Source organism: Gemmobacter sp., assembly GCF_046292685.1.
Lineage (GTDB): Bacteria > Pseudomonadota > Alphaproteobacteria > Rhodobacterales > Rhodobacteraceae > Wagnerdoeblera.
Genome location: NZ_JBKBQM010000002.1, coordinates 1 through 115,343 on the forward strand (window position 1 = coordinate 1; position 115,343 = coordinate 115,343).

The following is a 115,343-nucleotide window of genomic DNA, read 5'->3' on the forward strand; positions in this document are numbered from 1 at the left end:
GTGCGGGGGCGCGGCAGGGGGCGGCGGCGTGGCGCCTTGGCGGGCAACCGGGACGGGTTGATGCTTGCCGGTGTCCGGGGCGGCGGGCGTCCGGGGGCGCTGCCCCCGGGCTCCCGGGATATTTGCGGCAAGGTGAAAGGGGGGCAGTGCGGTGGCGCGGCAGGGGGGCGGGGGCGTGGCGCCTTGGTGTGCGGGGGCGGGGGGCACGCGGGCCCGGGGAATCGTGGGGGCGGGGAAGGGCGTGGCGCAGCGGGCTGGTCCGGTGGCGGGCGGACTGCGACGAAGGGATGCCGGACGAGGCGCCGGCGGGTGCCGCCCGGCCCGAGCTTGCGCCGAGGTCGGCCGCGCAGGCGGTGTCGGGCCTGGACGCGCTGGCCCGCCGGCGGGCAAGGCCCGAGGCCGGCCTACATCTGCCCGCGCGTCGGTGCGCGGCGGATCGTGCCTGGCTGACCGGCCGATCTTTCGCCCTCGCGCGCGCCCCGGCGCGCGGCAGGGATTTCCGCCTGCGCCGCGCGGGCGGGATGAGGCCCCCGCCGTTCCATCGCCCCCTGCCACAGCTGCGGTGCTGCGGTTGGTTCGGGCGGATGCGAAGGGTTCACGATCGGGCGGAGGGCGTGCCGGGCTGCCGCTTTTGCGGCGGCGGGGGGCTGGCCGGGCCGGCGCGCGACCCGCCGATCCGCGACGGGGCGCGCGATGGGCCGAGGGGGGGCCGAGGCTCAGCGCAGGAAGGGCGCTGCCTTCATGCTGTCGGGCACCGGGGCGCCCAGACGGGTGAGAATCGTGGGGGCCAGGGCCAGCTGATCCAGCAGCGTATCCTTCGGGGGCCCTTCGGCCGGGCCGAAGTAGTAGAAGGCGAAATCCTGCTGCAACTCGCCCGTGCCGCCGTGGTGGCCGCGGGCATCCTGGCCGTGATCGGCGGTCACGATCACCTCGTAGCCCATCGCGCGCCATTTCGGGATGAAGGGCGCCAGCATCGCATCCATCGCATAGCAGGCGTGATCCATCTCGCGGCTGTCGTGGAAGAAGCGATGGCCCATGCTGTCGAGCGTGCAGGTGTGCAGGATGCCGTAGTTCAGGCCATGCCGGGCGCACAGCATGGTCAGCGTGGCGAACAGGTCCACGTCCGAAGGCGTCATCTGGTTGATGAGGTTGTAGCCCGTCATGGTGTGGAAACGGCCGTGGTTGATGCTGGGGCTGTCGGGCTCGTCGTATTCGATGTCGCGCACGAGGTCGAAGGGGGCGCGGTTGAAGAACTCGGACCAGAAGCTGTGGGTGACCGCCCCGGTGATGCCGCCGGCCTTGCGAACTTCGGAAAAGATGTCGGGCAGGCCGATGCGGAAGACGTTTTCGTTGCCGGTGCAGCCATGCACCTGCGGCGTCACCCCGGTGTGGATCGAGGCGTAGCAGGAGGCCGAGGTGGACGGCAGCACCGAGCGCATCCGCCAGACGCGCGCGTCGCCCGACTGCACCCAGCCTTCGAGATTGCCGAACAGGCGGCGCCAGTTGGCGTAAGGCACGCCGTCGAGGATGATGAGAAGCAGCTTGTTGTCCATGCGTGCGGTCCTGGTGGTTGCGGCGGACCGGGGGCGCTGCCCCCGGACCCCCGGGATATTTTCGGACAGAAAATGGGATCAGTTTCCGGCGCTTTCCATTTTCCGGGTGGCCAGCACCTGTTCCAGCCAGCCCAGCCGCATTTCGGGCACCGAGGACAGGAGCAGGTCGGTGTAGTCGTCGAACGGGGGCGCGAGCACCTGGGACCTGGGCCCGTAGCGCACCACGCGGCCGCGGTGCATCACCGCGATGCTGTCGGCGATGGCGCGCACCGTGGCCAGATCGTGGGTGATGAACAGGTAGGCCACGTTTTCGCGCGCCTGAAGGCCCAGCAGCAGTTTCAGGATGCCGTCGGCCACCAGCGGGTCGAGCGCGGAGGTCACCTCGTCGCAGATGATGAGTTTCGGCTTGGCCGCCAGGGCCCGGGCGATGCAGACGCGCTGTTTCTGGCCGCCCGAAAGCTCGGCCGGGTAGCGGTCGGCGTAGCCTTGCCCGAGTTCGATGGCATCGAGCAGTTCCTGCACCCGGGCGTCGCGGGCGGCGCCGCGAAGGCCGAAGTAGAACTCCAGCGGGCGGCCGATGATGGTGGCCACCGTCTGGCGCGGGTTCATCGCCACGTCGGCCATCTGGTAGATCATCTGCAATTCGCGCAGGTCGTCCTTGCTGCGGTCCTTCAGTGCCGGAGAAAGCTCGCGGCCGGCAAAGCGGATGCGCCCGCGCAGGGCCGGCAGGAGCCCGGTGATGACGCGCGCCAGTGTGGACTTGCCCGAGCCCGATTCCCCCACCACCGCCAGCGTCTGGCCCGGCGCGAGGTCGAGCGTGACGTTCGAGAGCACGTCGAAGGGCAAGCCGGGGTAGCGGGCCGTCACGGCCTCGACCTGCAGCACGGGGGCGGCGGGGGGCTTTTCGGCGTGCTCGATGCCGCGGACCGAGACCAGCGCCCGGGTGTAATCCTGCTGCGGGTGGTTGATGATCTGGTCGGTCGGGCCCTTTTCCACCATGCGGCCGTGGCGCAGCACGAGGATGTCGTCCGAAACCTGGGCCACCACGGCGAGGTCGTGGGTGATGTAGAGCGCGGCGACGCCGGTGTCGCGGATCGCCTCCTTGATGGCGGCGAGGACGTCGATCTGGGTGGTGACGTCGAGCGCGGTGGTGGGTTCGTCGAAGATGACAAGGTCGGGTTTGGGGCACAGCGCCATCGCCGTCATCGCGCGTTGCAGCTGCCCGCCCGAGACCTGGTGCGGGTAGCGGCGGCCGAAGTTTTCGGGGTCGGGCAGGCCCAGCTTGCGAAACAGCGCGACGGCGCGGGCCTCGGCCTCGGCGCGGGAGGCGAGGTTGTGGTGCAGCGTGGCCTCGATGACCTGCTCCATCAGGCGCTTGGCGGGGTTGAAGGCGGCGGCGGCGGACTGGGCGACATACGTCACCTCGCGCCCGCGAAGTTTGCGCCATTCGGCCGGGCCGGCGGTGCGGATGTCGCGGCCGTTGAGGCGGATTTCCCCGCCCGTCAGGCGCACGCCGCCGCGGCCCCAGGCCATGGCCGACAAGCCGATGGTGGATTTGCCCGCGCCCGATTCCCCGATCAGGCCCAGCACCTTGCCCTTTTGCAGGGTAAAGGACGCCTCGTGCACGATCACGATATCCTTGGGGGGCTCGCCGGGCGGGTAGGCGGTGGCCTCGATCCGGAGGCCGCGGATGTCGAGCAGGGTATCAGCCACCGCGGCCCCCTTTCAGGCTGGAGGTGCGGTTCAGCACCCAGTCGGCAACAAGGTTCACCGAAATCGCCAGCGTGGCGATGGCAAAGGCCGGGATCAGCGCGGCCGGGATGCCGTAGACGATGCCTTCCTTGTTTTCCTTCACGATGCCGCCCCAGTCGGCCAGCGGGGGCTGCACCCCGAGGCCGAGGAACGACAGGGTAGAGATGAACAGCACCATGAAGATGAAGCGCAGGCCCATTTCGGCGACCAGCGGCGAAAGCGCGTTGGGCAGGATCTCGCGGAAGATGATCCAGCCGCGGCCTTCGCCGCGCAGGCGGGCGGCCTCGACATAGTCCATCACGGTGATGTCCACCGCCACCGCGCGGGAAAGGCGGAAGACGCGCGTGGCGTCCAGCAGCCCCATCACCAGGATCAGCACCGGCAGCGTCACCGGCATGACCGACAGCACCACCAGCGCGAAGATCAGCGAGGGAATGGCCATCATCAGATCGACGAAGCGCGACAGTGCCTGATCCAGCCAGCCGCCCGCGACGGCGGCGGTAAAGCCCAGCACCGACCCGACCGAGAACGACAGCAGCGTGGCCGCGGTGGCGATGAAGATGGTGGTCTGCCCGCCAAAGATCATGCGGCTGAGCAGGTCGCGGCCGATGTTGTCGGTGCCCAGCCAATGGTCGGCCGAGACCGGATCCCACACCCCGCCGACGATTTCGGCCATGCCGTAAGGCGCGATCAGATCGGCGAAGATGGCGACGAGGAAGTAGAGCGCGGTGAAGAACAGGCCGATGGCGGCCGAGACGGGGATCCTCATTTCGGGTGCCTCAGCCGCGGGTTGGCCAGGATCGACAGCACGTCGGCCAACAGGTTCATCCCGATGTAGACGGCGGCGAAGACAAGCCCGCAGGCCTGCACCACCGGCACGTCGCGCTTGGAGACGTGATCGACCAGGTATTGCCCCATGCCGGGATAGACGAACACCACCTCGACCACCACGACGCCCACCACCAGATAGGCCAGGTTCAGCATGACGACGTTGATGACCGGCGCGATGGCGTTGGGAAAGGCATGGCGCGCGATGACGGCAAAGGCGCCGAGGCCCTTGAGCTCGGCGGTTTCGACATAGGCCGACTGCATCACGTTGAGGATCGCGGCCCGGGTCATGCGCATCATGTGGCCCAGGATGGTCAGGGCCAGCACCAGCACCGGCAAGGCGATGGCGTTGAGCTTTTCGCCAAGGCTCATGCTGTCATAGACGGTGGAGATCGACGGAAACACCCGGTATTGCACCGCCAGAAAGAACACCGCAATGTAGCCCAGCAGGAATTCGGGCACCGAAACGGTGGCCAGCGTGGCGCCGGAAATCAGCTTGTCGGGCCAGCGGCCCTGATAACGCACCGCCACCAGCCCCAAGAGGATCGCCAGCGGCACGGCGATGACGGCCGTCCAGAACGCGAGGAACAGCGTGTTCCACAGCCGCCCGCCCATCGCGGTGGCGATGTCGCGCCCGTTGGTCAGCGACTTGCCGAGGTCGCCTTGCAGCACGCCGCCCAGCCAGGTGAAATAGCGGCTGACCGCGGGTTCGTTCAGGCCCAGTTCGCGGCGCAGGTTTTCCAGCGCCTGCGGGGTGGCCGACTGGCCGAGGATGGATTGCGCCACATCCCCGGGCAGGATCTGGGTGCCCACGAAGATCAGCGCCGATGCCGCCCAAAGCAGCAGGAGGCCCAGCGCAACGCGCTGGGCAACCAGTTTCAGGATGGGATGCACGGGCCTAGCTCAGCCAGACCTTGAGGCCGGCGATGCCGCCCATCATCTCGCCGTTGGGGTCGGCCTCGAAGCCTTGCACGTTCGGCCCGTGGGCATCGATGAAGTCGTTGAACATCGGGCAGATCAGGCCGCCTTCGTCGTGCAGGATGCGGGCCATTTCGGCATACATCTCCTTGCGCTTGGGCGTATCCAGCTCGGCCCGCGCGGCCAGCAGCAGGCTGTCGAAGCGGTCGTTGAAGAACCGGGTGTCGTTCCAGTCGGCCTTGGAATAGTAGGCGGTGGAATACATCTGGTCCTGCACCGGGCGCCCGCCCCAGTAGGAGGCGCTGAAGGGCTGCTTGTTCCACACCTCGGACCAGTAGCCATCGCCGGGTTCGCGCTTGATTTCCAGCGGGATGCCGGCCTTGGCGGCCGATTGCTGGAACAGCTGCGCGGCATCGACCGCGCCGGGGAAGGCGACGTCCGAGGTGCGCAGCACGATCGGCGTGCCGTCGTGGCCCGACTTCTTGTAGTGGAAGGCGGCCTTTTCGGGGTCGTAGGTGCGCTGGGGGATGCTGTCGTCGAACAGCGGATAGGCGGCGTTGATCGGGATGTCGTTGCCGATGGTGCCGTAGCCGGCCAGGATCTTGTCCACCATCTCCTGCCGGTCGATGGCGTATTTCAGCGCAAGGCGCAGGTCGTTGTTGTCGAAGGGCGCGGTGTTGCAGTGCATGATGAACACATAGTGCCCGCGGCCGCCCGCGTTCCTGATCGACACGCCGGGGGCGCGCGCCAGCAGCCCGGCCGTGCGCGGTTCCACCCGGTTGACCATGTGGACCTGCCCCGATTGCAGCGCCGCCATGCGCGCGGTCGGGTCGTTGATGACCAGCACCTCGATCTGGTCGGCATGGCCGCGATTGGCGCCGTCCCAGTAGTTCGGGTTGCGTTCGAACACGTGGCGCACGCCGGGTTCGTCCACCTTCATCACATAGGCGCCCGAGAAGATCGGCGCGGCCGGGGCATCCTTGCCGCCGTTCGGCTGGATCATCAGGTGGTAGTCGGCCATCAGATAGGGCAGGTCGGCATTGGCGGTGGCCAGCGTGACGGCGACGTAATCGCCATCGACCTTCATCGATTCGATGCCCTTCATGATGCCCAGCGCGCCCGACTTGGCGTTTTCGTCGCTGTGGCGTTCCAGGGTGGCCAGCACATCGGCCGGGGTCAGATCCTTGCCGTTGTGGAAGGTGATGCCCTTGCGGATCCTGAACATCCAGGTCTTGGCGTCGGGGCTGCTTTCCACCGCCTCGGCGACGCGCATTTCCAGATCCCCGGCGGGCGTCACCTCGACCAGGGTTTCGGCGGCGGCGTTGAGGTTGAAATAGGGCACCTGCGACGCGGCCAGCGCCGGATCCATGCTGTTGGTGGATTCGCCGCCCTGAAGGCCGACCTTGAGGATGCCGCCCTTGACCGGGCCTGCCGCATGCACCGCACGCGCCAGCAGGGTGTTGGCCATCGCGGCCGTCAGGCCCAGCGCCCCCGCCCGGCCCAGAAAGGCCCGGCGGCTGTGCTTGCCCGCAACGGTGCGCGACAGAAGGTATTTCAGTTCGTCGTTCATGGGTCCGCTCCCTGTTTGGCCCTTGGCGGTGTTGCCCGCGCTTTTTGTTGACTTGTGAATCAATAACGCGGGATGGATCGTTCGGGCAAACCTTTTGTTGCCCGGTAACATCACAGTTTTCAGACGTATCGGCGCGGCACCTCGCGGGTGTCGCTGTCGCGGTGGATCACCTCGCCATTCGCGCGTGCCACGGTTTCTGCGTGGAATGCCAGGGTGGTGGCGGTGGCGGTCAGGCGGGTGACGGCCTCGGTTTCGGCCGACCAGCCGGGGCGGGCGAACTGCTGGTGCCAGCGGATTTCGGCGGTGGCCGACAGCGGGTCGTCGGGGTGGATGGTCCAGCGTTCCTGCGTGACGGCGCGGGTGCGCCAGAGGGTGTCGGCCTGGTCGCACCAGCCCGAATCGTCCTCGACCACGAGGCTGCGGCTGCCCGAGACCAGATCGTGTTCGATCCGCCGGGCGGCGCGGGCGCCCGTCACCGCGATACCGGCCGCCGGGGCGGCCTGCGGTGCCGGCGGGGTCCAGGACGCCAGCGCGGCGGGGTCGGCCACCGGCAGGGTCAGGCGGCCGGCGGTCAGCGTCAAGGCGCCGGCTTGGGGCGTGGGCCAGAGGAACGGCCAGTAGGCATTCGACAGCGCGAGGCGCAGGCGCGTGCCGGGCGCCAGCCGCACCGCGGCGAGGTCGAGCGCGATCTCCACCTCCTCCGCCTGCCCTGGCACCATCGGTTGCGGCGCGGCCCGGCTGGTGCGGTGGCACAGGTTCAGCATGCCATGCGCGATGCGCATGGACGCCCCATCCGGCAGCACCGCGTTCAGCCGCGCCACCACGAAGGCCAGCGGCGTATCGGCCGCCAGCGTCAGGCGCAGGCGCGCCCGCCCGGCCAGCACCAGCGGCGCCGCCAGCACTTCGCCATCGAAGCAGACCGACAGCGCGTCGTCGGCGCGCTGGTCGCCCGGCATCTCGCCCGCCAGCCCCATCGGGAAATATTCCCCCGCCGTCAGCCCCAGATGCTGGGGCGAGGCGATGGTGGCCGCCACTGGCCGCGGTGCCGCGGCCAGCGCAGTGCCGGCCAGATGCAGGGTGCGCCCTTCGGCCACCGGCCAGGCGGTTTGCACCCAATCCCCCGGCATCTGCGCCATGCAGGGGTCGGGCGGGGCCGCATCGCGCAGGAAAAGCCGCATCGCGGGGTCGGCCTCGGCCCCGTTCGGCTGGCCCTTCAACCAGCGGTCCCACCAGCGCGTGGCCAGTTGCAGGAACCCGATGGCCGGACCCGGCACGGCCTGATGAGCATACTGGTGCACCCAGGGGCCGCAGATGCCCTGCACCGGCACGGACAGGTTTTCCACCAGTTCCGACACGGTGTCGATGTAGCCGTCCATCCAGCCGCCCCAGACCTGAACGGGCACGGCGATGGCCGACCAGTCCTCGCAGACCGAACCGTGCTGCCAGTAGGCATCGCGTTGCTGATGCCCGGCCCAGAGCGGGGCAAGGTGCCGGTCGGCCTGCAGGCGCGCCAGCCATTCGGCCTGCCAGTCGGGGGTCAGCGCCGGATCCGGCGGGCGGGCGGAATAGCTGTGCATCACCGCCCCCCAGCCGAAGTTGCGCCCCATCAGGCAGCCGCCCTTGAAATGGATGTCGTCGGCAAAACGGTCGGTCGTGGCGCAGACCGAAACCACCGCGCGCAAGGCCGGCGGGCGCATCGCCGCCACCTGAAGGCAGTTGAAGCCGCCCCAGGACTTGCCCATCATCCCCACCGCGCCATCGCACCAGGGCTGAGCGGCGATCCAGGCGATGACATCGCAGGCGTCCTGCAGCTCTTGCGGGCTGTATTCGTCGCCCGGCACGCCGCGGCTTTGCCCGTGCCCGCGAATATCCACCCGCAGCGCCACATAGCCTTGCGCGGCGAACCACGGGTGCATGGCGGCATCGCGCGCCGCGGTGCCGTCGCGCCAGCGATAGGGGATGTATTCCAGAATCGCCGGATACCGCCCTGCCCCCGCCGGCCGCCAGACCTGCGCCGCCAGCCGCGTGCCATCGGGCAGCACGATGCCCACATCGGTTTCCCGGATCACCTCATGCATCCCCTGCCCCTCCGCTTCGCTTTGCCTGCCCATGCGTCGCATCCGGGCCAGACAGGCTGCGCCTCGCGCCGCAGCCTGCGGCGCAACCGACACCCCGAAAGGCCCTGCCATGACCAATCGCCCGAATTTTCTGATCCTGATGGTGGACCAGCTTGCCGGCACGCTGTTCCCCGACGGCCCGGCCGATTTCCTGCACGCGCCGAACCTGCGGCGGCTGGCGGCCCGGTCGGTAAGGTTCGCCAACACCTACACCGCCTCGCCGCTTTGCGCCCCGGCGCGGGCCAGCTTCATGTCGGGCCAGCTGCCCAGCCGGACGCGGGTTTACGACAACGCGGCCGAATTCGCCTCGGACATCCCGTGCTTTACCCACCACCTGCGCGCGGCTGGCTGGCACACCTGCCTGTCGGGCAAGATGCATTTCGTCGGCCCCGACCAGCTGCACGGGTTCGAGCAGCGGCTGACCACCGACATCTACCCCGCCGATTTCGGCTGGACCCCCGATTACCGCAAACCCGGCGAGCGGATCGACTGGTGGTATCACAACCTCGGGTCCGTCACCGGGGCGGGGGTGGCGGAAATCACCAACCAGCTGGAATACGACGATGACGTGGCCCATCAGGCCATCCAGAAGCTTTACGACCTGTCGCGCGGGGCCGACGACCGGCCCTGGTGCCTGACCGTCAGCTTCACCCACCCGCACGATCCCTTCGTGGCCCGGCGCAAATACTGGGATCTCTACGAAGGCGCCGCCGAACTGGAACCGCCCGAGGCGATTCCCTATGCCGACCACGACCCCCACGCCCGGCGCATCATCGACGCCTGCGACAGCGCCCGCTTCGACATCACCCCCGAGATGATCCGCCGCGCCCGCCGCGGCTATTTCGCCAACATCAGCTATGTCGACGACAAGATCGGAGAGATCCTCTCGGTGCTGGAGGCGACCCGGCAGGAGGCGGTGGTGATCTTCGTGTCCGACCACGGCGAATCCCTGGGCGAGCGTGGGCTGTGGTTCAAGATGACCTTCTTCGAACCCTCCGCCCGCGTGCCCCTGATGATCGCCGCCCCGGGGCTGGCCGCGCAGCGCATCGACACCCCCGTGTCCACCATCGACGTGACCCCCACGCTGTGCGACCTCGCTGGCGTGTCGATGGCAGACGTCAGCCCCTGGACCGATGGGCAGTCGCTGATCCCGCTGGCCAACGGCACCGGCAGCCGCGGGCCGGTGGCGATGGAATATGCCGCCGAAGGCTCCATCGCGCCGCTGGTGGCCTTGCGCGACGGGCGCTGGAAGCTGATCCGCTGCGCGGCCGACCCGGACCTGCTGTTCGATCTGGACACCGACCCGGGCGAACGGGTGAACCTTGCCCCCGACCCCGCCCATGCCGAAACGCTGGCCCGGCTGTCGGCGCTGATGGCGGCGCGCTGGAACCTTGCCGCCTACGATGCGGCGGTGCGCGAAAGCCAGGCGCGGCGCTGGGTCGTCTATCCCGCCTTGCGGCAAGGCGGCTATTACCCGTGGGATTTCCAGCCGCTGCGCGCGGCCTCGGAACGCTACATGCGCAACCACATGGACCTGAACGTGCTGGAGGAATCCAAACGCTTTCCCCGCGGCGAATAGGCGGGGGCGCTCCCGCACCCTTGCGCCGCCCGGACGGGCGGCACAAGGCCGCTGCCCGGGCGCCGCGCGTTCCGCGCGGCGTGCGCTCCGCGCGGGGGATATTTGAACAAGGTGAAAGCCACATCGCGCCGCACGAGCCGGCACCGGGTTTTCCTGTTTCACCTTGACCGAAATATCCTCGGGCGGGGTCCGGGGCGGGCAGACGGCCCGCCCCGGGCGCCCCGGGGGCGCGACCCCGGCGCGGCGCGGCCCCTCGACGGGGCCAAGCCGCGCCCCCTGCCCTGCGCCTACCGCCCCTTCCATACCGGATCGCGCTTTTCGGCAAAGGCCCGCGCGCCTTCCAGCTGATCCTCCGAGGCATAGAGCCGGTCCACGGTGGGGAAATGCCGCTTCGTGATCCGGTGCAGCGTGTCGAGGAACCCGCGCCCTTCGGCCTCGCGCACCACTTCCTTGATCGCAGCATAGACCAGCGGCGGACCGGATTCGAGCAACCGCGCCAGATCCCAGGCCTTGGCGAGCAGGTCGCCGGGTTCGGTGATCTCCTTCAGCAGCCCCCAGCGCAGCGCCTCCTCGGCGTCGAACCAGCGCCCCGTGAGCAGCAGGTCCATGGCGACGTGATAGGGAATGCGCTTGGGCAGCTTGATGGAGGCCGCATCCGCCACCGTGCCCGACCTGATTTCCGGCAAGGCAAAGGTGGCGTTGCGGCTGGCCAGGATCAGGTCGCAGGACAGCGCGAGTTCCAGCCCGCCGCCGCAGCAGATGCCGTTCACCGCGGCGATCACCGGCTTGTTGAGGTTCGGCAGCTCCTGCAAGCCGCCAAAGCCCCCCACGCCGTAATCGCCATCCACCGCATCCCCGGCGGCGGCGGCCTTCAGATCCCATCCGGGGCAAAAGAACTTGTCGCCCGCCGCCCGCAGGATCGCCACGCGCAAGGTCTCGTCGTCGCGGAAGTCGCGGAACACCAGCCCCATCGCCCGGCTGGTGGCAAGGTCGATGGCATTGGCCTTGGGCCGGTCCAGCGTCACCTCCAGCACGCCGCCTTCACGGCGGGTTCTGACCGGGCCTTCGGTCCGCATCGGCATGGTCATGGCGCATCCTCCTGCCAGATCACCGCATCGGCCGCCACGGCACCCTCATCGCGCGCCATCAGCGGGTTGATCTCCACTTCCTCCAGGCCGGCATCCGCAGCCAGCATCGCCTGCACGGCCAGCGCGGCCGCCACCACCGCCGGCACATCCGCCCGCGCCCGCCCGCGATAGCCATCGAGCAGCGGCCAAAGCCGCAACCGGTGCAAGGCGGCCTCGATCTCGGGCCCCGTCACCGGGCAGACCAGCGTCACCGTATCGGCCAGCAGCTCTGCCGTGACCCCGCCGAAGCCCAAGGTCAGCGTCGCGCCATAGACCGGGTCGCGCCGCACGCCCAGCAACAGCTCGGCCACGACGCCGGTCACCATCTCCTCGGCCAGATAGCCTTGCGCCCCCGGCATGGGGGCCTGCCCGTCGAGCGTGGCCAGCCCCAGCCGCACCGCCCCGGCCTCGGACTTGTGCGCAAACCCCAGACCCTTCAGCGCAAGCGGCGGGGTCAAGGCCGCCGCGGCCTGCGCCAGTGCGGCAAGGTCCGGCGCGCTGGCCCCGCGCGGCACCGCCACGCCCGCCGCCGCCAGCCGCGCCTTGGCCGCGGCCTCGTCCAGCATCCGCAGCGGGCGCGCGGGCCCCGGCGCCCAGGGCCGCCACCCGGCAAGCCCCCCCGGCGTCTGCGCCGCCCGGATGGCCCCCAGCGCGGTTTCCAGCCCCATCAGCGGCACCACGCCCCGCCCCAGCGTGGCGATCGCCCGCGCCTCGTCGAAGTTCTCGGGCAAGGAGGCCACCGGAAAGGCCGGCTTCCCCGTGGCCGCTGCCGCCGCCTCTATCGCCTGCAAGGCCGGCTCGAAGCTTTCGGGATCGCAGCGGTCCGGGCGCGGCGGGTCGATGAGGAAGACCCCCGCATCGTAGCCTGCCAGCATGGCGGTAAAGACCGCGGTGGTCTTCGGCCCGTCGCCCCAGATGAAGGTGTGGTAGTCGAGCGGGTTGGCTATCGTCACCAGCGGCCCCAGCACCGCCCCCAGCCGCGCGCGCTGCGCCTCGGAGGGCGGCGGGAAGTCGAGGCCGAAAGGCGCGGCCAGGTCGGCCACCAGCCCCGCCTCGCCCCCCGAACAGGACAGCGAACAGAGCCGACGCCCAAGCCCCGGCCCGTGGACATGCAGGATCTTCAGCGTCTCCAGCAATTCCGAAAGCGTGGCCACCTCGGCCACCCCTGCCTGCCGCAGGAAGGCGCTGGAGGCCGCCCCCCCGCCCGCCAGCGACGCGGTGTGCGAGGCCGCGGCACTGCGCGACGCCTCGGTCTTGCCCGACTTCACCGCGACGATCCCCTTGCCCGCCGCCCGCGCCGCTTCGGCCAGCGCGGCAAAGGCCGGGGCATCGGCGATGCCTTCGACGTAAAGCCCCAGCGCCGTCACCCGGTCATCGGCCAGCAGCGCGGCGCCCAGCTCGGCCAGCCCCACCTGCGCGGCATTGCCCAGACAGGCGACATAGGCCACCGGCAGCCCGCGCGCCTGCATCGTCAGGTTGATGACGATGTTCGAGGACTGCGACAGCAAGGCCACCCCCCGCGCCACCCGCCGCCCGCCGTGCTGGTCGGGCCACAGCAGCGCGCCATCGAGGTAATTGATGACCCCATAGCAGTTGGGGCCCAGGATCGGCATCGCCCCCGCCGCCGCGACCAGCCGCGCCTGCAACTCGGGCGCCCCGGCCTCGGTCCAGCCGGAGGCAAAGCAGATCGCCCCCCCGGCCCCCATCGCCGCCAGGTTTGCCACGACATCCAGCGTCGCATGGCGGTTGACCCCGATGAAGGTGGCGTCGGGGGCAAAGGGCAGGTCGGCAAGGCTCGGGCAGCAACGCACCCCGGCAATGGCGTCGCGCGTCGGATGCACCGGCCAGATCGGGCCGTCGAAGCCCATCTTGCGGCATTGCTCGATGACATTGACCGCCCAGCCGGAGCCCAGAACGGCAATGGAACGCGGGCGCAGCAGGCGCGACAGGTCACGCATGGCGCCGTGCCCTTGCGTGGCGCCGGGCCGAAGCGGCGACGGGGGGCTGTCTGCCCCCCGCGCAGGCGCAGGCGCCTGCTCCCCCCGAGGATATTTTTCGACAGAAAATGGAAACACCCCGCCCCTGCAAGAGGGACGAGGTGCCATTTCCTGTCACGGTCATCGGCGTCCCCGCCTGTACCGTGCCGCCAGAATGGCGCAGCGCGGTTAAGGCAAAGTTAACGGCAGAGTTGACGGAGGAGGCAAAAGCGTGCGGCCGGGGCATTTTCTGTCCTCGAATATCCTCGGGTGGGTCGAGGGAGGGCAGACGGCCCTCCCTCGCGGGGGATTGCCATGGGTTCGCCATCGGTTCGAGAACCAATGGCAATGGGGGCTGGCCCCCCGCTACCCCCCCACCGCCCGCAAGAGCTCGCGGCTGATGATGTGGCGCTGGATTTCCGAGGTGCCTTCCCAGATCCGTTCCACCCGCGCATCGCGCCAGATGCGTTCCAGCGGCAATTCGTCCATCAGCCCCATGCCGCCGTGGATCTGGATCGCCTCGTCGGCGATCATCGCCAGCGCCTCGGTCGCCTTCAGTTTCGCCATCGCCATGTCGGCATCGGTCACGCTGCCCCGGTCGAACTTCCATCCTGCCTCCCAGGTCAGCAGCTCGGCGGCCTTCAACTCCAGCGCCATGTCGGCCAGCTTGAACGACACGCCCTGGAACTTGCCGATGGTCTGGCCGAACTGCTGGCGTTCGGCGGCATAGGCGATGGCCAGGCGCAGCGCGCGGTCGGCGCGGCCAAGGCAGGTGGCGGCGACCTGCAGGCGCGTGGCGCCCAGCCACTGGTTGGCCACCTCGAAGCCCTTGTGCACCTCGCCCAGCACGTTTTCGGCCGGCACGCGGCATTCGTCGAACTCCAGCACCGCGTTGGAGTATCCACGGTGGCTGACGTTGCGATAGCCTTCGCGCACCGTAAAGCCGGGGGTGCCCTTGTCCACGAAAAACGCGGTGATGCGTTTCTTGGGGCCCTTGGCGGTCATCTCCTCGCCGGTGGCCATGAAGGCGATGGTGAAGCCGGCGATATCGGCGTGGCTGATGAAATGCTTGGTGCCGTTCAGCACCCAGTCCGACCCGTCGGGGCGCGCCGAGGCCTTCATCCCCCGCAGGTCGGACCCCGCACCGGGTTCGGTCATGGCGAGGCAATCCCAGGTCTCGCCGCGGATGCAGGGCATCAGGTAGCGTTCGCGCTGATCGGGCGTGCCCGCCAGCAGGATGTTGGAGGGGCGGGCCACGCAGGTCCAGTGCAAGGCATAGTTGGCCCGGCCCAGCTCGCGCTCGTAAAGCAGCCAGGACAGGGTATCGAGGCCCGCGCCCCCCACCTCCTCGGGCATGTTGGCGGCGTAAAGGCCGGCAGCCATCGCCTTGGCCTGCACATCGCGCACGATCTCCAGCGGCAGGTGGCCGGTGCGTTCGACTAGCGCTTCGTGGGGGTAAAGCTCGGCCTCCACGAAGGCGCGGGTGGTGTCGGCGATCATGCGCTGTTCGTCGGTCAGACCGAAGTGCATCACGCCCTCCGCTGGCCGACGTGGCGGCCGGCCCCTTCGGGCCGGGGCAGCGCGGCATGCGCCTGCGCAATCGGCATCAGCCGGGCCAGCACTGCGGGTGCGGCCGGGCAGGCGCGGCCTGCCTTCATGTCCACGTGCAGCAGCATCTGTTCCAGCGTGGCCACCGCCACACCGTCGCGCGCGATGGTGACGAAGACGTGCAGGCGCTTTTCATCTGCCGCCAGCACCTGCACCGATCCGGTCAGCCGGTCGCCCAGCTTCGCCTCGCCCTTGTGCAGGATATGGGTTTCGGCGGAATAGTAGCTGTGCCCGCCGGCCACGTAATCAAGCCCCGCCCCGATGTGGCGCAGGAAGGCATCGGTGGTTTCGGAACAGGCGAACAGGTAGCGGCTTTCGGTCATGTGGCCGTTGTAGTCGATCCAGCCGGGCAGCACCTGCATCCGCGCCATTTCCATCGGTGCGGCATGGTCGGGGCTGGGGTCGGGCATGGCGGCGCGGCGGCGGGCGTCGTGTTCGTTCAGCACGCGGCCCGCGCCCCAGTTGCGGTCCTTGAGCGCGCGCAGAAAGCCGATCAGGTTGGAATCGCGGATGCGTTCCAGCTCGCGGATGCTGTGGTGGCCGGACTGGGCGTCGGACTGGCCGGCGATCAGGTCCACCAGCGCATCGTTGAACTCGGGCACATCCGTCAGCCGGGTCCAGGGCCATTGCAGGCAAGGGCCGAACTGGGCCATGAAATGCTTCATCCCCGCTTCGCCGCCTGCGATGCGGTAGGTTTCGAACAGCCCCATCTGGCCCCAGCGCAGGCCGAAGCCCATGCGGATCGCCTCGTCGATTTCCTCGGTGGTGGCGATGCCGTCCTTGACCAGCCACAGCGCCTCGCGCCACACGGCTTCCAGAAAGCGGTCGGCGATATGGGCGTCGATCTCCTTGCGGATATGCAGCGGGAACATCCCGATTTCGCGCAGGGTCTGCTTGGCGGCCTCGATCAGGGTGGGGTCGTTGGCGGGGCTGGGCACCACCTCGGCCAGCGGCAACAGGTAGACCGGGTTGAAGGGGTGCGCCACGAAGATCGTGGCCGGGTTTGCCGCCCCTTGTTGCAATTCCGATGGCTTGAAGCCCGAAGTCGAGCTTCCGACCGGGGTTTGCGGCGCCACCTGCTGGATTTGTGCAAGCACGCGGTGCTTGAGGTCCAGCCGTTCGGAAACGCTTTCCTGCACGTAATCCGCGCCTTCGACCGCCTCGGTGATCGTGGCGGCAAAGCTCAGGCGCCCTTCGGCCGGCATCGGGCCATCCGACAGCGCGGGCAGCGCGGCGCGGGCGTTGGCCAGCACCTCGCCCACCTTGCGCGGGGCCTCCGGGTCGGGGTCGAAGACCGCGACATCCCAGCCGTTGAGCAGGAACCGCGCCGCCCAGCCCCCGCCGATGACGCCGCCGCCGATGATGGATGCCTTGCGTGCCATGAAACCTGCTCCTTTTCGCGTTCAGCGGGCCAGCGGCGCGCGCTTTTCCAGCTTCAGCCGCGCGCGCACCTCGGCCGGGGTGATGACCCGGGCACCGAGATTCTCGATGATCGTCACCGCCCGTTCCACGAGTTGCGCGTTGGTGGCCAGCACGCCCTTGTCGAGCCAGAGGTTATCCTCCAGCCCCACGCGCACGTTGCCCCCCGCCAGCACCGCCGCTGCCACGTAAGGCATCTGGTGGCGCCCGAGGCTGAAGGCCGACCAGTGCCAGTGCGCCGGCACGTTGTTCACCATCGCCAGAAAGGTGTTCAGGTCGTCCGGTGCGCCCCAGGGCACGCCCATGCACAGCTGCACCAGCACCGGATCGGGGATGATGCCTTCGTCCGCCAGTTGTCTGGCAAACCACAGATGGCCGGTGTCGAAGGCTTCGATCTCGATCCGCGTTCCGGCCTCGACCATGCGGCGGGCCATGTCGCGCAGCATTCCCGGCGTGTTGACCATGACGTAATCGGCCTCGGCAAAGTTCATCGTGCCGCAATCGAGCGTGCAGATCTCCGGCCGGCATTCCACCACATGGGCCACGCGCTCGGTGGCGCCGGCCATGTCGGATTTCTGGCTCATCCGGTTCATCGCCTCGGTGCCGTCGAACATCAGGTCGCCGCCCATGCCGGCGGTCAGGTTCAGCACCACGTCGGTGGCGCTGTCGCGGATGCGTTCGGTGACTTCGCGGTACAGCGCGGGGTCGCGGGCGGGCTTGCCGGTTTCGGGGTCGCGCACGTGGCAATGCACCACGGCGGCGCCGGCCCTGGCGGCGGCGATGGCGCTTTCGGCGATCTGCGCGGGCGAGCGCGGCACATGGGGCGAACGGTCCTGCGTGCCGCCCGATCCGGTCACGGCACAGGTGATGAAAACCTCGCGGTTCATGGTCAGCGGCATGGACTCCTCCCTCGATGCCGCCATGCTAGCAGGGTTGCGCGCGCCGATTTGGCCGGATACGCAATTTTCATGGCCGCAAGCGCAGACATCTTTGCCCCCTCGCCCGATCCGCTGACACTGGCGGTGCTGGTGCTGCCGCATGCCTCGATCCTGGAGGTGGCCTCGGTGCTGGACCCGATGCGCAACGCCAACCGCCAGCTGGGCCGGGCGGCGTTTCGCTGGCGGGTGGTGTCGCCCGACGGGGCGGCGGTGCCGCTGACCTGCGGGCTGAGCCTGCCCTCGGATGGCGGGGTGGCCGATGCCGAAGGCGCCGACGTGCTGGTGGTGGTGGCGGGCTACCGGCGGACCGAGGTGATGACGCGCGGCCTGATCGCGGCGATCGGGCGGATGGCCGGGCGGTTCCGCGCCGTCGTGGGGGTCGATGCCGGGCCCTGGCTGCTGGCGCGCGCCGGGTTGCTGGATGGGCACCGCGCCACCGTCCACTGGGAGGATCTGGAGGATTTCGCCGCCGCCCATCCGGGCATCGAGGTGGCGGGCGAACGCTTTGTCATTTCGGGCAACCGGGTCACGGTGGGCGGCGCGGCGCCGGCGGCCGATTTCATGCTGCACCTGATCCGGGCGCGCTGCGGGCCCGGGTTGGCGATGCAGGTGCAGCAATCTTTCCTGACCACGGCGCGCCCCGGTTCGGACCCGCAGGTCACCGGCCCGGCGCGCGAAAGCGCGCTGGCGCGCGATGGCCGGCTGGCCGCGGCCCTGGCGCGCATGGAGGCCCGGATCGACGCGCCCGAGCCGGTGGCCGCCACCGCCCGGGCCGTCGGCCTTTCGGTGCGCCGGCTGGAAGGTTTGTTCCGCGCCGAACTGGGGCACGGCCCGGCGGAATGGGGCCGCGAGCTGCGGCTTCAGGCCGCGCGGCGCATGATCGTCGATACCCGCCACCCGTTGCAGGAGGTGGCCTTGCGCACCGGCTTCGGCGCCCAGGCCGCGCTGAGCCGCGCCTTTCACCGCCGCTTCGGCCTGCCGCCTTCGGCCTTGCGCCGGACCGGCGCCGCCGCGCCGGGGCCCGCATGGCCGGGCGCCGCAAAACCGAAGGGCCCCCGCATGGCGGAGGCCCCGGTTCCGGGCAAGCCGGAAGGAATGGATGGTGGGCGATAACGGATTTGAACCGCTGACATCTTCGATGTGAACGAAGCGCTCTACCGCTGAGCTAATCGCCCGATGGCGGGGGGTTTACCCTCACTCCTCCGCAGGCGCAAGAGGGGGCGCGTCGTCTTTTTTCGCGCGACCGCCCTTGTTGATGCGCAGCGTCATCACGCCTTCCTTGGCGCCTTCCTTGGCCGGGCGGATCTTGCCGCGGCCCAGCGGCGGCAGCACGAAGCTTTCGCCGCGGGCCAGCGATTCGGCCAGCTCGACCAGCACGGCATCGACCACCGGCTTGGCCGCCACGCGACCGGCGCCCGAGCGGGCCACCACACGGGCCAGCAGTTCCCTGGTATTCAGCGTGCCGCCTTCGACCGGGCCGGTGATCGGCGCCGGGGCGGCCTTGGCGGCCTTGCCCTTGGCACCGGCACCCGCCGGCCGCGCGCCGCCGGCCTTGCCGGCCTTGGCACCCGCGGCCCGGGCAGCGCCCTTGCGGGCCCCCGCGGCCTTTGCGCCGGCGCCCTTGGCGCGGCCCTTGCCTGCCCCGGCCTTGGCGGGTGCTGCGGCAGTCGTCGTGGATTCGGTTTCTTCGGTCATGGCAAAGCCTTTCGATTGGAATTGCGCGCAGCATATCGCCTTGCCGCGCTGCAACAAGCCCCATTCAAGGGCACCGGCGGCCGGAAGCCGAAAGGGGGCACCCTTGCCGGATGCCCCCCCTCTGGTTTCAGTGCGCGGTCAGGCCTTCGCGGGCCGAGGCTTCGGCCTTGCGGGCCTGTGCGGCGGCTTCCTCGGCGGCCTCGTCCCATTCCACCGGCTCGGGCTGGCGCACCAGCGCGCGGGCCAGAACCTCGCGCACGTGGGTGACCGGCACGATGGTCAACCCCTGTTTGACGTTATCGGGGATGTCCGGCAGATCCTTGGCGTTTTCTTCCGGGATCAGCACCGTGGTGATGCCGCCCCGCAAGGCCGCCAGCAGCTTTTCCTTGAGACCCCCGATGGCCATGGCGTTGCCGCGCAACGACACCTCGCCGGTCATGGCAATGTCCTTGCGCACCGGAATGCCGGTCAGCACCGAGACGATGGCGGTCACCATCGCCAGCCCGGCCGAAGGGCCGTCCTTGGGCGTGGCGCCATCGGGCACGTGGACGTGGATATCCAGCGTGTCGAAGCGCGGCGGCTTGACCCCGATCTGCGGCGCGATCGAGCGCACGTAGCTGGAGGCCGCGTCGATCGATTCCTTCATCACGTCGCCCAGCTTGCCGGTGGTCTTCATCCGGCCCTTGCCCGGCAGCTTCAACGCCTCGATCTGCAACAGATCGCCGCCCACGGATGTCCAGGCAAGGCCGGTGACGACGCCCACCTGATCCTCCTTCTCGGCCAGGCCATAGCGATGGCGCCGCACGCCCAGCATGGATTCCAGCCGCTCGGGCGTCACCTCCACCGTCTTGCCCTTGGCCTTGACGATTTCGGTCACCGCCTTGCGCGCCAGCTTGGCGATTTCGCGTTCCAGGTTCCGCACGCCGGCTTCGCGGGTGTAATAGCGGATCACATCCGTCAGCGCCGCGTCGGTGATGGTGAACTCGCCCTTCTTCAGCCCATGCGCCGCCGTCTGCTTGGGGATCAGGTGCTGGCGGGCGATTTCGCGCTTTTCATCCTCGGTATAGCCGGCCAGAGGGATGATCTCCATCCGGTCCAGCAACGGACCCGGCATGTTGTAGCTGTTCGCCGTGGTGATGAACATCACGTTCGACAGGTCGTATTCGACCTCCAGATAGTGATCGACGAAGCTGCCGTTCTGTTCGGGGTCCAGCACCTCGAGCAGCGCGCTGGCCGGATCGCCGCGGAAGTCGTGACCCATCTTGTCGATTTCGTCCAGCAGGATCAGCGGGTTGGTCGTCTTGGCCTTTTTCATCGCCTGGATGATCTTGCCCGGCATCGACCCGATGTAGGTGCGCCGGTGGCCGCGGATTTCCGATTCGTCGCGCACCCCGCCCAGGGAGATGCGGATGAACTCGCGCCCCGTCGCCTTGGCGACCGACTTGCCGAGCGAGGTCTTGCCCACGCCGGGCGGACCGACGAGGCACAGGATCGGGCCCTTCAGCTTGGACGAACGGTTCTGCACCGCCAGGTATTCGACGATGCGTTCCTTGACCTTTTCCAGACCGTAGTGGTCGGCATCCAGCACCGCCTCGGCCTTGGCCAGATCCTTCTTGACCTTGGACTTCACGCCCCAGGGCACGCCCAGGATCCAGTCGAGGTAGTTGCGCACCACCGTCGCCTCGGCGCTCATCGGGCTCATGGTGCGCAGCTTCTTGATTTCGGCCTCGACCTTGTCGCGGGCTTCCCTGGACAGCTTCGTGTTCTTGGCGCGCTCTTCCAGCTCCTGAATCTCGTTCTGGCCATCCTCGCCGTCGCCCAGCTCCTTCTGGATGGCCTTCATCTGCTCGTTCAGGTAGTATTCGCGCTGCGTGCGCTCCATCTGGCTTTTCACGCGCGACTTGATCTTCTTTTCCACCTGCAGCACGGACATTTCGCCCTGCATGTGGCCATAGACCTGCTCCAGCCGCTCGCCCACGTCCAGGGTTTCCAGCAGCTTCTGCTTTTGCGCCACGGTGATGCCGAGGTGGCCCGCCACAAGGTCGGCCAGCCGCGGCGGATCGCGCGTTTCGGCCACGGCGGCCAGCGCCTCCTCGGGGATGTTCTTCTTGATCTTGGCGTAGCGCTCGAACTCCTCGGCCACGGTGCGCACCAGCGCCTCGACCGTGGGGGCATCGCCCGGCAGCTCGGTCAGGCGGGCGCATTCGGCCTCGAAGAAGCTGTCGTTGGGCAGGAAGCGGGTGATGCGCACGCGCGCGCGCCCTTCGACCAGCACCTTGACGGTGCCGTCGGGCAGCTTGAGCAGCTGCAGCACATTGGCGAGGACACCCACCTTGTAGATGCCATCGACCTTGGGGTCGTCCTGGGTGGGGTCGATCTGGGACGACAGCAGGATCTGCCGGTCCTCGGACATGACCTCTTCCAGCGCACGCACCGATTTCTCGCGCCCGACGAACAGCGGCACGATCATGTGCGGGAAAACCACGATGTCGCGCAGCGGCAGCACCGGGTAGCTGGGGGAAAGCGGTTCGTTCATCATGTTTCCTTCGCTGGCAGGAAGGCACCGGCCCCGAGCGATCCGGCAGCACCCGGCCTTCCCCTGTCAAGAAGCCATATGTGGCGCGGGCAAGGCCGGATTTCAACCTGCGCTTTTCGGCGGGCGAACGCCTGACGGAAAACGGCGTCGGGCGGGCGGGCTGCGGCGCCGGTCTCCGGGGTCAGGCTACCACAATCCGGTCAGGCCGCGCCATGCCAGCGCCCCCCGGCGGGCAAATTCGCTGGGGGCAAGCCGCCCGGCCGCCACCCGTTCGGGTTCGCGCACCGCAAGGCCCAGCACGGCCCCGGCCCAGGCCCCGGTCAGAAGGGCCGCAAGCGCGGCACGCGGCACCAGCCGGCGGCGGGCACGGGCAAAGGCGATGCGCCCGATGCCTTCCAGCGCCAGGTCGGAAACCGCGCCCGGGCCGGGGTCGGGCAAGGGCTGGCGTCCTTGCGCCATCAGCGCCGGCACCGCCTGCAACCAGGCCGCCAGCGCGGCCCCGGTGCCGAAACCGCGCACCACCGGCTCGGCCTGCGGATCGGCGCCCAGGGCCCGGGCGGCCAGCCACATCAGCGCGCCCCCTGTGGCGCCAAGGTGCGCCCACAGCGCATCGGCATCGGCAAAGGGCTCGGCCCAGACATCCCGCCGCCGCGCCTCGATCAGCCCGGCCAGCCCCTCGGCCGCCGCCGCATCGCCGCGCAGGAAACCGCAGGCCTCCAGCACCGGGTGCGGCGGCACGGTGCCGCCCTGGCCCAGCGCCTCCAGCGCATCGGCCCACCATTGCAGGCGCATTTCGCAGACCAGCGGTTCGGTGCTGGCCCAGGCCGCGCGGGCGATTTCCAGGTTGAGCGCATAGAGCGGGTAAAGCCGCGCCTGCGCCGCGTCGCTGGCCGCCCGGGCAACCGCGTGGCGGTCGGGGTCGCCTTGCGCAACCATCTGGACGCAATGGGTCAGGCTCATGCCGGCGCCACCCCGCTCAGGCGATAGCCGTAATCGCCGCCATGTGCGCGCCAAAGCGCGATTTCCGCCCGAAACGCGGCGATGACCGCCTGCAAGGCCGGGTCGGCGTCGGCCTCCAGCGCGGCCATGCGGGCCTCCACCGGGCCGTAATAGGCCGCCCAGGCGCTGGCCGGCAACCATTCGGCCTGCAGCTGCCGCCAGCCGGCACCGGCAATCGCGGCCTCCAGCGCCGCGGCATCGCCCATGCCGGGGTATTCCTCCGCCCAGAAGGCCCGCGCCGCGGCCGATGGCGCCGGGCTGCGCCAGCACAGTTCGGTAAAGGCCACCCGCCCGCCCGGCGCCAGCACGCCGCGCCAGGCCGCGAGGCAAGCGCCGAGCCCCGGCCCACAGACCGCGCCGCCCGACCAGATCAGCTCGAATGGCCCGCCGGGCGGCGCGCGCATGTCGGCCAGCTCGGCCTGCACGGTCGGAAAGGCGGCGCGGACATGCGCGACAAAGGGTTCCGCCAGGTCGACCGCCACCACCCGGCCCAGCGGCACCGCCGCCAGCAGCACCGGCAGGTCGGCCCCCCGCCCGCAACCGGCATCCAGCACCGCCGCATCGGGGCGCAACCCGGCCAGCACCCGCCCCAGCGCCGCCGGATCGGACGGCGCACACAGCGTCAGCCCGTCGAACAGGCGCAGGATCGCGCTCATGCCGCGCCGCCGTCGCGGATCAGCTTCCAGGTAATCGCGTCCAGCAGCGCGCTGAAGCTCGCGTCCACGATGTTCGCGCTGACCCCCACGGTGGACCAGCGCCGGCCCTGCCCGTCTTCGCTGTCGATGATGACGCGGGTGACCGCCTCGGTGCCGCCTTGGGTGATGCGCACCTTGAAATCGACCAGCTTCATGTCGGCGATGCTGGCCTGATACGGGCCAAGGTCCTTGGCCAGCGCCTTGGCCAGCGCGTTCACCGGGCCGCGGTCGGTGCCGGTCTCGTCCATCGACTCGGACACCGACAGCACCTTGCGGTCGCCGATCTTGACCACGACCACCGCCTCGGAAACCGAGACCATCCGGTCATAGCGGTTCTTGCGCCGCTCGACCGTCACCCGATACCGCTTCACCTCGAAGAACTGCGGCAACAGCCCCAGCTCGGCCCGCGCCAGCAACTCGAAGCTGGCCTGCGCGCCGTCATAGGCAAAGCCCTGGTCCTCGCGCTCCTTCACCACCTCCAGAATGCGCGCCAGCCGCGGGTCGCCGGCCGGCACCTCGATCCCGGCCGCAGCCAGCCGCGCGCGCAGGTTAGACTGCCCGGCCTGGTTGCTCATGGGAATGACGCGGGTGTTGCCGACCAGCGCGGGGTCGATATGCTCGTAGGTTGCGGGATCCTTCAGGATCGCGCTGGCGTGCAGCCCCGCCTTGTGGGCAAAGGCGCTGGCCCCCACATAAGGCGCCGCCCGGTTGGGCACCCGGTTCAGGATGTCGTCCAGCATCCGGCTGGTGCGCACAAGGCCCGCCAGCGCCGCGCGGCTCACCCCGGTTTCGAAGCGGCTGGCATAGGGCTCCTTCAACAGCAGCGTCGGGATCAGCGTGGTCAGGTTGGCGTTCCCGCACCGCTCGCCCAAGCCATTCAGCGTGCCCTGCACCTGCCGCACCCCGGCATCCACCGCCGCCAGAGACCCCGCCACCGCATTCCCGGTATCGTCGTGGCAATGGATGCCCAGCCGGTCGCCGGAAATGCCCGCCGCGATCACCGCGCGCACGATCCGCCCGATCTCCTCGGGCAGGGTGCCGCCGTTGGTGTCGCACAGCACGATCCAGCGCGCCCCCGCCTCATGTGCCGCCCGCAGGCACTCCAGCGCATAAGCGGGGTTGGCCTTGAACCCGTCGAAGAAATGCTCCGCGTCGAACAGCGCCTCGCGCCCTTGCGCGACCAGGTGGGCGACCGACTCGCGGATGCAGCCGAGGTTCTCCTCCAGCCCGATCCCCAGCGCGGTGGTCACGTGGAAATCATGCGCCTTGCCCACCAGACAGACCGCCGGGGTGCCCGCGTTCATCACCGCCGCCAGCACGTCGTCATTCGCGGCCGACCGCCCCGCCCGCTTGGTCATGCCGAAGGCGGTAAAGGTCGCCCGCGTCCGGGGCCGGGCGGCAAAGAAATCGCTGTCGGTCGGGTTCGCCCCCGGCCAGCCGCCTTCGATGTGATCGACCCCCAGCGCATCCAGCGCCTGTGCGATCTGCACCTTTTCGGACACCGAGAACTGCACGCCTTGCGTCTGCTGCCCGTCGCGCAGCGTGGTGTCGTACAGATACAGCCGCTCTTTCTGTCCCTCGGAGGGACAAGGCACCGACTCCTGCAAGATCAAGGACATGCGCGGCCTCTTTTACCTTTTGTCAACACATCGCCCCCTTCACCTTGACCGAAATATCCTCGGGGGGTGAACTGGCCGCAGGCCAGGAGGGGGGCAGACAGCCCCCCTTGCCGGCCGCCCCGCACGACGGCGGAAGCAAGGCCCGGGGCCCGAAGCCGCACCCCGGAACCCCGGCACAACGCCCGGCAAAGGGCGACCCCGCCCCGGACTTGATCCGGGGCCTCGGGGTGGGGGCGGGGGCCCCGGGTCGAGCCCGGGGCGGGGTCGGAGGGGGGACAGGTCATGCCAGCCCCTCCAGCCGCGCCGGGTCGAACCCCGGGCCGGGCACCAGCTCGACCCCGGATTTCGACATCCGCACCTCGACCCCTGCCGCCAGCAGGGCGGTTTTCAGCGCATCGACGGCGGCAAAGTCCTTGCTGGCCAGCGCCGCCGTGCGCAGCGCGGCCAGCCGCGCCGCGAGGCCCGACAGGTCGGCCGGCGGCGCCTCGGCGCCTTCCAGCAAGCCCAGGAATGCTGCCGAGGCGCGCAGCCCCGCCGCATCGCCGGCGGCTGCCAGCCCATGCAACGCCGCCAGCGCGCCCGCGGTGTTCAGGTCGTCGGCCAGCGCGGCCAGAACGGCGGGCGCGGGGCTTGGCGCGGGTTCGATGCCCGCGACAAGTCCACGCCACCGGCGCAGCACGCCTTCGGCCTCGCGCGCCTTCTCGGCCGTCCAGTCCATCGGCTTGCCGTAATGCGTCATCAGGAACACGTAGCGGATGACCTCGCCGGGCACGCCCTGATTCAGCAGATCGCGCACGGTAAAGAAGTTGCCCAGTGACTTGGACATCTTCCGCCCTTCGACCAGCAGCATCTCGTTGTGCAGCCAGGTGTGCGCAAAGCCCGTGGCGGGGTCGGGCGCGCCGTGGGCGCAGCAGCTTTGGGCGATTTCGTTTTCGTGATGCGGAAATTGCAGGTCGAGCCCCCCGGCGTGGATGTCGAAGGTGGCACCCAGCAGCGCGTCCGACATGGCCGAGCATTCGATATGCCAGCCGGGGCGCCCGCGGCCCCAGGGCGAGGGCCAGCCCGGCAACGCGTCGTCCGAGGGCTTCCACAGCACGAAGTCCATCGGGTCTTCCTTGAAGGGGGCGACCTCGACCCTGGCGCCGGCGATCATGTCATCGACCGACCGCCCCGACAACGCGCCATAGGCGGCAAAGCTGCGCACGCGGAACAGCACGTGGCCTTCGGCGGCATAGGCGTGGCCGCGGGCGATCAACCCTTCGATCATGGCGATCATCTGGGGGATGTAGTCGGTGGCCCGCGGCTCGTGGTCGGGGCGCAAGGCGCCCAGCGCGTCCATGTCGGCGTGATACCAGGCAATGGTTTCCTCGGTCCGCTCGCGGATCAGGGCCTCCAGCGGTTCGCTGCGCCCGGCGGCCTTGCGGCGCAGCGCCTCGGCGTTGATCTTGTCGTCCACGTCGGTGAAGTTGCGCACGTAAGTCACATGATCCGCGCCATAGACATGCCGCAACAGGCGGTAGAGCACATCGAACACCACTACGGGGCGCGCGTTGCCCAGATGCGCGCGATCATAGACGGTGGGGCCGCAGACATACATCCGCACGTTCGCCGGATCGATCGGCACGAAGTCCTGCACCTTGCGGGTCAGGGTGTTGCGCAGGCGGATCGGGGTCATGGCCAGTCCTTCCCTTGGCGGCTTCGCCGGGGCGGGATTACCAGTTTCGCTTTTCCGTGGGAACAGCTGGGACCGGCCCGCCTGACGATTGTCAGCCGGTCATGCAGCAGAGGCGGGTGATCGCACAGTCGGTCATGCGCGCGGCATAGCATGGCCGGCGGCGGCTTGCCAAGCCCGGGGGCCTGTCCCACACCTTGTGGGCCGGTCGGCACAAACGTGCAAATCTTGCGGCTGCGTGCGGCCCTGGCCCTTGCGAGTGCTGGCAAAGCGGCAAAAGCTGCACTAGTGTTGCGCCACCAGACCGGAGTGCGCCGCGCGTGGAAGTCCGCCACGAACCCCCCAGTGCCGAGACCATGTTCCGCTTGCGGGCGCCGCTGCACCTGGGCTTTCCCGACGGGCAGGCGGTGCGGATCGACGACTGGTCGCTGAAGGGCGTCTATACCGCCGAACTGGCCGGGCGCAACCTCGACGGGCTGATGCTGTCGGTGCCGTTCCAGGGGGTCGGGGTGTATTTCCCGGTGGAACTGGAACCCGGGACCGAGCCGAACGAATACCTGTTCCGCAACCTGACCGGGCGCCAGCGCGAAACGCTGGCGCTGTTCTACCGCAACCTGTTGTCGGGGCGGATGACCACGGCGGCCGACATGATCGTGGCGCTGGATACGCCGGTGGACCTGGTGCCGATGGGCGAGACCGAGGCCGAGCGCAAGGCCGGCGAGGCGCGCACCGTGCCGCGCCGGTCGCGGGTGCTGATGAACCTGGCCTATTACGGGGCGCTGTTCGCGCTGGTGGTCGGGTTCCTGGGCACCGTGGCCTGGAACCGCATCAGCAAGGTCGAGGTGCTGTCGGCGCATGTGGCCACCGCCACCAGCCAGATCATCGCGCCGGTGGCGGGCTATGTGCGCGAACTGGCGGTGCCGGCGGGGGCGCAGGTCGCCGAAGGCGATATCGTGGTGCGGCTGGACGACCAGGAGGCACTGCGCCTGCTGGCGCAGGCCGAGACCGCGGCGGCCGATGCCCGGCAGGCCGCCGCCGAGGCCGAGGCACGGCTGGCCGCGCATATGGCCGGGCGCGACGCCGCGCGGGCGGCGTTCCGCGGCGGGGTCGAACGGTTCGACCAGGGGGTATCGGTCAACCCCGGCGATTTCCACGACCTGCGCCAGAAGCTGGAAGCCGAGGTCGAGCAGACCCGGCGCGAGGCCGCCCGGCTGGAGGCGCGCGTGGTTTCGCTGCGCGAGCGGGCCGAGGCGACCGCGCTGACCGCGCCTTCGGCGGGCACGGTGGTGGACCATTACGTCCGCCCCTTCGACCTCGTGCGCGCCGGCGAGGCGCTGTCGCTGTTCGAGCCCGACGCCCCGCGCAGCATCGTGGCGCATCTGCCCGCCAGCGACGTGCTGAAGGTCTGGACGGGGATGCGCGCCGAAGTGACCTACATGGCGGACTCGCACGCCGTGATGCTGCCGGGCGAGGTGCGGCGGCTGACGGTGGACGGGCGCGGGGCGGATCAGCTGCTGGTCGCCTCGATCGTGGTGCCGGGGCTGGGCGTGGAAGACAGCCGGCGGCTGTTCGTCGAAGGGATGCCGGTGCGGGTGGTGCTGAGGCCGCAATACATCACCCGCTGGATGCAGGGCCTGTGGCCATGAGCGCAGGCCAGCAAGGCCATGTGCCCGAAGGCGACTACGCGCTGGAAAAGGAAATCGCCCGCCGCCTGCGCCGCCAGATCGCGCCGGCGCCGGTGGGCATGGCCAAGTATCCGCCGGGCTTCCTGATCCGGCTGGGGCTGCTGGTGGCGCTGCTGTGGGGCATCGCGGTGCTGCTGCCCAACCGCTTTGTCCACCCCGAAACGCTGCACATCACCGTGGCGCTGGGGGTGCTGGGGATCTGGCGGTTCGGCTGGTGGTTCAACCATGCCTTGCGCTCGGACGCCTGGCGGCGGGTGCACTGGCCGCCCAGGCGCGAGCTGGCGGCAAAGGTCTGGGCCAGCGGCTGGCGCCCGCGCCGGCTGCATGTGCAGATGACCACCTACAAGGAGGAACGCGCCATCACCCGGCTGGTGCTGGTGTCGATGCTGAGCCAGATCCGGCGCGAACGGGTGCCCACCAGCATCTGGATCGGCACCGGCAGCGCCGAGGACGAGCTGAACATCCGCGAGGTGGTGCAAACCCACGGCGCCGACATTGCCGACGACCTGGCCGAGGTGATCTTCGTGCGCCAGAACCAGCCGGGCAAGCGCATGGCGATCGGGCTGATCCTGCGCGGCATCAGCCGGCACGGGGTGGAGCCGGACGACCTGGTGATCTTCATGGACGGCGACGCGGTCTATGGCCCCGACGTGCTGGAAAAGACCCTGTCGATGTTCGGCGCCGACCCCGAGTTGCAGGCGCTGACCACCGACGAGGAGGTGATGTGTTTCGGCCCCGCCTGGATCGACAAGTGGCTGACCATGCGGTTCGCCCAACGCCGGCTGGCGATGGAAAGCCACGCAGTCAGCAACCGGGTGCTGACGCTGACGGGGCGCTTTTCGGTGTTTCGCGCCCGCCACATCATCGACCCGACGTTCATCCGCACCATCGAGGCCGACCACCTGGACCACTGGCTGTGGGGGCGGTTCCGCTTTCTGTCGGGCGACGACAAGAGCACCTGGTATCACCTGCTGAGCAAGCAGGCCAGGATGACCTATGTGCCCGACGCCTGCGTCTATACCATCGAGATCATCAAGGGGTCGGGCCTGCAGCGGATGGTGGAAAACTTTCGCCGCTGGTCGGGCAACATGCTGAGGAACGGCAGCCGCGCCATCGCGCTGGGGCCGGCGGTGGTGCCGCCCTTCATCTGGTGGTGCGTGGTGGACCAGCGCATCGCCATGTGGACGATGATGGTCAGCCCCATCCTGGCGATCTATGCCACGTTGCTGGACCCGCTTTACATCACCAATGTCGTGCTGTGGGTGGTGACCTCGCGGCTGTTCCTGTCGGCCTGGCTGTGGCGCTATGCCCGCGAACCCGATCTGGCCTGGCCGTTCATCCTGTATTTCAACCAGATCATCAACGCGGGCGTGAAGATCTACATGCTGTTCCACCTGGCCAAGCAGAAGTGGTTCAACCGCGGCGGCCAGACGGCGGGGGGGCGCAAGAGCCGCGCCGACGCCTGGCGCGAACGCATCGCGCTGTTCCAGCTGGTCACCTCGGTCGGGGCCTTCGTGACCTTTCTGGGCATCTATGCCGGGGTGCTGCCGCGCCCGTTCTAGGAGGGGCGCGGCAAGGGCGGCGGCCGTCAGGCGAACTGGATCGCGCCCCAGACATCGACCACCGACAGCGGGCCGAGGTCGGATTCCACGCCGATCGTCAGCGCGCCGATGGCGATCTGCACCGCGTCGCCCTGCTGGGTCATCGCGCCGGAAAGGAAGCTTGCCGCCGTCCAGCCCTTGTCGAGCAGGCGCAGGTTGGTCAGGTCGATCCGGTCGTGGCGCGCCTCGAAATCGGCGATGCGGTCGGTCCAGGCGCCGATGTCCTGCGTGCGCCAGACAAAGGTATCGGCCCCCTGCCCGCCGAACAGCACATCGCTGCCTTCGCCGCCGATCAGCGTGTCCGAGCCGGTGCCGCCTTGCAGCTGGTCGTCGCCGTGGCTGCCGTCGAGCCAGTCGTTGCCTTCGTCGCCCATCAAGAGGTCGTTGCCGCGCCCGCCGTAGAGGAAATCGAAGCCGCCGCCGCCGCTGACCGCATCGTCGCCTTCGCCGCCGTAAAGCGTGTCGTTCCCGGCCTGGCCCAGCAGCGTGTCGTTGCCGCTGTCGCCATGGAGCACGTCGATGCCGTCGCCGCCTTCGATCCAGTCGTTGCCGGTGCCGCCATAGGCGAGGTCGTCGCCGGTCTGGCCGAAGATGCGGTCGTCGCCATCGCCGCCGCGCAGCGTATCCTTGCCGGTGCCGCCTTCCAGCCAGTCGGCACCGGAACCGCCATCCAGCAGGTCGTCGCCATCGCCGCCGAACAGGGCATCGGCCTCGGACCCGCCGAACAGGCTGTCGGCCCCCACATCGCCCACCAGAGTATCGGCGCCCTGCCCGCCATACAGCGTATCGGCCCCGAGCCCGCCGAACAGCTGGTCGTCGCCCGTGCCGCCGTCGAGCATGTCGTTGCCATCGCCGCCGACCAGCTGATCGTTGCCCTTGTCGCCCCAGAGCTGGTCGGCCCCTTCGCCGCCGAACAGCATGTCGTCGCCTTCGCCGCCGTCGAGCGTGTCGTTGCCGACACCGCCGACCAGCTGGTCGTTGCCGCTGCGGCCCATCAGCCGGTCCTGGCCGGCGCCGCCGAACAGCGTGTCGTCGCCCGCACCGCCATCGAGGCTGTCGTTGCCGGCATCGCCGCGCAAGGCGTCGTTGCCGTCGTCGCCCGACAGCGTGTCGTTGCCGTCGCCGCCGATCAGCAGGTCGTCGCCGCTGCCGCCGAAGATCAGGTCGTGGCCGGCGCCGCCCGAGATGGTGTCATGGTCGAGCGGGGCCAGCGCGCGCAAGGTGGCGGCCAGCCGGGGTTCGGCAATGTCCACCAGGCCGCTGGTGCGGATGGTCACCGTGATCTGGCCGAAGTCGTTGGCGCGCCCGCGGCCTTCGTTGAAGCCCAGCGTGATCGAGCCATCGGCATTGACGGTGCCCAGCGCGCCAAAGCGGCCGGCGCCGTTCAGCGCGGCCCCTGCCGCGGGGTCGGCGGCGGCGTGCACCGAAGGCAGGCCGCCCGCGGTCTTGATCGCGGTGGCGCTGCCGTCGGCGGCAATGGCCCAGAGCGTGAGCGGCCCGGTGGAGGTGGCGGTGGCGACCTGGCCGCTGGCGGTGCGGAATTGCAGCGTGACGCCGGGGTCGTTCAGCAAGGCCGCGGTCTTGAACGCCATCGCCTGCGGCAACACGAAAAAGCCCAGGCGCGCGCCTTCGGGCACGGTGAGGTCGGCCGAGGCGGTGCCCTGGCCGCCGTTCGGGGCGGATTCCGACAGCAGGATGCGCACGCCGCTGATGCGGCCGTCGGAGCCGATGGTATAGGCGCCGATCGCGCTGGTCAGCGACTTGGTGCCGCTGGCAAGCGAAAGGCTGACGCCCGCGCTGCCGTCGCCGCGCGGGCCGGCCCCGCCATAGATCACGTCGTCGGCATCGGTGCCGAAGATCAGGTCGGGGCGAACGGTGCCGTGGATGATCGAACTCATGTGGTTTACCTGTGTCAGGGGCGGCATTGCAGGGCGGGGTTACCAGCCGATGCCGCACAAGGCGGGGGGCTGGTCGGCGCGGGACTTGAACAGGCGCACCACGTCGATCACGGGCTGCACCAGCGGGGCGACAACGCGGCGGTAAAGCTCGTTGGCGTGGGTGACGATCACCGCATCGGCGCCTTGCACCGCGGTTTCGGCATCGGGCGCCAGCATCCCGGCCAGTTGCGGCGCCAGGCGGCGCAGGCCGGGGGCAGCGTGCTGGACATAGGCCAGCTGCGATTCGATGCGGGTTTGCGCGGTGACGGCCGGGTCGTGGGCCACCACCTCGACCCCGGCTTCGGTCAGCGCGGCGATGACATCGAGGATCGGGCTTTCGCGCAGGTCGTCGGTGCCGGGCTTGAAGGCCAGCCCCAGCACGGCCACGCGGCGGGCGCCGGTGGCGCGCACCATCTCCAGCGCGGCGTCGATCTGGGTGCGGTTCGAGGGCCCAAGCGATTCGATCAGCGGCAGCGACACGCCGAGGTCGGCCGCAAGGTGGGTGACGGCGCGCACCTCCTTGGGCAGGCAGGAGCCGCCATAGGCGAAGCCGGGCTTGAGGTAATAGGGCGACAGGTTGAGCTTGGTGTCCTGCACGAAGATGTTCATCACCTCGTGGCTGTCCACGCCCAGGGGCTTGCAGAGGCGGCCGATCTCGTTGGCGAAGGTGACCTTGGTGGCGTGCCAGACGTTGTCGACGTATTTCACCATCTCGGCCACCTCGATCGAGGTGAGCAGGATGTTGGGATCGACCCGGTCGTAGATCCGCGCCAGCGTGGCGGCGGCGCGCGGGTCCGAGGCGCCGATCACGGTTTTCGGCGGCGCGTGGAAATCGGCGATGGCCACGCCTTCGCGCAGGAATTCGGGGTTGAAGCAGATGCCGAAGTCCTGGCCGGCGGTCTTGCCGCTGGCGGCCTCGATTTCCGGCACCATGACGCCCAGCGTGGTGCCCGGCGGGATCGAGCAGCGCATCACCACGACGTGGTAGCTGTCCTTGCCGGCCAGGGCCTGGCCGATGCCGCGGGCCGCGGCCAGGATGTGGCGCATGTCGCAGCCGCCGTCGGGCGCGGTGGGGGTGCCGACCGACACGAAGGTCACGTCGGTATCGCGCACCGCGGCCACGATGTCGTCGGTGGCGCTGACCAGCCCGTCGGCCACCCCTTGCGACAGCAGCGCGTCGAGCCCCGCCTCGTGCAGCGGCGCCTGGCCGGCGGCGATCTGCGCGATCTTGACCGGGTCCACGTCGACGCCGATCACCCGGTGCCCGAGCGAGGCGAGGCAGCCGGTGGAAACCGCCCCCACATAGCCCAGTCCGATCACCGAGATCGCCGCCCTGGCTTCGACCAGGGTAAAGGGCTCGAACCCCTTCGGCACGACATTCTGCAACATGGCCGGGTCTTTCTGACAGGTCCGACGAGGGCGGACATTGGTTACGCGACGGTTAACCAATGCCGGCCAATCGCGGCGGGATTCTGGCAGGGCCGGGGAATCTTCGCGGTGGAACAGGGCGGTTTGCGGCAGGAACCGCGCCACGGCAGGGCCGAAACGAAAACCCCCGGGGGCTGGCCCCCGAGGGTATCGCGCCCGCGCGGCGCCGGCCGCGCGCGGCCGTTACAGGATGAGGTCGCCCGCCACCACGGCCGCGCCGTTGATGAGCACGATCTCGAAATTGGCGATGCCGTTGCCGGTGGTATCGCCCGCCAGATAGCCCACCCCGCCCAGCGTGTAATAGCGCAGCTCGCCCGCCGTGTTGGAGAAGGCATTGGTGCCGATGAACACCAGGCTCGACGGATGCGCCGACAGGTCGATCTTGTCGGCGCCGGAGGTGAAGTCGAGGATGCGGTCCGAGGTGGCCCCCAGCCCGATTTCGGCGTTGGAGGCAAACACGAAGACATCGTTCCCGGCGCCGCCCGTCAGCGTATCGACCCCGAGGCCACCGTAAATGGTGTCGTTGGCGGCGCCGCCGTCGATCACGTCGTTGCCGTTGCCGCCATAGAGCACATCGTTGCCGTTGTCGCCGGACAGCGTGTCGAGCCCGGCGCCCCCAAAGAGCGTGTCGTTGCCGATGCCACCCGAAAGGGAGTCGTTGCCGTTGCCGCCGTCGAGACTGTCGGCACCGTTTTCGCCGTTCAGCGTGTCGGCGCCGATCCCGCCGTTCATCGTGTCGTTGCCGTTGCCGCCGCGCAGCAGGTTGTTGCCATCGTCGCCGGTGATGGAGTCGGCAAACCCGCTGCCCACCACGTTTTCGATCTCGGCCACTGTCAGCGAGAAGCCGCTGCCGACCGCGGACAGCCCGGCCAGATCGACAGTGACGCCGGCCACCACCGCCGAGAGATTCAGCGTGTCGGTGCCGGTGCCGCCCAGAACGGTCATCGCCCCGGCAAAATCGGCGTCGATGTGCAGCACATCGTTGGCACCGTCGCCTTGCATCTGCACCGCCCCGGCGCCGCTGTAGAGCGTATCGTTGCCGACCCCGCCATACAGCATGTCGGCCCCGCCGCCGCCGCGGATCACATCGGTGCCGGAACCGCCGAAGATGGTCTCGGCCCCGGCGCTGCCCTGGATGGTGTCGGCGCCGAAGCCCATGTAGAGCACCTCGATGCCCGTCATGCTGCGGTTGTTCGCGCCGACCGAATAGGTGCCCGCGCCCAGGTCGATGGTGTGGGCCTGGCCCAGCGCCTGCAGATCGACGGTATCGATCCCGTTGCCGCCGTGGAAGTGGTCGTAGCCCTCGCCGGCGAAGGCAACCATCAGGTCGTCGCCGTCTTCGCCGTGCAGCGTGTCCACGCCTTGCCCGCCATAGAGCGTGTCGTTGCCGGTGAAGCCCAGCAGAAGGTCGGCATCGCTGCCGCCGAACAGGATGTCATCGCCATCCCAGCCGTCGAGCGTGTCGACACCCGCACCGCCATAGACCGTGTCGTTGCCGCTGCTGGCAAACAGCGAATCGTTGTCGGCGCCGCCGTCCATGTCGTCGTTGCCGATGCCGCCATACATGATGTCGAGCCCGGCGCCGCCGGTCATGGTGTTGTTGCCGTCGCCGCCATAGAGGTAATCGTTGCCGTCGCCGCCCGACAGGTTGTCGTTGCCGATGCCGCCATACAGCGAATCGTCGCCCAGCCCGCCTGTCAGCGTGTCATTGCCGGTGCCGCCGTCGATATAGTCGTTGCCGTCGTCGCCGGCGAGGTTGTCGTTGCCGCCGCCGCCGTTGATGGTGTCGTCGCCGCCGCCGCCCGAGATGACGTTGTTGAATTCGCCGATCGCGGTCAGCGCGTTGGCCTGCGCATCGCCCACGATCCCGGCGCCGTGGCGGACGATGACGTTTTCGATGCCGGCGACGAAATCGCGGTTGTTGCCCTGATACAGGATGCGGCCCGCCGCCAGGTTCACCACCCAGTCGCCATTGATGCCGTTGGTGGTGTGCGTCCAGTCCAGCGTGTCGGTGCCGGCGCCGCCGTGCCAGTCCTTGAAGATGACGGAGCTGGTCCAGGATTGCTTGATCAGCGTGTCGTTGCCGTTGCCGCCATAGATGGAATCGGCGCCGGCGTAATCGTCGCCGTCATGCAGCAGGTCGTCGCCGTCGTCGCCCGAGACGAGGTCCACCCCGAACCCGCCATAGATCGTGTCGTTGCCGCCGCCGCCCTTCAGCGTGTCGTTGCCGGCCCCGCCGTCAAGCGTGTTGGCGAAGTCGCCCGTCGCCCAGATCGCGTTCGCACCGGAATCGCCGACCACGCCGGCGGCGTTCTGGACCCAGACGTTTTCGATGCCCTGCACCACGTCGCGCAGGAACAGGCCCGAAATCAGCCGGCCGGTAACCAGATTGATGATGTTGGACGAATTGGCGGTGGCATCTTCCCAGACCAGCCAGTCGGCGCCATTGCCGCCATACCAGCCTTCGTTGCTGCCGTTCGGCGTTTTCTTGTAAAGCCAATCGTTGCCGTCATCGCCGTAATACTGGCTGGCCGAGCCCACTGTGCCGCCATAGAGCGTGTCGTTGCCGCCGCCGCCTTCCAGCGTGTCGGTGCCGCCGCCGCCGGAGAGTTGGTCGTTGCCGAGGCCGCCATAGAGGTAATCGCCGCCCGCACCGCCATCCAGCGTGTCGTTGCCGTCGTCGCCGTAAAGCGTGTCGTTGCCGGTGCCGCCGGTCAGGCTGTCGTTGCCGCCACCGCCTTTCAGCGTGTCGGCACCCGCGCCGCCATCGGCGGTGTCGTTGCCGGCGTTCAGCGACATGAAATCGTGCCGCGAAGTGCCGATGACGTTTTCGCCGGCGGCCCCCCCGATGACCCACAGGAAGTCGGAGTTGTCGGCCCCCTGCACCCAGTCCTGCATGATCCAGCCGGACATGTCGAGGTAGGTGGTGCCGCTGTCTTCGAGGTAGATGAAAAGGTTGTCGTCGCTGCCGGCGTTGTTGTTGCCGTCGATGCGGGCGGTCGGGCCCAGCGCAACCGCCTGGGCGCCGGTGATGCGCACGGTTTTCACCGAGTTCTGGCCGTTGTTGTAGAACTCCAGCTCCTCGAAGCCGGTGATCGTGGCCGCCCGCAGGTCGAAGGTGCCGGCGCCGTTCACCTCGAACGTGTCGAGGCCGTTGCCGCCATAGAAGCCGGCGCCCGCCATCGTGGTCGAGGTATAGACCACCACCCGGTCGTCGCCGTCGTCGCCTTGCAGCGTGTCGACGCCCGAGCCGCCGAACAGGATGTCGTTGCCCGCGCCGCCCTTGAGGTAGTCGTTGCCGGCATCGCCCCACAGCGAGTCGTTGCCGCCGCCGCCCTTGATCGTGTCTCCGCCGTTGCCGCCGTAGATGGTATCGTTGCCGCCGCCACCGTAAAGGCTGTCGACCCCGGCGCCGCCATAGATGATGTCGTTGCCGTCGCCGCCGTCCAGCGTGTTGGCATACTGGTTGCCCGTCAGCGTGTCGTTGCCCCCGCCCGAGGTCGCGTTCTCGATGATGGTGCCGGCGGCCAGCATCATGTTCTTGGTCAGCCCGCCGACGCTGGAAAGGGTGGAGCGGGTGTTGGAGGCCGAGGTGACGGTCAGGTTGATGTCCTGGTTGACGTTGTAGTTCGAGAAATCGACCGTATCGATGCCGTCCGCATCGACGAGGGTAAAGGCGTTGGTCGCCGCCAGCGTGGCCAGCTGGTTGAACTGGCGGTTCACCGCGGCGGTGATGTTGGTGCCGACGCCATAGACCGTATCGCCGTTGAAGGCGTTGTTGATGCCGTAGCCCTGGCTGTTGTAAAGCGCGTTCAGCGCGATGAAGTCGGCCGCCGACGGGCCGATCAGCCGGGCATAGCTGTCGTCGGAAAACTCGGTGTTCTCGACCTGGTCCCAGTAGGACATGATCGATTGCGCCCAGCCGTCGTTGGCCCAGATGGCACTGTTGGCATAGGTGGGCGAGCCCTCCCCGGCGTTGTAGTTGCCCTGGTGGCCCAGGCCCAGCGCATGGCCGATTTCATGCAGGAAGGTCTGGTAGGTGTAGCCGTTGATGTCGGATTCGCCGCCTTGCCAGCCGGAGTTGACGTTGATGATCGAATGGTCGATCGCCCCGCCGGTGCCCGAATGCAGCTTGGCCGACTGGAACGCACCGGTCTGGTTGTCGATGAAGAAGAAGTCGACCGCCGTGCCCGTCGAGGTGGTTTCGACAAAGGTGATGCCCAGCAGTTCCGAATAGAAGGCAAAGGCATCGCGCACCATCTGCTGGCGCGCCGCCGTGATGCCGTTGGTGTCGGTGTAGGTGCCCGAGGCCACCGTGATGCCGCCCGAAGGCGTGCCGGTGACGTTCTAGTGCAGCGTGCCGTTGTTGGCGCCGGTGCCCGAATTCGTCACGTTATACCAGCGCGAGTTCCGGCCGGTGTCGGTCCAGTAGCCGACGCGAAGGTAGTCGGCCAGCGTGGTAAGCGAGGCCGCCGCCCCCGGTGCCGCGTCGGGATCGGCGTAATCCGCCGTCGCGCCGGCAGAGGCGCCGCCGCCGCCGCACATCGGGCAGCCGCAATCGCCGAAGCCGGTGTTCACGAAGCCCGAACTGGCCGGCGCGGCCTGAACGAACAGGCCTTCGGACCCGGTGGCGAAGGAGGCGAATTCGGTGGTGGCCTGGCCGAGGCTGACGCCCAGCGGGGCGTAGCTGCGCAGCGCAAGCGCCAGAAGTGCCGGTTCGGCCAGATCGTCGCTGCCGGCGCCGGCGGCGAGCGATTCGGTTTCGGACGAATCGGTCAGCGTCGATTCGCCTTCGGCCAGCGCCCGGGCCATGTCGTCCACCGGCATATCCTCGGGGGCCCCTGCCGACGTCGCGGCAGTGCCGGCAGATATCAATTCCGAAAGTGTTTCAGCGCCTTGCTCTAGATTCTTCGGAAACACGGTCATGGCGGTCCGTCCTTTGTTCAAATGTTCGGGTCTGACAGAACCCGGCTCTCGGCGGCGCTGGTCTCGGCCGGTAATTCAGCTTGATGAAACGGCAGCGTCGTGGTGCCGGGATTTGAACACGAAATTGTCAGAATCGCCAAATGCAAAGTCACCAAGGGCGGAAATCCCTACCCTGTTCGCCCGCCGGTTGACCCCGCGTCGCCGATGCGAGAGGCTGGCGCCACCCGCTTGCGAAAGTGCCCGACATGACCGCCCCGGACCCGGCCCGTTCGCCCCTGCTGCCTGCCGCCCCGCCGCAAGGCGACCTGGCGCTGTTCCGGCTCCGCTCGCCGCAACTGGCGCTGGCCACGCTGGTGCAGCTGAGCGCCGGCGCCCCGGCCTTTGCCAGCCAGCGCTTCGGCATCTGGACGCGGGTGCTGATCGGGCAGGTGAACCGCGGCGATTATCTGATCCTGGCGCAGGCCGGGCAGCCGGTGGGCTTTGCCGGCTGGTTCGCCGCGCGCAAGGCCGATGCCGAGGCCTGGCTGGAACGCGAGGTCGATATTCCCGTGGCCCCGGCGGGCGAGGCCGATTGCGCTGTGATGAACGCCTTCATGGCGCCTTCGCCCGAGGCGGCGCGGTATTTGCGCGAAGGGTTTCTGCGCCAGATCCCGACGCTGGCGACGATCTATGCCAAGCGCGTGAAGGATGGAAAGCGCCGCCTGGCCCGGGTGCCCAACCCGCGCTGCACGCGGCCCGCCCTATAGCGCCGGCCCGGGGTCGAGCCGGGAACCATCGGAAAACCGGGCATGGCGGAACCGGCGCAGGTCGTGGCCCGGGGCCTTGCCCGCCGCCATGTCGGCCAGCACGCGGCCCACGCCGGGGCCGATGCCGAAGCCGTGGCCGCTCATCCCCGTGGCGACGATCAGGCCGGGCAAGGCTGCGATCCGGTCGATCACCGGGACCACATCGGGCAGGGTGTCGATCATGCCGGCCCAGGCGGTGCGGATGCGCAAGGTGCCGGCTTGCGGAAAGGCCGCGCGCAGGGCGGCAAGCGCGCGGTCGAGGGCGCGGCGCGAGGGCGCGGGGGCAAGGATGCGGCACGCCTCGAACGGGCTGGCACCGGACCAGCGGCGCGGGGTGCGCCAGGCGTCGGGATAGCCGCGAGGCGCGGCCGCGCGAAAGGTGGTGGCGCGGAAGTCGCGCCGAAGCGAGCCGAGGTAGGGCCGCAGGCTGGCAAAGGCATCGGGGCCGATGAAGAAATCGTGCTCGCCCCCCGGCGCCACGGTCAGCCCGCCATCCGCGCGGGTGCGAAAGGCATAAGCCTCGTCCGACAGGTTGCCGGCGAACAGCCCCGGCACCGGGTCGGTCGCCACCACGGAGGCCAGCACCGACAGTTGGGGGATGCGCACCCCATGCGCGCCGAGGAACAGCCGCGACCAGGCCCCCGCCGCCACGATCGCCTGCGGCGCGCGGATGGTGCCCGCTTCGGTCACCACCCCGGCCACCTGCCCCGCCTGCACGTCCAGCGCGCGCACCGCGCAAGCTTCGCGGATCGCCACCCCCCGCGCCTGCGCCAGCCGCGCCAGCGCCGGCACCGCCGCCCAGGGCTCGGCCCGGTGGTCGGAGGCGGTCCAGAGCCCGCCGGCATAGGGCACCGCCGCACCGGGCAGCATCGCAGCCATTTCGGCGCGCGACAGCGCCCGGGTATCGACGCCATGCGCGCGGGCATGGGGCAACCAGGCCTCGTAGGCGGCCATCCTTGCCGGCGTGCGGGCGGCATAGAGCACGCCCGACCGCACGAGGCCCAGCGCGCCTTTGGTTTCGGCTTCAAACCCCTGCCAGTGGCGGATCGCCTCGATCACGATGGGCAGTTCGTCCGGGTCGCGGCCCTGCTGGCGGATCCAGCCCCAGTTGCGGCTGGACTGTTCGCCGGCAATGCGGCCCTTTTCGCACACCACCACCTTCAACCCGCGTTCGGCGGCAAACAGCGCGGCGCAAACCCCGATCACCCCGCCGCCGACGACGACCAGATCGCAGGCCGCCGGCAGCGGGTCGGCAAAGGCGATGGGCGCGGCCTCGGCGATGGGGAAGGTCACGCCTCCAGCGTCTCCAGCACGCCTTGCATGAAGGCCCAGCCGGCCTGGAACTGTTCGACCGACAGCCATTCGTCGGGCTGGTGCGCCTGGGCGATGTCGCCCGGGCCGCAGATCACGGTGGAATAGCCGCCCAGCACCTGGAACTGCCCGCCTTCGGTGCCGTAGCTGACGACGTGGTTGCCGTTGTCGCCGGTCAGGCGGCGGGCCAGGGCCTCGGCCGCGCCGTTTTCCTCGGGCGTCAGGGGCGGCACGCGGAAGAAACGATCCATCTGCAACTGCGTGCCGGGGTGAATCCTCTGCATCCCTTCGGTGATGCGCGCGCCTTCGGCAAGCGCGGCGGCGGCCCAGGCCTCGGGGTCTTCGCCGGGCACGACGCGCATTTCCAGCACGAAGCGGCAATCCCTGGCGGTGATGTTGTGCGCGGTGCCGCCTTCGATCATGCCGACATGCAGCGTGGTGAAGGGCGGCACGAAATCGGCCGCCAGCGGGTTCGGGGCCTTGGCGGCGTTTTCGGCGTTGCGCTCGTTGGCCCACTGGATCAGGCGGGCGCTTTCCATGATGGCGGAAACCCCGGTGTGCAGCAGCGAGGAATGCACCTCGTAGCCCTGCGCATGCACGCGAAATCCGACGCCGCCCTTGTGGCCTGTCACCACCTTCATCATCGACGGTTCGCCCACGATCACGGCCGCGGCCTTGGGCAGCGCGCCGACCATCGCATGCACCAGGTCGGCCACCGCCATGCAGCCCACCTCCTCGTCATAGGACAACGCCAGTTGCAGCGGCCGGTTCAGCGGGCGGCGCGCGCCTTCGACCAGCGCGGCGATGGCCAGCGCATCGAAGCCCTTCATGTCGCAGCAGCCGCGGCCATAAAGCCGCCCGTCCCGCTCGACCACCGTCCAGGGGTCGGTCGTCCAGGCCTGGCCATCGACGGGCACCACATCGGAATGCCCCGACAGGATGATGCCCCCATCCACCGCCGGCCCGACCTGCGCGTAAAGATGCGCCTTGGTGCCGCAGGGGCTGGGCACACGGGTGCTGGCGATGCCCTGGCTGGCCAGATAGCCCTGAACCCAGTCCACCAGCGGCAGGTTGGTGTCGCGGCTGACAGAGGGAAAGGCAACCAGACGGTCGAGGATTTCGCGCGGGGAAAGGGCGGTCATGGCGGCTCCTGTTGGCTGGTCGCAGGCTGGCCGGGCGGCGCAGCAAGGTCAAGGGCGCGCGCGCCGGGTTTTCAAGGTCGCACCCCATGCGCTATGGGGCGGAAAACCGGATGAAGGGGTGCTGGATGCCCGACGACCTGATCGCCCGCTGCGAAGACAAGGGCCTGCGCATGACCGACCAGCGCCGGGTGATCGCCCGCGTGATCGGCGCGGCCGAGGACCACCCGGATGTCGATACGCTGCACGCCCGCGCCGCCGCCATCGACCCGCGCATCTCCATCGCCACGGTCTATCGCACGGTCAAGCTGTTCGAAGAGGCCGGAATCCTCGACAAGCTGGAATTCGGCGATGGCCGCGCGCGCTACGAGGACAGCGCCCGCGACCACCACGACCACCTGATCGACCTGACCACCGGCGCGGTGATCGAGTTCGTCGACCCCGAGATCGAAGCCCTGCAAGACCGCATCGCGGCGCGGCTGGGCTACCGGCTGAAAGGCCACCGGCTGGAACTCTACGGCGTGCCGGTCAAGCCCGCCAAGGGGTGAGGCGCCCTGGCGCCGCTTGCACTTGTGCAATTTTTTCTAACGGTTGTCGCCAACGCTCGCGTCAATCTCTTACAAAACCCGACATCGCTTCACCTTGCCGAAATATCCCGGGGGGTAGGCGGCGGCGGGCGTCAGCCCGGCGCCGCCAGGGGGGCAGCGCCCCCCTTCCCGGTCGGTTCAGGGGGCAAGCAGTGCCCAGGTCACGCTGACCGACACGGCATATCCGACCTCGCCGCCGGCGATCGGCACCGCGGCCGCCTCCATCGCCGCCCCGGTGCGGAACATCGGGCGCGGATCGAGGCCGTTGCCCTGCTCGTTCATCTCCAGCACCGCGCCCAGCCGGGCGCCGGCGGCCTCGGCCATCATCCGGGCCTTGCGCCGCGCCTCGGCCACCGCCTGCACCCGCGCGGCGTCCAGCGCCGCGGCCGGGTCCGACAGGCCGAAGGACAGGCCGTTGAGGGTGTTGGCCCCATCCCCCACCGCCTGATCCAGCACCGCCCCCAGCCGGGACAGGTCGCGCACCCGGACGGTCAGCTGGTTCGACGCCTCGTAGCCCACCACGCGGGGCGGCTGGCCATCGCGCGAATAGTCCATCTGCGGCCCGAGTCCGAGGCCCGAGGTCTGAAGGTCGCGCTCGGCGATGCCGGCGGCCTTCAGCCGCGCCAGCACCCGGGCCAGCTGGGCGCTGTTTTCCGCCAGCGCCGCGGCGGCGGTGTCGGCCCGGGTCTGCACGCCCAAGCTGACGGTGGCCATGTCGGGCGCGGTTTCGGTCCGGCCTTCGCCGGTCACGGTGATCCGGGGCGCCGGCGCCTCGGCCCGGGCGGGCAGCGCGGCCAGGGGGGCAGCCAGCATCGCCGCCAGAATCGCCGCCGTGGTGAATCGCATCGCACATCTCCTTTTTCGTGCCGGTGACTGCCTTATGACGCAGCCCGACGCGGCAATCCTGGCGGATTTTCTTTCATTCGGCGATTTCCTGCTATAGGAAACCGGTGTTGCCGACCTCGGCCTGTTGCCTGCCCGGGCGACTCTGTAGAAGTGAATGCATGAAGCCTTCATTCGCCTTGACGCTCAGCCACGACAGCATCGGCCTGCTGCACCGCACGCCGAACGGCTGGCTTTCGATCGGATCCGTGGCGCTGGACGACCCCGACCTCGCCCAGGCGCTGGACTATCTGCGCGGCACGGCCCTGGGGCTGGAACCGCAGGGGTTCGCCACCAAGGTCGTGATCCCGAATTCCGAAATCCTCTACGACACCGTCCATGCCCCGGGCCCCAAGCCCGCGCAGCGCCGCGCCCAGATCGCCGCCGCGCTGGAGGGGCGCACGCCCTATGCGCTGGACGAGCTGGCCTTCGACTGGTCGGGCACCGGCGAATGGGTGCAGGTTGCCGTCGTCGCGCGCGAGACGCTGGCCGAGGCCGAGGCCTTTGCCACCGAGCATCGGTTCAACCCGGTTTCCTTCGTTGCCATCCCCGAACCGGGCGGCTTTGCGGCCGAGCCGTGGTTCGGCCAGACGGCGGCGGCGGCGGGGCTGCTGGCGCCAGGCGAAAAGGTGGTGCGCGATCAGGATCCGATGCGCGTGATCCAGCGCGTGCCGGCACGGTCCGCCGCCGCGGCGGCAACCGCCCCCGCCGCCGAGGACGGCGCAGCGGCGCACCCGGGCACTGCGCCGGCCGAGGCCGCAACCGGGCCCGCGGACCCGGCCGCGGACGTGACCCTTGCCCCCGCGCCCGCGCCTGCCGGCGAGGCAGCGCCGGAGTTGGCGCCTGAAATGGCGGCTGAAATGGCACCGGCGCCCGAAGCCGCGCCGGATGCGCCGGCCGAGCAGGCACCAGGCCCGGAACCTGCCGCGCCCGAACCCGCGCCGGGCGCGGTGACGGAACCGGCGCTGCCCGCGGCAGCGGCCGCCTCGGCCGAGGCCGGGCAGCCCGAGGCGGCTCCGCCCCCGGCCGAAACGGCGGCCGAGGGCGCCGGGCCGCCTGCCCTGCCCAAAAGACCGGCGCCCGGTCCCTTGCCCGCCCTGTCCGACGATGGCGACCAGACGCTGGCCTGGCCCGGAGAGGATGACGGCGCGGTGATGACCCGCGCACAGGCAGAGCTGGCCGCCTCGCTGGCGCCTCCGCCGGTGCCCTCCGAGCCGCTGCCAGGCCCCGGCGCGCGCCGCGCCCCCGATCTGGCCGATCTGCCGCCGCCGATTTCGGCCCCGGTGCAGCGCGCGCTGGCCGCGGCGCGGGCCGGGCGCGAAGGCGGCACGGTGACCTCGGCCTCGGCCTCGGCGGCCGAAACTGGGGCCGCGCTCAGCGACAAGGTGCAGAAGGCCCTGGGCAAGGCCGCCAAGGGCGCCAAGGCCAAGGTCAAGCCTCCGGTCCAGCGCCCGGCGATGGCACCGCCGCCGCCGCCGCTGCCGCCTTCGGCCACGCAGCCGCAGGTGCCGCCCGCCAGATCCGAAGCCGAAAAGATGACCGTCTTCGGCGAACGTCGCGCCCCCGTGCGCGGCAAGCCGCGGTTCCTCGGGCTGATCCTGACCGGGGTCTTGCTGCTGATCCTGCTGGGGGTCGCGGTCTGGGCGGCCCTGATGCTGGAGCCCGAACAGCAGGGGGCCGATGGCGCCCCGGGGGCCGAGGTGGCGGTGCTGGCGCCGCCGGGTGCGCAGGCCGTTGCCCCGGGCCAGGCCGAGGCCCCGGCCACAGCGCCCCCGCCGGTGGCCGATCTGCCGCAGGACGAGGCCCTGCCGGAAGCCCCCCCGGTCGAGACGGCGGCGGCCGCAGAGCCCGAGCCCGTGGCCGCGGCGCCGGCCCCTGCGGAACCGGCCCCGGTTCTGGCCGAAGGCAGCCGCACCGTCGCCGAGGCCGCGCCGAGCGGCACACAGACGGTGTCGGGCGACTTCACCCTGCCGGGCACCGATCCGGCGCTGGCGGCGCCGGTTCAGGCGCGGCTTGCCGCCTTGCCGCCGGCCGGCGCCGACCGGGCGCCGACGGCCCCGGGCGCCTTGCCCGAGTTCGGGGCGCTGTATCGGTTCGATGCCGAGGGCAACATCCTGCCCACGCCGGATGGCGTGGTCACGCCCGACGGGGTGCGCCTTGTGGCGGCCCGCCCGGCGCGCGTGCCGCCGCCACGCCCGGCCGATGCGGCGCCGCCCGCCCCGGCCGCCGAACCGGGGGCAGACCCGGCGGCCGATGCCGCTGCCGCACCGCAAGCCGCCGCGGCGCCGGCCCCCGCCCCGGGGGCGATTGCCATTCTGCCTGCGCCGGGCGCACCGACGGCGCAGGATGCGGCCTTTGCCCCCGACACTGCCGCACCGCGCCGCCGGCCGCCGCAGCGCCCGGCCGGCCTGGCGCCGGCCGCTGCGCCCGAAGCCCCCGTGGCCGACGAAGGCGCCCTGCCCGGCCCCGCGGCCACCGGCTTTGCCAGCCGCCGCCCGCCGCCGCGCCCTGCGTCGGTGGTTGCCGCCGCCAAGGCCGACGAGGCCGAGCGCGCCCGGGCAGTGGCGGCGGCGGCCGCTGCGGCGGCGGCCAGCGCCTCGACCGCGCTTGCGGCCGAAGCCTCTGCCATGCCGGCCACGCGCCGCCCCGCCGCACGGCCCGAAGGCTTCGCCCGCAACGTGCAGGCTGCGGTGACCGCCGCCATCGCACCGCCGGTCGCCACCAGTCGCACCCGGCCGGCCGAGCCCGAACCCGAAGAGGTGGTGGCCACCGCCGCCGCCCCCGACCGGCGCAACATCAGCCCGCGCATCGGGGCGCACCCGGACGATCAGTTCGACGACGGCGAGCCCGACGCGCCGACCGTGGTGACGAATGCGCCCACGCCCGTGGCGGTTGCCCGGCAAGCCACGGTCACCGGGGCGCTCAATCTGGGCCGCACCAATCTGATCGGCGTGTTCGGCACCGCCAACGCCCGATATGCGCTGGTGCGCGAAAGCGGCGGGCGGCTGGTGCGGGTCAAGGTCGGCGACCGGGTGGACGGCGGGCGGGTGGTGGCGATCGGCGCCTCGGACCTCAGTTACCAACGCGGCGGCAACACGGTGCGGTTGACGATGCCGCGCGGCTGACCCGGTGCGCCTCTCTGTGCGCCTGCGCACAGCCAAGGCGCCATTGCACGGAATGGCCAAACCCCCGCGGCACCCCTAGCTATGACGGGCAATCCAGACCCCGGAGGGTTCCATGACCGTCAAGCTGACCATCGCCTTCTATTCCACCTACGGCACCAACCACCAGATGGCGGAAATCGCCGCTGCCGCCGCCACCGCCGCCGGCGCCGAAGTGCGCCTGCGCCGCATCGCCGAAACCGCCCCGGCCGAAGTCGTCGCCAGCCAGGACGCCTGGAAGGCGCAGGTCGAGCGCGCGGCGGGCATCCCGGCCGTCAGCGCCGATGACATGGAGTGGGCCAACGCCTATCTGTTCGTCACGCCGACCCGCTTCGGCTCGGCCCCGAGCCAGGTGCGCGCCTTCATCGACACGCTGGGCGGGCTGTGGTTCCAGGGCAAGCTGGCCAACAAGGCGATCAGCGCCATGACCAGCGCGCAGAACCCGCATGGCGGCCAGGAGGCCACGACGCTGGGGCTTTACACCACCTTCCTGCACTGGGGCGCGATCATCGTGGCGCCGGGCTTTACCGACCCGTCGATCTTTGCCGCCGGCGGCAACCCCTACGGCTACAGCCACACCCAGGGCAAGGAATTCGGCGATGCCGAAAAGGCCGCCATCAGCCACCAGGCCACCCGTCTGGTGCAGGTCGCGGCCAAGCTGGCCGCCTGAGCCCCGCAGGTTTTGCCACATGCCCCGGCCCGGTTCGCCCCGGCCGGGGCTTTTCCTTGCCGTTTTCCGACATTCGGCCCGGATCAGCCCGGCAGGGTCGCGGCGATGCGCCCCAGCAGCGCCGCCAGCGCCCCCGGCATGGCAAAGAAGGGCGAATGCGACGACGGCAGGTGGTGCAGGTGCCCGTCGGGCAGGCCTTGCGCCATCGTCAGCTGGTATTCGGGCGGTATGGCCCGGTCCTCGGTGCAGCGGATGTAGTGCTGCGGCACGGCGGCGGACCGCGGGGTCAGCGTCAGCGGGGTTTCCTGCGGCAGGATCGGCTGCGGCGTCAGATGCGCCAGCGCGTAATCCAGCGTGCCCGGCGGGCAATCGTGATAGAAGCGGTCTTCGGCCAGTGCCGGGTCGAAGGTGAAGCAGGCGCCCTCCACCCGGATCGCGGCGCGCAGGGGCTGGCGCGGGCCGGCGCGGCGCATGTCGGCCAGCGACAGGCCCGACACCGGGCGATAGGCGCAAAGGTAGACCAGACCGGCAACATGGCGCGCGTCGCGCTCGGCCGCGGCGGTGATCGGGTAGCCGCCCATCGAATGGCCGACCAGGATCGTCGGCGCGGACAGGCTGCCCGTGATGGCGCGGGCGTAATCGTCGAGCGTCACCGTTTCGCGCGGGGTGGGGTCGGCGCCGTGGCCCGGCAGGTCGATGGCCGCGGCCTCGTGGCCGAGCGCCTGCAACGCCGCAATCACGTCGCGCCAGCACCAGGCACCGTGGCAAGACCCGTGCACCAGCAGGAACCGGGCCATCAGTGCGCCCCGCAACCGCAGCCGGCCCCGTGGCCGACCCGGTGCAGAAACTGCGTCAGCCGTTCGGCATAGGCGGCCGGCGCCTCGACGCAAGGCAGGTGGCCGGCATCGCGGATGAGGTGAAACTCGGCGCCCTTGACCAGGTCGGCGGTCTCGCGCACGAGATCGGGCGGGGTGGCCCCGTCTTCCGAGCCGGCGATGGCCAGCGTGGGCAGCGTGAGGCCCGCGGTGGTGCTGTAGAAATCGGTGCCGGCGATGGCCGCGCAGCACCCGACATAGCCTTCGAGCGGGGTGCGCACCATCATGTTGCGCCAGGCGGAAAGCTCGGGCGTGGCGCGGAACGCCTTGGAAAACCAGCGCTCCATCACCGAGTCGCCCAGCGAGTCCAGCCCGCCGGCCCGGGCGGCGGCGATGCGCGCCTGCCACATCTCGGCCGTGCCGATCTTGGCGGCCGTGTTGGAGATCACCAGCGCACGCACCAGATCCAGCCGCTTGACCGCCAGCCCCTGCGCGATCATCCCGCCGATCGACAGGCCCACGAACACCGCATCGCGCAGCGAGAGCGCGTCCATCAGCCGCTCGGCATCGCGCACCAGCGCCCCCATCGCGTAGGGCCCCGGCGGGCAGTCCGACAGCCCGTGCCCGCGCTTGTCGTAGCGGATATAGCGGAAACCGGCCGGCAACAGCGGGATCACCTTGTCCCACAGGCGCAGGTCGGTGCCCAGCGAGTTGGCAAACACCACCGGCGCCCCATCAGGGTCGCCGTCCTGGCGCCAGTGCAGGCGGATGTCGCCCAGATCGCAGATGTTCATCTCGGTGCCCCCTGTCGCCGGTCGGCGCCAGTTCTGCCGGAAATCGCGCGCGGTGCAAGACCGCTGCCGCAGCGCAAAGGGGGGAACGCGAAAAATGCAAGGCATCGCGCGGGGGCGGCTTAACCCGAGGTTAACGCCGAAGCCGGAAACTTACGGCCGATGAGCAGGCGCCAGAAGGCCCGTTTCGCCTGTCCCGTCGCCCCGCCGCGGGGGCGGGCCGGCCTTTGCCCGGTGTTCTGCGATGACCGACCCCGCCTTGACGGATTCCGATCTGCTGCCCTTCGACGGCCCGGTGACGATGGCGCTGGCCGCGGCGCCTGCCCCCTTGCCGGGGGAAACGCCGTTCTGGTTTCTGCAAGGCGCGGGGGCAGGCGGGGTCGGGCTGGTGGCGGCCTGGGCGCTGGCGCTGGGGCGCGGTGTGCGCATCGGGGTGCTGGACAGCGGGGTCAACCTCGCACATGCGGATTTCAACCCGGTGCGTCTGGCGCTGGACGCGGGAACGGGCAGCATCACCGATCCGCATGGCACGCGGGTTGCCGGCCTGATCTCGGGCCGGATCGACAATGCGATCGGCGGCCTTGGCGGGGCGACCGGCGCCGAACTGCATGCCTCGCAACTGGATTTTTCCGCGCAGCCGGGTCCGGCCGCGGTGGCGCCGATGCTGCTGGGTCAGGCGGCGATGGACGTGTCGAACAACAGCTGGGGCTGGTCGCGCGCCTTTGGCGACAACTTTCGGCTGAATGCCTATCAGGGCGTGGCGCAGGCACTGGTCGAAGCGGCCGAGCAAGGCCGGGGCGGACTGGGCACCGTCTGGGTCTTTGCCGGCGGCAACGGGCGGCTGACGCTGAGCGGCCAGAACCACGGCGACGATTCCAATTTCCACAACCTGACGAATGCGCGCCAGACCATCGCGGTGGGGGCCACCGATGCGACGGGACGGGTGGCGTCGTTTTCCAGCCCGGGCACCAATCTGTTGCTGGTGGCCCCCGGGCAGGCGCTGGCCACGGCCGACGGGTTGTCGGCCGGGGCGGCGGGGCGCATCTGGGTCAGCGGCACGTCGTTTGCGGCGCCGCTGGTCAGCAGCACGGTCGCCCTGATGCTGGAGGTGAACCCGGGCCTCGGCTACCGCGACGTGCAGCAAATCCTGGCCATCACCGCCCGCCCCGTCGCGGGGGCGCCCGGAACGGCAAATGCGGGATACGCCGTCAACGGTGGCGGGTTGCAGCACAGCCGCGACGCCGGCTTCGGCCTGCTGGATGCCGAAGCCGCGGTGCGGCTGGCGCGCCACCATGCCGGCGGCGCCACGGCGGCGAACGAAGCGTCGGTCGTGGCGCTGGCCGATCTGACGGATGCCGACCCCGACCCGGCCGTATACCGCCTGACCTTCGCGGTCACGGCACCCGAAGGCGGGCTGCGGGTGGAATGGGCCGAGCTTGCGCTGACGCTGACGGATGCGAGCCTGCGCACCCTTTCGGTGGAGCTGATCTCTCCTTCCGGCACCCGGGCGCTGATTGCGCCGAACTTCACCGCCCTGGGCAACGGCACGCAACTGGCCTTCGATTTCACCAGTGCCGCCACCTGGGGCGAGGCGGCCGAAGGCACCTGGCATGTCGACTTGCGGCAGGCCAAGGCCGGGGCGGCGCCGACGGTGCAGGCGGCCGGGTTGCGGCTGTTCGGTGCCGCGGGCGGCGACGACGGGCAACGCTGGTTCACCGATGCCTGGGCCGCGCTGGCAAAGGCAGACCCGGGCCGGCAGACCATCGACCACAGCGCCGAGGCGCCGGGGCTGCTGAACTTTGCCGCCGCCCGCGGTGCGGTGCACCTGGATCTCGGCGCCGGCACCGGGTCGCTGGGCGGCGTGGGCTTTCAGCTGGCAAGCGCCTTCGACCGGGCCATCGGCGGGGCGGGGAACGATCGGCTGACCGGATCGACCGCCGCCGAAGCGCTGTGGGGCGATGACGGCCACGACATCCTGTCCGGCGGCGGCGGGGCCGACACGCTGCGGGGCGGCGCCGGGCGCGACACGCTGCAAGGGGGTGGCGGCAACGACCTGCTGGAAGGCGGCGCCGACGATGACCGCATCTATGGCCATGCGGGGCGCGACACGTTGATCGGCGGCGCGGGCCGCGATGTGATGACCGGCGGGCCGGGGGCGGATGTCTTTGTCTTTCGGCCCGGCGACGTGCCGACCGAGGGCGCGCCCGACCGGATCACCGACTTCGACCCCGGCTTCGACCGTCTGGACCTGAGCGCGCTGGAGGCCATGCCGCGCTACATCGGCACGGCGCGGCTGTCGGGCCAGGCCGGGGAATTCCGCCTGGCACCGGCGCTTGGCGCGCTGCAATTCGACCTGAACGGCGACGGCCTCATCGACCTGCGGGTCGATCTGACCGACATGGCAGCCTTTGCCGCCTTGGACCCGGCCGGATTGTTTCTGTAACGCGAATCACGGCCGCGGCAGGATTCAATCCCTGATAGCGCAAGCTGCCAGGTGAATATCCCCAGGATTGCAAGAATAACAAGTTATTGAGAAATAAGATTCTTCTATATCGCCTTCCCCTACGTCAGCTTGGCGCATTTTCATGGTTAACGGTCAGTTAACGTCTTTTCAAATCGTTATCGTGGCCTACCATAAAGCATAGGCTGGGTCATTTCTGCGAGCGAGACGGCAGGACATGCGCAACATTTTTGCGCACTGCTCGTTTGCGCTCTGGATTCAGCCAGGATTTTTTTGATTTGGGGACTGCTCATCATGGCGAATGTAAATCTCAGTGTTGTTGGACCGCTGGCAGGCGTGGGAGAGTTCGCCACGATCGGCGCGGCGTTGGCCTTTGCGGCCGCAAACCATGGCAGCGATGAGGTGACCATCACCATCGCCGCCGGCACCTATGCCGAAAACCTCAGCATCACCCAGGCCAACATCAGCCTGGTCGGCGCCAACGCCGGCATCGCGGCCGACGGGGTGCGCGGGGCGGAAACGATCATCGACGGCTACATGGTCGTCACCGGCAACGGCACCGGAATCGACGGGATCACGCTGGCCAATGGCGGCAACGTCTGGGGCTCGAACGTCGGCATCGTCTTGCAGGCCACCGGCGTCAGCATCGCCAACAGCATCTTCGACGGCAGCGGCCAGACCCACATCGCCATCGAGATGGCGCCGAACAGCACCGGATTCAGCGTCAGCGGCTCCAGCTTCAGCGGCTGGGCCAGCGGCATCTGGGTAAACCCGGGCGCAACCGGCCTGTCGGTCACCGGCAACACCTTCAGCAACAACGGCAACGGCATGAACATCGACGGTCCGGGCGTGACCGGCGATGTGTCGGGCAACAGCTTTGTCAGTTCGGTCGGCTCGCACATCGGCATGGGCCTGTGGTCGGCGGGCACCATCGACGCCAGCGCGCTGATCGGCAGCAACACCTTCAACGGCCCCAATTCGCAGGTGTCGCTGTATGGCACCGGCGGCGCGGATGTGCTGATCGGCACCGAAGGGCCGAACCGCCTGTTCGGTGGCGACGGCAACGACACGATCTACGCCGGCCCCGGCGACAGCGTTTACGGCGGCGGCGGCAACGACGAGCTGGTCCTGGATGCCGGCATGACGCCGGCGCAGGTGCTGGCCATGACCATCGAAGGGTTCGAGAAAGTCTCGATCGACAACGGCGGCAGCGGCGCGACCACCTGGATCGTGCTGGAAGGCCAGTCGATCCAGGCGGCGATCGACGCGGCGTCGGCGGGCGACACCATTCTGGTCGGCGACGGGACGTTCACGGAAAACGTGCTTGTCAACAAGTCGAACATCACCATCGTGTCGATGAACGGACGCGACGCCACCACCATCGCGGGCATCGAAGGCGCGGGCCGCCTTGGCGCGGTGCAGTTTGCCCCGGGCGTCACGGGCGTGACCTTGGGCGATACCGATCAGGGCTTTACCGTGATCGGGTTCGACAGCGCAAACCCCGGCCTCGAAGTTGCGGCGGTCTATTTCCAGGGCGCGCAGTCCGGCCACACGATTCGCGGCAATGACATCCGCGCCAACGGCGATGGCGGTCTGGTGAGCGAAGTCGTCAACAACTCGAACATCACAATCGACGGCAACATCTTTTCGGGTCAGACCTTTGTCGGGCCGAACCCGGCAGGCAACGGCTTTGGCGACCAGTTCACCCTGTTCAACGTGCCGCGGCAGCTGGTGGTCATCAACAGCGGGGCGGGGTCGACCGGGATCGTCTTCACCAACAATCAGGTCACCGGCACCGCCGGCGGGATCAACGGCGTGGGCCAGCCGCAAGGCAACACGCTGGTGACGATCGACGTGCCGAACTCCACCATTTCGGACAACGAGTTCACCGGCTTCACCAACCGCTTTGCCACGCAACTGCGCGCGCGCGGCAACGGCACGGAGATCGCCGACAACACCTTCGACCAGCCCGATGGCGGCAACAGCGGCATCTTCACCGGCACCGCCACCGGCCAGACCATTTCGGGCAACGAGTTCAACCTGAACGATGCGGGCAACCTGTTTGCCGGCACCGGCGGCGCCGACGTCATTTACGGCAACGGCGGGAATGACGAGCTCTCTGGCGGCGCCGGAAACGACACCATCGACGGCGGCAACGACAACGATGTGCTGCTCGGCGATGCGGGGGCGGATTCGCTTTCGGGCGGCGACGGCAACGACACCATCTATGGCGGTGATGGCGACGACATCATCGAAGGCGGTGCAGGCGCCGATGTGCTGTATGGCGGCAACGGCAACGATGTGATCCGCGCCGATCTGGATGATGTGGTGGATGGCGGTGCAGGCACCAACACCGTTGTCTTTGCCGCGGGCACCGACCCGGACGACATCTTTGCCATGACCACGCTGTCGAACGTGCAGTTGATCGTGATCGAGGGCACGGCGAACACGTTGTATGTCGCCGAAGGCATGTCGATCCAGGCCGCCATCGATGCCGCGAACCCCGGCGACACCATCATCGTCGGCCCCGGCACCTTTGCCGAGGCGCTTTCGATCAACAAGGAAATCCACATCGTCGGCGCCGGCAGCGGCAGCGACCCGGCCACGGCGACCATCATCGACCCGCCGGTCAACACCAGCTTCGGCGTGACCTTCTTTGGCCTGTCCGATGGTTCCAGCCTGAGCTCGGTTCGGGTGACGGGCGGCGCCACCGGCATCAGCCTGGAAGACGGCACCGGCGACCTGACCTTTACCGACGTGGCGGCGGTGGGCAACACGCTCTATGGCCTGAACTACCGCACCGGCGCCGGGCAGACCGTAGGCGAGGTCACGGTGATCGACTCGGTGTTCTCGGACAACGGCAGCGTCGGCCTGCGGTTGGCCAGCGGCGGCAGCCATGCGCATCTGTCGGTCAGCGGCAGCACGTTCACGGGCAACGGGGTGAGCGGGCTGAACACCCAGGGCAACACCCTGGCGTCGATTTCGGTGCTGGACAGCGCGTTCGCCAACAACGGCACCGCTGGCGGCAGCGGACACGGCGACCTGATCCTGTTCAGCTTCACCGGCGATGCGGTGCTGCAGAACCTGACCATCTCGAACGACGGGCGCGGGTCGAACGCGCTTCAGATCACCGGCATCACTTCGGGCAGCGGGGCGGAACCCGACCCGCGCAAGGCGGTGGTTCCGGTGGGAAGCGTCGTGGTCGACGGTGTCACCATCACGGGCACCTACGCCCGCGACGTGGTGCAGATCGGCCGCTTCACCGACCTGAACGGATTGAGCATCTCGGGCGTCGACGTGCAGGCGACCCAAGGCGCCGCCCCGGGCTGGGCGCAGGTTTCGTTCTTCAACGTCGGCGGTGACGTGGACCTGGCCGCCTATGGCCTGGCGAACGGGCTGCGCACCAACATCAACACCAACAACGGCGTCGATTTCGCCTCTGCCCCCGATGCCACCACGGGCGCAGTCCTGACGGGCGGCAGCGGCAACGACGGGCTGGTCGGCCATGTGCTGAACGACACGCTGGCGGGCGGCGACGGCAACGACACCCTGTCGGGAGGGGCCGGCAACGACAACCTGAACGGCGGTGCGGGCGACGACCTGATCCTGGCCGATGCCGGCAACGACACCATCGACGGCGGCGATGGCATCGACACGCTGGACATGGCGGCGGCCGGCAGCGGCGGGTCGTTCGTGGACCTGAACGCGGGCCTTGCCTTCTCGACCGCGACGGGGATCGACATGGTTTCGCGCGTCGAGAACGTGCGCGGGTCTTCGGGCAACGACGGGCTGTTCGGCGACGACAACGACAACACCTTCTTCGCCTCGGGCGGCACCGACGTGATCGACGGTCGCGGCGGGTCGGACACCTTCGATGCGTCGGCGGCCGGCACGGCGATGACCGTGAACCTGGCAACCGGGGTGGTGTCGGGCGCCCATGCCGCAACGCTGATCTCGGTCGAGAACGTCAGGACCGGGGCCGGCAACGACGCGATCACCGGATCGGCCGCGGACAACCGCATCGAGACGGGGGCCGGCAACGACACCATCATCGCCATCGGCGGCAACGACACCGTCGATGGCGGCGCGGGGATGGATACGGTGAGCTTCGCGGGCAACCGCGCGGATTACACCATCACCTGGGATGGCACCACCGCCACGGTCAGCAGCGGCGGCAGCACGGTGACGATCACCAACGCCGGGCGGCTGGACTTTGCCGACAAGGACGTGCTGCTGGTGGACGACGGTTCGGCCGAATTCGCCACCATCGGCGCGGCCATCACGGCCGCGGTGGACGGTGACGAGATCCTGGTGGCGGCGGGCACCTATGCCGAGACGCTGGCGATCACCAAGGGCGTCTCGATCTTTGGTGCCAACGCGGGGCTTGCGGGCAGCGATGCGGGCCGCGGTGCCGAAGCGATCATCGACGGCACGGTGACCATCGGGGCCGCCAGCGCCGTCACGATCGACGGGATGAAGTTCCTCAACAACAATGCGCTGCCGCGGGCAAAGGTCGACACCATCTTCGTCACCACGGCGGCGGGGCATGTCATCACCAACACCGTGTTCGAAAGCACGGTGGCGGGCGGGTCGGTCAACGATCAGGCGATCTACACCACGGTATTGACCTCGGGCGCGCTGAGCATCACCAACAACCTTTTCACCGGCGACAGCAGCTTTGGCACCGGCGACAAATACGGGACTGCGGCCTGGGGCCGTGGCATCTGGTCCAACGTCAACGGCGCCACGCTGGTGATTTCGGACAACGACTTCCAGAACACCCGCACCGGGATCACGCTGGAAGGTTACAACGATGCCAGCAGCACGGTGTCGGGCAACAGCTTCCTGAACGCGGGCACCGGCATCAGCGTCGGCATCCCCTCGGCAGGCACGTTTGCCGGGATCACCGGCAACAGCTTTGCCAACACCGACACCGACCTGAACCTGCAGAACCTGACCGCGAACCTGACCATCGACGTCGGCGGCACCACCAACAGCGCGCCTGACGTGATGGTGGTGCTGGGTGGCGCCGGCAACGATGCCATCGTCGGCACCGACGGCGCCGATGCGATTTCCGGGCGCGGCGGCAACGACACCGTCACCGGCGGCGCGGGCAACGACAGCATCAACGGCGAAGGCGGCAACGATACGGTGGTGCTGTCGGGGAATGCCACAGACTACACCTGGACGGGCACGGCGGCATCCTTTGTCATCGCCGATGACCGCGCGGGTTCGCCGGACGGCACCGATACGGTGGCGAATGTCGAGTTCGTGCAGTTCGCCGACATCACCTTGTCCACCGCCGCTCTGTTCGCCAACGTCAAGCTCTATGACGTGGACGGCAATCTGCTGGGTGGCTTTGCCACCATCCAGGATGCGGTGAATGCCGCCACCGGCGGTATCGGCGAAAGGATCGAGGTCGCGGCCGGCGCCTATGCCGAAAACGTCACGGTCAACAAGTCGGTCGCCATTCACGGCGCCAACGCGGGGGTTGCGCATGGCGGTGCCCGCGGGGCGGAATCGGTGCTGAACGGGTTGTTCGTGCTGGCAGCCGATGGCGTCACCATCGACGGTTTCTCGGTGAACGGTGGCGGCACCCAGGGGTCGGGCGTGCGCGGCAGCGGCAGCTTCGTGGCCGATGACATCACCATCGCCAACACCCTGTTCACCGGCCAGACCGGGCAGCCGATCCTCTATGGCTTCGGCCAAGGCGGCGCCGGTGCGACCAACTGGACCGTGACGGGCAACAAGGTGTCGGGGATCGCCGGCGCCAATGCCACGGCAATGGTGTTCTTCAACATCGACGGGCTGACGGTTTCCGACAACCTGATCGAACACGACGACACCGGGCTGGCCGGTCGGCGGGGCATCAACCTTGACGGCATCACCAACGGCACGATCAGCGGCAACACCCTGCGCTTCGGCGGCGTGGCCAACACAAGCTGGGGCATCCAGATCAGCATGTCGGACGGCGTCGCCGGCCCGCTGGCGATCACCGGCAATACGGTGTCGGATGTGGCCTCGGCCATCAGCCTGCTCAGCCAGCGGTCGGCCAGCGGGCTGGACATCACCGGCAACACGCTGAGCGGCACCAACGGCGTGGTGCTGAACACCGGCGGCGTTGCGCCTGTGGTGCCGGGTGTGACGATGTCGGACATCGAGGTGACCGGCAATACCATCACCGTCACCGGCTTTGCGGTGCGCCTGCGCGACCTGCACAACGGCGCGGCCAACGGGCCGGTGGTGTTCGACGGGGTGGATGTTTCGGGTAACACCATCGTCAGCGGCACGGTTCAGGCCGGTGGCACCGAAACCTTCACCGGAGGGGGGCGCCTGCTGAACGTCGCAGGAACCAATACCATCGAGGGCGCCGGCGGGAACGACGTGGTGCTGGTGGAAGGTTCGGGCACGGTGGCCGTTACCGGCGACGCAGGCGACGACCTGATGGTCTTTGGCGCGGGTGGCGGCAGCTTCGATGGCGGCGCCGGCACCGATACGGCCGATTTCAGCAACATCGCATCGGCCGTTGTCGTGGATCTGATGAACGGCAACGTCAGCAGCGGCACCAACGCGACGCTGACGGGTGTGGAAAACGTCATCGGGTCGGCCTTCGACGACATCATCCGCGGCGACAGCAACGCGAACCTGCTGCAAGGCGGCGACGGCAACGACACCATCGCGGCCAGCGGCGGCAACGACACGATGGATGGCGGCGACGGCATCGACACGGCGTCGTTCGGCGCCAGCACGGCGGCGGTCTTTGCCAACCTGGTGCTGAACACGGCCTTCGGGTCCGAGGTCGGCAACAACGTGCTGGTGTCGATCGAGAACCTGACGGGCGGTGCGGGCAACGATGCGCTGGTCGGCAATGCCGGCAACAACCGGCTTGACGGCGGCGCGGGCAACGACACGGTGACCGGGGGGGACGGCGACGACATCCTGGTGGCCGGAACCGGCATTGATGTGCTGTTCGGCGGAAACGGCAACGACACGGCGGTGTTCGCCGGGGACTGGGCTGGTTTCGACATCACCGAGTCGGGCGGCGTCTTTACCATCAGCCGGGACGGCAACGTTGCCACGGTCAGCGAGGTGGAGAACTTCATCTTCAACGGGGTGGAATACCTGGCCTCGGAGATCGTGAACTCGGCGCCCGACGACATTCTGTTTACCGATGGCGCTCCGTCGGTGGACGAGAACGCGGATGGCGCCGCCATCACCCGGCTGGATGCAACCGATCCGAACCCGGGCGATACGGTGACGCTGACCGTGGACGACTCGCGGTTCGAGATCGTGGCCGCGGTCGGGCCGGGGCTGCCGTGGCTGCTGAAGCTGAAGGCGGGCGAGACGCTGAACTACGAGGCCGAAGCCTCGGTCACGCTGAACATCGCCGCGACCGACTCCAAGGGCGCCACGCGGGTGGAGCAACTGGTGGTCACGGTGAACGACGTGAACGAGCCGCCGGAGCCGGGGCCGGGTCTGGGCACCTGGACGCCGAACGCGATCGAAGCCGGGTCGGTCGGGGCGCCGCTGTTCCCCGAAGCCGGGTTCACCGACCCCGATGGCGATGCGCTGACCTACGAGCTGCTCAGCGCACCGTCGCTGGGGCGGCTGTTGCTGAACGGGGTGCAGGTGCAGGTCGGCGATATCCTGTCGCAGGCCGATCTGGAGGCGATGGTCTACAACAGCCCGACGCCTGCCGGCCTTTATACCGCCACCTTTGCGGTATCGGACGGCGAGTTCATCCAGTCGCTGACGCTGAACCTGAACGTGACGCCCGGTGTGGACGCGGTCTACAACGGCACGTCGGGCAACGACACGCTGGACGGGGCGCTTGGCAAGGACACCCTCTATGGCTTTGCCGGCGATGACCTGATGAACGGCGGCGGCGGCAACGACCAGATGTTCGGCGGTGACGGCCGCGACACGATGTATGGCGGCTTCGGCTTCGACACGCTGGCCGGCGGCAACGGCAACGACCTGCTGTTCGGCGGGGCGGGCAACGACCGGCTGATCGGCGGCGGCGGCAACGACACCGCCACCGGCGGCGACGGGGCAGATTGGTTCCTGCTGTTCAACGTCGCCTCGGATATCGGCAAGTTCGCCCGGCTGAACATCACCGATTTCACCAGCGGGGAAGACAAGATCGACCTTCGGGTGTTCGGCGGCCTGACCTACATCGGTACCGCGGCGTTCAACGGCGCCGGGGGCCAGGTGCGCTATGCGGCGGCACAGGACCAGTTGGTGATCGACTGGAACGCCGACTCTGTGGCCGACTACCGGATCCAGTTGCAGACCGGCGCGGCCTTCGCGGTCGGCGACCTGCTGTTGTAAGGGCTGCGGCCGGGGGGGGACGACGCCCCCGGCATCGAAACGGAACGCCCCCGCAGGACATGCTGCGGGGGCGTTTTTTTGCCGGTGTCTGCCCGCGCTCAGTCCGGCAGCAGCGCCAGCGCCCTTTCGAACACCGGCCGGTCGACGTTGCCACCCGAGGCGACACAGACCACCGCTTCGCCTTGCAGCGCGTCGGGCCGGAACAGCGCCGCAGCCAGCGCGACCGCGCCCCCCGGCTCCAGCACGATCTTCAACCGCTGCCAGGCCAGCGCCATCGCGTGAAGCGCCTCGTCATCGGTCACGACAAGGCCCGGGCCTGCCAGCCGTTGCAGAATGGGAAAGGTCAGCCGCCCCGGCTCGGGCGTGACGATCGCATCGCAGATCGACCCGGCAAGCGCCGCGTTGCGCACCGGGTGGCCTGCGGCCAAAGACCGGGCGGTATCGTCGAACCCGGCCGGTTCGGCGGTGCGCACCCGCAGGCCGGACGCGCGCGATTCCAGCGCCAGCGCAATGCCGCTGGCAAGCCCCCCACCGCCGCAGCACACCAGCACATCGGCCTGGGTAACCCCCTGCTCGGCCGCCTGTGCGGCGATTTCCAGCCCCGTGGTGCCCTGGCCGGCGATCACCATCGCGTTGTCGAAAGGTTTGACGAGTGTCAGCCCGCGTTCTGCAGCCAACCGGGCGCCGATGGCGTCGCGGTCCTCGGTCGCGCGGTCGTAAAGCACCACCTCGGCCCCCAGGGCGCGGGTGTTGGCGATTTTCAGCGCCGGCGCATCGGCCGGCATGATGATGACCGAGGCCACCCCATGCAGCCGGGCCGCCAGCGCGACGCCCTGCGCGTGGTTGCCGCTGGAAAACGCGATCACGCCGCGCGCCCTTGTCGTCGGGTCCAGCGCCGACAGGGCCGACCAGGCGCCGCGGAACTTGAACGACCCGGTGTGTTGCAGGCACTCGGCCTTGACCAGCACCCGGCGGCCCGCGATCTCGTCCAGAAAGGGCGAGGAAAGCAGCGGGGTGACCCGGGCGTGGCCGGCAAGGCGGGTGGCGGCGGCTTCGATGGCGGCGATATCGGTCATGCGGATTGTCCCCTGATGGCGCGGGCAGGCTAGCCGCTGCCGGCGGCAAGGGCCAGATGCGTCAGGCCGCAAGCAGCGCCCGCGCCGCCGCCCGCGCGGCATCGGAAATGTGGTCGCCCGAAATCATCCGCGCCACTTCGTCCACCCGGTCGGGCTCGGCCAGCGGCACGACGGTGGACAGGGTCGTGTCGCCGACCACCCGCTTTTCCACCCGCCAGTGATGCGCGCCAAGCGCCGCGACCTGCGGGCTGTGCGTCACGACCAGCACCTGCGCGCCTTCGGCCAGCCGCCGCAACCGGCGGCCCACGGCATCGGCCGTTGCCCCGCCCACGCCGCGGTCGATCTCGTCGAAGATCAGCGTCAGCCCTTCGGTCCCTTGCGTCAGGCAGACCTTGAGCGCCAGCAGAAACCGGCTGAGTTCGCCGCCCGACGCGATGCGGTTCAGCGGCCCGGCCGGGGCGCCCGGGTTGGTGGCGACGGTGAAGGCAACCATGTCGGCGCCTTCGGGGCCGGGCGTATCGGGGGAAACATCGGTGCGAAAGCTGGCGCGCTCCATCTTCAACGGTGCCAGTTCGCCTGCCATTGCCGCATCCAGCCGTTCGGCGGCGGCGCGGCGCAAGGCCGTAAGGTCGGCGCAGGCCGCGGCATGGGCGGCGGCGGCCTCGGCTTCGGCACGGGCGAGCGCCGCCATGTCGCGGGTCGAGCCGTCGAGCGCCGCCAGCCGGTCGCGCAGCGTGCCGGCCAGGGCGCCCAGATCGTCGGGGGCGACGCCATGCTTGCGCGCCAGCGCCCGCAAGGCGAAAAGGCGTTCTTCCACCCGCTCGAGTTCGGCGGGGTCCATGTCCAGCGCCTCGAAGGCGCGCTCCACGCCGGCCTGGGCATCGGCCAGTTCGATGGCCGCGCGGGCCAGCGCCGCCAGCGGCGCATCCAGCCGACCTTCCAGCGCGGCGGCGGCACGGTCGGCCGCACCTTCCAGCCAGCGCTGCGCATCGCGCAGGGCGCCTTCGGCCCCTTGCATCGACAGCGCCTGCACCGCGCGCGCCACATCCTCGCGCACGCGGGCGGCGGCCTGCAAGGCGCGCCGGCGGGTATCGAGTGCGGCATCCTCGCCGGGCTCGGGGTTCAGCCGATCGAGCTCGGCCACGGCGTGGCGCAGGAAATCTTCTTCGGCCTGCAAGGCGGCGAGGCGGTCCTGCGCCTCGGCCCGGGCCTTGCGCGCGGCCGACAGCGCGCCCCAGGCGGCGCGCACGCGCGCCAGCAGCGGGGCGGACCCGGCGAACTGGTCCAGCAAGGCGCGGTGGCCGCGCGGGTCCAGCAGGCCGCGGTCGTCGTGCTGGCCGTGCAGCTCGACCAGGCCTTCGGACATGGCGCGCAGCAATTCCGCCCCCACCGGGCGGTCGTTGGCCCAGGCGCGGCGCCGGCCATCGGGGGAAACGGTGCGGCGCAGGATCAGGCCATCCTCGGCCTCGATCCCGGCATCCGCCAGCACGGCCCGCGCCGGGTGCCCGGGCGGCAGGTCGAATTCGGCCACGACCTCGCCTTGCGCGGCCCCCTGGCGCACCAGATCGGCCCGGCCGCGCCACCCCAGCACGAAGCCCAGACAATCCAGCAGGATCGACTTGCCCGCCCCGGTTTCGCCGGTCAGCACATTCAGGCCCGGCGCCCAGGACAGGGAAAGCCGGTCGATCAGCAGCATGTCCCGGATGTCGAGTTGCCGCAGCATGGCGTTACCTGCGCGCCTGCGGCCTCGCGCGGGGCGGGATGCCGAACCAGGCCGGGGTCACAGCCATTTGCCCTGGATCGACTGCCGCCAGACCGTGCGCAACCAGCCCTGGCTGCGCGCCTCGGGGTTGAGGCCCTTGCCGGTCAGCAGGCGGTAGCTGTCGTCATAGAAGGGCGAGCCCTTGAAGTTGTGTCCGAGGATCGCCGCTGCCGTCTGGGCGTCGTCGGTCAGACCCAGGGCCAGATAGCATTCGACCAGCCGGTGCAGCGCCTCGGGCGTGTGGGTGGTGGTCTGGAACTGTTCGACCACCACGCGGAAGCGGTTGATCGCCGCTGCATAATGCCCGCCACGCAGGTAGTAGCGGCCGATTTCCATTTCCTTGGCGGCCAGATGGTCGAAGGCCAGATCGAACTTCAGCATCGCCGACTTGGCATATTCGCTGTCGGGATACTGTTCGATCACCACGCGCAGGGCCTGCAGTGCCTGGAAGGTCAGCCCCTGGTCGCGGCCCACCTCGTCGATCTGGTCGTAATAGGAAATCGCAAGGATGTATTGCGCCCAGGCCGCATCCTCGTCGCCCGGGTAAAGGTCGAGATAGCGTTGCGCGGCGGCGCGGGCCTCTTCGTAGTTCTTGCGCTTGTGCTCGGCGAAGGCCTGCATCACGACGCTGCGCTTGGCCCATTCGGAATAGGGATACAGCCGTTCGACCTCGGCGAAATAGCGGCTTGCGGTGGGCTGGCGCGGGCTGGTTTCCAGCGCACGTTCGCCGAGGGCGAAGATATCCTTCGCCTCCATCGATTCGAGGTTGATCTGGCTTTCGCGGCTGGCGCAGCCGGTCAAGACCGCAACCACCAGAACCGCACCGATCAGCCTTGCGCGCTTGGCCCGCCCTGTCATCGTTCTGCCTGCTCCTGCGGGCGGTTGCCCCGGAAAGACCGGGGGCGGTCCTGCCCTGCCGCTGCTTCTGATGCGTTCCCTAGCACAGAAAAATCCGAGGCGCAAAACGCCTTTCGCCCGGCAGGGCCTGGTCAGGCGGCGGTTCGCGGCAGGTCGTCCGGCGTGACGCCGACCCCGGGCAGCTTGCAGCCCGATCCGCCGTCGCAATCCACCCAGGCCCAGGCGCCGGGGGTGGCGAACACCTGCCGCAGCAGGCGGTTGGTCAGCGCGTGGCCGGACTTGATGCCGGTATAGCGCCCCAGAACCGGCCCGCCGGCCAGCGCCAGATCGCCCAGGGCATCCAGCATCTTGTGGCGCACGGGTTCGTCCTGGTGCCGCAAGCCGCCGGGGCTGAGCACCTGTTCGCCCTGAACCACCACGGCGTTGTGCAGCGTGCCGCCCAGCGCCAGGCCGTTGGCGCGCATGAAATCCACGTCGGCCTGCCGGCAGAAGGTGCGGCTGTCGCTCAGCTCACGCACGAAGGTTCCGTTCGACAGGTTCAGCGCCTTTTCCTGCCGCCCGATCGCGGCATCGGCGAAGTCGATGGCAAAGCGCATTTCCATCGCGTCGGCGGGTTCCAGCCGGGCCACGGCCTCGCCTTCGCAGACATCGACGGCGCGCAGGATCTTCAGCGCGCGCACCGGGGCCGACTGGCGCATCACGCCAGCCGCCAGAAAGCCGCGCACGAAGGGCACGGCCGACCCGTCGAGAATCGGCACTTCGGGTCCGTCGATTTCGATCAGGGCGTTGTGGATGCCGCACCCGGCCACCGCGGCCATGACATGTTCCACCGTCGAGACGGTGGCGCCCTGCGCGTTGGCCAGCAAGGTGCACAGTTTCGAGGAAACCACCGCATCCCACCGCGCAGGGATGCGACCCTTGGCCGCCGGCAAGTCCGTTCGGACGAAGACGATGCCATGATCGACCGGCGCCGGGTTGACCACCAGCCGCGCCGGCGCACCGGAATGCAGGCCCACGCCTTCGAAGGCGACCGCCGAAATCAGGCTGTTCTGCACGTTACACCCCGTGTCTGCCGGATACCCGGCCCTTCATCCAGATGCGCCAGGCGCCAGGCCCGGATCATCACGCCATCGCCGCCCCCACGGCCAATCGCGCGATTTTTAGATAAGCGACCACCCCCGACACCGCAATTCACGCTTTGCAACGGAGTGTAACAGGCGTGCGGCAACCCGGAGTCTCCGAACAATGCCTTGATTTTCAAAAGAGAAAGGCCGGGCAGGCCCGGCCTTTGCAACAGTCGCGCGGCTTGGGCTCAGTTTGCCTGACGCCGCAGGAAGGCCGGAATTTCGATCCGGTCCTGTTCGTGATCCTGTTCGTCGTCATAGGCCGAATGCGCCGGCGGCTGCGGTTGCATGCGGGCCGGAGCGGCGCGTTCGGCCTGCGGCGCCGGGGCCGGGTCGCCGCCGCCGGCCATGCGACCGATCAGCGAGCCAAGGCCAAAGCGCGACCGCGCCGGTTCTTCGGCCCGCGGGGCGGGTTGCGGGGCCTGTGCTGCCGCGCGGGCCTGCGGCGAGGGCGTCTTGGCAACGGCATCGCGCAGGCGGGCCAGCGCCTCGGGCGAGGGCGTGCCGGCCGGGGCACGGCGCGGGGCCACGAACTCGGCCGCGTCGGCGTCGATCGCGGCCGGCGCAGGGCGGGCGGCGGGTTGTGCGGCGCGCGGCTGATAGGCAGGCGGCGGCACATCGGGCTCGGGCTGGCGTGCCGCCTGCGGCGAGGCCTCGAACAGGTCGGCGGCCGGTTGCGGCGGGGGCTGGTAAGCCGGCGGCGGCTGGAAGGCCGCCTGCGGTTGCGGGGCCGGTTGCGGCGCCGGGGTGGGCGGCACGAATTCGGCCTGCGGGCGCGGTGGCATCTGCGGTGCCGGGGCCGCCGGACGGGCCTGAATCGGGGCCGGGGCGGCGGCAGTCCGGGCGGTTGCGTCGATGCCGGTGGCCACGACCGACACGCGGATGCGGCCTTCCATCGTCGGGTCCAGCGTCGAGCCAACGATGATGTTGGCCTCGGGGTCGACCTTTTCGCGGATGATGTTCGCGGCCTCGTCCAGCTCGAACAGCGTCAGGTCATAGCCGCCGGTGATGTTGATAAGCACCCCCTTGGCGCCATGCAGGCTGATTTCATCGAGCAGCGGGTTGGCGATGGCCTTTTCTGCCGCCTGCACGGCACGGTTCGGCCCTTCGCCATCGCCGGTGCCCATCATGGCCTTGCCCATTTCGTCCATCACCGAGCGCACGTCGGCGAAGTCGAGGTTGATGAGCCCGGGCTTCACCATCAGGTCGGTCACGCCCTTGACGCCTTGATACAGCACGTCGTCGGCCATGGCGAAGGCTTCGGTGAAGGTGGTCTTTTCGTTCGCCAGCCGGAACAGGTTCTGGTTGGGGATGATGATGAGCGTATCGACAACCTTCTGCAGCGCCTCGACGCCTTCTTCGGCCTGACGCATCCGCTTGTTGCCCTCGAAGGCAAAGGGCTTGGTCACCACGCCCACGGTCAGCACGCCCATTTCGCGCGCCGCCTGGGCGATGATCGGTGCCGCGCCGGTGCCGGTGCCGCCGCCCATGCCGGCGGTGATGAAACACATGTGCGCGCCGGCAAGATGGTCGACGATCTGTTCGATCGATTCCTCGGCCGCGGCGGCCCCGATCTGCGGCTTGGCGCCGGCGCCCAGCCCCTCGGTCACCTTGGCGCCCAGCTGCACGCGATGCGGGGCGCGGCTTTGTGCCAGCGCCTGCGCATCGGTGTTGGCGACGACGAAATCAACGCCGTCGAGCTGCTGGTCGATCATGTTGTTGACCGCGTTGCCCCCGGCGCCGCCGACGCCGAAAACGGTGATGCGGGGCTTCAGATCGGCCCCCTCTTTCGCCATGATGAGATTCAACGCCATTTTCCTGCCGCCTGCCCTTGTTCTGGTCGTCCCCGCGTCAGCCCCTGCCCAGGTTCGCTGCGATTACAACCGATTCTATCCACAGCCCGAGTCGTCGTCACGCAAAAAACACCGTTTCGCCCCAAATATTGAGGCGATTCGCCATGCTCCGGCGGTATTTTGCCGCTCCATACGCCATGTGGTGGTCACCAGTTGTCGCGGAACCAGCGCAAGGCCCGCCGGAAGGACCGCACCGGATAGCGTTCGGCCGGAATTTCGAAATCCCACCATTCGTCCTGCGGATGCGCCGCAAACAGGCACAGGCCGACCACGCTGGCAAAATGCGCGCCAGCCACCGCCTGCGGCAAACCCTGCACGCGCAACGGGCGCCCCAGCCGCACCCGCTGACCCAGGATGCGCGCCGCCAACCCGTCGATGCCCGGAATCAGGCTGCCGCCGCCGGTCAGCACGATCTGCTGGCTGGGCAGGTGTTCGAAACCCGCCGCATCCAGCCGCAGGCGCACTTCCTCGAGAATCTCCTCGACCCGGGGGCGCATGATGCCGATCAGCTCGGTGCGGCTGACGCGGCGACGGTCCTTTTCCCAGTCGCCGGTGTCGGCAGAAAGCTCGATCATCTCGCGGTCGTCCATGCCGGTGGCATGCACCCCGCCGTGGAAGGTCTTGATGCGTTCCGCGAGGTTCAGCGGAATCTCCAGCCCCATCGCAATGTCGCGGCTGACCAGATCGCCGCCCATGCGCACCGCATCGGCGTAGATCATGTGCTTTTTCATGAAGATGGAAATGCCGGTCGCGCCGCCGCCCATGTCGATGCAGGCTGCGCCCAGTTCCTGTTCGTCTTCGACCAGGGCGGCAAGGCCCGCGACATAGGCCGAACTGGCGATGCCCGCCACCTCCAGATCGCAACGCTTGAGGCAATGCAGCAGGCATTCCACCGCCGCGCGTTCGACCGACAGCAGGTGCATGTCGCACGACAGGTTGTGCCCGATCTGCCCCCGCGGGTCGGCGAGGCCCGTGCGGTTGTCCAGGGCGAAGTTGACGGGCTGGGCGTGCAGCACCTCGCGCCCTTCGCCAAGGTCGGGCATCTCGCACGAGGCGAGCACATGGGCGATGTCCTGTTCGGTGACGACGCTGTCGGCCAGCCGGTGTTCGCCCGCCAGACCATAGCTGCGCGGTGCGGCCCCCGCAAAGCTGGCGATCACATGGTCCACCCGCGTTCCGGCGGCCTTTTGCGCCGACTGCACCACGGTGCGAATGGCGCGTTCGGCCTCTTGCAGGCCCTCGACCTCGCCGAAGCGGATGCCGCGCGAACGGGTGGTGGCGGCCCCGATCACCCGAAACTGCGACTGCCCGGCCATCGGGCCGACGCCATCCTCGGCGCGGAAACGGTCGGGCCCGTCGAAACGCAGGATCAGGCAGGCGATCTTGGTGGTGCCCACATCCAGCACGGCAATCACGCCGCGCTGCATGGCCGCCTTGCGCATCTGCCGCATCGCGCGCTGGGATTGGTAAAGATCGGTCATGGCACTCATCCTCCGGTCTGGGCAAGTCGGACTTGGCGCAGGGTTTCGGCGGCGTCGGGCGACAGCCGCAAGGTGGGTCGGCGATCGTGGCGCAGGTCCACCGCCATGATATCGCGGGCCAGGATGGATTCGGCCTGGTCCAGCGCCAGCAGGCGTTCCAGCGCGCGCACCGGGTTTTCCTGCGGCAAAAGGATGCGCTGGTCGCGGTCCAGCACCAGATCCCAACGGCGCTGGCCCAGGCGCACCAGCCCGCGCAGGCGCGGCACCAGCGGGCCGGCGGCCTGCACCAGGGCCAGCGCCTCGGGCGCGGCATCGGCCGCCCCTTGCCCGGCAATCAGCGGCAGGTCGCCGCGCAGGGACCGGGCGCCGATGCGCGCAACCTTGTGCCCGCCGGCATCCACCAGCCAGAGCCCGTCGGGGGCGCGCCAGACCAGCGCCGGGGCGCGTTCGGTGACCGTCACCTGCAGCACGCCGCCCGACACGATGCGCAAGTCGGCCCGCTCCACGGCGTCGAAGGTTTCCACCCGCGCGCGCGCCGCCTGCAGGTCGATGTCGAAGGACGACCGCGGCAGGTTCAGCGCCAGCCCGACGCGGATCGCCTCGGCCAGCACGGGCGAGGCACCTTCGATCGCCACAAGGTTGACCATGAATTCCGGCCGGTTCTGGAACTCGGACCGCAGGTCGGCATAGACGGCATGGATCGCGCCGCGCCGGCCCTCGTCGGCCAGATAGAGCGCCACGCTGCCGGCCATCAGCGCCAGCGGCAGCACAAAGCGCACGGTCAGCCGGAACAGCGGGGTCAGCCACAGGCGCTGCCAGCGGTAGGCCCAGCGCGAGGGCGCCGGGTCGCGGCGGGTGGCGGCGGGGGCTCTCAGCGGTCGCACGAGGCATCCTCCACCAGCCAGCGGCACAGCTCGGGAAAGCTGATGCCGCAATGCGCCGCCTGTTCGGGCGCCAGCGACGTCGGCGTCATGCCCGGCTGGGTGTTGGTTTCCAGCAGGATCAGGCCGGCCAGGCCGCGGGGCGCGTCCCAGCGGAAATCGGTGCGGCTCAGCCCCCGGCACCCCAGTGCCGCATGGGCGCGCACCGCCATATCCAGACAGGCCGCGGTGATATCGGCGGGCAGATCGGCCGGCACCACGTGCCGGCTGCCGCCCGGCTTGTATTTTGCGTCATAGTCATACCAGCCGTCGGTCAGAATCTCGGTTACGCAAAGCGCCCGGTCGCCCAGCACCGACACGGTCAGTTCGCGCCCCGGCGCATAGGTTTCGACCATGACGGTCTGCGGCATGTCGGCCGCCAGGCGCGGCGCGTTCGAACCGGGGGGCACGATATAGACCCCGACCGACGACCCTTCGTTGAAGGGCTTGACCACATAGGGCGGCGGCAGCACATGCCCGGCCGAAACCGCCTCGCGCGGGGCCAGCACGCTGTGCACCACGGGCAGGCCGTGGGCGCGATAGACCTCCTTGGTGCGCTGCTTGTCCATCGCCAGCGCCGAGGCCAGAACCCCCGAATGCGTGTAAGGAACGCGCAGCCATTCCAGCAGGCCCTGGACACAGCCGTCTTCGCCCCAGCGGCCGTGCAAGGCGTTGAACACGACGTCGGGGCGGATGTCGGACAGGCGCGCAGCCAGATCGGGGCCGGCATCGACCTCGACCACCTGGAAACCTGCCGCGCGCAAGGCGTTGGCGCATTCGCGCCCCGACGACAGCGACACCTCCCGCTCGGCGGAAGGCCCCCCCATCAATACAGCCACCTTGGCGGGTGTTCTGCCCGAACCGCCTGCCATCTTCTGCCTCGTGGGGCGCTGCGCCCCTTATGGTTGTGCGGGCTTTACCGCCCGTTGCACGGCGCCGGTTCGCCGACGCGCATGATTTCCCACTGTAGCGAAATTCCCGAGGTCTGCAAAACCTTTTCTCGCACCGATTCGCCCAGCGATTCGAGATCGGCGGCCGTGGCGCCCCCGGTGTTGATGAGGAAATTCGCGTGCTTGTCCGACATGCGGGCACCGCCCAGCTGCGCGCCCTGCATCCCGGCATCCTGGATCAGCTTCCACGCCTTCAGCTCGTGCGTGTCATCGGCCCGGCCGGTGCTGGAAAACCCTGCCGGGTTGCGAAAGGTGGACCCGGCGCTGCGGTCGCGCACCGGCTGGCTGGCATCGCGCCGGGCGATCTGGTCGGCCATGCGGGCGGCAAGTGCGGCCGGGTCGCCGGCGGGGGCGCGAAAGGTCGCCTGCACGATCACCGTCCCCTCGGGCAGGTCCGACTGGCGATAGCGCAAGTCCAGCGCCGCCGCCGGCAGGGTTTCCACCGCGCCGGCGCGGGTCACCACGCGCACGCTTTCCAGCACATCGGCAACATACGCCCCATAGCACCCGGCGTTCATCCGCACCGCGCCGCCGATGGTGCCGGGAATGGTGCGCAGGAAGGTCAGGTCGCGCCCCGCTGCCGCCGCCGTTTGCGCCACCCGCGCATCCAGCGCCGCCGCCCCGGCGATCACCCGGTCGCCTTCGACCGCGACATCGGCAAAGCCCTTGCCCAGCCGCACCACCACCGCGCGCAGGCCGCCGTCCCGCACGATCAGGTTGCTGCCCACCCCCATCGGAAACACCGGCAGAGCCGGGTCCAGCGCGGCCAGAAACGCGCACAGGTCGGCCTCGTCGGCCGGCAGGAACAGCGCATCCGCCGGCCCGCCGACGCGCAGCCAGGTCAGGTCGGACAGCGGGCGGTGAAGGGTCAACGTGCCGCGGGGGGTGGGATAGGTCGTCATGCGCCGTTCCTACCGCTGCAACAAGGGCCGGGCAAGGGCGAGGCCGGCGGGCCTCATGGGAAATGGCCGGCGTTGGCGCGGGCTACCGCCCCTCGAACCCCGGCGCGCGCTTTTCGAGAAAGGCCATGACGCCTTCGCGGAAGTCGCGGGTGCGGCCCAGTTCGCCTTGCAGGCGCGCCTCGACCCCGAGCTGGGTCAGATAGTCGTTGCCGGCCGAGGCGCGCAGCGCCTCCTTGATGGCGCGAAAGGCGGCGGTCGGGCCGGTGGCGATGTGGCGGGCGCGGGCCTGCCAGTGCGCGGCGAAGCGGTCGTCGGGCACGGCTTCCCAGATCATGCCCCAGTCGGCGGCTTGCCGGGCCGGGATCTTTTCGGCAAACAGCGCCGCCCCCATCGCCCGTGGCCAGCCCACCTGGCGCGGCAAGGCCCAGGTGCCGCCGGCATCGGGCATCAGCCCGATGCGGGTGAAGGCCTGCAGGAACACGACCGACTCGGCTGCGATGACCACATCGGCGGCCAGCGCCAGGTTGGCACCGGCCCCCGCCGCGGCACCATTCACCGCCGCGAGGACCGGCACCGGGCATTCGACGATGGCTTGCAGCATGGGTTCGTATTCGTCGCGCAGAATGCGTTCCAGGTCGATATCGCCCAGGTTGCCTTCGCCGCCCAGATCCTGCCCGGAACAGAAGGCCCGACCCGCCCCCGTCAGCACCACGACCCGGGCCGAAGCCGCCGTCGCCTGCTGCACGGCATCGCGCAGTTCCGCCCGCATCGTGGCGTTCAGCGCATTCATCACCTCGGGCCGGTTGAGCGTGATGGTCGCCTGACCCTCGGTCAGATCGTAGTCGATGGTCCGATAGGTCATGCCTGCCCCCTGCCCCAGTGCCGCGCGGCCATCCTAGCGCGGACGATACCGCCCGAAACCCCGGACCTCGCGTCAGTCGCGCAGGATTTCGGCGAGGCGGCGCTTTTCCTCGTCGCTCAGTGCGTCGGCCGGGGCGCCCGCGGCCATCTGGCGACGCCGCAGATACAGCCCTGCCGCGACCAGGCCCAGCACCAGCATCGCCGGACCCGCCACCCACAGGATCAGGTTCGACCCGGTGGCCAGAGGGCGCAACAGCACGTATTCGCCGTAACGGTCCACGACAAAGGCCAGCACCTCCTGGTTGCTGTCGCCCTGCACCAGGCGTTCCCGCACCAGCAGGCGCAGGTCGCGCGCCAGATCGGCGTTGGATTCGTCGATGCTTTCGTTGCGACAGACCAGGCAGCGCAGGTCGCGGGAAATCTCGCGCGCGCGGGCTTCCAGCGCCGGGTCGGCCAGCACCTCGTCGGGCTGCACCGCCGCGGCCGGCAACGCGGCCAGCGCCAGCAGCAGCGCCAGGACGCCGGCCCGGATCATTCCGCCGGCACCCCTTGCGCCGGGCTGCGCCGCGCCCCCGCCGCGATGCGGTAACGCCGGTCGGACAGGCTGATGAGCCCGCCCAGCGCCATGATGATGCACCCGCCCCACAACCAGTTGGCAAAGGGCTTGATGTAGCTGCGCACCGCCCAGGCGCCGTTCTCCTGCGGGTCGCCGATCACCAGATAGACATCGCGCCAGAAGCCATAGTCGATGGCGGCCTCGGTGGTGGGCATCCCGGCGGCGGGGTAGATGCGCTTTTCCGGGGTCAGGGTAAAGCTGCGCGCGCCGTCCTGCACCGCCATCTCGGCCATGGTCGAGCGGTAGTTGGGCCCCTGCACCTCGCGCACGTCGTTCAGGGTGATGCGATAGCCCGCAACCTCGAACGTCTCGCCGATCTTGACCACGCGGATATCCTCGACCGCCCAGGCCGTCAGCCCGGCCACTGCAAAGATGGTGACGCCAAGCCCCGAATGCGCCGTTGCCTTGCCCCAGTCGGCGCGCGGCAGGCGCGTCAGGCGGCTCAGCCGCCCGGCCAGGGCCCCGCGCCCGGTGCGCGCCCAAAGGTCGGCCGCCGCGCCAAGCACCACCCAAAGCCCCAGCGCCAGCCCCACCGGCCCCAGCGCCGACTGCCCTGTCTGCATGGCAAAGGTCAGCGCCCCGCCGGCCACCGAAAGCGCCAGCACGCCCCAGAGCGGCTGCATGGCCCGGCCCAGGTCGGCCCGCTTCCACGGCAGCACGGCGCCCAGCGGCAGCAACATCGCCAGCGCCACCACAAAAGGCGTGAACGCTGCATCAAAGAACGGCGGGCCGACCGAAAGCTTGCGGTCCCAAAGCATTTCGGCCACCAGCGGCCAGATGGTGCCGATGAACACCACGAACGACGATACCGCCAGCAGCACATTGTTCAGCACCAGCGCGGATTCGCGGCTGACGGTGGAAAACACGCCCTTCGCCTCCATCGCGCCGGCACGGGCAGCAAACAGTGTCAACGCGCCGCCCACGAAGACCGCAAAGATCAGCAGGACGAACACGCCCCGCTCGGGGTCGTTGGCAAAGGCATGCACCGAGGTGATGATCCCCGAGCGCACGATGAACGTGCCGATCAGCGAAAACCCGAAGGCCAGGATCGCCAGCAGGATCGTCCAGCTTTTCAGCGCCTCGCGCTTTTCCACCACGATGGCGCTGTGCAGCAGCGCCGCCGCGATCAGCCAGGGCATGAAGCTGGCATTCTCCACCGGATCCCAGAACCAGAAACCGCCCCAGCCCAGTTCGTAATAGGCCCACCACGACCCCAGCGCGATGCCGATGGTCAGGAACACCCAGGCCGCCAGCGTCCAGGGCCGCACCCAGCGCGCCCAGGCCGCATCGACCCGGCCTTCGATCAGTGCTGCCACTGCAAAGGAAAACGCCATGCTGAGGCCGACATAGCCGAGGTAAAGGAACGGCGGGTGGAAGGCGAGGCCGGGGTCTTGCAGCAGCGGGTTCAGATCCTGCCCGTCCATCGGCGGCACGGGCATACGCTCGAACGGGTTGGAGGTGAAGATCATGAAGGCCAGGAACGCCACCCCGATCGAGCCTTGCACCGCAATCACCCGCGCCTTCAGCGCCGCCGGCAGGTTGCCGCCGAACCAGCTGGCGCAGGCGCCGAACAGCGCAAGGATCAGCACCCACAGCAGCAACGATCCTTCGTGGTTCCCCCAGACGCCGGAGATCTTGTAGATCATCGGCTTGAGCGTGTGCGAGTTGCTGACCACCAGTGCCACCGAAAAGTCCGAGGTGACAAAGGCATGGGTCAGCGCCGCAAAGGCAAAGCCCACAAGAAGCAATTGCGTGGTGGCGGCCGGGTCGGCCACCGCCATCCAGCCGGACCAGCCCTTTTGCGCGCCCACCAGCGGCACGATGGTCTGGATCAGCGCCACTGCCAGCGCCAGCGAAAGTGCGAAGTGTCCGAGTTCGGTTATCATGGCGGCGACTATAGCCCCGCACCCTCGTGCCGCCAATGCCCTGCGCGCCGATGTCGCGCTTGCGTGAACCGGCGCGGCGGTGGGGGGGCGCGCCTTGTTCCGGGCGCCCTCTTGCGCAAGCTCGCCCGCTGCCCATAACCTGCGGTTCCGGGCGGAGCCCCCGCGCGGGCCGGGGCCACCGGCGCAAGGCCGCCGAAGGAGACCGAGGATTGGGCAAGGACTGGCTCGTGCAACCTGCCGCCGAACTGGGCCGCGGCATCGGCGACGGCAGCATCCACGCCGTGGAACTGGTCGAGGCGTTTCTGGACGCCATCGACCGCGCGCCCGAGGCCGCGCGCATCTATGCCCGCACCACCCCCAGCCGCGCCCGCGCCGAAGCGATGGCGGCGCATGGCCGCGCGCGGGCCGGGTTGCGGCGCGGGCCGCTGGACGGGGTGCCGGTCAGCTGGAAGGATTTGTTCGACACCGCCGGTGTGGCCACCGAGGCAGGCTCGGCCCTGCTGCGCGGGCGCACGCCCACCCGCGATGCGCCGGTGCTGGAAAAGGCGACCCGCGCCGGGCTCGTGTGCCTGGGCAAGACCCACATGTCGGAACTGGCCTTTTCCGGGCTGGGGTTGAACCCGGTCACGGCGACGCCGCCTTGCATCAACGACCCGGCGGCGGTGCCGGGCGGGTCGTCCTCGGGGGCTGCGGCCTCGGTCGCCTTCGGGCTGGCGGCGGCGGCGGTCGGGTCGGACACCGGCGGATCGGTGCGCATTCCTTCGGCCTGGAACGACCTCGTGGGCCTGAAAACCACGCATGGCCGCCTGCCGCTGGCCGGGGTGGTGCCGCTGTGCGAACGGTTCGATACCGTCGGGCCCTTGTGCCGCACGGTCGAGGATTGCGCGCTGATGCTGGCCGCGCTGGAGGGCAGGCAGCCGCCCGACCTGGCCGGTGCCAGCCTTTCGGGCGCCCGGATCGCGGTGCTGGAAACCGTAGCGCTGGACGATGTGCGCGCCGCGCCTGCCCGCGGCTTTGACGATGCGCTGGCGCGCCTGGGCCGCGCCGGGGCCCGGATCGAACGCATCGCGGTTCCCGAAGTGGCCGAGGCCATGAGCCTGGCCGGCCTGTTGTTCACCGCCGAAGCCTGGGGCATCTGGCGCGACACCATCGAAACCGCGCCGGAACGGATGTTTCCGCGCATCCTGGAACGCTTTCGTTCCGGGGCCGGGGCCTCGGCGGCCGATTACGTGGCCGGTTGGCGGCGGCTGGAGGCGATCCGCGGCATCTGGCGCGCGGCGGTTGCGGGGTTCGATGCGGTTGCGCTGCCGACCTCGCCCATCCTGCCGCCCGACCGCGAGCGGCTGATGACCGACAGCGACTATTACGTCAGCGAAAACCTGCTGGCCTTGCGCAACACCCGCATCGGCAACCTCATGGACGGCTGCGGCCTGAGCCTGCCCACGGCCGAACCGTCCTGCGGGTTGATGCTGCTGGGCGCGCCCCTGGCCGAAGAACGCCTGCTGCGCCTGGGCAAGGCGGCCGAAGCGGCCTTGCGCTGAACGCGGCAGGGGGCCCTTGCAACCACCCCGGCGCTGCGCCACATCTGGCCCTCGCGCCCGCAGCCGAAGGACACCGCTCATGGCCCTGCCCGTCAAGGACCAGTTGAAATACTGGGGCATTGCAACGGTGGGGTTCCTTGTGGTGCTGTGGGCGCTGGGGGGGGTGATCCTGCCCTTTGTCGTCGGCGGCGCCGTGGCCTATTTCCTCGATCCGGTGGCCGACCGGCTGGAACGCATGGGCCTGGGGCGAGCTGCGGCAACCACGCTGATTTCGCTGGCCGCTCTGCTGATCGCGGTGGCGCTGGTGCTGGCGGTGATTCCCACGCTGATCAACCAGTTGACGGCGCTGGTGAACGCCACGCCGGATATCGTCAAGCGGCTGCAGGGCTTTTTGCTGGAACGCTTTCCCGAACTGTCCGACGAAACCTCGACCGTGCGCCAATCGCTGGCGCAGGTGGGCGAAACGGTGCGCGCCAAGGGGATGGAGCTGGCCAATACCCTGATCGGCGGGGCCATCGGGGTGCTGGATGCGGTGCTGTTCATCGTGGTGGTGCCGGTGGTGGCGTTCTACCTGCTGCTGGACTGGGACAGGATGGTCGCGCGCATCGACGAGATGCTGCCGCGCGATCATGCGCCGGTGATCCGCCAGTTGGCTGCCGACATCGACAGGGTGCTGGCCGCCTTCGTGCGCGGGCAGTTGTCGGTTTGCCTGGCGATGGGGATTTATTACGCCGTCACGCTGGCCGCGGCCGGGCTGCAATTCGGCCTGGTGGTCGGCGCCATCGCGGGGGCCATCACCTTTATCCCTTATGTCGGCGCGCTGGTGGGCGGGGCGCTGGCCATCGGGCTGGCGCTGTTCCAGTTCTGGGGCGACTGGGTTTCCATCGGCATCGTCGCGGCGATCTTTGCGCTTGGCCAGTTTCTGGAAGGCAATGTCATCACGCCGCGGCTGGTGGGCAACTCGGTGGGCCTGCACCCGGTGTGGCTGCTGTTCGCACTGTCGGCCTTCGGCAGCGTGTTCGGCTTTGTCGGCATGCTGGTGGCGGTGCCGGTTGCCGCCTCGATCGGCGTTCTGGTGCGGTTCTTTGCCGGGCAGTATACCGGCAGCCTGCTGTATCGCGGGCGCGAAGGCCGTGCGGCGAACCTGCCCCGGGAACCGGATTCCGACGCATGAGCCGCCAGTTGACCCTTGACCTGCCGCTGCGCGAGGCGCGGGGCCGGGCCGATTACCTGGTCGCCCCCGGCAATGCGCAGGCGCTGGCGGCGCTGGATGCCTGGGCGGGCTGGCCGGGGGGCAAGGCCGTGCTGGTCGCCCCCGAAGGTGCCGGCAAGACGCATCTGGCCCATGTCTGGGCCGCAGACGCCGGCGCGCAGGTGATCGACGCGGCTGGGCTTGCCGGCGCCGACCTGCCCGACCTCGCGCGGACCGGTCTTGCGGTCGAGGATGCCGACCGCGCCCGGGGGCCGGGCTGGGAAACCGCGCTGTTTCACCTGCACAACCTGCTGGCCGAACGCCGGTTGCCGCTGCTGGTTACCGCGCGCCAGCCGCCGCGCGACTGGGGCCTGGCCTTGCCCGACCTTGCCAGCCGGTTGCAGGCGGCAACGCTGATCCGGCTGGACCCGCCCGACGACACGCTGCTGCGCGCGGTCATGGTCAAGCAGTTTGCCGATCGCCAGCTTGCCGTGGCGCCGCAGGTGATCGACTATCTGCTGCCGCGGATGACCCGGTCGCTGGCCGCCGCGCGCGAGATCGTGGCCGCACTCGATGCGCGGGCCCTGGCCGAAGGCCGCCCGGTCACCCGCCAGATGGCCGCCGAATGGTTCGAAGGCCCGGGGCTGTTCGACGACGACTGACCCGTTGCGCCGCGCCCGCAAGCGGCGTCATATGGCGGTTACCTTTCAGCCCCATGCAGGCGCCATGACCCAGGCCGATTTCCTTTCCGCCCCCTTCCCTGCCCCCGTCGAACTGCCCGCAGACGAAATCTCGGGCCCGCGGCGGTTCTTCAACCGCGAACTCAGCTGGCTCGCCTTCAACTGGCGCGTGCTGGACGAGGCGGCGAACCCGCGCGTGCCCTTGCTGGAGCGGTTGCGGTTCCTGTCGATCTCGGCCACCAACCTGGACGAATTCTACACCGTCCGCGTGGCGGGGCTGCGCCAGCTTGCCCGCTCGGGCAAGGGCCTGCCTTCGGAAGACGGGCGCACCCCGGCCGAACAGCTGGCCCGGATCAACGCCGATGCGCGCGACCTGATGGCGACGCAGCAAAAGACGTTCAAGACCCTGACCCGCATCATGGACGCGGCCGGAATCTCGATCCTGACCCGGGCGCGGCTGACCCAGGGCGACCGCACCTATCTGCGCGACCACTTTCTGGCCCAGGTGTTCCCGGTGCTGTCGCCGCTGGCCATCGACCCGGCGCACCCCTTCCCCTTCATTCCCAACACCGGCTTCTCGCTGGCGCTGGAGCTGGAGCGCAGCAGCGACAAGCGCAAGTTGCAGGCGCTGCTGCCGATTCCGGCGCAGATTTCCCGTTTCGTGCCCTTGCCGGAAAAGGACGGCACCCGCCGGTTCCTGCCGCTGGAAGACTTGCTGCTGCTGAACCTGTCCAGCCTGTTCCCCGGCTACGACGAGATCGGGCACTGCGCGTTCCGCGTGCTGCGCGACAGCGACCTGGAGGTCGAGGACGAGGCCGAAGACCTGGTGCGCGAGTTCGAAACCGCGCTGAAGCGGCGTCGCCGGGGCGAGGTGATCCGGCTGAAGTTCACCGCCGGGGCGCCGCCGGCGCTGAAATCGCTCATCATGGGCGAACTGGGCGTGTCCGAGGACGAGGTGGTCGAGGTCAAGGGCATGCTGGGCATCGCCGACCTCAAGGAACTGGTGCTGCCGTCGCGCCCCGATCTGCTGTGGCCGCCCTTCACGCCGCGGGTGCCCGAACGGGTCACCGACCACGATGGCGACATCTTTGCCGCCATCCGGCAAAAGGACATGCTGCTGCACCACCCTTACGAGACGTTCGACCAGGTCATCGGGTTCCTGCAACAGGCCGCCCGCGACCCCGATGTGCTGGCCATCAAGCAGACGCTGTATCGCACCTCCTACAACAGCCCGATCGTGGACGCGCTGTGCGAGGCGGCCGAGGCCGGCAAGTCGGTCACCGCGCTGGTCGAGCTGAAGGCCCGCTTCGACGAGGCGTCGAACATCCGCCAGTCGCGCCGGCTGGAGCGCGCGGGCGCGCATGTCGTCTACGGCTTCATCCGCTACAAGACCCACGCCAAGATCAGCACCGTGGTGCGCCGCGAAGGCGACCAGCTGGTGACCTACACGCATTTCGGCACCGGCAACTACCACCCGATCACCGCGCGCATCTATACCGACCTGTCGCTGTTCACCTGCGACCCCGCGCTGGGGCGCGATGCGACCAAGGTCTTCAACTATCTGTCGGGTTATGCCCAGCCCGAGGGGCTGGAAAACCTTGCGATCTCGCCGCTTACGCTCAAGCCGCGCCTGCTTGGGCTGATCGCCGCCGAGGCCGAGCACGCCCGCCACGGCCGCAAGGCGGAAATCTGGGCCAAGATGAACAGCCTGATCGACCCCGAGGTGATCGACGCGCTTTATGCCGCCAGTCAGGCGGGGGTGAAGATCAGCCTGGTTGTCCGTGGCATCTGCGGGTTGCGCCCGGGCGTGAAGGGGCTGTCGGAAAACATCCGCGTCAAGTCGATCGTCGGGCGGTTTCTGGAACACAGCCGCATCGTGTGCTTCGGCAGCGGGCATGGGCTGCCGTCGAAACAGGCGCGGGTGTTCATCAGTTCGGCCGACTGGATGGGGCGCAACCTCAACCGCCGGGTGGAAACGCTGGTCGAGATCCTCAATCCCACGGTCAAGGCACAGATCGAAAGCCAGATCATGGCGGCGAATCTGGCGGACGAGGCGCAAAGCTGGGTGCTGAGCCCCGACGGGCGCTATCTGCGCGAACTGGACGCCACCGATGGCAAGCTGTTTTCCTGCCACCGGTTCTTCATGGAAAACCCCTCGCTTTCGGGGCGCGGCAGCGCCGGCGCCGCCGATGTGCCGCGCCTCGCGCATTCCTGGGATTGACGCGGCCGCAGCAGGCGCCCCACTCTGGGCGCAAACCCATGCTTGCCTCTGCATCTGTTCCCGACTAACCGCGGGGCCGGCGGGGGTGGCGCCCCCCGGCCCAGCCGCAGCCCAGTGGGACACTTCATGAGCGACGATTTCGAGCCCTTCGGCCGCCCCCTGTTCGAAGACCCCTCTGCCCGCGCGCTCAGCCGGGTCGGGGTGGTGGACGTGGGCTCGAACTCGGTGCGGATGGTGGTGTTCGATGGGGCAGCGCGCAGCCCGGCCTATTTCTACAACGAAAAGATCATGGCCGGCCTGGGCAAGGGGCTGGCCGAAACCGGGCGGCTGAACCCGCAAGGCCGCATCCGGGCGCTGGCCGCGCTGAAACGCTTTGCGCTGCTGGCCGAAGGCATGAAGATTTCGCCGATGACGGTCGTGGCCACCGCCGCCACGCGCGAGGCCGAGGATGGCCCCGACTTCCAGGCCGAGGTGGAACGCGAAACCGGCCTGAAGCTGTGGGTGATCGACGGCGACGAGGAAGCACGGCTTTCGGCGCAAGGGGTGCTGCTGGGCTGGCCGGATGCGGCCGGAATCGTCTGCGACATCGGCGGCAATTCGATGGAACTTGCGCGGATCGGCAAGGGCCAGGTCGGCAAGCGGGTTTCCACCCCCTTGGGACCGTTCCGGTTGCAGCAGGTCACCGGCAGCGCCGAGGACCGCCGCAAGCTGATCGAGCGCGTGCTGCGCAAGGCCGCCGCAACGGTCGAGCCCGAAGGCCTGCGCGTCTATCTGGTCGGCGGCAGCTGGCGCGTCATCGCCCGGCTGGACATGGAGCGGCGCGGCTATCCGCTGACCGTGCTGCACGAATACCGCATGACGCCCAAGAACGTGCTGGAAACGATCGACTGGATCGGGCGCAACGACCTGAGCGCCTTGCGGGCCCGCACCGGCACTTCGGCCGAACGCATGGACCTGGTGCCGCTGGCCTGCGAGGTGCTGGGCGCCATGGTGCGGCTGTTCAAGCCGAAGGAAATCGACGTGTCCTCCTACGGCATCCGCGAGGGGCTGCTGTACGAACAGATGCCCCAGCGCCTGCGCGAACGCGACCCGCTGATCGAGGCCGCGCGCATGGCCGAAGCCACGCAAGCGCGCATCCCCGGCTTCGGCAAGAAGCTGTTCGCGTTTCTTTCGCCCCTGTTCAAGGATGCCAGCCCCGACCGGCTGCGGCTGATCAAGGCAGCCTGCCTGCTGCACGATACCACCTGGCGCGCGCATCCCGATTACCGGGCCGAGGTCTGCTTCGACAATGCGACGCGCGCGAACCTGGGGGGGCTCGACCACCCCGGGCGGGTGTTCCTGGGGCTGGCGCTGTTGCACCGCTACAAGAACAGCCGGGCGGGGTCGCGGTTCGAGGCGATGTTCCGCCTGCTCGACGAAGACCAGCTGCGCGAGGCCGAGGTGCTGGGCAAGGCGATGCGCTTTGGCGCCATGTTCGCGCTTGGCGACCCGTCCGAGGCCGGGTCGCTGCGCTGGAACCCGCGCAAGCGGGTGCTGGAACTGGCGCTGACCCCCAAGGGCCAGGCCCTGTTCGCCGAGGTGGCGCAGGCGCGCTTTGCCGCCTTGGCCCAGGCTATGAGGGCCACGCCGCAGATCGTGGCGCAAGCCCCGGCGGCTTGACACGGATCAAGGCGCCGACTGGTTTGCACCGCCAGAAACGGGATGTCGAAAGAAGAAGGAGCGCGACATGTCCAACACCCCTCACCTGCTGGCCGACGAGTTCCCGACCCAGGTGGTGCGGCTGCAGATGCTGCAGGATGCGAACACCCATTTCGCCCGTATCTGCAAGGAATACGACGAGGTAAACCGCGCCGTGCACCGGGCGGAAACCCGTGTCGACGTGATGTCGGAAGAAGACGAACAGAAACTGCGCCGCGAACGCGCCCGGCTGAAGGACGAAATCGCCCGGATGCTGGCCGGCTGACCGGCGGGCCTGCGGCGCGAAATGCAAGGGCCCCCGGCGCTGCCGGGGGCCCTTGTCGCATTTCAGGCGCTGGCCGGGCGCAAGGCGCCCGCCGCGCGCGCCGGCCGGGTGCGGCGGCTCGCATACCGCGCCATCCCGAAACCTTCGGTATCGATCTGCGGCGCGCGCCCCGACATCATGTCGGCCAGCACCGCGCCCGAACCGGCGGCCATCGTCCAGCCCAGCGTGCCGTGGCCGGTGTTGGTCCACAGGTTGGCCAGCGGGGTTGCGCCTACTATCGGGGTGCCATCCGGGGTCATCGGCCGCAGGCCGGTCCAGAAGCTTGCCGACGCCAGGTCGCCTGCGCCGCCGAACAGCTCGCCCACCGACTTTTCCAGCGTCGCACGACGGCGCGGGTTCAGCGACAGATCGAACCCGGCGATCTCTGCCAGACCGCCCACGCGGATCCGGTCGCCGAGGCGGGTGATGGCCACCTTGTAGGTTTCGTCCATCACGGTCGAAACCGGCGCCCGCGCGGCATCGACGATCGGAAGGGTGATCGAATAACCCTTCACCGGCTCCACCGGCAGGCGCAGGCCCAGCCCTGCCACCAGCCTGGGCGACAGCGACCCCAGCGCCAGCACATAGGCATCTGCCACCATCACCCCTTCGGTCGTTTCCACCCCGGTCACGCGGCCCATGCTGGCACCCAGGCCGGTGATGCCGACGCCGTAGCGGAAGGTCACCCCCATCGCTGCGGCGCGGTCGGCCAGCGCATTGGTGAACTTGAAGCAGTCGCCGGTTTCGTCGCCCGGCAGGCGCAGGCCACCGGCGATGCGGTCGGCGGCTGCGGCCAGCCCGGGTTCGGCGGCGATGCAGCCGGCGCGGTCCAGCACCTCGAACGGCACGCCGTCGGCCTTCAGCACGGCAATGTCCTTTTCGGCCGCAGCCACCTGGGCTTCGGTGCGGAACAGTTGCAGCGTGCCTTGCTGGCGTTCGTCAAAGCGCACGCCGGTTTCGCGGCGCAGGTCGGTCAGGCAATCGCGGCTGTATTCGGCCAGCCGCACCATGCGGCTCTTGTTGCGCTGGTAGGCCGGGGTGGTGCAGTTCGACAGCATCTCGGCCAGCCAGCGCAGGCGGCCGGGGTTCAGCGTCGGGTGCAGCACCAGCGGCGCGTGGCGCTGGAACGCCCATTTCAGCGCCTTCAGCGGAATGCCCGGCGCCGCCCAGGGCGCCGAATAGCCGGGGCTGATTTCGCCTGCATTGGCAAAGCTGGTTTCCAGCGCAGGCCCCGGCTGGCGGTCGATGACCGTCACCTCATGCCCGGCGCGGGCCAGATACCACGCCTGCGTGACCCCGATGACCCCAGCCCCCAGAACGATGATGCGCATGTGCCCGTGCTCCTGTTCGCGTTGCACGGGTTTTAGCTGCGCCGGGCCGAGATTTCTTCGCGATTTCAGGCGCCGAAAGCGCGCATACTCGAAGTTCTTTGCGCGATATCAGCCTTAGCCCGCATATTCCGGCGGACCATAGGGTTTGGGCGCAACAGTCTTCGGCGAATCGAGCTGGCAATAGGCCTGTTCGCGCGTCCAGGCGGCGATCTCGGCCAGCTTGCTGCGGTTGCGCATCGGGCCCCAGTCGGCCGCCAACCCGCCCCATCCGCCGGGCCCACCGGCAACCACGCCCGTCGCCTCGACCTGTTCCGATGCGATGTTGACCGCACAGGCCAGGTTCGAGGCGCCGTCATACAGCGCCCCGGCATCGCAGCCATAGGCGCGCGCCGTGCCCGGGGCGATCTGCAGCAGGCCGCGATATTTGCCGCCTTCGCCCTTGGCCCGCGGGTTCCAGGTGCTTTCGTGCTCGGCAAGCGCCGAGAACAGCCCGACCCAGAAGGCGCGACGGTCGGCTTCGTTCGCCTTGGTATAGGCCGGGCAGAAGGTGGCGATGTCGGCGGGCACGCTTTGCACCAGACGCTTTCCCGTGCCTTTCAGGGCAACCAGCGTGGCCTGCGTCCAGGCACCGGCTTCGGGGCGGTGGTCCCAGCGGGCGACGGGCACTTCGGCCAGCGCGGGCGAAACGGCAAGAAACCCGAGGGTCAGGGCGGCAGGCAGCAAGCGGGTGACAGAGGTCATCAATCCGGTCCGATGGCACCGGACCCGAGTGTCCGGCCCGCAAGGGCTGCCTTGCAGGATGGCGGTCTGGCAACCCGCCCCCCTGCCACAGGCCGGATTCGGGCGGAAAGCCGCCGGTTTGGTCCCGAAATGACCCTTGCAAGGCCCGATTTTCGCCGCCGGGCGCGGCCAGGATGCCAAGACCAGCACCAAGAAAGACAAGCGCAATGACCTACGTTGCCGATTCCGTCCCGCCAATTCCGCGCGCCAGGCGCCCCTTTCTTCGCATGATTGCCGGGCTGCTGAAGGCCACGGCCAACCCGCGCGCCGCGTCGCAGCCCATGCTTGCGCCGCCGTCCAGCGGCCCGGCGGTCGAGGCGCTGGTCGATGCCGATGTCGCGCGCATGGCGCAGTTCGGCTCCTGGTCGGCGCTGCGCGACGACCTGCGCGCCAGGGCCGAACCGAACCGCAGAAACAGCGCCTGATCCCGGAGCACCGCCATGACCGACGCCGCCCCCTCACGCCTGAAACTGCCCGCCCATACGCTGCGGCTGTCGCTTCCGGTCGGGCAACTGGCGCAAGGCGGGCTGCACCTGGTGCGCAAGCTGGGGTTGGGCGCGCCCTCGGACCGCCGCCTGCGCACGGCGCTGGACCTGCCGGTGCTGGACAGGGCGCCCGCCGACCTGACGGCGGCCGCCGTGGCAGCCGAGGTCGGCGCCATGACCGGCACAGGCGACTGGTCGGGCGTGCACGCGCTGATCCACGAGTGGGACATGACGCGCGCCGCCACCCCGCAGGGCGCGCGCAAGGCCCGGATCGCGGCACATGCGTTGATCGGCGCCGAAGCCGCAGAAGCCTTTGCCGCCCGTGCAGCGGCAGCCCCGCAAGACCCGGTTGCCGCCGCGCTGGCCGCGCTTGCGCTTCTGCGCGGCGGGCACGATCCCGAACAGGCGGCGCGCTGGATCGACCCGTTCGAGCCGGCGGCCATGGCCTCGCCGCTGCTGGCCGAGGCGCATTACCGCCTGGCCCGGGCCTGGCCGCAAGGCGGGCACGACCTCGACGACGCCCACGACGACTGGGCCGACCTCGACCCGGCCGATGCCGCCGTCTGGGAAACCCACGCCGCCCAGCTGATCCGGTCGTCCGAGGGCGATCTTGCCCCCCTGGCGGCAGCGGCCGAGCGTGCAGAGTGGCAAACCGAACGCTGGCTGGGCAAGGGCGGCTATGCGCTGTTCCTGCTGCCGGTGTTGCCTGCCGCCCCGGCGGTGTGGAACCGCATCGACCCCGAACGTCTTGCCGCTGCCATGCTGGATCTGGCGCGACACCGCCACAAGGATCAGGGCGCGGTCAACCGGATCGCGGCCGACTGGGCCCGCCTTGGCGAAACGGCACCCGCGCCGCTGCGGCCGCTGCTGCGCACCAGTTACCGGCAGCTGCTGGAAGAATGCCTCAACACCCTGGTTCCTGCCGCCTGGGATCTGCCCGAAGCGCAGGCCCGGCGGCGGATCGCCGAGGCGTTCCTGCCCGAGTTGCGCATCGGGGCCTGCCTGCGCGCCACCCCGGCCGGGCTGCGGCTGTGCGACCCGAGCGCGGCCTGACAAGCATCTTGAAGCCCCGCGCCCCAGCGACTAGGAACGGCTGACGCCGTCTTGCGGGGAACCCGATGCTTGATCTGACCTTCCAGCCGCCGAAAGCCAAAGTCATCGCCGGGGCGAAAGCCGACTGGGAACTGGTGATCGGCATGGAGATCCACGCGCAGGTGTCGTCGAACGCCAAGCTGTTTTCCGGCGCCTCGACCGCGTTCGGGGCCGAGCCGAACTCGAACGTGGCCTTCGTCGATGCCGCGATGCCGGGGATGCTGCCGGTCATCAACGAATTCTGCGTCGAACAGGCGGTGCGCACGGGGCTGGGGCTGAAGGCGCGCATCAACCTGATGTCGGCCTTCGACCGCAAGAACTATTTCTACCCCGACCTGCCGCAAGGCTACCAGATCAGCCAGCTTTACCACCCGATCGTGGGCGAAGGCGAAGTGATCGTCGAGATGGGCCCCGGCATCGCGCGCCGGGTGCGGATCGAACGCATCCATCTGGAACAGGACGCGGGCAAGTCGATTCACGACATGGACCCGAACCTGTCCTTTGTCGATTTCAACCGCACCGGCGTCGCGCTGATGGAAATTGTCAGCCGCCCCGACATCCGCGGCCCCGAGGAAGCGGCGGCCTATGTGGCCAAGCTGCGCCAGATCCTGCGCTATCTGGGCACCTGCGACGGCAACATGCAGAACGGCAACCTGCGGGCCGACGTGAACGTGTCGGTCTGCCGGCCCGGCGCCTACGAAAGCTATCAGGAAACGCAGGATTTCAGCCACCTCGGCACGCGCTGCGAGATCAAGAACATGAACTCCATGCGCTTCATCCAGCAGGCCATCGAATACGAGGCGCGCCGCCAGATCGCCATTCTGGAAGACGGCGGCGAAGTGGTGCAGGAAACCCGCCTTTACGACCCCGACAAGGGCGAAACGCGTTCGATGCGATCCAAGGAGGAAGCGCACGATTACCGCTACTTCCCCGACCCCGACCTTCTGCCGCTGGAGATCGATCAGGCCTGGGTCGATGACATCGCCGCCCGGATGCCCGAACTGCCCGACGCCAAGAAGGCGCGGTTCATGGGCGACTACGGCCTGACCGACTATGACGCCAGCGTACTGACCGCCGAACAGGACGCCGCCGACTATTTCGACGCGGTGGCCCGCGGGCGCGATGGCAAGCAGGCGGCAAACTGGGTCATCAACGAGCTGTTCGGCCGGCTGAACAAGGAAGGCCGCGGCATCGCCGACAGCCCGGTTTCGGCGGCGCAACTCGGCGGGTTGCTGGACCTGCTGGCCGATCAGACCATCTCGGGCAAGATCGCCAAGGATCTGTTCGAGGTCCTCTGGACCGAAGGCGGCGACCCGGCCGCCATCGTCGAGGCGCGCGGGATGAAGCAGGTCACCGATACCGGCGCCATCGAGGCCGCGGTGGACGAGATCATCGCCGCCAACCCCGCGCAGGTCGAAAAGGCCAAGGCCAACGCCAAGCTGGCCGGCTGGTTCGTGGGCCAGGTGATGAAGGCGACGGGCGGCAAGGCCAACCCGGCCGCGGTCAATGACCTGGTGATGCGGAAGCTGGGGCTGTAAGCCCCGGCGCAGGGCCGCAAGACCCGCGTACCAGCAACCGGCAGGCCAGCTCGATGCGCCGCGCCGGCGTGGCGCCGGCCGTCAGCAGGTCGCGCAGCAGATCGACGGCAGCGGCGCCGATATGCTTCATCGGCATTTCCACGGCACTCAGCGGCGGGCTGGCAAAGGCGCCTTGCGCCAAGCCGTCCATCCCCATCACCGACATGTCCGCCGGCACGCGCAAGCCCAGTGCGGCCAGCGCCTGCAAGGCCCCCAGGGCCAGACTGTCGCCGGTGGCCAGCACCGCGGTAAAATCACGCCCCCCGGCCCTGATCCGGTCGGTCAGGGCGGCGGCCGCAAGTTCGGGCAGCCAATCCGCGACCTCGACCACCAGCGACGGGTCGAAGCCCCCCATGCGGTCGCGCCAGCCTTCCATCCGCCGTTCGATGGTGCGCCGCCCCGGACGGGTCAGCAACAGGATGCGCTGGTGGCCCAGGCGCATCAGATGGTCGGTGGCCAGGGCCGCCGCGGCGCGGTTGCTGGGGGCGACCGACGAAAGCTGCATGGCCGGATCGTCGCCGTTGACCAGCACCACCGGCTTGCCGAACCCGCGCGCCGCCGCCAGCAGCTCGGGCGAATCGAGCGTCAGCAGCAACACGCCGGCCACGCGGGCATCGGCCGCCTGTTGCGCCAGGGCCAGCCGCTCGGCCGCGCTGCCGTCATGGGCAAGGGTCACCACCTCGGCGCGCAGCAGGCGGGCGCGTTCCTCGATGCCTTGCATGACGTTCAGGGTGAACTGGCTGCGCGCATAATCCTGCAAGGCAGCCGGGCTTGCCACCACCAGCAGGTGCTGACCGGCGAGGGTCGAAGGCAGGGCATAGCGGAACTCCTGCGCCTTTTTCTGGATCCGCTCGGCCAGATCGGCGCGCACCCCGCCCGCCCCCGACAAGGCGCGCGACACGGTGGCCACCGAAACGCCGCAAGCCTCGGCCAGATCCTCCAGCCGGATGCGGCGGGTGGCCTTGTTGCGTTTGCCGGGGGGCGAGGCGCGCATGGCAGGCTCCGTGTTTGCAAGAATTTTACAGATTGCGCAAATTTTTTGCAACCGCATTGTCAAAGGCCAGACATCGCGTTGCCCTTGGGGGGATCATGCAACCGCAAGCCGACCTGATCCGGCAAAAGCTGGGCCAACTGGTTCAGGGCCTGACCGCGCTGCGCCACGACGGGCGGTTTCACGAACCGAACCTCGACGGAACGGCCGGCGACTACATCAGCTTCGACAGCTGGGAATGGCCGCAAGGCGTGGGGCTTTACGGCCTGGCGCAACTGTGGCGCCGGCACCGCGACCCGGCCCTGCTGGCGCTGCTGGAAGGCTGGTATGCCCGGCATCTGGACCGCGGGCTGCCGGGGCTGAACATCAACACCACCGCGCCGATGCTGGCCTTGTCGATGATCTGGGCCGAAACGCGCGATCCGCGCTGGCAACCCGCGCTGGATGCCTGGGCAAACCGGCTGATGACCGAAGCCCCGCGCACCGAAGAAGGCGGTTTTCAGCACGACGTTTCCGACAAGGTGAACCCGGGCGAGCTGTGGGACGACACGCTGTTCATGGCCGGCCTGTTTCTGGCGCGCTATGGCCAGGCTTCGGGCCGCGCCGAACTGGTGGACGAAGCGATCCGGCAGTTTCTGGTGCACACCCGCTATCTGTCGGACCCGGAAACCGGGCTGTGGTTCCACGGCTGGACCTTCGAAGGCCGCCACAACTTTGCCCGCGCCCGATGGGCGCGCGGCAATGCCTGGGTCACCGCCTGCATCCTCGATCTGTTCGAAACCGGGGTGCTGCCGGGCGGGGTGCAGATGTATCTGCAAGGCGTGCTGGAATCGCAGGTGCGCGCCCTGCTGGGCTTGCAGACCGCCAGCGGCGCCTGGCGCACGCTGCTGGACGACCCGACCAGCTACGAGGAAATCAGCGCCACTGCTGGCTTTGCCTATGGGCTGCTCAAGGCGGCGCGTCAGGGTATCGGCGGGGCCGACTGGGCGGCGGCCGGATGGCGCGCCCTGGCCGCGGTGCTGGCCAACATCGACGCCAGCGGCACGGTGCAGAACGTCAGCTACGGCACGCGCATGGGGCACGATCTGCAATTCTACCGCGACATCCCGCTGCAACCCACCGGCTACGGTCAGGCGCTGGCGATCCTGTGCCTGGTCGAGGCCGAGGGCCAGCTGGCCGTGCAGGAGGCCGCCTGATGGACATGCGCCATGGCGTGAACCCTCTGGATTACCGCACCTGGGATACCGACCGGATGCGGGCCGAATTTCTGGTGCAAGGCGCCTTTGGCGGCGGCCTGCGGCTGACCTATACGCATATCGACCGCATGATCGTCGGGGCCGCGGTGCCCGGGGCGGCGCCGCTGACCCTCGGTTCGGGCGCCGATGTCGGCACGCCGCATTTCTTCGATGCGCGCGAGGCCGGGGTGGCGAACCTTGGCGCGCCGGGGACGGTCACGGTGGACGGCACCGCCTTTCGGCTTGAAAACCGCGATATCCTTTATGTCGGGCGCGGGGCGCGGTCGGTGACGTTTGCCAGCGACACGCCCGAGGCGCCGGCGCGGTTCTACCTCAACTCCGTGCCGGCCGGGGCCGAACATCCGCACCGGCTGATCCGCCGGGCCGAGGCCAAGCCGCTGCATCTGGGCGAGGCGCGCAACTCCAACATCCGCACCCTGCGCATGTATATCCACCCCGAAGTGGCGCCCTCGTGCCTGCTGCTGATGGGCATTACCGACATGGTCGAAGAGTCGGTCTGGAACACGATGCCGCCCCATGTGCACGACCGGCGGATGGAGGCCTACTGCTATTTCGATCTGGCGCCCGAGGACCGGGTCGTCAAGCTGGTGGGCACCCCCGAGCACACGCGCAGCCTGATCGTGGCCGATGGCGACATCGTGCTGTCGCCGGCCTGGTCGATCCACATGGGCGCGGGCACCGGGCCATATGCCTTTGTCTGGGGCATGACCGGGGAAAATCAGGCCTACACCGACGTGATGCCGGTGCCGGTGGCGCAACTTCGATAGGTTTTCGAACATGAGCGGCTTTCTGTCTCATCCTCTGATCCCCGGTGCCGCGCTTGGCTACTGGCGCGTGGGGGCCACCGCGCAGGCGCGCTACGACCTGCCCGACATGGCGATGCAGGGCGAGATGGACCCCTTTTTCTTCCTGACCAAGGACAAGAATTTCATCCCGCACGAATACCCCTGCCGCACGCAGTTTGCCGCCGAGCGGCGCGGCCGGCGCCCGGAGGCTGCCGGCGAATTCCAGCCGGTGCGCAACTGGCTGCCTTTCGGATCGTCCCGGCTGGACCTGTCGGGGTTCTGGTTCCGGCCGACGCAGCTGGGCACCTGGGCGGAATGCGTGATCCGGGCCGAAGCGGCCGGTGCGGCCCGTCTGGCCTTGCGCACCTGCGGCGGTGCAGTGCTGTGGGTGAACGGCGCCGAAGCCGGCTGGATGGCCCCCTACAGGCGCAACGCCGAATCGGTGGCCGAATTCGACGTGACCTTGCAGGCCGGCGACAACACGATCCGGCTGTGGTTCGACGACCTGGCCGAGCGGGATGCGCGTTATTACGTGCAGCTCGACTGGCTGTCGGGGCCGGCGGCCAGCGCAGGCATTCCGGTGGCGTGCAGCACCGATCTGGCCCGGGCGGTCGAAACCGCACTGGCCACCATGCACTTCGACGCGCCTGCCTATACGGGCGGAGAGGTGGCGCTGGTGCTGCCGCACCCGATTCCGGCTGCGGTGGACGTATCGGTGCGGGTCGAGGGCGATTTCATGTCGCACCACCCCGCAGCGCTGACCCGCCACCTGCCCGCAATGGGGCAGCGGCTGGTGATCGACCGGGCCGAAAACCTGCCGGGCGACTTTCGCCACTTCATCACCACCCTGTCGGCGCAGGGCTTTGCCGCCACCCGCACCTTCGGGGTCGAGGTCTGCGACGCCGCGGCTCAGGGCCCTGCCCCGGCCGACCCTGCCGCCCGCATCGCCGAGGCGCTGGACTGGGTCGCCGAACGCGGCGAGCCCGATACCGTGGCAGCACTGGCGCGCCTTGCGCTGGGTCGGGGCGACGCGCGCACCGAAGCGATGATCGACGCCACATTGCCGGCGATCGAGGATTGCTGGGATTGCGCCGATTTCGCGCTGGTGCCGCTGCTGTGGGGCCGGATCCGTTTCGGGCAGCTGCTGTCCGACCGGCTGCGGGCGCGGATCGACGCGGCGATCCTCGGCTATCGCTACTGGATGGACGAACCCGGCAACGATGTGCAGTGGTATTTCAGCGAAAACCATGCGCTGCTGTTTCACACCTCGGCCTATCTGGCGGGCAACCTGCTGCCCGATGCGACCTTTGCCCGTTCCGGGCGCAAGGGGGCGGAACAGGCGGCGGTGGGGCGCGCGCGCGTGCGCGCCTGGCTGGACCATTTCGAGGCCTGGGAGATGGCCGAGTTCAATTCGGCCCCCTATTTCCCCATCGACCTCAAGGGCTTGACGGCGCTGTTCGCCCTGGCCCCCGATGCCGATATCCGCGACCGCGCCGGCCGCAGCATCGGGCGGCTGCTGGAGCATGTCGCCAATTCCTGCCACCACGGCATTCTGACCGCAGCGCAGGGGCGCAGCTACGAGCATACGCTGCGCGCAGGTCGCACGCTGGAACTGTCGGCGATCACGCGGATGCTGTGGGGGCTGGGCCGGTTCGGGGCGCGGTTCCACTGCGTGCCCGGGCTGGCGCTGGCGATCCGCGACCACGGGTTGCAGCCCGACCCGGCGCTGGCGGCGCGCGCAAGCCTGGACGCGGGCGAACAGGAATGGGCCTTTGCCCAAGGCGAAAACCGTTTTGCCGCACTCTACCATGCCAAGACGCCGGCCTGGGCGATGGGGTCGGCCGCGGGCTATCGCTGGTTCGACTGGGGCTATCAGGAAACGCTGATCCACGCGCGGCTGGGCCGCAACCCCGACGCCCAGGTCTGGATCAACCAGCCGGGCGAGGTGATCCATTCCGGCTATGGGCGCCCGTCCTACTGGGGCGGCTCGGCCAGCATTCCGCGGGTGCAGCAGTATCGCGGGCTGGCCGTGGTGTGGTTCGATGGCCAGCCCGAACAGCCCGACTTCACCCATGCCTGGTTTCCCGCGCCGGCTTTCGACGACCTGCGCCTGTCGGGCGACCTGGCGGCGGCGCGTTCCGGCGACGGCGCGTTGCTGATCCGGGCCAGCGCCCCGCTGGAGCGCGTGACCGAAGGCCCCGCCGCCGGATGCGAGCTGCGCTTGCCAGGCCGCCACGGCTGGTGGCTGCTGCGCACCGGCCGGGCCGAGACGCTGGACGCATTTGTCGCCCGACATGCCGCCTTGACGCTGGCGGGAACCGGACCGCACGCTATGCTGACGGTCGAAGACCCGGACTACGGCACGGTCACCTTTCACCCCGACGGCCGCGTCGAGGCCGAAGGCAGGGTGATCGACCCCAAGGCATTCACCGTCGAAGGAGAGCGGCGGCTGAAGCACGACTGATCCCCGCAGCACGGGGGCACGACAGAGGAGGAGGAAACGATGACCAGATACACGATGGGGCTGGCGCTGGCCGCCAGCCTGATGGCCTCGACGGCGCTGGCAGGCGACGTGCGGATGATGTGGTATTCCGACGGCGTCGAAGGCGAGGTGATGAAAGACCTCGTGGCCCGCTTCAAGGCGGAAAACCCCGGGATCAACCTGATCCTCGACGAGGTCGCCTACAAGGTGGTGCAGGAACAGCTGCAAATCCAGCTGGAAGCCGGCGAAGGGCCCGACATTGCCCGGGTCACCAACATCAAGACGCTGGCCCCGCACTGGCTGGACCTGACGCCCTATCTGGCCGACCCCGCTTACTGGCGCACCAATTTCGGCGCCCATGCCGACTGGATGCGGGTTGACGGATCGGATGCCATCACCGGCTTCATGACCCAGCTGACGCTGACCGGCGGCTTTGCCAACGCGACCCTGTTCGAACAGGCCGGCGTGGCCTTGCCCGGCAAGGGCGCCACCTGGGACGACTGGGTGAACGCCGCCGACCAGGTCGCCAAGTCGCAAGGCACCGCCGCGGCCTTTGCCATCGACCGTTCCGGCCACCGCATTTCGGGCCCGAACGTCAGCTATGGCGCCAACTACATCGGTGCCGACGGCAAGCCCGCCCCGGTGGACGACGGGGTCAAGACCTTTGCCGGCAAGCTGGTGAACTGGGTGGCCGAAGGCAAGATGCTGAAGGACACCTGGGTTGCGGCCTCGGGTTCCACCTACCGCGCCGCCGCGGACGACTTCATCAACGCGCAGATCCCGTTCTATTATTCGGGTTCGTGGCAGATCGCCAACCTTTCGACCAAGATCGGCGATGGCTTCGACTGGGTGGCCACGGGCTCGCCCTGCGGCACCGCGGGCTGTTCGGGCCTGGCCGGCGGCGCGGCGCTGGTGGCGGTGAAATACACCAAGAACCCCGCCGAGGTCGCCAAGGTGATGGAATTCTTCGCCCGCGAGGACATCGTGAAGGAGTTTTCCGAGCGCACCCTGTTCCTGCCGGCCCATGCGGCGGTGGCGGCCAAGGGCGGGCTGAACTGGCAGACCCAGGACAAGAACGTCGGCGCGGCGCTGGATGCCTTTGTCGCGGCCTCGGCCGACATCCTGCCCGGGGCGGCGGCGTTGCCGGCGTGGAAATGGGCCTCGGCCTATTACGGCGCGATGGTGAACCGCATCAGCCAGGTGATGGCAGGCGAGCTGAAGCTGGACGAGGCCTTTGCCAAGATCGACAGCGACATCGCCGAACAGGTCGCGGCGGCGAAGTAAGGCGATGGCATCCTTTGGTGCATGGGCGGGGGCCGTGGTCACGGCCCCCTTGCGGGGTATCGCGCAGCTGCTGGATGCGCCCTTGCGCCTCTGGCAACGCCTGGCCGGGCAATCCGGCATGGTGGCGTTCTTCCTGCTGCCGAACATGGCGGTCTTCGGCATCTTCGTGCTGGTGCCGCTGGGGCTGAACATCGCCTATTCGCTGACCACGGGCGGCGCGCTGTTCCTGGCCGACCGGCAGTTCGTGGGCCTTGGCCAGTATCAACGTCTGCTGACCTGCCAGGACTACACCGACATCCTGACCTGCCAGGAAGACCAGTTCTGGACCGCGCTGTCCAACACCGCGCTGTTTGTCGTGGTGCAGGTGGCCGCGCTGATCGTGCTGGCCACCGCAACCGCGCTGATCCTGAACCGCGAACTGCGCGCGCGCAGTTTCTGGCGCGCGGTGTTCTTCTTTCCGGTCCTGCTGTCGCCGGTGGTGGTGGGGTTGATCTGGCGCTGGATCCTCGACCGCAACGGCGTGCTGAACGCAGGCCTTGTGGCCGTGGGGCTAGACCCGGTCAACTGGCTGCTGGACCGCAACTTTGCCTTTGCCGCCGCCGTGGGGGTCACGATCTGGGCGCATCTGGGCTTTTTCGCGCTGATCCTGCTGGCGGGGCTGCAAGCCATTCCGCGCGACCTGTACGAGGCGGCGGAAATGGATGGCACGCGACCCGCGCGCGTGTTCTGGCGCATCACCCTGCCCTTGCTGATGCCCAACATGCTGGTGGTCATCGTGCTGGCGCTGATCCGCGCGGTGCAGGTCTTTGACGAAGCCTATGTGCTGACGGGCGGCGGCCCGGGCACGGCCACTCTGTTCCTGACGCAATACATCTACGAAGTCGGCTTCGCTTCGCTGCTCAAGAACCCGGGCCTGGCGGCGGCGGCCTCGATTTTGATGGGCGGTGTGCTGGTGGTGCTGACGCTGCTGCAACTGGCGCTCGGGCGGCGCAACGAACGAAAGGCGAAGATGAAATGAGCAGCCTTGCCGCCTTTCTGACCCGCCGCCGCGGCGGCGCCCGCTGGGACTGGACCGATGCGGTCACCTTTCTGTGGCTGGCGGCGGGCGTGTTCATCATGTTCGGGCCAGCGCTGTGGCTGGTGCTGTCGTCGCTGAAATCGCCGGCGCAACTGTCGGAGTTTCCGCCCACGCTGCTGCCTTACGAGGCACGGACCGCCGAGGTGCCGGGCTATGACCGGCCCCTGCCGCTGTTCGTGGTGACCGACGAAGCCGGCACCCGCACCCTGGCCGAGGTGCGCCGCGTCGGCACCGTGGCGCAGATGGTCGACCCCGAGAACCCGGCCGAGATCGTGCGGGTGAACATCGCCAACCGCACGCCCGACCGGGCGGTGGGCGCCAGCTGGGGCAACTACCTTGACCCGTTCCTGCGCTTCGACTTTCTGCGCTATACACAGAACTCGGTGTTCGTCACCGTGGTGGCCACGCTGATTACGCTCTTGACCAACTCCATGGCGGCCTTTGCCTTGTCGAAATACAGTTTCCGGGGCCGCAACGCGGTGATGCTGCTGATCGTGGCGACGCTGATGATTCCGCTGTCGGTGATTCTCGTGCCGCTTTATTCCATCGTGGCGGGGGTGGGGTTGATGAACAGCCTGTGGGGGGTGATCCTGCCCACGGTGGCCACCCCGACCGGCGTTTTCCTGCTGCGGCAATACATGCTGACCATCCCGGACGAGCTGCTGGAGGCCGCGCGCATGGACCACGCGAGCGAATGGCAGATCTATTGGCGCATCGTGCTGCCGCTGACCGCGCCGGCGCTGGCGGTGCTGGCGATCTTTTCGGTGGTCTGGCGCTGGAACGATTTCCTGTGGCCGCTGATCGTGCTGAGCCGGCAGGAAGTATATACCCTGCAGGTCGGCCTGAATGCCTATGCCGGCGAGCTGAACGTGCAGTGGCATTACCTGCTGGCCATGACCGTCATCACCATGATCCCGGTGGTTCTGGTCTTCGTGTTCCTGCAACGGTTCATCACGGCGGGCATCGCCGGAACCGGCCTGAAATAAGGGAGGGCCGCATGGGCCGCATCGTTCTGAAGGATATCCGCAAGTCCTATGGCGCGGTAGACGTGCTCAAGGGCATCGACCTCGACATCCGCGAAGGCGAGCTGGTGGTGTTCGTCGGGCCTTCGGGCTGCGGCAAGTCCACGCTGCTGCGCATGATCGCGGGGCTCGACCGGCCCACCTCTGGCGCCATCGAGATCGACGGCGCGGACGTGACGCAACGCTCGGCGGCCGACCGGGGCCTTGCGATGGTGTTTCAAAGCTATGCGCTGTATCCGCACATGACGGTGCGGGCCAACATGGCCTTCGGCTTGCAGAATACCCGCATGCCCAAGGCCGAAATCGACGCCCGTATCGCCGAAGCCGCGCGGATGCTGGAAATCGAGCCGCTGCTGGACCGCCGCCCCGGGCAGTTGTCGGGCGGCCAGCGCCAGCGCGTGGCCATCGGGCGGGCCATCGTGCGGCGCCCGACCGCCTTTTTGCTGGACGAGCCGCTTTCGAACCTCGATGCCGAGCTGCGGGTCAGCATGCGGGCCGAGCTTTCGGCGTTGCACGACCGGCTGAAGGCCACCATGATCCACGTCACCCACGATCAGGTCGAGGCGATGACGATGGCCGACCGCATTGTGGTGCTGCGCTCGGGCAAGGTGGAACAGGTGGATACGCCGCTCAACCTGTACAACCGGCCGGGCAACCTGTTCGTCGCGGGCTTCATCGGTGCGCCGGGAATGAACCTGTGGGCGGGCAGCGCAGCCCCCGGCGGGTTTGCGGTGCAAGGCGGGCCGGTGCTGCCGGTGGCTGCCCCCGCGGGGGCCGCCACGGTGGGCCTGCGCCCGCAACATCTGGTTCTGGACCCGGTGGGCCCGATGGCGGCAAAGGTCGCGCTGGTCGAGGCGCTGGGGGCCGAAAGCGTGATCCATGCCGGGCTCGATGGCGGGGCGCCCTTGCTGGCGGTGTTGCCGGGCCAACCCGGGTTGGTGCGCGGCGATACAGTGCGGCTCGGGTTCGACCCGGCGCATCTGCACTGGTTCGACGCGCAGGGCCTGCGAATCGGCGGCTGAGGCGTCTCAGGCCAGTTCGGCTGCCAGAAAATCCAGCACGGCGGCGCGCATCGCCGCGGTTTCGCGGTGGCCTTCGTCGGGTTCGCGGTGCACCTGCAAGGTGCCGCCAGCGCGGCGATAGGCAGCGCGCAGTTGGGCAAGGGCCGGGGCCGTCGCCTCGGGCGGGGTCAGCGGGTCGCGGTCGCCCAGGCCTGCGAACTGCGCCCGCGGCGCCACCAACCCGGCGATGCGCCCGTTCGGCGCGATGCGCAACAGGCCGGGAACGGTCAGGTAAGGCCCATGCAGATCATGCGCGCCCGACGCGATCAGCGCGGCGAAATCGGCCAGGCAGCATTCGTGCGCCAGGGCCCGGACGCGCAGGTCGGCCGCCGCCAGCCAGTAGCCCAGCGTCGCCCCCATCGAGATGCCGAAGACGCCCAGCCGGTCGGCCCGCACCGCGGGCTGCGCCGCCAGCCAGCCAAGGGCCCAGGCGTTTTCGCCCAGCATCTGCCCGGCCAGGCTGCGCCCGTGCCACAACGCCGCCTTGGCGGCCGCGCATTCGTTCGCCACACCGTCGGCCGCCTTCAGCCGCGCCCCGAAGCCTGGCATGTCGAGACACAGGCTGGCAATGCCGCGCGCGGCCAGCGCGGGGCCGATCGGCCCTTGCAAGGCCGGTCGGCCCTTCAGCAGCTCGTCGGCCCCGATGGCATGGCGGTTGCCATGCGCATGGATCACCAGCACGGCCGGCACCGGCGCCGCCCCCTCGGGGCGCAGCCAGATGCCGCGCACCGGCTCGCCCGAGGCGCTGCGAAAGGCCAGTTGCACCGCCACGGTTCCGGCCGGCGCCGGCAAGGCGGTGGCCGCGCCCGGGCATTCGGTCAGGGGGTGCAAGTCCAGTTCGAACAGGCGCCGAAGCCGGGCGCGCAGGCGGGTCGAAGACGGTTGCATGCGGCCCCCGATTGGCGCGGCCCATTGCCAGCCGCCCAGGCAGGGTGGCGAAAATGGCCGGGCAACACAAGCCTTTCGCCGGAACGGGCAGGCGCGTCTGGCGCCACGCGGAGCGCGAAAATGTGCGAATCGGCGAAAATCGCGCTTATTCGATCAAGCTTTATTGACAGAACGACCGAAATCGCGTGTTATCGGCACCGGATCGACGAGGCACCCATGAACACCCCCACCCCTGCGCCCCCGGGCGCGATTTCCGACCTGTTCGTCATCGGCGGCGGAATCAACGGTTGCGGCATTGCCCGCGATGCCGCTGGGCGCGGGCTGTCGGTGGTGCTGGCCGAACAGGGCGATCTGGCGCAAGGCACCTCCAGCGCCTCGACCAAGCTGTTCCACGGCGGCTTGCGGTATCTGGAGTATTTCGAGTTCCGCCTTGTGCGCGAGGCGCTGGAAGAACGCGAAACCCTGCTGGTCGCCATGCCGCACATCAGCTGGCCGATGCGCTTCGTGCTGCCGCTTTCGCCCGACATGCGGTTCGACAACGACACGCCTACCGCCCGCCTGCTGGGGCGGCTGATGCCGTGGATGCGCGGGCGCCGCCCCGACTGGCTGATCCGGCTGGGGCTGTTTCTCTACGACCATATGGGCGGGCGGCGCATTCTGCCCGGCACCCGCACGCTGGACCTGACGCGCGATGCGGCCGGCAAGGCGTTGCAACCGCGGTTCCGCAAGGCGTTCGAATATTCGGATGCCTGGGTGCAGGACAGCCGCCTTGTGGTGCTGAACGCCCGCGATGCCGCCGCACGAGGCGCGCGCATTCTGACGCGGGCGCGGGTGGTGGCGGCAACGCGCACCGGCGACCACTGGACGGTCACGGTTCAGCGCAACGGCACAACCGAAACGCACCGTGCGCGGGCGCTGGTGAATGCCGCAGGGCCTTGGGTGGAATCGGTGTTGCGCAACGTGACGCGCGTGAACTCGGGCGACGGGGTGCGGCTGGTGCGCGGCTCGCACATCGTGGTGCGGCGGATGTTCGACCACGACCGCTGCTATTTCCTGCAAGGCTCCGATGGCCGCATCATCTTTGCCATCCCCTACGAGCAGGATTTCACCCTGATCGGCACCACCGATCAGGACCACCGCGGAGAACCCGGCCAGGTCGCCTGCACCGACGCCGAGCGGGATTACCTGCTGGCCTTTGCCAACCGCTATTTCGCCCGCGCCTTGACGGCAGACGATGTGGTCTGGACCTATTCCGGCGTCCGGCCGCTGTATGACGATGGCGCAAGTTCCGCCACCGCCGCCACGCGCGATTACGTGCTGCGGCTGGATGAAAACGGCCCCCCGCTGCTGAACGTGTTTGGCGGCAAGATCACCACCTACCGCCGCCTTGCCGAAAGCGCGCTTGCGCGGCTTGCGCCGCATTTCCCGCAGGCGCGCGGGGCCTGGACCGCGCGCGTGGCCTTGCCGGGCGGCGATTTTCCGCATGACGGCGTGCCGGCACTGGTGGCACGGATCGAGGCGCGCTACCCCTTTCTGCCGGCCGGGGCGGCCGCGCGGTTGGTGCGCCACTACGGCACGGAGAGCTTCGATATTCTGGGCGACGCCACGGGTCCGGCCGACCTTGGCCCCGACTTCGGCGCCGGGCTGACCGGGGCCGAAGTGCGCTGGCTGATGACGCACGAATGGGCGCGCACCGCCGAAGATGTGGTCTGGCGCCGCACCCGCTCCGGGCTGCGCCTGACGCCCGATCAGATCGCGGCGCTCGACCGCTGGATGCAGGCGCAGGCCCTGGCGGCCTGACGCAGGCCCCCTTGCACCCGACGCCTGCACGGGAAAAGTTGCGGGCATCCGTCAGCTTGTCCGGGGAACCCATGCGCCATATCCTTGCCATCGACCAGGGCACCACCTCCAGCCGGGCGATCCTGTTCGACGCCGCCTTGCGCCCGCTGGCCACCGAACAGCGCGAGTTCCCGCAATCCTACCCCGCGCCCGGCTGGGTCGAACACGATCCGGCGCATCTGTGGGGCACGGTCCGCGACTGTGTGACCGGCGTGCTGTCCCGGGCCGGCATCGCTGCGGTGCAGGTGGCGGCCATCGGCATCACCAACCAGCGCGAAACCACCCTGATCTGGGATCGCGCCACCGGCGCCCCGCTGCACCCGGCGATCGTCTGGCAGGACCGGCGCACCGCCGACACCTGCGCGGCCTTGCGCGCCGGCGGGCACGAACCGGCAATCACCGAACGCACGGGGCTGCTGCTCGACCCCTATTTCAGCGCGACCAAGGCGGCGTGGATCCTCGACCACGTGCCGGGCGCCCGGGCGCGCGCCGAACGCGGCGAACTTGCCTTTGGCACCGTTGATACCTGGCTGATCTGGAACCTGACCGGCGGCCGGGTTCATGCCACCGACGCCACCAACGCCGCGCGCACCATGCTGTTCGATATCGGCGCCGGGGCCTGGGATGCTGGCCTGTGCGACCTGCTGCGCGTGCCTCTGGCGATGCTGCCTCAGGTGCGCGATTGCGCAGCCGATTTCGGCACCACCGACCCGGCGCTGTTCGGGGCCGCCATCCCGATCTGCGGGGTGGCCGGCGACCAGCAGGCCGCGACGATGGGCCAGGCCTGTTTCAGCCCCGGCATGATGAAATCGACCTATGGCACGGGGTGCTTTGCCTTGCTCAACACCGGGTCGGACCGGGTGGCATCGCGCAACCGCTTGCTGACGACCATTGCCTATCAACTTGGCGGGCGGCGCACCTATGCGCTGGAAGGGTCGATCTTCATCGCCGGCGCGGTGGTGCAATGGCTGCGCGACGGGTTGGGCGTGATCGAAAGCGCCGCCCAGACGCAAGCCCTGGCCGAGCAGGCCGACCCGGCGCAACAGGTCGTGCTGGTGCCGGCGTTCACCGGCCTCGGGGCGCCCTGGTGGAACCCAGAGGCGCGCGGCGCCGTGTTCGGCCTGACGCGCAACACCGGCCCGAAGGAACTGGCGCGGGCGGCGCTGGAAAGCGTGGGCCACCAGACCCGCGACCTGCTGGACGCGATGCGCGCCGACTGGGGCACCGCCCCCGAAGGCGTGCTCAGGGTCGATGGCGGCATGACCGGCAGCGACTGGACGATGCAGTTTCTGGCCGACATCCTGGGCGCGCCGGTGGACCGCCCGCAGGTCACCGAAACCACCGCGCTGGGTGCGGCATGGCTGGCCGGGTTCCAGGCCGGGCTTTGCCCGGGTCCCGAAGGCTTTGCCGAGGCCTGGGCGCTGGAGCGACGCTTTGCCCCGCAGATGGCGCCGGAGCGGCGCGAGGCCGCCCATGCGCGCTGGCGGCGTGCCGTGGCCGCCACACTGTCGGTCTGATCCCGCGCCCGATCCGCGCAGCGCACAATTCCGCCGCCCGGCCCCTTGTCGCCTGCGCGCGCGCGCCCCATGTGCGCGCAGCGACAGACCCGGACCCCGGAAGGAACGACTCTTGGACTATGTGCTGCTGATTGCCGGATTTATCGGATTGTTTCTGGGCGGCGATGCGCTGGTGCGCGGCGCCGCGGGGCTGGCCCGAAGATTGGGCATCCCGCCGCTGGTCATCGGCCTGACCATCGTGGGGTTCGGCACTTCGACGCCCGAGTTGCTGGTTTCGGTGGATGCGGCCATGCGGGGGGTGCCCGACATTGCCGTCGGCAACGTGGTCGGGTCGAACATCGGGAACATCCTGCTGATCGCCGGGCTTTCGGCACTGATCTACCCGATCCGCATCGTGGGCGACACGCTGCGCCGCGATACGGCGGTGATGATGGCGGCGACGCTTGCGCTGGTGCCGCTGTTCTGGCTCGGCAGCATGGGCCGGTTGTCGGGCGGCCTGCTGGTGGCGGCGCTTGCGACCTACCTTTACATCGCGTTCCGGCAAGGCGGCAACGACCACGAAGACACCGGCACCACGGCGGTTCCGCCGGCCTGGGTATCGGTTCTGTGGCTGGTGGGCGGTATCGTGGTGCTGATGTTCGGCGCCCAGGCGCTGGTCGAAGGCGCTGTCAACATCGCCCGCCGCTTCGGCGTCTCGGAGGCGTTCATCGGCTTGTCGGTCGTGGCGGTCGGCACCTCGTTGCCAGAACTGGCAACCTCGGTCATCGCGGCGATCAAGCGCCAGTCGGAAATCGCCATCGGCAACATCGTCGGCTCCAACATCTTCAACATCCTCGGCATCCTCGGCCTGACGGCGGTGATTTCGCCGATTCCGGTGGCCGACCGTTTCATCGGGTTCGATCTGCCGGTGATGCTGGCCGCCTCGCTGGTGCTGACCGCGTTTCTGGTGTTGCGCCCGGTGATCGGGCGGGTCTCGGGCGGGCTGATGCTGGCGGCCTATGCTGCCTACCTGTGGGGGGCGCAGGCGATTTAGCGCCGCTCGCGCCCGGCCGGGTCGAAGATCGCTTGCGCTTCGGCCCGCCCCTTGGCCGTCAGGATCAGCGCATCGCCCTGTCGCTGGATCAAGCCGCGGTCCAGCCCGTGCAGGATGACCGAGGCCGCCTGTTTAGGCGTCCAGTGCAGGTGGGCCGAAAGTGCCGCCCCGGTGCATTCGATGCGCGCCTCGGGGCCGTCCTCGTGGGTGTGCAGGTGCGCCACCATCGTGCGAGCGGCGCGGTCGGCCGCCTCGGACTGGCGCCGGCGCCAGCGCGCCAGCACCCCGCGCTGCGGCGCCGCCAGCAAGGCCAGCGCGAACATGGCCCCGGCGCAAACCGCCATCATGCCGCCGATGGAGACATCCAGCGCAAAGGCCAGCGTCTGCCCCGCCGCAGCGGCCAGCAGCGCAACCCCCATCGCCAACCCCAGCGCGCGGGCCGGCCGGTCGGTCAGGAACAGCGCGGTGGCCGAAGGCACGATGGCAAAGGCGATGAACAGGATCGCCCCCACCGCGTCGAAACTGGCCACCGCCGTCACCGAGGTCAGCACCAGCAGGGCCTGATGCAGCGCCCCCGGCGCCAGCCCGAGCGCCGCGGCCAGCGCAGGGTCGAAGCTGCCCAGTTTCAGTTCCTTCCAGAATGCCGCGACGAAGGCGGCGTTGACCAGCGCCACCAGGGCCAGCGTCAGCACAGCCACCGGCACCTCGACCCCGGCCACATGCTGCGTCTCCAGCCAGACAAACCCGATTTCGCCCAGCAGGACGGTATCGACATCGACATGCACGTCGCGGGCATGCAGGTTGATGAGCAGAACGCCGGCCGCGAAAAGGGCCGGGAACACCAGCCCGATCGCCGCGTCCGAGGCCACCAGCCGGGACCGTTGCAGCATCCCCGTCAGGCTGACGGTCGCCACGCCGGCAAGGGCAGCGCCCAGCAACTGCACCGGCCCGGCGGTGGCGCCGGTCAGCATCCACACCAGCACGATGCCCAGCACGATGGAATGGGCGACCGCATCGGTCAGCATGGCGGTGCCGCGCAGCACCAGGAACAGGCCCAGCGGCGCCGCAGCGACCCCCACGAGAGCGCCGGTCAGCCAGATGGCGACAAGCGGTTCGGCCAGCATCACGCCCGCCCTCCGTCATTCGGTGCCGGCGCGTCGTGCGCCCCGGCCTCGGCTTGCCCCTTGCGGGTCAGCACCCAATGCCGGGTGGTTTCCGGCGGGTGCGACACCTCGGAGACCAGGCCTTCGGCTTGCAGACGATCCAGCGTGCGCGCGGTGGCGGTGCCGTGGGCCGCGTCGATCATGCCGGCCTCGGCGCGATAGTGCGGGTCGCCGTGCGCCCGGCCGAGCGCCGCCAACGTCGACAGAACCCGGGTGCCTTCCAGCTGCGCGGCCAGGCGCCGGTCGCGCAGCACACGCCAGACCGCGCCGCGCCCCGGTGCCAGCGCCAGCGACACGGCGGCGATGGCCGTGGCGATCAGCACCACCACCGGCCCTGTCGCAAGCCCGCGTGCGCCCGCCGAAATCACGGCGCCGCCCACCCCGGCCAGCACGCCGAAAACGGCGGCCAGCACCGTCATCGGCCACAGCCGCACCACCCAGGCCCGGGCGGCCACCGCCGGCGCAATCAGCATGGCGGTCATCAGCACGACGCCGACCATCTGCAAGCCCACGACAATCGCCATCGCCATCAGCAGCGTCAGCATGGCCTCGACCGCCGCCACCGGCACGCCGAGGGCGCGGGCATAGTCGCGGTCGAAGCACACAAGCTTGATCCACGGCCAGCCGGCCGCGACGGCCCCCACCGCCAGCAGGCCCACCAGCGCCATGACCTGCACATCGGCCAGCAGCATCGCCGCCGCTTGCCCGAACAGAAACGCCGAAAGCCCCGCCGCCCCGGCCCCGCCGGTCGCCTGCACGTGGCTGAGCAACACGACCCCGCCGGCAAACCAGACCGACAGCACGATCCCCAGCGCCGCATCGGACTTCAGCCGGGTAAACCGGCCGATGGCCAGCACCGACAGCGCCGCCAGGGCCCCGGCGACCAGCGCCCCGGTCATCAGCGCCGGCAAGGCCCGGCCCGCCACCAGATACCCCAGGCACAGGCCGGGCAAGGCGGCATGGGCCAGCACATCGCCCATCAGGCTCTGGCGGCGCAGCACCGCAAAGCTGCCCAGCACCCCGCCCGTCGCCCCCAGCACCGCAGCACCTGCCGCGACGACGCCAATCGTATGGTCAAGCCCGGTCAACCGCGCCCCCCGATGCAACCGGGCAAGGCCGCAGGCCGTGCATTCGCGGATTGCGGTTCCCCGCAAGCAGCTTGCCGGCCGGCCCGATCCGGCAACGGGCGGGCGCAGACGGCGGGTGTCACGCCGCGCCCCCGATCAGGGCGACGCGGCCGCCATAGGCGCGGCGCAGGTTTTCGGGCGTGTAGACCTCGGCAACCGGCCCTTGCGCAATCACCCGCACGTTCAGCATCACCAGCCAGTCGAAATACTTCTGCACCGTCTGAAGGTCGTGGTGCACGACGATCACCGTGCGGCCCTGGTCGCGCAGGCGCTGCAACAGCGCCACGATGGCCGCTTCGGTCACCGCATCGACCCCGGCCATCGGTTCGTCAAGGATATACAGGTCGGGCTCCTGCACCAGCGCCCGGGCGATGAACACCCGCTGCTGCTGCCCCCCCGACAGGTCGGCAATCTGACGCCCTGCGAAATCGGCCATGTCCACCGACGCCAGCGCCGCCAGCGCCTGCGCCCGCGCCGCACGCCCCGGCCGGCGCAACCAGCCAAGCCGGCCGTAAAGCCCCATCTCTACCACATCGAGCGCGGTGGCGGGAAAATCCCAATCCACCGTCGAGCGCTGCGGCACATAGCCGACCCTGCCCCGCGCCTTGGCATAAGGCAGGCCGAAGAACCGCACATGCCCCGCGGTCGGCTGCACCAGCCCCAGCGCGGCTTTCAGCAGGGTCGATTTTCCCGCGCCGTTCGGCCCCACCACAGCGCACATCACCCCCGGCGGCACATCGAGGTCGATGTCCCACAGCACCGGCGCGTTGCGATAGGCAACGGTCAGATCCTCGACATGCAAGGCGATGTGCGGCTCGTGCAAGGCGTCCGGGCTCATGGCGCCACCTTGTGCCGTTCGGCCCAGGGGCGCAAGGCCTCGGGCCAGGGGGCGGCGGTGCCGCCCAACGCCGCGACGATGGCGCGCACGTTCCAGCGGATCATGCCGATGTAGGTGCCTTCGGGGGTGCCTTCGGCCCCCATCGCATCCGAGAACAGCGACGCGCCAAGGTCGGCCCTTCCGCCAGCGGCCTGCACAGCCTCCAGCATCGCCTGGATGCTGCGCGGGTTGATCGTGCTTTCGACGAACACGGCCGGGACGCCGGCGGCCACGACCTCGGCCGCAACCGCGCGGATATCCGCGACGCTGGCTTCGGATTCGGTGGAAAACCCCTGGATCGCCAGCTGCCGCAAGCCATAGGCGCGCGCGAAATAACCAAAGGCATCATGCGCCGTGACCAGCACCCGGGCATGTTCGGGGATGCTGGCGAGGGATTCGGCCGCCCAGGCGTGCAACGCGGCAAGTTCGGCCTGCAACTCCGCCGCACGGCTGTCCAGATCGGCCTGGCAGGCCGGACGGGCCCGGGCCAGTTCCGCCGCGATCGTCGGCACCAGGCGCGACCACAGCGACACGTCCATCCACAGATGCGGGTCGGGGGCACCATCGGCGCCGAGCAGCTCGGCCGGGGGAATGGCCACCTCGCCCAAGGCAGCCACCTGACGGTCGCGGGCCAGACGCGCCAGCACGCTGCCAAGGCGCCCCTCCAGGTTCAGGCCAAGGTGAAACACCACCTGCGCCTCTTGCAGACGCCCGATGTCGGAGGCGCGCGGCTGAAACAGATGCGGGTCGTTTCCGGGGCCGATCAGAACCTTGACCTCGGCGCAGTCGCCGCCCACCCGGCCCGCAAGGTCGCCGATCATGCCGACCGTCGCCAGAACCCGGACCGGCTCGGCCAAGGCGCCGGCCGCCGTCAAGACCAGCGACACCAGACCCGCTGCAATCGCGCCACGCATCCGACACGTCCTCCTGACCTGCAAGTGATAATCATTCGCAGGAAATAGGCAAGAGACGGGGCATGACAAGCACAGGGTTGTGCAAGACCGCCGGCCACCGGGCCGGGGCCGTGTGCAGATACGGTCAGAGAGTGGGGTGCAGACGCCCTAGCGCCGGCGGCGGGGCTGCGCGGCAACCGGCACAGGAACCGGAACGGCATGCTGCCGCAACCCGCCACGCGGGGTATCGTCGGTGTCGGCCATGGCCATGATTGCGATGGCGAACTGAACCCCGGCAAACACACTGCCCGAGAACAAGAAGATCATCGCACCGGCAAGCCAGCCCGACCCGGATTCGAGCATCAGGTGCCGCAACCCCGCAACGTCCAGCGCGAGCAAGCCCCCGAGGAACAGTGCCGAAAGGCCGAAGCCAATGGCGACGCTGCGGATGTACAGGCGAACAAGCTTCGGCATGTCGATTCTCCCATCGTGCAAGTGATAGATTAGCGCCCATTCCGCCAAGGTCCAGCGCCGCATTGCCGCATCCCGCTGTATAGGTGGACTCTCGCCGGGCCGGCAGGGTGGCGCAGGCTCAGCCCCCCAGCAGCAGCCGCGCCAGAACGGGCGCCAGCACCGCCGTCAAAATCGCCGACAGGCCCATCCCCACCGCGGCAAAGGCTCCGGCGGTTTCGTGCACCTGCACCGCACGCGCCACCCCGATGCCATGCGCCGCCACCCCGACCGCCAGCCCGCGCGCGCGCCAGTCGCGCAGGCGCAGCGCGTTCAGCAGCGGCGTAGCCACGATGGCCCCCATCACCCCGGTCAGGATGACCAGCACCGCCGTCAGCGTGGGCGAGCCGCCGATGGCCTCGGAAACCCCCAGCGCCACCGGCGCCGTCGCCGATTTGGGCACCATCGACAGCAGCACCGCCCGGTCTACCCCCAGGGCGTGCCCGATCCAGACCACCGAGACGACCGAAACGCAGACACCGGCGACCACCGCCCCCAGCATCGGCACCGCCGCGCGGCGCAACCGGCCCCATTGCGCATGCAGCGGCACCGCCAGCGCCACGGTCGCCGGACCAAGCATGAAGTGCACGAACTGCGCGCCTTCGAAGTAAACCAGATAAGGGGTGCGCGTGGCCCAAAGAATGGCGGCCAGAAGGGCCACGGCGCTCAGAACCGGGTTGACCAGCGGATGCCGGCCGCTGGCGCGGCTGGCGGCATCGCCGATCACATAGGCCGACAAGGTCAGCGTCAGCCACAACAGCGGCTCTCGGCCGAGATAGCCCCAGATCTCGGCAAAGTCAGTCATCGCGCGCCCCGGTCAGCCGCGCGAGCGCCGCAAACACCAGCGCGCCGCAGCCGATGGCGAGCACGGTCGAGCCCAGCAGCGCCACCGCGATGGCCACCCCCTGCCCGCCCAGCGTGGCCATATGCCCGACCACGCCGACGCCGGCCGGCACGAACAAAAGCGACAGATGCGCCAGAATCCCCTGCCCCGCCGGTCGCGCAGCCTCGGCCAGCCGGCCCGACGCCAGCATGGCCGCAAGCAGCAGCACCATGCCCAGCACCGGCCCCGGCACCGGCAGTGCCAGCGCCTGCACACCCACAACGCCCAGCAACTGAAAGATCAGGATGAGCGTGACCGACAGCGCCATCGGTCAGCCTGCGAAGTCGTCGGGCCTTGCCTCGCGCGCCATGTGGTCGAGCACGGCGTTGACGAATTTCGGCTCTTTGCCTTCGGGGAAAAAGGCACGCGCCACATCGACGAATTCGGTGATGGCGACCTTGGCGGGGGTGCCGGGGGCCAGCAACTCGGCCCCGGCCGCACGGAACAGCGCGCGCAGCACCGGGTCGATCCGGTCGATCGGCCAGGCGGCAACCAGGGCGCGGTCGGTCATCTGGTCGATCCGGGCCTGCCAGTTCACCGCCCAGTCCAGCAGCTTGCGGAAATGGTCGATGTCGCCTTCGGCGAATTGCACGTCGTCCAGCTCCATGCCGAAACGATGAGTCTCGAACTCGCGCGCGACGCGGTCTGCATCCTGACCGGACATTTCCATCTGATACAGCGCCTGCACGGCATATAGCCGGGACGCGGATTTGCGCTGGCGCTTTGCCGCGGTTGCGGCCTTGCGCTTTTCCTCGGCGCTCATGCGCGGAAATCCGTCTCGGGCGCGGGACGGAAGCCGATGCCCTTGGTGGCCCCCGACCAACGCCGTGCCAGCGCGATCAAATGCAGCGCAGCCATCGCGGCGCCGCCGCCCTTGTTCTGCTGGGCGGTGTCGGCGCGGACAAGGGCCTGGTCGTAATTCTCGACCGTCAGGATGCCGTTGCCGATGCAGGCGCCTTGCAAGCCCAGCAGCGTGATGGCACGCGAGCTGTCGTTGCAGACCGTATCGTAATGCGTGGTCTCGCCACGAATCACGCAACCCAGGGCCACATAACCATCGTAGTTGGCCATGCGTTCGGCCATGGCGATGGCGGTGGGCACCTCCAGCGCGCCGGGCACCTCCACAAGGTCGCAGGCGGCGCCGACGCTTGCAGCGGCCGCCCGGGCACCGGCAACCAGATGGTCGGCGATGTCGCGATAATAGGGCGCCACCACGATCAGCAGTTTCACCGGCTTGTCGAACGCCGGCGCAGGCAGGGTGAAATGCGAGACTCCGGCCATGATCTATTCCTTGGGGATCGGGCGGGTGCCCGTGATTTCAAGACCATAGGCATCGAGCCCCACGACCCGCGGCTTGGCCGAGTTCGTCAGCAGCACGATGTTGCGCAGCCCCAGCGCCGACAGGATCTGCGCCCCCAGCCCGTATTGGCGCAAGGTCTGCGGCGAATGTTCGCCTTCCATCACCAGTTTCATGGTCGTGTCGCGCAGAAGCACCACCACACCGCGCCCCTCGGCCGCGATCACCCGCATGGCGGCCTGCAATTCGCCGGCGTGGCCGGGGGCGATGCCCAGCACGTCCTCCAGCGGGTTCAGGGCATGCACGCGCACCAGCACCGGCGCGTCGGTCGTCAGGTCGCCCTTGGTCAGCACGATATGTTCGGCGCCCTGGGTTTCGTCGGCATAGATCCGCATCAGCCAGTCGCCGCCGTAGGCCGAGGTGACGCGCTTGACCGCCTTTTCGTTCACCAGGTTGTCGTGGCGGCGGCGATAGGCGATCAGGTCGGAAATCGTGCCGACCTTGAGCCCGTGACGCTGGGCAAAGGCCACCAGGTCGGGCAGGCGCGCCATGGTGCCGTCTTCGTTCATGATTTCGCAGATCACGCCCGAGGGGTTCAGGCCGGCCAGGCGGCTGATGTCCACGGCGGCCTCGGTGTGCCCGGCGCGCACCAGCACGCCGCCGTCGCGGGCGCGCAAGGGGAACACGTGGCCCGGCGTGGCAATGTCAGCCGCACCTTTGGTCGGGTCGATCGCCACGGAAATGGTGCGGGCGCGATCGTGGGCGGAAATGCCCGTGGTCACGCCTTCGCGCGCCTCGATCGACAGGGTAAAGGCGGTCTCGTGGCGGCTGGAGTTCTTGGGGCTCATCAACGGCAGGCCCAGCGTCTCGATCCGGGCGGCCGGCAGCGCAAGGCAGATCAGGCCGCGGCCATGCGTGGCCATGAAGTTGATCGCCTGCGGCGTGCACATCTGGGCCGGGATGACCAGGTCGCCCTCGTTCTCGCGGTCTTCGTGATCGACAAGGATGAACATGCGCCCGTTGCGCGCATCGTCGATGATGTCCTCGATGGGTGAGATGGCAGAGCTCCAGTCGCGTTCGACCGGCCCGGGAGTTACATAGTCGTCAGCCATGGCGGACCCTTTCGCGTTTCTCCACGCAGATAACGTATGGCCGGGACCGAAGCCAGAGCCTATCGGCTTGACCTTGGCGGTCGCGCGCGGCACGGAACGACGTGAACCCGGAGGCAGCGATGAGCAGCGCGAAAATCGGACAGGACAATCTGCGCGGCGGGCTGTTGATGGTGGCCAGCATGGCCGCCTTTTCGGCCGAGGACACGCTTATCAAGGGGTTGGCCGGCGGGTTGCCGACCGGGCAAATCATCGCAACGCTGGGCGTCACCGGGACGCTGGCGCTGGCGATCATCGCCACATCGCGCGGGGCGCCGCTGTTCGGGGCCTTTGCGACGCATCCGATGGTGCTGCTGCGCAACTTTGCCGAGATGACGGGGGCCATCGGGTTCGTGACCGCGCTGGTGCTGATGCCGTTGTCGGTGGCGTCGGCGCTGTTCCAGACCCTGCCGCTGGCGATCACGCTGGGGGCGGCGCTGTTTCTGGGCGAAAAGGTGGGCTGGCGGCGTTGGACGGCAATTGCCGTGGGCTTTGCCGGGGTGCTGGTCATCCTGCGCCCTGGGGCCGAGGGGTTCGACCTGTGGGCGGCGGCCGCCAGCATGCTGGCGGTGATGTCGCTGGCGGTGCGCGACCTTGCAACCCGACGGGTCGGGGCTGGGGTGCCCTCGCTCAGCCTGTCGGTCTGGGGGTCGCTGGCGTTCGTCCCAGCCGGGCTGGCGCTGATGGCCCTGGCCGGGCAGAGCCCGGTCGTGCCCGATGCGCGGCAATGGGTCATCCTGCTGGGCGCATCGGCGCTGGGGGTTGCCGGGTATTGGCTGATGGTGGTGGCCACACGGGTCGGCGAGGTTTCGGCCGTCATGCCCTATCGTTACAGCCGCATCCTGTTTTCGCTGCTGCTGGGGTGGGCGGTGTTTGCCGAACGCCCCGACTGGGGCGTCTGGCTGGGCAGCGCGATGATCGTGGGATCGGGGCTTTATACCTTTTTCCGCGAACGCGCCTTGCGCCTGCGAGGCTGAGGGCGGCTATCGCCGCCCGAACAGCACCTGCTGGGCCTGCTTGTCCATCGGGCCGGGGTTGCGGCGTTCGGCGCCCAGCGCCTTGCCGGCAGCGAAGCCCGGCCTTGCGCCCAGTTCGTCCAGCCAGCGGGCCATGTGGGGCTTGTCCTCCAGCGTCTGTTCCTGACGCTGCCACAGGATCGCCCAAGGCCAGATCGCCATGTCGGCGACCGACAGGAAATCGCCGGCCACATAGGCCGACTGCGCCAGCTGGCGGTCCAGCACGCCAAAAAGCCGCGCAACCTCGCGCCGGTAGCGATCCTGGGCATAGGGCAGCACCTGCGGCGGGTCGAGCTGCGGCGCATAGCTGAGGAAGTGGTGCGCCTGCCCCGCCATCGGGCCGACGCCGCCCATCTGCCACATCAGCCATTGTTCCACGGCCACCCGCTCGCGTTCCGTCCGACCGAGGAACTGCCCGGTCTTGCGCGCCAGATACAGCAGGATCGCCCCGGATTCGAAGATGGCGATAGGCGCGCCGTCGGGGCCTTCGGGGTCGACGATGGCCGGCATGCGGTTGTTCGGCGCAATCTTCAGGAAATCGGGGGCGAACTGTTCGCCCTTGCCGATATCGACGTAGCGGACCGTATAGGGCAGCCCCATCTCTTCCAGCGCGATCGAAACCTTCCAGCCGTTCGGCGTGGGCCAGTAGTGCAACTCGATGGGGGCAGGCATCGCGGTCTCCTTCATGCGGGCAGCGTGCAGGGTGGCGCGGCGCGCGCGGCGCTGCAAGCCCGGATTGCGCCGCCGTTCTGCCCCGGCCGCCCGCTTGACCTTTGCGGCGCGCGGGCGTATCGCCCGTCCGGTGGCGATTTGTCTTCCGGATTGCGGGCCACGTTAAACAAGCCGCTAAAGAGGACGCCGGCCTGCCCCGGTGCCCTCGGTCGAATGTCCGGTGCATTGCTTGGGGGGTCCGTGATGGCCGGTAACTGGAAGACCCGCACGAAACTGGTGCACCAAGGCAGCCGCCGCAGCCAGTATGGCGAAATGGCCGAGGCGATCTTTCTGACCCAAGGCTTTGCCTATGAAAGCGCCGAATCCGCCGAGGCGCGCTTTCTCGAGGCCGGCGACGACGAATTCATTTATGCCCGCTACGGCAACCCCACCACCCGCATGTTCGAAGAACGCATCGCGGGCCTCGAAGGCACCGAAGACGCCTTTGCCACCGCCAGCGGCATGGCAGCGGTCAACGGCGCGCTGGTTTCGATGCTGCGGGCCGGCGACCACGTGGTCAGCGCGCGGGCGCTGTTCGGCTCGTGCCTCTATATCCTCGAAAATGTGCTGACCCGTTACGGCGTGCGCGTGACCTTCGTGGATGGCGCCGACCTTGACCAGTGGCGCGCCGCGGTGACGCCGGGGACCAAGGCAGTGTTCTTCGAATCGATGTCGAACCCGACGCTGGAACTGGTGGACATTGCCGCTGTGTCGCAGATCGCCCATGCCGCGGGGGCCCTGGTGATCGTGGACAACGTTTTTGCCACCCCGGTGTTTTCCCGCGCCGTGGAACAGGGCGCCGATGTGGTGGTCTATTCCGCGACCAAGCACATCGACGGTCAGGGCCGCGCGCTGGGGGGCGTGATCTGCGGCACCCGCGACTTCATCCGCAAGGTGGCCGAGCCCTACCTCAAGCACACCGGCGCGGCCATGAGCCCGTTCACCGCCTGGATCATGCTGAACGGCATGGCCACGCTGGACCTGCGATGCCGCGCCATGGCCGACAGCGCGCTGTCGGTGGCGCAGGCGCTGGAAGGCCACCCACAGGTCACGCGGCTGATCTACCCCGGCCTGGCCAGCCACCCGCAGCATGCACTGGCGATGGCGCAGATGGGGTCGGGGGGCACGCTGGTGACCTTCGAGGTGGCAGGCGGCAAGGAAGGCGCGTTCCGTTTCATGAATGCGCTGGAAATTGCCAAGATTTCCAACAACCTGGGCGATGCGAAAACCATCGCCACCCATCCGGCCACAACCACGCACCAGCGGCTGCCGCAAGACCAGAAGGATCGCCTGGGCATCACCCCCGGCCTGATCCGCCTGTCTGTCGGGCTGGAGGACGCCGGCGACCTCATCGCCGACCTGATGCAGGCGCTGGACGCGATCTGAGCTTGCGGGGCCCGGGGTCGGGGCCAGCGCCACCGGTCCGCCTTGGAGTTGCCATGATCCCCGGGCATCCGGGAAGGAGCGATTTTGCGAACGGAACGGATCGATGTCGAAAACCCATGCGTGGCCATTGCTTTGTCTCTTGATGATGTCCGGTGCAGCGAGCGCGGACCCTGCCACCTGCGCCGCGATTGACGACCCGAACCGGCGTCTCGGCTGTTACGACGACCTGTTCCGCGCGGTGACCACAGCCGAAAGCGCGGGCAAGTGGGCCGTGGAGGTCGAAAAATCTCCGCTCGACGACAGCACCACGGTTTACGTCAGCCTCCGGTCGGACAAGCCGCTGCCGGGCAGGTTCGGCCAGGCCGAGCACGCGAGCCTCTACCTGCGCTGCAAGGAAGGCAAGACGGTCGCCTACATCCATTTCGGCGGTCACTTCATGTCCGACAATCGCGGCGGCGGGCGGGTCGACTATCGCATCGACATGCAGCCGGCGCGGCACCGGATGATGGAGGAATCCAACAACAACAAGGCGCTCGGGCTGTGGAACGGCAAGGCGTCCATCCCTTTTGTCAAGGAACTGTTCGGCGGCCGGTCGCTTTACGTGCGCGCGACGCCTTTCAGCGAGTCGATGATCGAGGCAACCTTCAACATCTCGGGGCTGGAAACCGCGATCGAGCCGCTTCGGAAGGCCTGCAAGTGGTAAAGGTCATAGGCCCGCCGTTCTGGCCACCATGTCGGCCTTGATGCGGGTGGCGATGTAGTCCACGAACAGCCGGGTCTTGGGGTCTTTCAGGCGCCGGTGCGGCATCAGCGCCGACAGTTGCACCGGCAAGGGCGGCGTCGCCGCGGCGACCGGCACCAGGGCACCGGACCGGATATGCTCGGCCACCTCGAAAAGCGGTTTCAGCACGATTCCGTGCCCGTCCAAGGCCCAGCCTGTGAGAACATCGCCGTCGTCGGATTCGAAGGGGCCCGAAATCTCGAATCGCCGCGGGCCTTCGGCGGTCAGCAGCGTCCACTGGAATTCCCGCGCCCCGGGAAAACGCAGGTTCAGGCAATCGTGCCGGTCGCGCACCAAGGCGGCGCCGTCGGCCGGCATGCCGCGGCGTTCGACATAGGCGGGCGAGGCGCAGAGCAGGCGCGGGCAATCGGCGATCGCCCGGACCTTGAGGTTCGAATCGTCCAGCAGGCCGAGGTGAAAAGCCACGTCCAGCCCTTCGGCCGTCATGTCGATGGAACGGTCGGACAGGCGCAACCGCACGTCGATCAGCGGCCATTCGGCCTTGAACGCCGGGACATGCGGCGCAATGAACCGCCGCCCCACGCCGAGGGGGGCCGCCACGAACAACACCCCGCGCGGGGTCTTGGTGGCATCGGTAACGGCGGCCTCGGCCTCGTCGATGGCTTCCAGCACCTTGCGGGCCCCGTCATAGAACAGGCGCCCCGATTCCGTCGGTTGCAGCGTGCGCGTGGTGCGGTTGAACAGCCGCACGCCGAGGTGCTTTTCCAGTTCGGAGATGCGCGCCGAGGCCACGGCCGGCGAGGTGCGCTGGTCGCGTGCCGCCGCACTCATGCTGCCCAGTTCGTAGACGCGAATGAACATGCGGATGTTGTTGACGTAGGACATGCGGGCACCTGGCCACTTTTCGGGTCTGTTTGAAAGTGCTTGGCAATTGCCTGTGCTAACAGAAAGGTGACGTCCGGTATAGCCTGTCGTCAAACAGGGAGACTGCCATGTACGACCTTCATGTCTTCGGAGCCTGGGCGGAATTCGCCACCCGCTGGCTGCACGTCATCACCGCAATCGCCTGGATCGGGTCGAGCTTCTATTTCATCGCGCTCGACCTGGGGCTGCGAAAGGCCCCCGATCTGCCGCCCGGCGCCCATGGCGAGGAATGGCAGGTGCATGGCGGCGGGTTCTACCACATCCGCAAGTATCTGGTCGCACCGGCCGAAATGCCCGACCACCTGACCTGGTTCAAATGGGAAAGCTATGCCACCTGGCTCAGCGGGTTCGCGCTGCTGGCGGTGGTTTATTACCTTGGGGCCGAGTTCTATCTGGTCGATCCCAACGTGCTGGATGTGCCGGTCTGGGGCGCGGTGCTGATCTCGATGGCGTCGCTCGCCTTCGGCTGGGTGGCCTACAACACCATCTGCAAGGTGTTCGTGAACGCCAACCAGACTGCGGTGATGGTGGCGCTGTTCGTGGTGCTGGTGGGGATGGCTTTCTTCTACACCCAGGTTTTCTCGGGCCGCGCGGCACTGCTGCACCTGGGCGCCTTCACCGCCACCATCATGTCGGCCAACGTGTTCTTCATCATCATGCCGAACCAGCGCATCGTGGTGGCCGACCTGCAGGCCGGCCGCAAGCCCGATGCGAAATACGGCAAGATCGCCAAGCAGCGCAGCACCCACAACAACTATCTGACGCTGCCGGTGATCTTCCTGATGTTGTCGAACCACTATCCGCTGGCCTTTGCCAGCGACTACAACTGGGTCATCGCCAGCCTCGTGTTCCTGATGGGCGTGACCATTCGCCACTGGTTCAACACCACCCACGCCCGAGCCGGCCAGCCGCACTGGACCTGGGGGGTCACGGCTGTGCTGTTCGTACTCATCATGTGGTTGTCAACGGCGCCCTTGCGCTTTGCGCAACAGGATGCGGCCCTGCAAGGCGCCGCCGCGCGGTTCGCCCAAGCCGAAGGCTTCGAACAGGTGGCCGACATCGTGCAGGGGCGCTGCTCGATGTGCCATGCCGCAGAACCGGGGTGGGAAGGGTTGCTGTGGGCGCCGAA

87 protein-coding genes, 1 tRNA gene and 1 riboswitch (1 of these 89 running past the window's edge) are annotated in these 115,343 nt (G+C 69.2%); of the genes, 33 read left to right on the top strand and 55 right to left on the bottom strand.

Annotation, left to right across the window (positions count from 1 at the left end; genetic code table 11):
* Positions 1–716: 716 nt before the first annotated feature.
* The 6 genes from ACK4S2_RS00725 to ACK4S2_RS00750 form a co-directional block, all read right to left on the bottom strand.
* Positions 717–1,553, bottom strand: a complete 837-nt coding sequence (locus ACK4S2_RS00725; RefSeq protein ID WP_409619315.1) for an alkaline phosphatase family protein — start codon at positions 1,551–1,553, stop codon at positions 717–719.
* Between the two features lie 78 nt (positions 1,554–1,631).
* On the bottom strand, positions 1,632–3,266 hold the full coding sequence (locus ACK4S2_RS00730; protein WP_409619317.1) for an ABC transporter ATP-binding protein: 1,635 nt from the start codon (positions 3,264–3,266) through the stop codon (positions 1,632–1,634).
* The gene (locus ACK4S2_RS00735; protein WP_409619319.1) at positions 3,259–4,074 is read right to left on the bottom strand and encodes an ABC transporter permease; all 816 of its coding nucleotides are present in this window, start codon (positions 4,072–4,074) and stop codon (positions 3,259–3,261) included. The genes ACK4S2_RS00730 and ACK4S2_RS00735 overlap by 8 nt, the downstream gene beginning before the upstream one ends.
* Complete coding sequence (locus ACK4S2_RS00740) at positions 4,071–5,027, bottom strand: ABC transporter permease (protein ID WP_409619321.1); 957 nt, start codon at positions 5,025–5,027, stop codon at positions 4,071–4,073. The genes ACK4S2_RS00735 and ACK4S2_RS00740 overlap by 4 nt, the downstream gene beginning before the upstream one ends.
* Before the next feature lie 4 nt (positions 5,028–5,031).
* Positions 5,032–6,621: an ABC transporter substrate-binding protein gene (locus tag ACK4S2_RS00745; protein ID WP_409619323.1), complete on the bottom strand. Its 1,590-nt coding sequence runs from the start codon at positions 6,619–6,621 to the stop codon at positions 5,032–5,034.
* 119 nt (positions 6,622–6,740) lie between these two features.
* Positions 6,741–8,699, bottom strand: a complete 1,959-nt coding sequence (locus ACK4S2_RS00750) for a CocE/NonD family hydrolase (RefSeq protein ID WP_409619325.1) — start codon at positions 8,697–8,699, stop codon at positions 6,741–6,743.
* A gap of 109 nt (positions 8,700–8,808) precedes the next feature.
* Between ACK4S2_RS00750 and betC the strand changes: the two genes are divergently transcribed.
* Positions 8,809–10,317 (top strand): choline-sulfatase, encoded by a 1,509-nt coding sequence (gene betC / locus ACK4S2_RS00755; RefSeq protein ID WP_409619327.1) that lies wholly within the window; start codon positions 8,809–8,811, stop codon positions 10,315–10,317.
* A gap of 287 nt (positions 10,318–10,604) precedes the next feature.
* Here the strand turns inward: betC and ACK4S2_RS00760 are convergent, their stop codons facing one another.
* The 5 genes from ACK4S2_RS00760 to ACK4S2_RS00780 form a co-directional block, all read right to left on the bottom strand.
* Positions 10,605–11,405 (bottom strand): carnitinyl-CoA dehydratase, encoded by an 801-nt coding sequence (locus ACK4S2_RS00760; protein ID WP_409619329.1) that lies wholly within the window; start codon positions 11,403–11,405, stop codon positions 10,605–10,607.
* Positions 11,402–13,402: an acetate--CoA ligase family protein gene (locus ACK4S2_RS00765; protein ID WP_409619331.1), complete on the bottom strand. Its 2,001-nt coding sequence runs from the start codon at positions 13,400–13,402 to the stop codon at positions 11,402–11,404. Before ACK4S2_RS00765 ends, ACK4S2_RS00760 begins: the two co-directional genes overlap by 4 nt.
* Before the next feature lie 384 nt (positions 13,403–13,786).
* A complete protein-coding gene (locus ACK4S2_RS00770) occupies positions 13,787–14,950 on the bottom strand; it encodes an acyl-CoA dehydrogenase family protein (protein ID WP_409619333.1) in 1,164 nt (387 codons plus the stop codon).
* A complete protein-coding gene (locus ACK4S2_RS00775) occupies positions 14,950–16,410 on the bottom strand; it encodes a carnitine 3-dehydrogenase (RefSeq protein WP_409619335.1) in 1,461 nt (486 codons plus the stop codon). The genes ACK4S2_RS00770 and ACK4S2_RS00775 overlap by 1 nt, the downstream gene beginning before the upstream one ends.
* A 21-nt stretch (positions 16,411–16,431) precedes the next feature.
* A complete protein-coding gene (locus tag ACK4S2_RS00780; protein WP_409619336.1) occupies positions 16,432–17,346 on the bottom strand; it encodes a 3-keto-5-aminohexanoate cleavage protein in 915 nt (304 codons plus the stop codon).
* A 69-nt stretch (positions 17,347–17,415) separates the two neighbouring features.
* Between ACK4S2_RS00780 and ACK4S2_RS00785 the strand changes: the two genes are divergently transcribed.
* Positions 17,416–18,498 carry a GlxA family transcriptional regulator gene (locus ACK4S2_RS00785; protein ID WP_409619338.1) on the top strand — a complete coding sequence of 361 codons (1,083 nt, stop codon included), beginning with the start codon at positions 17,416–17,418 and terminating at the stop codon, positions 18,496–18,498.
* Here ACK4S2_RS00785 and ACK4S2_RS00790 read toward each other — a convergent pair.
* From ACK4S2_RS00790 to cysS, 7 genes are all read right to left on the bottom strand, one after another.
* Positions 18,486–18,560 (bottom strand) — tRNA-Val (locus tag ACK4S2_RS00790). The genes ACK4S2_RS00785 and ACK4S2_RS00790 overlap by 13 nt on opposite strands.
* A 19-nt stretch (positions 18,561–18,579) precedes the next feature.
* Positions 18,580–19,080 carry a hypothetical protein gene (locus ACK4S2_RS00795; protein WP_409619340.1) on the bottom strand — a complete coding sequence of 167 codons (501 nt, stop codon included), beginning with the start codon at positions 19,078–19,080 and terminating at the stop codon, positions 18,580–18,582.
* 127 nt (positions 19,081–19,207) lie between these two features.
* Positions 19,208–21,616 carry an endopeptidase La gene (lon, locus tag ACK4S2_RS00800; RefSeq protein ID WP_409619342.1) on the bottom strand — a complete coding sequence of 803 codons (2,409 nt, stop codon included), beginning with the start codon at positions 21,614–21,616 and terminating at the stop codon, positions 19,208–19,210.
* Between the two features lie 186 nt (positions 21,617–21,802).
* Positions 21,803–22,576, bottom strand: a complete 774-nt coding sequence (locus tag ACK4S2_RS00805; RefSeq protein ID WP_409619344.1) for a squalene/phytoene synthase family protein — start codon at positions 22,574–22,576, stop codon at positions 21,803–21,805.
* Positions 22,573–23,271, bottom strand: coding sequence for a class I SAM-dependent methyltransferase (locus ACK4S2_RS00810; RefSeq protein ID WP_409619346.1), 699 nt, complete (start codon positions 23,269–23,271; stop codon positions 22,573–22,575). The genes ACK4S2_RS00805 and ACK4S2_RS00810 overlap by 4 nt, the downstream gene beginning before the upstream one ends.
* Positions 23,268–24,929, bottom strand: coding sequence for a citramalate synthase (gene cimA, locus ACK4S2_RS00815; protein WP_409619348.1), 1,662 nt, complete (start codon positions 24,927–24,929; stop codon positions 23,268–23,270). The genes ACK4S2_RS00810 and cimA overlap by 4 nt, the downstream gene beginning before the upstream one ends.
* Positions 24,930–25,209: 280 nt before the next feature.
* Positions 25,210–26,604 (bottom strand): cysteine--tRNA ligase, encoded by a 1,395-nt coding sequence (gene cysS / locus ACK4S2_RS00820; protein WP_409619350.1) that lies wholly within the window; start codon positions 26,602–26,604, stop codon positions 25,210–25,212.
* A 353-nt stretch (positions 26,605–26,957) separates the two neighbouring features.
* Here cysS and ACK4S2_RS00825 point away from each other — a divergent pair, with 353 nt between their 5' ends.
* Positions 26,958–28,247 (top strand): biotin/lipoyl-binding protein, encoded by a 1,290-nt coding sequence (locus tag ACK4S2_RS00825; RefSeq protein WP_409619352.1) that lies wholly within the window; start codon positions 26,958–26,960, stop codon positions 28,245–28,247.
* On the top strand, positions 28,244–29,848 hold the full coding sequence (locus tag ACK4S2_RS00830; RefSeq protein WP_409619354.1) for a glycosyltransferase: 1,605 nt from the start codon (positions 28,244–28,246) through the stop codon (positions 29,846–29,848). Before ACK4S2_RS00825 ends, ACK4S2_RS00830 begins: the two co-directional genes overlap by 4 nt.
* Before the next feature lie 26 nt (positions 29,849–29,874).
* Here the strand turns inward: ACK4S2_RS00830 and ACK4S2_RS00835 are convergent, their stop codons facing one another.
* The 4 genes from ACK4S2_RS00835 to ACK4S2_RS00850 form a co-directional block, all read right to left on the bottom strand.
* Positions 29,875–31,785 (bottom strand): calcium-binding protein, encoded by a 1,911-nt coding sequence (locus tag ACK4S2_RS00835; protein WP_409619355.1) that lies wholly within the window; start codon positions 31,783–31,785, stop codon positions 29,875–29,877.
* A gap of 39 nt (positions 31,786–31,824) precedes the next feature.
* Positions 31,825–33,213 carry a UDP-glucose dehydrogenase family protein gene (locus ACK4S2_RS00840; protein WP_409619357.1) on the bottom strand — a complete coding sequence of 463 codons (1,389 nt, stop codon included), beginning with the start codon at positions 33,211–33,213 and terminating at the stop codon, positions 31,825–31,827.
* 222 nt (positions 33,214–33,435) lie between these two features.
* Positions 33,436–37,566, bottom strand: a complete 4,131-nt coding sequence (locus ACK4S2_RS00845; protein ID WP_409619359.1) for a M10 family metallopeptidase C-terminal domain-containing protein — start codon at positions 37,564–37,566, stop codon at positions 33,436–33,438.
* Positions 37,567–37,599: 33 nt separating this feature from the next.
* Positions 37,600–38,073 carry a hypothetical protein gene (locus ACK4S2_RS00850; RefSeq protein ID WP_409619361.1) on the bottom strand — a complete coding sequence of 158 codons (474 nt, stop codon included), beginning with the start codon at positions 38,071–38,073 and terminating at the stop codon, positions 37,600–37,602.
* A gap of 350 nt (positions 38,074–38,423) precedes the next feature.
* On the opposite strand from ACK4S2_RS00850, the gene ACK4S2_RS00855 reads away from it, so the two are divergent.
* Positions 38,424–38,924, top strand: coding sequence for a hypothetical protein (locus ACK4S2_RS00855; protein ID WP_409619363.1), 501 nt, complete (start codon positions 38,424–38,426; stop codon positions 38,922–38,924).
* Here ACK4S2_RS00855 and ACK4S2_RS00860 read toward each other — a convergent pair.
* Together ACK4S2_RS00860 and argE are read right to left on the bottom strand one after the other, a co-directional pair.
* Positions 38,919–40,256 (bottom strand): NAD(P)/FAD-dependent oxidoreductase, encoded by a 1,338-nt coding sequence (locus ACK4S2_RS00860; protein WP_409619365.1) that lies wholly within the window; start codon positions 40,254–40,256, stop codon positions 38,919–38,921. The genes ACK4S2_RS00855 and ACK4S2_RS00860 overlap by 6 nt on opposite strands.
* The gene (argE, locus tag ACK4S2_RS00865; protein WP_409619367.1) at positions 40,253–41,416 is read right to left on the bottom strand and encodes an acetylornithine deacetylase; all 1,164 of its coding nucleotides are present in this window, start codon (positions 41,414–41,416) and stop codon (positions 40,253–40,255) included. Before argE ends, ACK4S2_RS00860 begins: the two co-directional genes overlap by 4 nt.
* Before the next feature lie 125 nt (positions 41,417–41,541).
* Between argE and ACK4S2_RS00870 the strand changes: the two genes are divergently transcribed.
* Complete coding sequence (locus ACK4S2_RS00870; RefSeq protein WP_409619501.1) at positions 41,542–41,961, top strand: Fur family transcriptional regulator; 420 nt, start codon at positions 41,542–41,544, stop codon at positions 41,959–41,961.
* A gap of 177 nt (positions 41,962–42,138) precedes the next feature.
* Here the strand turns inward: ACK4S2_RS00870 and ACK4S2_RS00875 are convergent, their stop codons facing one another.
* The gene (locus tag ACK4S2_RS00875) at positions 42,139–42,846 is read right to left on the bottom strand and encodes an SIMPL domain-containing protein (RefSeq protein WP_409619369.1); all 708 of its coding nucleotides are present in this window, start codon (positions 42,844–42,846) and stop codon (positions 42,139–42,141) included.
* A gap of 158 nt (positions 42,847–43,004) precedes the next feature.
* Between ACK4S2_RS00875 and ACK4S2_RS00880 the strand changes: the two genes are divergently transcribed.
* Both ACK4S2_RS00880 and ACK4S2_RS00885 read left to right on the top strand, forming a co-directional pair.
* Entirely contained in the window at positions 43,005–46,007 is a 3,003-nt protein-coding gene (locus tag ACK4S2_RS00880) for a hypothetical protein (RefSeq protein ID WP_409619371.1), read from the top strand.
* Positions 46,008–46,119: 112 nt separating this feature from the next.
* On the top strand, positions 46,120–46,713 hold the full coding sequence (locus ACK4S2_RS00885; protein WP_409619373.1) for an NAD(P)H-dependent oxidoreductase: 594 nt from the start codon (positions 46,120–46,122) through the stop codon (positions 46,711–46,713).
* A gap of 83 nt (positions 46,714–46,796) precedes the next feature.
* Here ACK4S2_RS00885 and ACK4S2_RS00890 read toward each other — a convergent pair whose 3' ends face one another.
* Positions 46,797–47,510 (bottom strand): alpha/beta fold hydrolase, encoded by a 714-nt coding sequence (locus tag ACK4S2_RS00890; protein ID WP_409619375.1) that lies wholly within the window; start codon positions 47,508–47,510, stop codon positions 46,797–46,799.
* Entirely contained in the window at positions 47,510–48,322 is an 813-nt protein-coding gene (gene pcaD, locus ACK4S2_RS00895) for a 3-oxoadipate enol-lactonase (protein ID WP_409619377.1), read from the bottom strand. The genes ACK4S2_RS00890 and pcaD overlap by 1 nt, the downstream gene beginning before the upstream one ends.
* 241 nt (positions 48,323–48,563) lie before the next feature.
* Between pcaD and ACK4S2_RS00900 the strand changes: the two genes are divergently transcribed.
* Positions 48,564–50,762 carry a S8 family serine peptidase gene (locus ACK4S2_RS00900; RefSeq protein WP_409619379.1) on the top strand — a complete coding sequence of 733 codons (2,199 nt, stop codon included), beginning with the start codon at positions 48,564–48,566 and terminating at the stop codon, positions 50,760–50,762.
* A gap of 354 nt (positions 50,763–51,116) precedes the next feature.
* Positions 51,117–59,111, top strand: a complete 7,995-nt coding sequence (locus tag ACK4S2_RS00905; protein ID WP_409619381.1) for a hypothetical protein — start codon at positions 51,117–51,119, stop codon at positions 59,109–59,111.
* A 98-nt stretch (positions 59,112–59,209) separates the two neighbouring features.
* On the opposite strand, the gene ACK4S2_RS00910 is transcribed toward ACK4S2_RS00905, so the two are convergent.
* From ACK4S2_RS00910 to ACK4S2_RS00965, 12 genes are all read right to left on the bottom strand, one after another.
* Positions 59,210–60,187: a threonine/serine dehydratase gene (locus tag ACK4S2_RS00910; RefSeq protein ID WP_409619383.1), complete on the bottom strand. Its 978-nt coding sequence runs from the start codon at positions 60,185–60,187 to the stop codon at positions 59,210–59,212.
* A gap of 61 nt (positions 60,188–60,248) precedes the next feature.
* On the bottom strand, positions 60,249–61,910 hold the full coding sequence (gene recN / locus ACK4S2_RS00915) for a DNA repair protein RecN (RefSeq protein ID WP_409619385.1): 1,662 nt from the start codon (positions 61,908–61,910) through the stop codon (positions 60,249–60,251).
* Between the two features lie 57 nt (positions 61,911–61,967).
* A complete protein-coding gene (locus tag ACK4S2_RS00920) occupies positions 61,968–62,807 on the bottom strand; it encodes an outer membrane protein assembly factor BamD (protein ID WP_409619387.1) in 840 nt (279 codons plus the stop codon).
* 131 nt (positions 62,808–62,938) lie between these two features.
* Positions 62,939–63,862, bottom strand: coding sequence for a UDP-3-O-acyl-N-acetylglucosamine deacetylase (gene lpxC, locus ACK4S2_RS00925; protein WP_409619389.1), 924 nt, complete (start codon positions 63,860–63,862; stop codon positions 62,939–62,941).
* Between the two features lie 257 nt (positions 63,863–64,119).
* Positions 64,120–65,745, bottom strand: a complete 1,626-nt coding sequence (ftsZ, locus tag ACK4S2_RS00930; RefSeq protein WP_409619391.1) for a cell division protein FtsZ — start codon at positions 65,743–65,745, stop codon at positions 64,120–64,122.
* 185 nt (positions 65,746–65,930) lie between these two features.
* On the bottom strand, positions 65,931–67,265 hold the full coding sequence (ftsA, locus tag ACK4S2_RS00935; RefSeq protein ID WP_409619393.1) for a cell division protein FtsA: 1,335 nt from the start codon (positions 67,263–67,265) through the stop codon (positions 65,931–65,933).
* Between the two features lie 5 nt (positions 67,266–67,270).
* Positions 67,271–68,149, bottom strand: a complete 879-nt coding sequence (locus tag ACK4S2_RS00940; RefSeq protein WP_409619395.1) for a cell division protein FtsQ/DivIB — start codon at positions 68,147–68,149, stop codon at positions 67,271–67,273.
* A complete protein-coding gene (locus tag ACK4S2_RS00945; RefSeq protein WP_409619397.1) occupies positions 68,137–69,057 on the bottom strand; it encodes a D-alanine--D-alanine ligase in 921 nt (306 codons plus the stop codon). The genes ACK4S2_RS00940 and ACK4S2_RS00945 overlap by 13 nt, the downstream gene beginning before the upstream one ends.
* 44 nt (positions 69,058–69,101) lie before the next feature.
* Complete coding sequence (murB, locus tag ACK4S2_RS00950) at positions 69,102–70,037, bottom strand: UDP-N-acetylmuramate dehydrogenase (RefSeq protein ID WP_409619399.1); 936 nt, start codon at positions 70,035–70,037, stop codon at positions 69,102–69,104.
* A gap of 82 nt (positions 70,038–70,119) precedes the next feature.
* On the bottom strand, positions 70,120–70,899 hold the full coding sequence (locus ACK4S2_RS00955; protein ID WP_409619401.1) for an enoyl-CoA hydratase-related protein: 780 nt from the start codon (positions 70,897–70,899) through the stop codon (positions 70,120–70,122).
* Between the two features lie 72 nt (positions 70,900–70,971).
* The gene (locus ACK4S2_RS00960; RefSeq protein ID WP_409619403.1) at positions 70,972–71,433 is read right to left on the bottom strand and encodes a cytochrome c-type biogenesis protein; all 462 of its coding nucleotides are present in this window, start codon (positions 71,431–71,433) and stop codon (positions 70,972–70,974) included.
* Entirely contained in the window at positions 71,430–73,400 is a 1,971-nt protein-coding gene (locus ACK4S2_RS00965) for a heme lyase CcmF/NrfE family subunit (RefSeq protein ID WP_409619405.1), read from the bottom strand. The genes ACK4S2_RS00960 and ACK4S2_RS00965 overlap by 4 nt, the downstream gene beginning before the upstream one ends.
* A 209-nt stretch (positions 73,401–73,609) precedes the next feature.
* Between ACK4S2_RS00965 and ACK4S2_RS00970 the strand changes: the two genes are divergently transcribed.
* The 6 genes from ACK4S2_RS00970 to ACK4S2_RS00995 all read left to right on the top strand — a co-directional run bounded on the left by ACK4S2_RS00970 (position 73,610) and on the right by ACK4S2_RS00995 (position 80,997).
* Entirely contained in the window at positions 73,610–74,941 is a 1,332-nt protein-coding gene (locus tag ACK4S2_RS00970) for an amidase (protein WP_409619407.1), read from the top strand.
* 79 nt (positions 74,942–75,020) lie between these two features.
* The gene (locus tag ACK4S2_RS00975; protein WP_409619409.1) at positions 75,021–76,115 is read left to right on the top strand and encodes an AI-2E family transporter; all 1,095 of its coding nucleotides are present in this window, start codon (positions 75,021–75,023) and stop codon (positions 76,113–76,115) included.
* Entirely contained in the window at positions 76,112–76,795 is a 684-nt protein-coding gene (locus ACK4S2_RS00980; RefSeq protein ID WP_409619411.1) for a chromosomal replication initiator DnaA, read from the top strand. Before ACK4S2_RS00975 ends, ACK4S2_RS00980 begins: the two co-directional genes overlap by 4 nt.
* Positions 76,796–76,859: 64 nt before the next feature.
* Positions 76,860–79,034, top strand: coding sequence for an RNA degradosome polyphosphate kinase (locus ACK4S2_RS00985; RefSeq protein WP_409619503.1), 2,175 nt, complete (start codon positions 76,860–76,862; stop codon positions 79,032–79,034).
* A gap of 126 nt (positions 79,035–79,160) precedes the next feature.
* Positions 79,161–80,693, top strand: a complete 1,533-nt coding sequence (locus ACK4S2_RS00990; protein WP_409619413.1) for a Ppx/GppA family phosphatase — start codon at positions 79,161–79,163, stop codon at positions 80,691–80,693.
* Between the two features lie 67 nt (positions 80,694–80,760).
* On the top strand, positions 80,761–80,997 hold the full coding sequence (locus ACK4S2_RS00995) for a YdcH family protein (protein WP_409619415.1): 237 nt from the start codon (positions 80,761–80,763) through the stop codon (positions 80,995–80,997).
* Between the two features lie 62 nt (positions 80,998–81,059).
* Here ACK4S2_RS00995 and ACK4S2_RS01000 read toward each other — a convergent pair whose 3' ends face one another.
* The gene (locus ACK4S2_RS01000) at positions 81,060–82,394 is read right to left on the bottom strand and encodes a D-amino acid dehydrogenase (RefSeq protein WP_409619417.1); all 1,335 of its coding nucleotides are present in this window, start codon (positions 82,392–82,394) and stop codon (positions 81,060–81,062) included.
* Between the two features lie 87 nt (positions 82,395–82,481).
* Positions 82,482–83,108 carry a transglycosylase SLT domain-containing protein gene (locus ACK4S2_RS01005; protein WP_409619419.1) on the bottom strand — a complete coding sequence of 209 codons (627 nt, stop codon included), beginning with the start codon at positions 83,106–83,108 and terminating at the stop codon, positions 82,482–82,484.
* A gap of 206 nt (positions 83,109–83,314) precedes the next feature.
* On the opposite strand from ACK4S2_RS01005, the gene ACK4S2_RS01010 reads away from it, so the two are divergent.
* The 3 genes from ACK4S2_RS01010 (at position 83,315) to gatB (ending at position 86,262) form a co-directional block, all read left to right on the top strand.
* Complete coding sequence (locus ACK4S2_RS01010) at positions 83,315–83,572, top strand: hypothetical protein (protein ID WP_409619421.1); 258 nt, start codon at positions 83,315–83,317, stop codon at positions 83,570–83,572.
* 15 nt (positions 83,573–83,587) lie between these two features.
* Positions 83,588–84,685 (top strand): hypothetical protein, encoded by a 1,098-nt coding sequence (locus ACK4S2_RS01015; protein ID WP_409619423.1) that lies wholly within the window; start codon positions 83,588–83,590, stop codon positions 84,683–84,685.
* Positions 84,686–84,750: 65 nt separating this feature from the next.
* Complete coding sequence (gene gatB, locus ACK4S2_RS01020) at positions 84,751–86,262, top strand: Asp-tRNA(Asn)/Glu-tRNA(Gln) amidotransferase subunit GatB (protein ID WP_409619425.1); 1,512 nt, start codon at positions 84,751–84,753, stop codon at positions 86,260–86,262.
* On the opposite strand, the gene ACK4S2_RS01025 is transcribed toward gatB, so the two are convergent.
* Positions 86,228–87,295 carry a LacI family DNA-binding transcriptional regulator gene (locus tag ACK4S2_RS01025; RefSeq protein ID WP_409619427.1) on the bottom strand — a complete coding sequence of 356 codons (1,068 nt, stop codon included), beginning with the start codon at positions 87,293–87,295 and terminating at the stop codon, positions 86,228–86,230. The genes gatB and ACK4S2_RS01025 overlap by 35 nt on opposite strands.
* 95 nt (positions 87,296–87,390) lie before the next feature.
* Here ACK4S2_RS01025 and ACK4S2_RS01030 point away from each other — a divergent pair, with 95 nt between their 5' ends.
* Genes ACK4S2_RS01030 through ACK4S2_RS01060 form a run of 7 tightly spaced genes read left to right on the top strand, consistent with a single transcriptional unit; the run spans position 87,391 to position 96,221 of the window.
* Complete coding sequence (locus tag ACK4S2_RS01030; RefSeq protein ID WP_409619429.1) at positions 87,391–88,488, top strand: glycoside hydrolase family 105 protein; 1,098 nt, start codon at positions 87,391–87,393, stop codon at positions 88,486–88,488.
* Positions 88,488–89,315: a 5-dehydro-4-deoxy-D-glucuronate isomerase gene (kduI, locus tag ACK4S2_RS01035; protein ID WP_409619431.1), complete on the top strand. Its 828-nt coding sequence runs from the start codon at positions 88,488–88,490 to the stop codon at positions 89,313–89,315. The genes ACK4S2_RS01030 and kduI overlap by 1 nt, the downstream gene beginning before the upstream one ends.
* 10 nt (positions 89,316–89,325) lie before the next feature.
* Positions 89,326–91,797, top strand: a complete 2,472-nt coding sequence (locus ACK4S2_RS01040; protein WP_409619433.1) for a hypothetical protein — start codon at positions 89,326–89,328, stop codon at positions 91,795–91,797.
* 39 nt (positions 91,798–91,836) lie between these two features.
* Positions 91,837–93,099 (top strand): ABC transporter substrate-binding protein, encoded by a 1,263-nt coding sequence (locus ACK4S2_RS01045; protein WP_409619435.1) that lies wholly within the window; start codon positions 91,837–91,839, stop codon positions 93,097–93,099.
* Positions 93,100–93,103: 4 nt separating this feature from the next.
* Complete coding sequence (locus tag ACK4S2_RS01050; RefSeq protein WP_409619437.1) at positions 93,104–94,117, top strand: carbohydrate ABC transporter permease; 1,014 nt, start codon at positions 93,104–93,106, stop codon at positions 94,115–94,117.
* Positions 94,114–95,163 carry a carbohydrate ABC transporter permease gene (locus ACK4S2_RS01055; protein ID WP_409619439.1) on the top strand — a complete coding sequence of 350 codons (1,050 nt, stop codon included), beginning with the start codon at positions 94,114–94,116 and terminating at the stop codon, positions 95,161–95,163. Before ACK4S2_RS01050 ends, ACK4S2_RS01055 begins: the two co-directional genes overlap by 4 nt.
* A gap of 11 nt (positions 95,164–95,174) precedes the next feature.
* On the top strand, positions 95,175–96,221 hold the full coding sequence (locus tag ACK4S2_RS01060; protein WP_409619441.1) for an ABC transporter ATP-binding protein: 1,047 nt from the start codon (positions 95,175–95,177) through the stop codon (positions 96,219–96,221).
* A gap of 6 nt (positions 96,222–96,227) precedes the next feature.
* On the opposite strand, the gene ACK4S2_RS01065 is transcribed toward ACK4S2_RS01060, so the two are convergent.
* Positions 96,228–97,148 carry an alpha/beta hydrolase family protein gene (locus tag ACK4S2_RS01065; protein ID WP_409619443.1) on the bottom strand — a complete coding sequence of 307 codons (921 nt, stop codon included), beginning with the start codon at positions 97,146–97,148 and terminating at the stop codon, positions 96,228–96,230.
* A 216-nt stretch (positions 97,149–97,364) separates the two neighbouring features.
* Between ACK4S2_RS01065 and glpD the strand changes: the two genes are divergently transcribed.
* The 3 genes from glpD (at position 97,365) to ACK4S2_RS01080 (ending at position 101,537) form a co-directional block, all read left to right on the top strand.
* On the top strand, positions 97,365–98,948 hold the full coding sequence (gene glpD, locus ACK4S2_RS01070; RefSeq protein WP_409619445.1) for a glycerol-3-phosphate dehydrogenase: 1,584 nt from the start codon (positions 97,365–97,367) through the stop codon (positions 98,946–98,948).
* A 71-nt stretch (positions 98,949–99,019) separates the two neighbouring features.
* Complete coding sequence (gene glpK / locus ACK4S2_RS01075) at positions 99,020–100,504, top strand: glycerol kinase GlpK (RefSeq protein WP_409619447.1); 1,485 nt, start codon at positions 99,020–99,022, stop codon at positions 100,502–100,504.
* 112 nt (positions 100,505–100,616) lie between these two features.
* On the top strand, positions 100,617–101,537 hold the full coding sequence (locus ACK4S2_RS01080; protein WP_409619449.1) for a calcium/sodium antiporter: 921 nt from the start codon (positions 100,617–100,619) through the stop codon (positions 101,535–101,537).
* Here the strand turns inward: ACK4S2_RS01080 and ACK4S2_RS01085 are convergent.
* The 10 genes from ACK4S2_RS01085 to ribB all read right to left on the bottom strand — a co-directional run bounded on the left by ACK4S2_RS01085 (position 101,534) and on the right by ribB (position 109,399).
* Positions 101,534–102,661: a metal ABC transporter permease gene (locus ACK4S2_RS01085; RefSeq protein ID WP_409619505.1), complete on the bottom strand. Its 1,128-nt coding sequence runs from the start codon at positions 102,659–102,661 to the stop codon at positions 101,534–101,536. The two genes, ACK4S2_RS01080 and ACK4S2_RS01085, sit on opposite strands and share 4 nt — an antisense overlap.
* Complete coding sequence (locus ACK4S2_RS01090) at positions 102,661–103,788, bottom strand: metal ABC transporter permease (RefSeq protein ID WP_409619451.1); 1,128 nt, start codon at positions 103,786–103,788, stop codon at positions 102,661–102,663. Before ACK4S2_RS01090 ends, ACK4S2_RS01085 begins: the two co-directional genes overlap by 1 nt.
* Positions 103,789–103,906: 118 nt before the next feature.
* On the bottom strand, positions 103,907–104,665 hold the full coding sequence (locus tag ACK4S2_RS01095; protein ID WP_409619452.1) for a metal ABC transporter ATP-binding protein: 759 nt from the start codon (positions 104,663–104,665) through the stop codon (positions 103,907–103,909).
* Positions 104,662–105,618, bottom strand: a complete 957-nt coding sequence (locus ACK4S2_RS01100) for a metal ABC transporter solute-binding protein, Zn/Mn family (protein ID WP_409619454.1) — start codon at positions 105,616–105,618, stop codon at positions 104,662–104,664. Before ACK4S2_RS01100 ends, ACK4S2_RS01095 begins: the two co-directional genes overlap by 4 nt.
* A gap of 147 nt (positions 105,619–105,765) precedes the next feature.
* A complete protein-coding gene (locus ACK4S2_RS01105) occupies positions 105,766–106,071 on the bottom strand; it encodes a hypothetical protein (protein ID WP_409619507.1) in 306 nt (101 codons plus the stop codon).
* A 118-nt stretch (positions 106,072–106,189) separates the two neighbouring features.
* Positions 106,190–106,912: an LrgB family protein gene (locus ACK4S2_RS01110; protein WP_409619456.1), complete on the bottom strand. Its 723-nt coding sequence runs from the start codon at positions 106,910–106,912 to the stop codon at positions 106,190–106,192.
* Positions 106,905–107,258, bottom strand: coding sequence for a CidA/LrgA family protein (locus ACK4S2_RS01115; RefSeq protein WP_409619458.1), 354 nt, complete (start codon positions 107,256–107,258; stop codon positions 106,905–106,907). Before ACK4S2_RS01115 ends, ACK4S2_RS01110 begins: the two co-directional genes overlap by 8 nt.
* Positions 107,259–107,261: 3 nt before the next feature.
* Positions 107,262–107,753, bottom strand: a complete 492-nt coding sequence (gene nusB, locus ACK4S2_RS01120; RefSeq protein WP_409619460.1) for a transcription antitermination factor NusB — start codon at positions 107,751–107,753, stop codon at positions 107,262–107,264.
* The gene (locus ACK4S2_RS01125) at positions 107,750–108,271 is read right to left on the bottom strand and encodes a 6,7-dimethyl-8-ribityllumazine synthase (protein ID WP_409619462.1); all 522 of its coding nucleotides are present in this window, start codon (positions 108,269–108,271) and stop codon (positions 107,750–107,752) included. Before ACK4S2_RS01125 ends, nusB begins: the two co-directional genes overlap by 4 nt.
* 3 nt (positions 108,272–108,274) lie before the next feature.
* On the bottom strand, positions 108,275–109,399 hold the full coding sequence (gene ribB, locus ACK4S2_RS01130; protein ID WP_409619464.1) for a 3,4-dihydroxy-2-butanone-4-phosphate synthase: 1,125 nt from the start codon (positions 109,397–109,399) through the stop codon (positions 108,275–108,277).
* A 119-nt stretch (positions 109,400–109,518) separates the two neighbouring features.
* Here ribB and ACK4S2_RS01135 point away from each other — a divergent pair, with 119 nt between their 5' ends.
* Positions 109,519–110,412, top strand: a complete 894-nt coding sequence (locus ACK4S2_RS01135) for a DMT family transporter (protein WP_409619466.1) — start codon at positions 109,519–109,521, stop codon at positions 110,410–110,412.
* A gap of 6 nt (positions 110,413–110,418) precedes the next feature.
* Here ACK4S2_RS01135 and ACK4S2_RS01140 read toward each other — a convergent pair whose 3' ends face one another.
* On the bottom strand, positions 110,419–111,123 hold the full coding sequence (locus ACK4S2_RS01140; RefSeq protein ID WP_409619468.1) for a glutathione S-transferase N-terminal domain-containing protein: 705 nt from the start codon (positions 111,121–111,123) through the stop codon (positions 110,419–110,421).
* A gap of 120 nt (positions 111,124–111,243) precedes the next feature.
* Positions 111,244–111,322, top strand: a riboswitch (SAM riboswitch).
* A gap of 44 nt (positions 111,323–111,366) precedes the next feature.
* Between ACK4S2_RS01140 and metZ the strand changes: the two genes are divergently transcribed.
* Positions 111,367–112,548 (top strand): O-succinylhomoserine sulfhydrylase, encoded by a 1,182-nt coding sequence (gene metZ / locus ACK4S2_RS01145; RefSeq protein WP_409619470.1) that lies wholly within the window; start codon positions 111,367–111,369, stop codon positions 112,546–112,548.
* Between the two features lie 103 nt (positions 112,549–112,651).
* Positions 112,652–113,251 (top strand): type VI secretion system-associated protein TagO, encoded by a 600-nt coding sequence (locus ACK4S2_RS01150; RefSeq protein WP_409619472.1) that lies wholly within the window; start codon positions 112,652–112,654, stop codon positions 113,249–113,251.
* A 3-nt stretch (positions 113,252–113,254) separates the two neighbouring features.
* Here ACK4S2_RS01150 and ACK4S2_RS01155 read toward each other — a convergent pair whose 3' ends face one another.
* Positions 113,255–114,175, bottom strand: a complete 921-nt coding sequence (locus tag ACK4S2_RS01155; RefSeq protein WP_409619474.1) for a LysR substrate-binding domain-containing protein — start codon at positions 114,173–114,175, stop codon at positions 113,255–113,257.
* A gap of 107 nt (positions 114,176–114,282) precedes the next feature.
* On the opposite strand from ACK4S2_RS01155, the gene ACK4S2_RS01160 reads away from it, so the two are divergent.
* Positions 114,283–115,343 carry the 5' portion of a urate hydroxylase PuuD gene (locus tag ACK4S2_RS01160; RefSeq protein ID WP_409619476.1) on the top strand. The gene runs 163 nt beyond the window's last position, so 1,061 of the gene's 1,224 nt are visible here — the first part of the coding sequence; the start codon lies at positions 114,283–114,285; its stop codon lies off the right edge, out of view.

Bases quoted from the DNA above. Each gene is read 5' to 3' on its own strand.
- ACK4S2_RS00725 (WP_409619315.1), bottom strand. From the start codon at position 1,553: ATGGACAACAAGCTGCTTCTCATCATCCTCGACGGCGTGCCTTACGCC.
- ACK4S2_RS00735 (WP_409619319.1), bottom strand. From the start codon at position 4,074: ATGAGGATCCCCGTCTCGGCCGCCATCGGCCTGTTCTTCACCGCGCTC.
- ACK4S2_RS00745 (WP_409619323.1), bottom strand. From the start codon at position 6,621: ATGAACGACGAACTGAAATACCTTCTGTCGCGCACCGTTGCGGGCAAG.
- ACK4S2_RS00750 (WP_409619325.1), bottom strand. From the start codon at position 8,699: ATGCATGAGGTGATCCGGGAAACCGATGTGGGCATCGTGCTGCCCGAT.
- betC (WP_409619327.1), top strand. From the start codon at position 8,809: ATGACCAATCGCCCGAATTTTCTGATCCTGATGGTGGACCAGCTTGCC.
- ACK4S2_RS00760 (WP_409619329.1), bottom strand. From the start codon at position 11,405: ATGACCATGCCGATGCGGACCGAAGGCCCGGTCAGAACCCGCCGTGAA.
- ACK4S2_RS00765 (WP_409619331.1), bottom strand. From the start codon at position 13,402: ATGCGTGACCTGTCGCGCCTGCTGCGCCCGCGTTCCATTGCCGTTCTG.
- ACK4S2_RS00770 (WP_409619333.1), bottom strand. From the start codon at position 14,950: ATGCACTTCGGTCTGACCGACGAACAGCGCATGATCGCCGACACCACC.
- ACK4S2_RS00775 (WP_409619335.1), bottom strand. From the start codon at position 16,410: ATGGCACGCAAGGCATCCATCATCGGCGGCGGCGTCATCGGCGGGGGC.
- ACK4S2_RS00780 (WP_409619336.1), bottom strand. From the start codon at position 17,346: ATGCCGCTGACCATGAACCGCGAGGTTTTCATCACCTGTGCCGTGACC.
- ACK4S2_RS00785 (WP_409619338.1), top strand. From the start codon at position 17,416: ATGGCCGCAAGCGCAGACATCTTTGCCCCCTCGCCCGATCCGCTGACA.
- ACK4S2_RS00795 (WP_409619340.1), bottom strand. From the start codon at position 19,080: ATGACCGAAGAAACCGAATCCACGACGACTGCCGCAGCACCCGCCAAG.
- lon (WP_409619342.1), bottom strand. From the start codon at position 21,616: ATGAACGAACCGCTTTCCCCCAGCTACCCGGTGCTGCCGCTGCGCGAC.
- ACK4S2_RS00805 (WP_409619344.1), bottom strand. From the start codon at position 22,576: ATGAGCCTGACCCATTGCGTCCAGATGGTTGCGCAAGGCGACCCCGAC.
- ACK4S2_RS00810 (WP_409619346.1), bottom strand. From the start codon at position 23,271: ATGAGCGCGATCCTGCGCCTGTTCGACGGGCTGACGCTGTGTGCGCCG.
- cimA (WP_409619348.1), bottom strand. From the start codon at position 24,929: ATGTCCTTGATCTTGCAGGAGTCGGTGCCTTGTCCCTCCGAGGGACAG.
- cysS (WP_409619350.1), bottom strand. From the start codon at position 26,604: ATGACCCCGATCCGCCTGCGCAACACCCTGACCCGCAAGGTGCAGGAC.
- ACK4S2_RS00825 (WP_409619352.1), top strand. From the start codon at position 26,958: ATGTTCCGCTTGCGGGCGCCGCTGCACCTGGGCTTTCCCGACGGGCAG.
- ACK4S2_RS00830 (WP_409619354.1), top strand. From the start codon at position 28,244: ATGAGCGCAGGCCAGCAAGGCCATGTGCCCGAAGGCGACTACGCGCTG.
- ACK4S2_RS00835 (WP_409619355.1), bottom strand. From the start codon at position 31,785: ATGAGTTCGATCATCCACGGCACCGTTCGCCCCGACCTGATCTTCGGC.
- ACK4S2_RS00840 (WP_409619357.1), bottom strand. From the start codon at position 33,213: ATGTTGCAGAATGTCGTGCCGAAGGGGTTCGAGCCCTTTACCCTGGTC.
- ACK4S2_RS00855 (WP_409619363.1), top strand. From the start codon at position 38,424: ATGACCGCCCCGGACCCGGCCCGTTCGCCCCTGCTGCCTGCCGCCCCG.
- argE (WP_409619367.1), bottom strand. From the start codon at position 41,416: ATGACCGCCCTTTCCCCGCGCGAAATCCTCGACCGTCTGGTTGCCTTT.
- ACK4S2_RS00870 (WP_409619501.1), top strand. From the start codon at position 41,542: ATGCCCGACGACCTGATCGCCCGCTGCGAAGACAAGGGCCTGCGCATG.
- ACK4S2_RS00875 (WP_409619369.1), bottom strand. From the start codon at position 42,846: ATGCGATTCACCACGGCGGCGATTCTGGCGGCGATGCTGGCTGCCCCC.
- ACK4S2_RS00880 (WP_409619371.1), top strand. From the start codon at position 43,005: ATGAAGCCTTCATTCGCCTTGACGCTCAGCCACGACAGCATCGGCCTG.
- ACK4S2_RS00885 (WP_409619373.1), top strand. From the start codon at position 46,120: ATGACCGTCAAGCTGACCATCGCCTTCTATTCCACCTACGGCACCAAC.
- ACK4S2_RS00890 (WP_409619375.1), bottom strand. From the start codon at position 47,510: ATGGCCCGGTTCCTGCTGGTGCACGGGTCTTGCCACGGTGCCTGGTGC.
- pcaD (WP_409619377.1), bottom strand. From the start codon at position 48,322: ATGAACATCTGCGATCTGGGCGACATCCGCCTGCACTGGCGCCAGGAC.
- ACK4S2_RS00900 (WP_409619379.1), top strand. From the start codon at position 48,564: ATGACCGACCCCGCCTTGACGGATTCCGATCTGCTGCCCTTCGACGGC.
- ACK4S2_RS00910 (WP_409619383.1), bottom strand. From the start codon at position 60,187: ATGACCGATATCGCCGCCATCGAAGCCGCCGCCACCCGCCTTGCCGGC.
- recN (WP_409619385.1), bottom strand. From the start codon at position 61,910: ATGCTGCGGCAACTCGACATCCGGGACATGCTGCTGATCGACCGGCTT.
- ACK4S2_RS00920 (WP_409619387.1), bottom strand. From the start codon at position 62,807: ATGACAGGGCGGGCCAAGCGCGCAAGGCTGATCGGTGCGGTTCTGGTG.
- ftsZ (WP_409619391.1), bottom strand. From the start codon at position 65,745: ATGGCGTTGAATCTCATCATGGCGAAAGAGGGGGCCGATCTGAAGCCC.
- ftsA (WP_409619393.1), bottom strand. From the start codon at position 67,265: ATGACCGATCTTTACCAATCCCAGCGCGCGATGCGGCAGATGCGCAAG.
- ACK4S2_RS00945 (WP_409619397.1), bottom strand. From the start codon at position 69,057: ATGGCAGGCGGTTCGGGCAGAACACCCGCCAAGGTGGCTGTATTGATG.
- murB (WP_409619399.1), bottom strand. From the start codon at position 70,037: ATGACGACCTATCCCACCCCCCGCGGCACGTTGACCCTTCACCGCCCG.
- ACK4S2_RS00955 (WP_409619401.1), bottom strand. From the start codon at position 70,899: ATGACCTATCGGACCATCGACTACGATCTGACCGAGGGTCAGGCGACC.
- ACK4S2_RS00960 (WP_409619403.1), bottom strand. From the start codon at position 71,433: ATGATCCGGGCCGGCGTCCTGGCGCTGCTGCTGGCGCTGGCCGCGTTG.
- ACK4S2_RS00965 (WP_409619405.1), bottom strand. From the start codon at position 73,400: ATGATAACCGAACTCGGACACTTCGCACTTTCGCTGGCGCTGGCAGTG.
- ACK4S2_RS00975 (WP_409619409.1), top strand. From the start codon at position 75,021: ATGGCCCTGCCCGTCAAGGACCAGTTGAAATACTGGGGCATTGCAACG.
- ACK4S2_RS00980 (WP_409619411.1), top strand. From the start codon at position 76,112: ATGAGCCGCCAGTTGACCCTTGACCTGCCGCTGCGCGAGGCGCGGGGC.
- ACK4S2_RS00985 (WP_409619503.1), top strand. From the start codon at position 76,860: ATGACCCAGGCCGATTTCCTTTCCGCCCCCTTCCCTGCCCCCGTCGAA.
- ACK4S2_RS00990 (WP_409619413.1), top strand. From the start codon at position 79,161: ATGAGCGACGATTTCGAGCCCTTCGGCCGCCCCCTGTTCGAAGACCCC.
- ACK4S2_RS00995 (WP_409619415.1), top strand. From the start codon at position 80,761: ATGTCCAACACCCCTCACCTGCTGGCCGACGAGTTCCCGACCCAGGTG.
- ACK4S2_RS01005 (WP_409619419.1), bottom strand. From the start codon at position 83,108: ATGACCTCTGTCACCCGCTTGCTGCCTGCCGCCCTGACCCTCGGGTTT.
- ACK4S2_RS01010 (WP_409619421.1), top strand. From the start codon at position 83,315: ATGACCTACGTTGCCGATTCCGTCCCGCCAATTCCGCGCGCCAGGCGC.
- ACK4S2_RS01015 (WP_409619423.1), top strand. From the start codon at position 83,588: ATGACCGACGCCGCCCCCTCACGCCTGAAACTGCCCGCCCATACGCTG.
- gatB (WP_409619425.1), top strand. From the start codon at position 84,751: ATGCTTGATCTGACCTTCCAGCCGCCGAAAGCCAAAGTCATCGCCGGG.
- ACK4S2_RS01025 (WP_409619427.1), bottom strand. From the start codon at position 87,295: ATGCGCGCCTCGCCCCCCGGCAAACGCAACAAGGCCACCCGCCGCATC.
- ACK4S2_RS01030 (WP_409619429.1), top strand. From the start codon at position 87,391: ATGCAACCGCAAGCCGACCTGATCCGGCAAAAGCTGGGCCAACTGGTT.
- kduI (WP_409619431.1), top strand. From the start codon at position 88,488: ATGGACATGCGCCATGGCGTGAACCCTCTGGATTACCGCACCTGGGAT.
- ACK4S2_RS01040 (WP_409619433.1), top strand. From the start codon at position 89,326: ATGAGCGGCTTTCTGTCTCATCCTCTGATCCCCGGTGCCGCGCTTGGC.
- ACK4S2_RS01045 (WP_409619435.1), top strand. From the start codon at position 91,837: ATGACCAGATACACGATGGGGCTGGCGCTGGCCGCCAGCCTGATGGCC.
- ACK4S2_RS01050 (WP_409619437.1), top strand. From the start codon at position 93,104: ATGGCATCCTTTGGTGCATGGGCGGGGGCCGTGGTCACGGCCCCCTTG.
- ACK4S2_RS01055 (WP_409619439.1), top strand. From the start codon at position 94,114: ATGAGCAGCCTTGCCGCCTTTCTGACCCGCCGCCGCGGCGGCGCCCGC.
- ACK4S2_RS01060 (WP_409619441.1), top strand. From the start codon at position 95,175: ATGGGCCGCATCGTTCTGAAGGATATCCGCAAGTCCTATGGCGCGGTA.
- ACK4S2_RS01065 (WP_409619443.1), bottom strand. From the start codon at position 97,148: ATGCAACCGTCTTCGACCCGCCTGCGCGCCCGGCTTCGGCGCCTGTTC.
- glpD (WP_409619445.1), top strand. From the start codon at position 97,365: ATGAACACCCCCACCCCTGCGCCCCCGGGCGCGATTTCCGACCTGTTC.
- glpK (WP_409619447.1), top strand. From the start codon at position 99,020: ATGCGCCATATCCTTGCCATCGACCAGGGCACCACCTCCAGCCGGGCG.
- ACK4S2_RS01085 (WP_409619505.1), bottom strand. From the start codon at position 102,661: ATGCTGGCCGAACCGCTTGTCGCCATCTGGCTGACCGGCGCTCTCGTG.
- ACK4S2_RS01095 (WP_409619452.1), bottom strand. From the start codon at position 104,665: ATGAGCCCGGACGCCTTGCACGAGCCGCACATCGCCTTGCATGTCGAG.
- ACK4S2_RS01100 (WP_409619454.1), bottom strand. From the start codon at position 105,618: ATGCGTGGCGCGATTGCAGCGGGTCTGGTGTCGCTGGTCTTGACGGCG.
- ACK4S2_RS01105 (WP_409619507.1), bottom strand. From the start codon at position 106,071: ATGCCGAAGCTTGTTCGCCTGTACATCCGCAGCGTCGCCATTGGCTTC.
- ACK4S2_RS01110 (WP_409619456.1), bottom strand. From the start codon at position 106,912: ATGACTGACTTTGCCGAGATCTGGGGCTATCTCGGCCGAGAGCCGCTG.
- ACK4S2_RS01115 (WP_409619458.1), bottom strand. From the start codon at position 107,258: ATGGCGCTGTCGGTCACGCTCATCCTGATCTTTCAGTTGCTGGGCGTT.
- nusB (WP_409619460.1), bottom strand. From the start codon at position 107,753: ATGAGCGCCGAGGAAAAGCGCAAGGCCGCAACCGCGGCAAAGCGCCAG.
- ACK4S2_RS01125 (WP_409619462.1), bottom strand. From the start codon at position 108,271: ATGGCCGGAGTCTCGCATTTCACCCTGCCTGCGCCGGCGTTCGACAAG.
- ribB (WP_409619464.1), bottom strand. From the start codon at position 109,399: ATGGCTGACGACTATGTAACTCCCGGGCCGGTCGAACGCGACTGGAGC.
- ACK4S2_RS01135 (WP_409619466.1), top strand. From the start codon at position 109,519: ATGAGCAGCGCGAAAATCGGACAGGACAATCTGCGCGGCGGGCTGTTG.
- ACK4S2_RS01140 (WP_409619468.1), bottom strand. From the start codon at position 111,123: ATGCCTGCCCCCATCGAGTTGCACTACTGGCCCACGCCGAACGGCTGG.
- metZ (WP_409619470.1), top strand. From the start codon at position 111,367: ATGGCCGGTAACTGGAAGACCCGCACGAAACTGGTGCACCAAGGCAGC.
- ACK4S2_RS01150 (WP_409619472.1), top strand. From the start codon at position 112,652: ATGTCGAAAACCCATGCGTGGCCATTGCTTTGTCTCTTGATGATGTCC.
- ACK4S2_RS01155 (WP_409619474.1), bottom strand. From the start codon at position 114,175: ATGTCCTACGTCAACAACATCCGCATGTTCATTCGCGTCTACGAACTG.